This window comes from Streptacidiphilus alkalitolerans (assembly GCF_042511045.1).
GTDB classification, from domain to species: domain Bacteria; phylum Actinomycetota; class Actinomycetes; order Streptomycetales; family Streptomycetaceae; genus Streptacidiphilus; species Streptacidiphilus alkalitolerans.
Genome location: NZ_JBHEZX010000012.1, coordinates 1 through 112,876 on the forward strand (window position 1 = coordinate 1; position 112,876 = coordinate 112,876).

The 112,876-nt window shown below is 71.8% G+C and carries 100 protein-coding genes, 2 rRNA genes, 2 pseudogenes and 1 riboswitch (1 of these 105 cut by a window edge); of the genes and pseudogenes, 68 read left to right on the forward strand and 36 right to left on the reverse strand.

The genetic code is table 11. From position 1 onward, the window contains the following. The 3 genes from ACEZDG_RS24895 to ACEZDG_RS24905 form a co-directional block, all read left to right on the forward strand. A 23S ribosomal RNA gene (locus tag ACEZDG_RS24895) occupies positions 1 to 96 on the forward strand; the annotation flags it as partial. A gap of 49 nt (positions 97 to 145) precedes the next feature. Next, a 5S ribosomal RNA gene (gene rrf / locus ACEZDG_RS24900) occupies positions 146 to 262 on the forward strand. A gap of 395 nt (positions 263 to 657) precedes the next feature. Continuing rightward, the gene (locus ACEZDG_RS24905) at positions 658 to 1,215 is read left to right on the forward strand and encodes a histidine phosphatase family protein (RefSeq protein WP_380513284.1); all 558 of its coding nucleotides are present in this window, start codon (positions 658 to 660) and stop codon (positions 1,213 to 1,215) included. Here ACEZDG_RS24905 and ACEZDG_RS24910 read toward each other — a convergent pair. From ACEZDG_RS24910 to ACEZDG_RS24925, 4 genes are all read right to left on the reverse strand, one after another. Next, positions 1,209 to 2,099 carry a hypothetical protein gene (locus ACEZDG_RS24910; protein ID WP_380513285.1) on the reverse strand — a complete coding sequence of 297 codons (891 nt, stop codon included), beginning with the start codon at positions 2,097 to 2,099 and terminating at the stop codon, positions 1,209 to 1,211. The two genes, ACEZDG_RS24905 and ACEZDG_RS24910, sit on opposite strands and share 7 nt — an antisense overlap. Continuing rightward, positions 1,997 to 2,755, reverse strand: coding sequence for a hypothetical protein (locus ACEZDG_RS24915; protein ID WP_380513287.1), 759 nt, complete (start codon positions 2,753 to 2,755; stop codon positions 1,997 to 1,999). Before ACEZDG_RS24915 ends, ACEZDG_RS24910 begins: the two co-directional genes overlap by 103 nt. Positions 2,756 to 2,899: 144 nt before the next feature. Beyond that, the gene (locus tag ACEZDG_RS24920; RefSeq protein ID WP_380513289.1) at positions 2,900 to 4,273 is read right to left on the reverse strand and encodes an MFS transporter; all 1,374 of its coding nucleotides are present in this window, start codon (positions 4,271 to 4,273) and stop codon (positions 2,900 to 2,902) included. A gap of 222 nt (positions 4,274 to 4,495) precedes the next feature. Beyond that, positions 4,496 to 5,518 (reverse strand): NAD-dependent epimerase/dehydratase family protein, encoded by a 1,023-nt coding sequence (locus ACEZDG_RS24925; RefSeq protein ID WP_380513291.1) that lies wholly within the window; start codon positions 5,516 to 5,518, stop codon positions 4,496 to 4,498. Between the two features lie 105 nt (positions 5,519 to 5,623). Between ACEZDG_RS24925 and ACEZDG_RS24930 the strand changes: the two genes are divergently transcribed. From ACEZDG_RS24930 to ACEZDG_RS24950, 5 genes are all read left to right on the forward strand, one after another. Next, positions 5,624 to 6,235 carry a TetR/AcrR family transcriptional regulator gene (locus ACEZDG_RS24930; protein WP_380513293.1) on the forward strand — a complete coding sequence of 204 codons (612 nt, stop codon included), beginning with the start codon at positions 5,624 to 5,626 and terminating at the stop codon, positions 6,233 to 6,235. Positions 6,236 to 6,281: 46 nt separating this feature from the next. Continuing rightward, a riboswitch (ZMP/ZTP riboswitch) is annotated at positions 6,282 to 6,389 on the forward strand. A gap of 20 nt (positions 6,390 to 6,409) precedes the next feature. Continuing rightward, positions 6,410 to 7,258: a bifunctional 5,10-methylenetetrahydrofolate dehydrogenase/5,10-methenyltetrahydrofolate cyclohydrolase gene (locus tag ACEZDG_RS24935; protein ID WP_380513295.1), complete on the forward strand. Its 849-nt coding sequence runs from the start codon at positions 6,410 to 6,412 to the stop codon at positions 7,256 to 7,258. A gap of 54 nt (positions 7,259 to 7,312) precedes the next feature. Beyond that, positions 7,313 to 7,660 carry a tetratricopeptide repeat protein gene (locus ACEZDG_RS24940; RefSeq protein ID WP_380513297.1) on the forward strand — a complete coding sequence of 116 codons (348 nt, stop codon included), beginning with the start codon at positions 7,313 to 7,315 and terminating at the stop codon, positions 7,658 to 7,660. Positions 7,661 to 7,714: 54 nt separating this feature from the next. Next, positions 7,715 to 7,933 carry a toxin-antitoxin system HicB family antitoxin gene (locus ACEZDG_RS24945; protein ID WP_123494149.1) on the forward strand — a complete coding sequence of 73 codons (219 nt, stop codon included), beginning with the start codon at positions 7,715 to 7,717 and terminating at the stop codon, positions 7,931 to 7,933. After that, positions 7,930 to 8,310, forward strand: a complete 381-nt coding sequence (locus ACEZDG_RS24950) for a hypothetical protein (RefSeq protein WP_380513299.1) — start codon at positions 7,930 to 7,932, stop codon at positions 8,308 to 8,310. The genes ACEZDG_RS24945 and ACEZDG_RS24950 overlap by 4 nt, the downstream gene beginning before the upstream one ends. Before the next feature lie 25 nt (positions 8,311 to 8,335). Here the strand turns inward: ACEZDG_RS24950 and ACEZDG_RS24955 are convergent, their stop codons facing one another. Further along, positions 8,336 to 8,950 (reverse strand): TIGR03086 family metal-binding protein, encoded by a 615-nt coding sequence (locus ACEZDG_RS24955; protein ID WP_380513301.1) that lies wholly within the window; start codon positions 8,948 to 8,950, stop codon positions 8,336 to 8,338. A 41-nt stretch (positions 8,951 to 8,991) separates the two neighbouring features. Next, positions 8,992 to 9,630, reverse strand: a complete 639-nt coding sequence (locus ACEZDG_RS24960; RefSeq protein WP_380513303.1) for a hypothetical protein — start codon at positions 9,628 to 9,630, stop codon at positions 8,992 to 8,994. A 213-nt stretch (positions 9,631 to 9,843) separates the two neighbouring features. Here ACEZDG_RS24960 and ACEZDG_RS24965 point away from each other — a divergent pair, with 213 nt between their 5' ends. Together ACEZDG_RS24965 and ACEZDG_RS24970 are read left to right on the forward strand one after the other, a co-directional pair. Beyond that, on the forward strand, positions 9,844 to 11,145 hold the full coding sequence (locus ACEZDG_RS24965; protein ID WP_380513305.1) for a hypothetical protein: 1,302 nt from the start codon (positions 9,844 to 9,846) through the stop codon (positions 11,143 to 11,145). 254 nt (positions 11,146 to 11,399) lie between these two features. Then, the gene (locus ACEZDG_RS24970) at positions 11,400 to 13,172 is read left to right on the forward strand and encodes a phosphatidylglycerol lysyltransferase domain-containing protein (protein WP_380513307.1); all 1,773 of its coding nucleotides are present in this window, start codon (positions 11,400 to 11,402) and stop codon (positions 13,170 to 13,172) included. On the opposite strand, the gene ACEZDG_RS24975 is transcribed toward ACEZDG_RS24970, so the two are convergent. Together ACEZDG_RS24975 and ACEZDG_RS24980 are read right to left on the reverse strand one after the other, a co-directional pair. Further along, entirely contained in the window at positions 13,169 to 14,347 is a 1,179-nt protein-coding gene (locus tag ACEZDG_RS24975; protein ID WP_380513308.1) for a sensor histidine kinase, read from the reverse strand. The genes ACEZDG_RS24970 and ACEZDG_RS24975 overlap by 4 nt on opposite strands. Then, on the reverse strand, positions 14,344 to 15,003 hold the full coding sequence (locus ACEZDG_RS24980; protein WP_380513310.1) for a response regulator: 660 nt from the start codon (positions 15,001 to 15,003) through the stop codon (positions 14,344 to 14,346). The genes ACEZDG_RS24975 and ACEZDG_RS24980 overlap by 4 nt, the downstream gene beginning before the upstream one ends. A 205-nt stretch (positions 15,004 to 15,208) precedes the next feature. Here ACEZDG_RS24980 and ACEZDG_RS24985 point away from each other — a divergent pair, with 205 nt between their 5' ends. Beyond that, positions 15,209 to 16,669 (forward strand): DUF2079 domain-containing protein, encoded by a 1,461-nt coding sequence (locus ACEZDG_RS24985; RefSeq protein WP_380513311.1) that lies wholly within the window; start codon positions 15,209 to 15,211, stop codon positions 16,667 to 16,669. A gap of 24 nt (positions 16,670 to 16,693) precedes the next feature. Here ACEZDG_RS24985 and ACEZDG_RS24990 read toward each other — a convergent pair whose 3' ends face one another. Next, a complete protein-coding gene (locus ACEZDG_RS24990; protein WP_380513313.1) occupies positions 16,694 to 19,246 on the reverse strand; it encodes a DEAD/DEAH box helicase in 2,553 nt (850 codons plus the stop codon). A 148-nt stretch (positions 19,247 to 19,394) separates the two neighbouring features. Between ACEZDG_RS24990 and ACEZDG_RS24995 the strand changes: the two genes are divergently transcribed. Next, on the forward strand, positions 19,395 to 21,221 hold the full coding sequence (locus ACEZDG_RS24995; protein ID WP_380513315.1) for a bifunctional metallophosphatase/5'-nucleotidase: 1,827 nt from the start codon (positions 19,395 to 19,397) through the stop codon (positions 21,219 to 21,221). Between the two features lie 59 nt (positions 21,222 to 21,280). Here ACEZDG_RS24995 and ACEZDG_RS25000 read toward each other — a convergent pair whose 3' ends face one another. Further along, positions 21,281 to 22,621 (reverse strand): hypothetical protein, encoded by a 1,341-nt coding sequence (locus ACEZDG_RS25000; protein WP_380513317.1) that lies wholly within the window; start codon positions 22,619 to 22,621, stop codon positions 21,281 to 21,283. 59 nt (positions 22,622 to 22,680) lie between these two features. Here ACEZDG_RS25000 and ACEZDG_RS25005 point away from each other — a divergent pair, with 59 nt between their 5' ends. The 3 genes from ACEZDG_RS25005 (at position 22,681) to ACEZDG_RS25015 (ending at position 24,762) form a co-directional block, all read left to right on the forward strand. After that, a complete protein-coding gene (locus tag ACEZDG_RS25005; protein WP_380513319.1) occupies positions 22,681 to 23,307 on the forward strand; it encodes a TetR/AcrR family transcriptional regulator in 627 nt (208 codons plus the stop codon). Between the two features lie 83 nt (positions 23,308 to 23,390). Continuing rightward, positions 23,391 to 24,116 (forward strand): molybdopterin-dependent oxidoreductase, encoded by a 726-nt coding sequence (locus ACEZDG_RS25010; protein ID WP_380513321.1) that lies wholly within the window; start codon positions 23,391 to 23,393, stop codon positions 24,114 to 24,116. Beyond that, a complete protein-coding gene (locus ACEZDG_RS25015) occupies positions 24,097 to 24,762 on the forward strand; it encodes a cytochrome b/b6 domain-containing protein (RefSeq protein WP_380513323.1) in 666 nt (221 codons plus the stop codon). The genes ACEZDG_RS25010 and ACEZDG_RS25015 overlap by 20 nt, the downstream gene beginning before the upstream one ends. Here ACEZDG_RS25015 and ACEZDG_RS25020 read toward each other — a convergent pair. After that, positions 24,748 to 25,455 (reverse strand): TetR/AcrR family transcriptional regulator, encoded by a 708-nt coding sequence (locus tag ACEZDG_RS25020; RefSeq protein WP_380513325.1) that lies wholly within the window; start codon positions 25,453 to 25,455, stop codon positions 24,748 to 24,750. The two genes, ACEZDG_RS25015 and ACEZDG_RS25020, sit on opposite strands and share 15 nt — an antisense overlap. Positions 25,456 to 25,620: 165 nt before the next feature. Here ACEZDG_RS25020 and ACEZDG_RS25025 point away from each other — a divergent pair, with 165 nt between their 5' ends. From ACEZDG_RS25025 to ACEZDG_RS25080, 12 genes are all read left to right on the forward strand, one after another. Continuing rightward, positions 25,621 to 27,288, forward strand: coding sequence for an amidohydrolase (locus ACEZDG_RS25025; protein WP_380513327.1), 1,668 nt, complete (start codon positions 25,621 to 25,623; stop codon positions 27,286 to 27,288). Between the two features lie 44 nt (positions 27,289 to 27,332). Continuing rightward, entirely contained in the window at positions 27,333 to 28,985 is a 1,653-nt protein-coding gene (locus ACEZDG_RS25030; protein WP_380513329.1) for an ABC transporter substrate-binding protein, read from the forward strand. Next, positions 28,985 to 29,932: an ABC transporter permease gene (locus ACEZDG_RS25035; RefSeq protein ID WP_380513331.1), complete on the forward strand. Its 948-nt coding sequence runs from the start codon at positions 28,985 to 28,987 to the stop codon at positions 29,930 to 29,932. Before ACEZDG_RS25030 ends, ACEZDG_RS25035 begins: the two co-directional genes overlap by 1 nt. Then, entirely contained in the window at positions 29,929 to 30,861 is a 933-nt protein-coding gene (locus tag ACEZDG_RS25040; protein ID WP_380513333.1) for an ABC transporter permease, read from the forward strand. Before ACEZDG_RS25035 ends, ACEZDG_RS25040 begins: the two co-directional genes overlap by 4 nt. Further along, positions 30,858 to 31,856 carry an ABC transporter ATP-binding protein gene (locus tag ACEZDG_RS25045; protein ID WP_380513335.1) on the forward strand — a complete coding sequence of 333 codons (999 nt, stop codon included), beginning with the start codon at positions 30,858 to 30,860 and terminating at the stop codon, positions 31,854 to 31,856. Before ACEZDG_RS25040 ends, ACEZDG_RS25045 begins: the two co-directional genes overlap by 4 nt. Next, on the forward strand, positions 31,853 to 32,632 hold the full coding sequence (locus ACEZDG_RS25050) for an ABC transporter ATP-binding protein (RefSeq protein WP_380513337.1): 780 nt from the start codon (positions 31,853 to 31,855) through the stop codon (positions 32,630 to 32,632). Before ACEZDG_RS25045 ends, ACEZDG_RS25050 begins: the two co-directional genes overlap by 4 nt. A 179-nt stretch (positions 32,633 to 32,811) precedes the next feature. Next, positions 32,812 to 35,082, forward strand: a complete 2,271-nt coding sequence (locus tag ACEZDG_RS25055; protein WP_380513339.1) for a molybdopterin-dependent oxidoreductase — start codon at positions 32,812 to 32,814, stop codon at positions 35,080 to 35,082. Positions 35,083 to 35,261: 179 nt separating this feature from the next. Continuing rightward, positions 35,262 to 35,534 carry a hypothetical protein gene (locus ACEZDG_RS25060; protein ID WP_380513340.1) on the forward strand — a complete coding sequence of 91 codons (273 nt, stop codon included), beginning with the start codon at positions 35,262 to 35,264 and terminating at the stop codon, positions 35,532 to 35,534. A 265-nt stretch (positions 35,535 to 35,799) separates the two neighbouring features. Continuing rightward, positions 35,800 to 36,972, forward strand: coding sequence for a glycogen synthase (gene glgA, locus ACEZDG_RS25065; protein ID WP_380513685.1), 1,173 nt, complete (start codon positions 35,800 to 35,802; stop codon positions 36,970 to 36,972). 46 nt (positions 36,973 to 37,018) lie between these two features. Further along, positions 37,019 to 38,236, forward strand: a complete 1,218-nt coding sequence (glgC, locus tag ACEZDG_RS25070; protein WP_380513342.1) for a glucose-1-phosphate adenylyltransferase — start codon at positions 37,019 to 37,021, stop codon at positions 38,234 to 38,236. Between the two features lie 104 nt (positions 38,237 to 38,340). Further along, positions 38,341 to 38,856 (forward strand): hypothetical protein, encoded by a 516-nt coding sequence (locus ACEZDG_RS25075; RefSeq protein ID WP_380513344.1) that lies wholly within the window; start codon positions 38,341 to 38,343, stop codon positions 38,854 to 38,856. Positions 38,857 to 38,887: 31 nt separating this feature from the next. Next, positions 38,888 to 40,294, forward strand: coding sequence for a glutamate decarboxylase (locus ACEZDG_RS25080; RefSeq protein ID WP_380513346.1), 1,407 nt, complete (start codon positions 38,888 to 38,890; stop codon positions 40,292 to 40,294). 27 nt (positions 40,295 to 40,321) lie between these two features. Here ACEZDG_RS25080 and ACEZDG_RS25085 read toward each other — a convergent pair whose 3' ends face one another. Then, positions 40,322 to 40,996, reverse strand: a complete 675-nt coding sequence (locus tag ACEZDG_RS25085) for a pyridoxine/pyridoxamine 5'-phosphate oxidase (RefSeq protein ID WP_380513348.1) — start codon at positions 40,994 to 40,996, stop codon at positions 40,322 to 40,324. A gap of 114 nt (positions 40,997 to 41,110) precedes the next feature. Between ACEZDG_RS25085 and ACEZDG_RS25090 the strand changes: the two genes are divergently transcribed. Next, complete coding sequence (locus tag ACEZDG_RS25090) at positions 41,111 to 41,569, forward strand: lipopolysaccharide assembly protein LapA domain-containing protein (RefSeq protein ID WP_380513350.1); 459 nt, start codon at positions 41,111 to 41,113, stop codon at positions 41,567 to 41,569. A gap of 10 nt (positions 41,570 to 41,579) precedes the next feature. On the opposite strand, the gene ACEZDG_RS25095 is transcribed toward ACEZDG_RS25090, so the two are convergent. Then, complete coding sequence (locus tag ACEZDG_RS25095; RefSeq protein ID WP_380513352.1) at positions 41,580 to 42,218, reverse strand: TetR/AcrR family transcriptional regulator; 639 nt, start codon at positions 42,216 to 42,218, stop codon at positions 41,580 to 41,582. A 149-nt stretch (positions 42,219 to 42,367) separates the two neighbouring features. On the opposite strand from ACEZDG_RS25095, the gene ACEZDG_RS25100 reads away from it, so the two are divergent. From ACEZDG_RS25100 to ACEZDG_RS25150, 11 genes are all read left to right on the forward strand, one after another. Then, on the forward strand, positions 42,368 to 43,264 hold the full coding sequence (locus tag ACEZDG_RS25100; RefSeq protein ID WP_380513686.1) for an ABC transporter permease: 897 nt from the start codon (positions 42,368 to 42,370) through the stop codon (positions 43,262 to 43,264). Positions 43,265 to 43,355: 91 nt separating this feature from the next. Next, entirely contained in the window at positions 43,356 to 44,102 is a 747-nt protein-coding gene (locus tag ACEZDG_RS25105; protein ID WP_380513688.1) for an ABC transporter ATP-binding protein, read from the forward strand. Positions 44,103 to 44,280: 178 nt separating this feature from the next. After that, on the forward strand, positions 44,281 to 45,231 hold the full coding sequence (gene hpnC / locus ACEZDG_RS25110) for a squalene synthase HpnC (RefSeq protein WP_380513354.1): 951 nt from the start codon (positions 44,281 to 44,283) through the stop codon (positions 45,229 to 45,231). A gap of 8 nt (positions 45,232 to 45,239) precedes the next feature. Then, on the forward strand, positions 45,240 to 46,154 hold the full coding sequence (hpnD, locus tag ACEZDG_RS25115) for a presqualene diphosphate synthase HpnD (RefSeq protein ID WP_380513356.1): 915 nt from the start codon (positions 45,240 to 45,242) through the stop codon (positions 46,152 to 46,154). Positions 46,155 to 46,272: 118 nt separating this feature from the next. Continuing rightward, positions 46,273 to 47,637 (forward strand): hydroxysqualene dehydroxylase HpnE, encoded by a 1,365-nt coding sequence (hpnE, locus tag ACEZDG_RS25120; protein ID WP_380513358.1) that lies wholly within the window; start codon positions 46,273 to 46,275, stop codon positions 47,635 to 47,637. Between the two features lie 21 nt (positions 47,638 to 47,658). Then, positions 47,659 to 48,801: a polyprenyl synthetase family protein gene (locus ACEZDG_RS25125; protein ID WP_380513360.1), complete on the forward strand. Its 1,143-nt coding sequence runs from the start codon at positions 47,659 to 47,661 to the stop codon at positions 48,799 to 48,801. A 4-nt stretch (positions 48,802 to 48,805) separates the two neighbouring features. Continuing rightward, positions 48,806 to 50,920, forward strand: coding sequence for a squalene--hopene cyclase (shc, locus tag ACEZDG_RS25130; protein WP_380513362.1), 2,115 nt, complete (start codon positions 48,806 to 48,808; stop codon positions 50,918 to 50,920). Positions 50,921 to 50,952: 32 nt separating this feature from the next. Beyond that, a complete protein-coding gene (locus ACEZDG_RS25135) occupies positions 50,953 to 51,576 on the forward strand; it encodes a 5'-methylthioadenosine/S-adenosylhomocysteine nucleosidase family protein (protein ID WP_380513364.1) in 624 nt (207 codons plus the stop codon). An 18-nt stretch (positions 51,577 to 51,594) separates the two neighbouring features. Then, positions 51,595 to 52,752: a flavodoxin-dependent (E)-4-hydroxy-3-methylbut-2-enyl-diphosphate synthase gene (gene ispG / locus ACEZDG_RS25140; RefSeq protein WP_380513366.1), complete on the forward strand. Its 1,158-nt coding sequence runs from the start codon at positions 51,595 to 51,597 to the stop codon at positions 52,750 to 52,752. 55 nt (positions 52,753 to 52,807) lie between these two features. Further along, positions 52,808 to 54,760, forward strand: coding sequence for a 1-deoxy-D-xylulose-5-phosphate synthase (gene dxs, locus ACEZDG_RS25145; RefSeq protein ID WP_380513368.1), 1,953 nt, complete (start codon positions 52,808 to 52,810; stop codon positions 54,758 to 54,760). A gap of 73 nt (positions 54,761 to 54,833) precedes the next feature. Continuing rightward, entirely contained in the window at positions 54,834 to 56,201 is a 1,368-nt protein-coding gene (locus ACEZDG_RS25150) for an aspartate aminotransferase family protein (protein ID WP_380513370.1), read from the forward strand. A gap of 15 nt (positions 56,202 to 56,216) precedes the next feature. Here the strand turns inward: ACEZDG_RS25150 and ACEZDG_RS25155 are convergent, their stop codons facing one another. From ACEZDG_RS25155 to ACEZDG_RS25190, 8 genes are all read right to left on the reverse strand, one after another. Then, positions 56,217 to 56,591, reverse strand: coding sequence for a hypothetical protein (locus ACEZDG_RS25155; RefSeq protein WP_380513372.1), 375 nt, complete (start codon positions 56,589 to 56,591; stop codon positions 56,217 to 56,219). A gap of 162 nt (positions 56,592 to 56,753) precedes the next feature. Then, entirely contained in the window at positions 56,754 to 57,602 is an 849-nt protein-coding gene (locus tag ACEZDG_RS25160) for a phosphatase PAP2 family protein (protein WP_380513374.1), read from the reverse strand. A 481-nt stretch (positions 57,603 to 58,083) separates the two neighbouring features. After that, complete coding sequence (locus ACEZDG_RS25165; protein WP_380513376.1) at positions 58,084 to 58,851, reverse strand: SDR family oxidoreductase; 768 nt, start codon at positions 58,849 to 58,851, stop codon at positions 58,084 to 58,086. 31 nt (positions 58,852 to 58,882) lie between these two features. Further along, entirely contained in the window at positions 58,883 to 59,992 is a 1,110-nt protein-coding gene (locus ACEZDG_RS25170) for an acyl-CoA dehydrogenase family protein (protein ID WP_380513378.1), read from the reverse strand. After that, entirely contained in the window at positions 59,989 to 61,185 is a 1,197-nt protein-coding gene (locus tag ACEZDG_RS25175; RefSeq protein ID WP_380513380.1) for an acyl-CoA dehydrogenase family protein, read from the reverse strand. The genes ACEZDG_RS25170 and ACEZDG_RS25175 overlap by 4 nt, the downstream gene beginning before the upstream one ends. A 106-nt stretch (positions 61,186 to 61,291) precedes the next feature. After that, positions 61,292 to 62,053 (reverse strand): 3-oxoacyl-ACP reductase FabG, encoded by a 762-nt coding sequence (gene fabG / locus ACEZDG_RS25180; protein ID WP_380513382.1) that lies wholly within the window; start codon positions 62,051 to 62,053, stop codon positions 61,292 to 61,294. Positions 62,054 to 62,097: 44 nt separating this feature from the next. Then, entirely contained in the window at positions 62,098 to 63,309 is a 1,212-nt protein-coding gene (locus tag ACEZDG_RS25185; RefSeq protein WP_380513384.1) for an acyl-CoA dehydrogenase family protein, read from the reverse strand. Then, the gene (locus ACEZDG_RS25190) at positions 63,309 to 64,346 is read right to left on the reverse strand and encodes a phosphotransferase family protein (protein WP_380513386.1); all 1,038 of its coding nucleotides are present in this window, start codon (positions 64,344 to 64,346) and stop codon (positions 63,309 to 63,311) included. The genes ACEZDG_RS25185 and ACEZDG_RS25190 overlap by 1 nt, the downstream gene beginning before the upstream one ends. A 180-nt stretch (positions 64,347 to 64,526) precedes the next feature. Here ACEZDG_RS25190 and ACEZDG_RS25195 point away from each other — a divergent pair, with 180 nt between their 5' ends. The 4 genes from ACEZDG_RS25195 to ACEZDG_RS25210 all read left to right on the forward strand — a co-directional run bounded on the left by ACEZDG_RS25195 (position 64,527) and on the right by ACEZDG_RS25210 (position 70,155). Then, entirely contained in the window at positions 64,527 to 65,177 is a 651-nt protein-coding gene (locus tag ACEZDG_RS25195) for a TetR/AcrR family transcriptional regulator (protein ID WP_380513690.1), read from the forward strand. Between the two features lie 216 nt (positions 65,178 to 65,393). Beyond that, a complete protein-coding gene (locus ACEZDG_RS25200) occupies positions 65,394 to 66,278 on the forward strand; it encodes a MarR family winged helix-turn-helix transcriptional regulator (RefSeq protein ID WP_380513388.1) in 885 nt (294 codons plus the stop codon). Between the two features lie 200 nt (positions 66,279 to 66,478). Continuing rightward, a complete protein-coding gene (locus ACEZDG_RS25205) occupies positions 66,479 to 68,374 on the forward strand; it encodes an ABC transporter transmembrane domain-containing protein (protein ID WP_380513390.1) in 1,896 nt (631 codons plus the stop codon). After that, entirely contained in the window at positions 68,371 to 70,155 is a 1,785-nt protein-coding gene (locus tag ACEZDG_RS25210; RefSeq protein WP_380513392.1) for an ABC transporter ATP-binding protein, read from the forward strand. Before ACEZDG_RS25205 ends, ACEZDG_RS25210 begins: the two co-directional genes overlap by 4 nt. Here the strand turns inward: ACEZDG_RS25210 and ACEZDG_RS25215 are convergent. Both ACEZDG_RS25215 and ACEZDG_RS25220 read right to left on the reverse strand, forming a co-directional pair. Next, positions 70,152 to 70,520, reverse strand: a complete 369-nt coding sequence (locus ACEZDG_RS25215) for a VOC family protein (protein WP_380513394.1) — start codon at positions 70,518 to 70,520, stop codon at positions 70,152 to 70,154. The two genes, ACEZDG_RS25210 and ACEZDG_RS25215, sit on opposite strands and share 4 nt — an antisense overlap. Positions 70,521 to 70,562: 42 nt before the next feature. Further along, positions 70,563 to 71,798: an ROK family transcriptional regulator gene (locus ACEZDG_RS25220; protein ID WP_380513396.1), complete on the reverse strand. Its 1,236-nt coding sequence runs from the start codon at positions 71,796 to 71,798 to the stop codon at positions 70,563 to 70,565. 162 nt (positions 71,799 to 71,960) lie between these two features. On the opposite strand from ACEZDG_RS25220, the gene ACEZDG_RS25225 reads away from it, so the two are divergent. From ACEZDG_RS25225 to ACEZDG_RS25235, 3 genes are all read left to right on the forward strand, one after another. Further along, the gene (locus ACEZDG_RS25225; protein ID WP_380513398.1) at positions 71,961 to 72,212 is read left to right on the forward strand and encodes a LapA family protein; all 252 of its coding nucleotides are present in this window, start codon (positions 71,961 to 71,963) and stop codon (positions 72,210 to 72,212) included. Between the two features lie 473 nt (positions 72,213 to 72,685). Next, a complete protein-coding gene (locus ACEZDG_RS25230; RefSeq protein WP_380513400.1) occupies positions 72,686 to 73,423 on the forward strand; it encodes an aggregation-promoting factor C-terminal-like domain-containing protein in 738 nt (245 codons plus the stop codon). 116 nt (positions 73,424 to 73,539) lie between these two features. After that, complete coding sequence (locus ACEZDG_RS25235) at positions 73,540 to 75,252, forward strand: AMP-binding protein (protein WP_380513402.1); 1,713 nt, start codon at positions 73,540 to 73,542, stop codon at positions 75,250 to 75,252. A gap of 69 nt (positions 75,253 to 75,321) precedes the next feature. Here the strand turns inward: ACEZDG_RS25235 and ACEZDG_RS25240 are convergent, their stop codons facing one another. Further along, positions 75,322 to 76,191, reverse strand: a complete 870-nt coding sequence (locus tag ACEZDG_RS25240; RefSeq protein WP_380513403.1) for a TrmB family transcriptional regulator — start codon at positions 76,189 to 76,191, stop codon at positions 75,322 to 75,324. A gap of 300 nt (positions 76,192 to 76,491) precedes the next feature. Between ACEZDG_RS25240 and ACEZDG_RS25245 the strand changes: the two genes are divergently transcribed. Beyond that, complete coding sequence (locus tag ACEZDG_RS25245) at positions 76,492 to 78,549, forward strand: putative Ig domain-containing protein (protein WP_380513405.1); 2,058 nt, start codon at positions 76,492 to 76,494, stop codon at positions 78,547 to 78,549. Positions 78,550 to 78,755: 206 nt separating this feature from the next. Then, a complete protein-coding gene (locus ACEZDG_RS25250) occupies positions 78,756 to 80,330 on the forward strand; it encodes an MDR family MFS transporter (protein WP_380513407.1) in 1,575 nt (524 codons plus the stop codon). Positions 80,331 to 80,351: 21 nt separating this feature from the next. Here the strand turns inward: ACEZDG_RS25250 and ACEZDG_RS25255 are convergent, their stop codons facing one another. Next, entirely contained in the window at positions 80,352 to 81,134 is a 783-nt protein-coding gene (locus ACEZDG_RS25255; protein WP_380513409.1) for a hypothetical protein, read from the reverse strand. Positions 81,135 to 81,249: 115 nt separating this feature from the next. Further along, positions 81,250 to 82,254 carry an adenosyl-hopene transferase HpnH gene (hpnH, locus tag ACEZDG_RS25260; protein ID WP_380513411.1) on the reverse strand — a complete coding sequence of 335 codons (1,005 nt, stop codon included), beginning with the start codon at positions 82,252 to 82,254 and terminating at the stop codon, positions 81,250 to 81,252. A gap of 122 nt (positions 82,255 to 82,376) precedes the next feature. Between hpnH and ACEZDG_RS25265 the strand changes: the two genes are divergently transcribed. The 4 genes from ACEZDG_RS25265 to ACEZDG_RS25280 all read left to right on the forward strand — a co-directional run bounded on the left by ACEZDG_RS25265 (position 82,377) and on the right by ACEZDG_RS25280 (position 86,460). Beyond that, on the forward strand, positions 82,377 to 82,997 hold the full coding sequence (locus ACEZDG_RS25265) for a TetR/AcrR family transcriptional regulator (RefSeq protein WP_380513413.1): 621 nt from the start codon (positions 82,377 to 82,379) through the stop codon (positions 82,995 to 82,997). A 105-nt stretch (positions 82,998 to 83,102) separates the two neighbouring features. Beyond that, the gene (locus tag ACEZDG_RS25270) at positions 83,103 to 84,605 is read left to right on the forward strand and encodes a flavin-containing monooxygenase (RefSeq protein ID WP_380513415.1); all 1,503 of its coding nucleotides are present in this window, start codon (positions 83,103 to 83,105) and stop codon (positions 84,603 to 84,605) included. 12 nt (positions 84,606 to 84,617) lie between these two features. After that, on the forward strand, positions 84,618 to 85,535 hold the full coding sequence (locus ACEZDG_RS25275) for an SDR family oxidoreductase (RefSeq protein ID WP_380513417.1): 918 nt from the start codon (positions 84,618 to 84,620) through the stop codon (positions 85,533 to 85,535). A 58-nt stretch (positions 85,536 to 85,593) separates the two neighbouring features. Further along, complete coding sequence (locus ACEZDG_RS25280; protein ID WP_380513419.1) at positions 85,594 to 86,460, forward strand: NAD(P)-dependent oxidoreductase; 867 nt, start codon at positions 85,594 to 85,596, stop codon at positions 86,458 to 86,460. A 4-nt stretch (positions 86,461 to 86,464) separates the two neighbouring features. Here ACEZDG_RS25280 and ACEZDG_RS25285 read toward each other — a convergent pair whose 3' ends face one another. Both ACEZDG_RS25285 and ACEZDG_RS25290 read right to left on the reverse strand, forming a co-directional pair. Further along, positions 86,465 to 88,561, reverse strand: a complete 2,097-nt coding sequence (locus tag ACEZDG_RS25285) for an FUSC family protein (RefSeq protein WP_380513421.1) — start codon at positions 88,559 to 88,561, stop codon at positions 86,465 to 86,467. A 64-nt stretch (positions 88,562 to 88,625) separates the two neighbouring features. Further along, the gene (locus tag ACEZDG_RS25290) at positions 88,626 to 89,228 is read right to left on the reverse strand and encodes a histidine phosphatase family protein (RefSeq protein WP_380513692.1); all 603 of its coding nucleotides are present in this window, start codon (positions 89,226 to 89,228) and stop codon (positions 88,626 to 88,628) included. A 136-nt stretch (positions 89,229 to 89,364) separates the two neighbouring features. Between ACEZDG_RS25290 and ACEZDG_RS25295 the strand changes: the two genes are divergently transcribed. Further along, entirely contained in the window at positions 89,365 to 90,465 is a 1,101-nt protein-coding gene (locus tag ACEZDG_RS25295; protein ID WP_380513423.1) for a serine hydrolase domain-containing protein, read from the forward strand. On the opposite strand, the gene ACEZDG_RS25300 is transcribed toward ACEZDG_RS25295, so the two are convergent. Then, complete coding sequence (locus ACEZDG_RS25300; protein ID WP_380513425.1) at positions 90,462 to 91,154, reverse strand: NAD-dependent epimerase/dehydratase family protein; 693 nt, start codon at positions 91,152 to 91,154, stop codon at positions 90,462 to 90,464. The genes ACEZDG_RS25295 and ACEZDG_RS25300 overlap by 4 nt on opposite strands. 87 nt (positions 91,155 to 91,241) lie before the next feature. On the opposite strand from ACEZDG_RS25300, the gene ACEZDG_RS25305 reads away from it, so the two are divergent. Together ACEZDG_RS25305 and ACEZDG_RS25310 are read left to right on the forward strand one after the other, a co-directional pair. Next, on the forward strand, positions 91,242 to 91,850 hold the full coding sequence (locus ACEZDG_RS25305) for a helix-turn-helix domain-containing protein (RefSeq protein ID WP_380513427.1): 609 nt from the start codon (positions 91,242 to 91,244) through the stop codon (positions 91,848 to 91,850). A gap of 22 nt (positions 91,851 to 91,872) precedes the next feature. Beyond that, on the forward strand, positions 91,873 to 92,019 hold the full coding sequence (locus ACEZDG_RS25310; RefSeq protein ID WP_380513429.1) for a DUF6126 family protein: 147 nt from the start codon (positions 91,873 to 91,875) through the stop codon (positions 92,017 to 92,019). A 21-nt stretch (positions 92,020 to 92,040) separates the two neighbouring features. Here the strand turns inward: ACEZDG_RS25310 and ACEZDG_RS25315 are convergent, their stop codons facing one another. Continuing rightward, positions 92,041 to 93,882: an ABC transporter ATP-binding protein gene (locus ACEZDG_RS25315; protein WP_380513431.1), complete on the reverse strand. Its 1,842-nt coding sequence runs from the start codon at positions 93,880 to 93,882 to the stop codon at positions 92,041 to 92,043. A 152-nt stretch (positions 93,883 to 94,034) separates the two neighbouring features. On the opposite strand from ACEZDG_RS25315, the gene ACEZDG_RS25320 reads away from it, so the two are divergent. From ACEZDG_RS25320 to ACEZDG_RS25340, 5 genes and pseudogenes are all read left to right on the forward strand, one after another. Beyond that, positions 94,035 to 95,087, forward strand: a complete 1,053-nt coding sequence (locus tag ACEZDG_RS25320; protein ID WP_380513433.1) for a LacI family DNA-binding transcriptional regulator — start codon at positions 94,035 to 94,037, stop codon at positions 95,085 to 95,087. A 386-nt stretch (positions 95,088 to 95,473) separates the two neighbouring features. Next, a complete protein-coding gene (locus ACEZDG_RS25325; protein WP_380513435.1) occupies positions 95,474 to 98,971 on the forward strand; it encodes a discoidin domain-containing protein in 3,498 nt (1,165 codons plus the stop codon). A 204-nt stretch (positions 98,972 to 99,175) separates the two neighbouring features. Beyond that, positions 99,176 to 99,529 (forward strand): annotated as a pseudogene (locus ACEZDG_RS25330) (discoidin domain-containing protein); the annotation flags it as partial. A gap of 96 nt (positions 99,530 to 99,625) precedes the next feature. Next, positions 99,626 to 100,495: pseudogene (locus ACEZDG_RS25335) on the forward strand (DUF1996 domain-containing protein); the annotation flags it as partial. Between the two features lie 108 nt (positions 100,496 to 100,603). Next, complete coding sequence (locus tag ACEZDG_RS25340; RefSeq protein WP_380513437.1) at positions 100,604 to 101,224, forward strand: hypothetical protein; 621 nt, start codon at positions 100,604 to 100,606, stop codon at positions 101,222 to 101,224. A 24-nt stretch (positions 101,225 to 101,248) separates the two neighbouring features. Here the strand turns inward: ACEZDG_RS25340 and ACEZDG_RS25345 are convergent, their stop codons facing one another. Continuing rightward, positions 101,249 to 102,289 carry a helix-turn-helix transcriptional regulator gene (locus tag ACEZDG_RS25345; RefSeq protein ID WP_380513439.1) on the reverse strand — a complete coding sequence of 347 codons (1,041 nt, stop codon included), beginning with the start codon at positions 102,287 to 102,289 and terminating at the stop codon, positions 101,249 to 101,251. 185 nt (positions 102,290 to 102,474) lie between these two features. Between ACEZDG_RS25345 and ACEZDG_RS25350 the strand changes: the two genes are divergently transcribed. The 3 genes from ACEZDG_RS25350 (at position 102,475) to ACEZDG_RS25360 (ending at position 105,577) form a co-directional block, all read left to right on the forward strand. Further along, positions 102,475 to 103,248, forward strand: a complete 774-nt coding sequence (locus ACEZDG_RS25350) for a G1 family glutamic endopeptidase (protein WP_380513441.1) — start codon at positions 102,475 to 102,477, stop codon at positions 103,246 to 103,248. Between the two features lie 188 nt (positions 103,249 to 103,436). Beyond that, positions 103,437 to 105,404 (forward strand): GTP-binding protein, encoded by a 1,968-nt coding sequence (locus tag ACEZDG_RS25355; protein WP_380513443.1) that lies wholly within the window; start codon positions 103,437 to 103,439, stop codon positions 105,402 to 105,404. 32 nt (positions 105,405 to 105,436) lie between these two features. Beyond that, the gene (locus ACEZDG_RS25360) at positions 105,437 to 105,577 is read left to right on the forward strand and encodes a hypothetical protein (protein ID WP_380513445.1); all 141 of its coding nucleotides are present in this window, start codon (positions 105,437 to 105,439) and stop codon (positions 105,575 to 105,577) included. Positions 105,578 to 105,637: 60 nt separating this feature from the next. On the opposite strand, the gene ACEZDG_RS25365 is transcribed toward ACEZDG_RS25360, so the two are convergent. The 3 genes from ACEZDG_RS25365 to ACEZDG_RS25375 form a co-directional block, all read right to left on the reverse strand. After that, the gene (locus ACEZDG_RS25365) at positions 105,638 to 107,395 is read right to left on the reverse strand and encodes a putative Ig domain-containing protein (RefSeq protein WP_380513447.1); all 1,758 of its coding nucleotides are present in this window, start codon (positions 107,393 to 107,395) and stop codon (positions 105,638 to 105,640) included. 188 nt (positions 107,396 to 107,583) lie between these two features. Next, positions 107,584 to 107,790 carry a DUF2191 domain-containing protein gene (locus tag ACEZDG_RS25370; RefSeq protein ID WP_380513449.1) on the reverse strand — a complete coding sequence of 69 codons (207 nt, stop codon included), beginning with the start codon at positions 107,788 to 107,790 and terminating at the stop codon, positions 107,584 to 107,586. A gap of 57 nt (positions 107,791 to 107,847) precedes the next feature. Then, entirely contained in the window at positions 107,848 to 108,849 is a 1,002-nt protein-coding gene (locus ACEZDG_RS25375) for a GlxA family transcriptional regulator (protein ID WP_380513451.1), read from the reverse strand. A 162-nt stretch (positions 108,850 to 109,011) separates the two neighbouring features. Here ACEZDG_RS25375 and ACEZDG_RS25380 point away from each other — a divergent pair, with 162 nt between their 5' ends. Both ACEZDG_RS25380 and ACEZDG_RS25385 read left to right on the forward strand, forming a co-directional pair. Continuing rightward, a complete protein-coding gene (locus ACEZDG_RS25380; protein WP_380513453.1) occupies positions 109,012 to 109,650 on the forward strand; it encodes an HD domain-containing protein in 639 nt (212 codons plus the stop codon). Between the two features lie 135 nt (positions 109,651 to 109,785). Continuing rightward, positions 109,786 to 110,178, forward strand: a complete 393-nt coding sequence (locus tag ACEZDG_RS25385; protein WP_380513455.1) for an SCO5389 family protein — start codon at positions 109,786 to 109,788, stop codon at positions 110,176 to 110,178. A 79-nt stretch (positions 110,179 to 110,257) separates the two neighbouring features. On the opposite strand, the gene ACEZDG_RS25390 is transcribed toward ACEZDG_RS25385, so the two are convergent. Together ACEZDG_RS25390 and rpmG are read right to left on the reverse strand one after the other, a co-directional pair. Then, positions 110,258 to 110,512 (reverse strand): type B 50S ribosomal protein L31, encoded by a 255-nt coding sequence (locus tag ACEZDG_RS25390; protein ID WP_380513457.1) that lies wholly within the window; start codon positions 110,510 to 110,512, stop codon positions 110,258 to 110,260. Between the two features lie 41 nt (positions 110,513 to 110,553). Beyond that, entirely contained in the window at positions 110,554 to 110,718 is a 165-nt protein-coding gene (gene rpmG / locus ACEZDG_RS25395; protein WP_380513459.1) for a 50S ribosomal protein L33, read from the reverse strand. Between the two features lie 238 nt (positions 110,719 to 110,956). Between rpmG and ACEZDG_RS25400 the strand changes: the two genes are divergently transcribed. The 3 genes from ACEZDG_RS25400 to ACEZDG_RS25410 all read left to right on the forward strand — a co-directional run. Then, a complete protein-coding gene (locus tag ACEZDG_RS25400; RefSeq protein ID WP_380513461.1) occupies positions 110,957 to 111,937 on the forward strand; it encodes a metal ABC transporter solute-binding protein, Zn/Mn family in 981 nt (326 codons plus the stop codon). 126 nt (positions 111,938 to 112,063) lie between these two features. Beyond that, complete coding sequence (locus ACEZDG_RS25405) at positions 112,064 to 112,861, forward strand: metal ABC transporter ATP-binding protein (RefSeq protein WP_380513694.1); 798 nt, start codon at positions 112,064 to 112,066, stop codon at positions 112,859 to 112,861. Beyond that, on the forward strand, positions 112,848 to 112,876 hold the 5' end (the start) of the coding sequence (locus ACEZDG_RS25410) for a metal ABC transporter permease (RefSeq protein ID WP_380513463.1). Its footprint extends 967 nt past the window's final position; 29 of the gene's 996 nt are visible here — the first part of the coding sequence; it begins with the start codon at positions 112,848 to 112,850; its stop codon lies off the right edge, out of view. The genes ACEZDG_RS25405 and ACEZDG_RS25410 overlap by 14 nt, the downstream gene beginning before the upstream one ends.

Here is a 112,876-nt window from a genome sequence, read left to right on the forward strand (position 1 = left end):
TAAGGCTCCCAGTAGACGACTGGGTTGATAGGCCGGATGTGGAAGCCCTGTAAGGGGTGGAGCTGACCGGTACTAATAGGCCGAGGGCTTGACCATAGTTGCTACGCGTCCACTGTGCAGTTCTGAGGCAACGGCCTCATAGTGTTTCGGTGGTCATAGCGTGAGGGAAACGCCCGGTAACATCCCGAACCCGGAAGCTAAGCCTCACAGCGCCGATGGTACTGCAGGGGGGACCCTGTGGGAGAGTAGGACGCCGCCGAACAACCATTCCAGTGAAGCCCCCTGACATCTTGTCAGGGGGCTTCACTGCGTTCACGACCGAACACCCGCGGGGTCGGCCCTCACCGTTGCCACAGTGGGGGCGCCGTCTCGCGCCTGCGGCGCAAAGAAGCCAACGACAGGGAGCCCCGCACCGGGCCCAGGTCCGCCGCCCCCTTCCCGCCGGCGATAGACGACGCCCCGCCACCGCCTCTCGGCCGTGTTGTTGGCCGCGAGGCGGAGCCGAGCAACCCCGGCCAGGCACACCCCCGCCACCCGGCAACGACCCGGGAGCCCAAGCCACACACCGAAGCCGCCCCCACCCCCAAGGTTCGTCGCGTCGTGACGTCCAGGGCGAAGTGGGAATGGGATCGTTCTGGGCAGATGGGGGGAAGGGACGTGACAGTGCTCGAGATCATCTTTGAGACGCATGCCACCACCATGGACAACGAGTCCGGTATCGCCACCGGTTGGCTGCCCGGCGTGCTCTCGCCGACCGGGCGGCTGCAGGCGGCTGACCTTGGTGCGCGGAGGCTGGGCACGGGGGTCGAGGCTGTGTTCACGTCCGATCTGGAACGGGCTGTGGAGACCGCACGGATCGCCTTCGCCGGCAGTGGATTGCCGGTCCATCAGGACTCCCGGCTGCGTGAGTGCAACTACGGGGAGCTCAACGGCACGCCCATGGCGGCGCTGGCACCGCTGCGCCGCCGACACGTCGACCTGCCGTTCCCCTCGGGGCAGAGCTATCGCGATGTCCTCGGTGCCACCGCGGACTTTCTCGGCGACCTGGCCGCCGGACGGTGGCCCTACCGATCCCGGGTGCTGCTGATCGCGCACTCGGCCAACCGCTGGGCGCTCGACTGCCTGTTGACCGGGGCCCGACTGGAGCAACTCGTCCTCAACCCCGGCTCCTGGCAGCCCGGTTGGCACTACACCCTCACCGCTCCCGCCTACTGACCTTGCGGTCCACCACGCTCATGAGGCGCGCGCAGGGCCGGCCCCTGCGGGTGGTAAAGCCGTCTGGGCGGCCGGGGCCGGAGCCGGAGCCGGGGGAGGCTGTGGGCGCGGGCCCAGCCGACGCCGACCGCCGCGAGGAGGCAGGGGGCGAGCAGCGCCAGGGAAACGGTCAGGGCGGTGGTGTAGCTGTCCGGCGAGCCCGAGGACCAGCCGAGGACGGGCAGCAGGAACACCATCGCCGTGCCGATACAGACCCCGGTCAGCGGCAGCACCAGGCTGCGCGCCCAGCGGGTCGGTCGCAGTTGCAGGGTCACCAGGGCGGAGGCGGGATAGAGGAACAGCAGCACGAACCCGGAATCGAGGCCGATGTTGTCCTCAACCCTCCAACGGCCCTGGTCGCTGATGAAGGCCGTGAACACGGCCAGTCCGGTCACCACCAGCCAGCGCGGGGCTTCCCACCGGACCACCCTGCGCCGCAGGCCGGGACCGGCCCGGCGGATCAAGGCGGCGCTGGTGCCGAGCAGCCAGGCGAGCCAGCCCGCGAACACCGCCAGCAGCAGTTCCTTGCCGATCGGCCCGAAGCCGCTGGTGAGCGGGGTCGCGGCGGGGGCGGGCAGGGCCTGGCCCCGCACGTCCAGGCCGGTGAAGCCCCGGCGCTGCCAGCGCCCGGTGGCGTCGCGTACCAGCAACCCGTCCTGCTGGTCGGCCACCACTACCCGGTAGCCGCTGGGCACCCGGGCCACTGCGACCGAGGTGGAGTCGTAGGCCGGCGGAGCGTCCTTCAGCGGGTTGTCCGGGAGTTCCCGCCGCAGGTAGACCTGCCGTCCGGGCGACAGCCGCCAGACGGTGGACCAGTGCGTGCCGCCGTCGGTGGTCTGCCGCACCTCCTGCGCGCCGAGGCCCACCCGGTAGCAGAGGGCGGGCTGCCCGGCACGCAGGCGTCGGCCGTCACGGCAGCCTCGGGCACAGTGGCGGGCTGACGCCACGTCACCCCACCGTCGGTGCTGGTGCGGTACCACGGGCTGCCGTCGGCGTTGCCGCGTACGGTGATCACGATGCTGCCGTCCGCCGTAGTGCCGACCGAGGTGGCCGCGAAGTGGTCCGTCTCGGTGGTGGCGGCCACTGCCAGCACCATCAGCGGCACCGCGATCAGCGACGTGACCCTGCGCACCGCGAGCGCGGTGGCGGGGCGGCGGCGGGCCCGCGTCCACACCAGCCGGGCGAGCCACAGCGCGGGCAGGGCCAGCAGGTCAGTGGGGTCGGCGGTGATGTGCGAGGGCCCGGGCCAGGGCCAGGCCTCGGCGGCCAGCCGGGCGCAGACGTCGCTGCACTTCACGGCGGCGAAGCCGAGGCCGACCGCGCCCAGCGAGAACGCCGCCAGCCGGTCCGGGTCGCCCCGGCGCAGGCAGGCTGACAGCACCAGTGCCAACAGCGGCGGTGCGACGAGCATCCCGGCGAGGTCGCTGAGCTTGCCGGTCACTGGGCCCGGCCAGATCTGCTTCAGCAGGTGGTCGTTGACGGCCAGCACTGCTGCGGCCATGACCGTCACCGGATGTCCTGCCCACGCCAACGCCCGCGCGATCCCCCGCAGTTCGCTCATGCACGCCAGTCTGCGCCGACGTGATCACATCACGGCGACGCAGGAGTCACGACTGTGCTGGTTGCAGCAGGTGGTCAGCGCTTCCTACTCGGCATACGCGGTGTGCTCCGGCGGCTGTGGCTGTGGCTGCACGGGAACGTGAACGGCAGCGACCGTACCGACCCTGGGTCGCATGGTCGCTATCAGCACACCCACGCAGGCGATCAGTACGCCGGAGCCGGTGAACGCCGCCGACATGCCCGCTGCTTGGGCTGTGAGCGCCAGTAGGAGACCACCCGCGACTTCGCCGGTGGTCTCCGCCTGGGAGAGCAGGGAATGGATCGTTGCCCTGATGTCGCTCGTCGCGCGTCGATTCACCCAGATCACGCTCACCGCTCTGGTGATGCTGAAGCCGACGCCGCTCGCGAGCAGCAGACCGATGCCGCCGACAACGGCGTTGGGCGCGAGAACCAGGAGGGCCAGTCCGACCGCGGCTGCCAGGCATCCGGCCGCGTAGGCGCTCCGCGCCGAGCTCGCCACCGCGATCCGTGCCTCCACCAGGCGCAGCGCGATGACACCTGCCACGGTCGACAGGAGCCCGACGATCGCGTAGGAGACGACCGGATTACCGGACAGGCCCAAACTGACGAGTCGTCGGGCGAACAGCCAGCTGATCACTTCTGCGCCGCTGACAGCCATTGTGGCCGCCAACATGAGCAGTATCTCCCGGTCCTGGCGGGCCAGGGCGATCCCTCGCCTGAGGACCGACAGCGACGCGGCCAGGCGGTGACCGTGGACGGGGTGGAAGTTGTCCTCGGGAAACCTGCTGGCGACGAAGAGCCCCAGCAGCGCCATCGCGGCGCCGGACGCCACGATCGCCGCGGACAGGCCGACCGCCCAGCCGAGCAGGCCGAACACGATCATTCCGACCGCCCCGCCGATGAGCTCCCAGCGGGCTCGTGCCGCGAGCACTCGGGCGACCCGGTTCGGCCGGCCGAGTTCTTCGGTCAGCCAAGCGACGTCCGCTCCTCCGGAGAACGCCCACCCCAGTGCCCAGAGCACCTGTGTGCAAAGGACCAGCGGATAGGCGGTGACGAGGCCGGTCAGCACCATTCCGGCGGCGAGGAATCCGTGGCCGGCTACCAGCGGCCACTTGCGGCTGAACGTGTCGGACCAGGCACCCGCCGGGATGTCCGAGAGGGTGAGCGTGGCTGCCATGACGATTCCGAGACCGATGATCTGGCTCGGTGACAGGCGGGCGTCGACCACGAAGTAGATCCCGGAGGCGAGCACGTACCCCCGGTGGAACACCGCCCGCAGGCACGTCCACCACAGGAAGGAGGAGATCTGGTTGTTGAGGGCCCAGGGGGATCGCTTCTGTCGGACGAGGGCGATGGCAGCGAGGGGGTCCTGGCCCAGCTCGATCAGGGTCTGTGCGACGACGAGGCCGGAGCGGTTGTAGCCGGAGTGGCAGCGCACCAGAACGTCGCGGTTGTTCCGTTTCAGTGTCGACGACGGCGGGCCGCACTTCGCCGTCGACAGGGGCCCAGAAGTGTCCGCCCATCCATAGCCCCGGCCTGACTTCGCTCCACGGCTCCTGCGGTTCGGGTGCACCGCGGTCCCGCTGACGTGTCTTCATGGACGCTCCTCTCCCGGGGACCAACGACGGGCCCGGGTGATCGCGTTCCCTCGTCGACGGCGTCAGAGGGCGTCGTGGGACAGGAGGCTGTGGGCGCAGTCGAGGACGGTTCGGTGGGCGGGGCGGGGTTGCCAGCCGAGGATGCGGTGGGCCTTGGCGGTGCTGTGGCGGTTGCGGCGGCCCAGGGCGGGGGTGATCTCGCGCAGCGAGGGGTCGCGGAAGCGGGCGACGAGCTTGACCGCGAAGTCGGGCACCTGCCGGGTGGGGACGCGTCGGCCCTCGGCGCCCAGGCCCTCGCGCAGGGTGCGGGCCATCTGCGACATCCAGGTGAACTCGCCGGTGGCGAGGAAGCGTTGGCCTGCGGCGTCGGGTGAGGTCATGGCGCGGATGTGGATGTCGGCGAGGTCGCGGACGTCCACGATCTCGAGTCCGATGCGCGGTACGCCGCGCATCCTGCCGGAGACCAGACGGCCGACGATGCCGACCGAGCCGATGTTGCTGGTGGTGAGGATGGGGCCGAACACCGCGCCGGGGAGCACCGTGACCAGTTCGGTGGAGCCCTGGTGGCTGTCCATGAAGTCCCATGCGGCCCGTTCGGCGAGGGTCTTGGAGCGTCGGTAGGGGCTCAGCGTGGGGTCTTCGGGGTCGGTCCACAGGGTCTCGTCGGTCACGCCCTGGGTGGCGTAGGAGGACGGGCTGGCGGCGTTCGCCGCCGAGGTCAGCACCACGCGCTTGACGCCGGCCGCGGTCGCGGCGTGCAGGACCCGCAGGGCCCCGTCGCGGGCCGGGGCGATCATCGCGTCCGGGTCGTCGGTGGCGCCGCCGCCGAGCGGGGAGGCGACGTGCAGGACGTAGTCGACCCCCTTGACCGCGTCGTCCCACCCGTCGTCGGCGGTGAGGTCCGCGACGGCGAAGCTGAGCCGCCCGGCGGGGTCCAGCTGGGTCGACACCGCGTCGAGGACGGCCTGCTCCTTCCCTCCGCTGCGGACCGTCGTGCGTACCTCGTAGCCGTTCCGCAGCAGCTCGGTGATGCACCAGCCTGCGATGTAGCCGCTGCCTCCGGTGACCAGAACCGTTTCCGGCATGGTTGTCCTCCAGGTGTGCGAAGATTAAACGGAAGCCCTTCCGCTATGACTCCGAACGTAACGGAAGCCCTTCCGTTTTGCAATCCGCACCGAACGGACCCAGTCGTGAACCCCGTGAACCCCGTGAACCCTGCAGATCCTGTGAACCCGCTGCCGCCACGAGCGACCCGCACGGACGCCCGCACCAACCGGGCCCGGATCCTCGCTGTCGCCGGCGAGGCGTTCGCCGCGTCCGCCTCTGGCGCTTCGACGACTTCGATGACCTCCATCGCCAAGCAGGCCGGGGTCGGGGTGGGGACGCTGTATCGCCACTTCCCCACCCGGGAAGCGCTGATCGTCGAGCTGTACCACCAGGAGATCCAGAAGGTCATCGACCTCGCGCACACCCTGGCTGCCTCGCGCCTCCCGATCGAGGCCCTGCGGCTCTGGTTCGACGAGGTCGCCCGCTACGGGCAGCTCAAGTACGGCGTGGCGGAGGTGATCCACGCGGCGACCAACGGCGGGCTCGACGACGAGAACTACGAGCCCTTCCTCGGCGCCATCGCCGTCCTCCTTGATGCCGGGGCGACTGCGGGGGTGCTCAAACCGGGCATCGAACCGGAGGATGTGCTGCTGCAGCTGAGCGTGTTGTGGCGGATCCCCCCGGGGCCGGGCAGCCGGCAGCGCGCCGCTCGGATTCTCGATCTTGTTGTTGACGGGCTGCGTACTCACCGCTGAGAAGCCGGGACGATGGCGATGGCGATGGCGATGGCGATAGAGTGACCGGGCGGGACGTGACTGGCGCTTGGGTGGGGTGAACCACCGGGGAGCGGTCCGCCTTCGGACGAAGACGAAGCCGAAGACGAAGCAGCCGTGCGCCTGGGCAATCCATCTCCCACCGAGGGTGTGCCCATGTCTGCAGAGCTGATGAACGGTACCGAGCTGGCCCGCGAGATCGTCGACCGCAGTGCCGAGCGCGCGCGGATCCTGGTGGCGGAGACCGGCGTACGGCCGTGCCTGGCCACGGTGATCGTGGGCGACGACCCCGCCTCGGTGACCTATGTGGCGATGAAGCGCCGCCGCTGCGCCAAGGCCGGGATCGAGTCGCGGCTGGTCTCGCTGCCCGAGGCCACCACGACCGCGGAACTGGTGGCGGTGATCCGGGGGCTGTCCGACGACCCGTCCGTGCACGGGATCCTGCTGCAGCACCCGGTGCCCGGGCACATCGACGAGCGGGCCGCGTTCGAGGCGATCGCCCCGGCGAAGGACGTGGACGGGGTGACCATGTGGTCGTTCGCCGCGATGGCCTTCGGCCAGGCTGACGGGTTCGTCTCCTGCACGCCGGGCGGGATCATGCGGCTGCTGGACGCGTACGGGGTCGACCCGGCCGGGAAGCGGGCCGTGGTGGTCGGGCGCAGTCCGATTCTGGGCAAGCCGATGGGGATGCTGCTGCTGGCCCGCGACGCGACGGTCACCTACTGTCACTCCCGGACGGTCGACCTCTCCGCGGAGATCGCCGGGGCGGACATCCTGGTCGCCGCGGTCGGGCGGCCGGAGTTCATCAAGGGCGCGGACATCAAGCCCGGCGCAGTGGTGATCGACGCCGGCTACAACCCGGGCAATGTGGGGGACGTCGACGCCGAGGGGGCACGGGAGCGCGCCGGTCTGCTGACGCCGGTGCCCGGCGGAGTGGGGCCGATGACGATCGCGCTGCTGCTGGAGCAGACGGTGGTGGCGGCCGAGCGGTCCGCCCAGCGGTAGGCGGGTGCAGGGCCCGTGGGGAATAGTTGAAGCTTCACCTATGCTGAGGCGAACATGACGATTCACTACAGCTCCGTGGAGGAGTCGCTCGCCGAGAAGTGGCGCAGGGCCGGGATGTTCTTCGAGGCCAAGGACTACGCCGAGGCTGCCCGGATTCTCGAGCCCGTGGTCGCCGAGGTCCCGGAACAGCTGGACGCGAGGATGCTGCTGGCCCGCTCCTACTACCACTCGGCCCAGCTCTGGCGGGCCGAGGAGCAGCTGCGGGCGGTCATCGAGCGGGATCCGGTGGAGCACTACGCCCACCTGATGCTCGGTCGGACACTGCAGCGGCAGGGCCGCAAGGAGGAGGCCGCGACCTGGCTGCGGCTGGCCGAGGCCTTCGAGGGCACGTTCCGGAACTGACCAAGTCCCCGTAGGGCGTCGCCTGTACAGCGGCGGCGCTGTACGCTGACTGACATGTCGAAGCACATCACCATTCGGGTGGACGAGGAGTTCCACGCCCGTCTGGCGGCGCGGGCGGCGGCCGAGGGAACGACGATCACGGCGCTGGTGACCGAGGTGGCCAAGCGCGAGCTTGACGCCGACCGTCAGCGGTCCCTTGACGCGGCTGCCGAGTTCAATACCGAGGAGAACTGGGCCTACTTCCAGGAGCGGTTCGGGCGGAAGAGCGCGTGAAGGCAGATGAGGCTTGGGCCTGGAACGTTCTGGCGCATCACCTTCCCTCCGACCCCACCGTCTGGGACCCCTCGGGGATCAGCGCCGCGATAGCGCGGCACGCGAGTGACATCGTGCTGGTCGCCGACGAGGAACCGCGCGACATCTGCTGGCGGGCGGCGGCGCTGTTGCACACCCTTGCGGTGTGTCCGCCGCTCGACAGCCCCATGAACGAGTTCTACGCGGCGACGCTGACCCGCTCCTATCTCGCGATGGCGGGGATCAAGCAACTGCCGAACAGCTTCGCGCTGGCGGATCTGGTCGAGCATGCCAAGGAGCGCCGTGCGGACGTCTTCGCGACGGCCGAGGCGCTCCGGCAGCTGACCGACCTCAACTGATCCGACCAACCTGTGGACCGATGGCTCAGCCGCGCCACTTCGGCGAGCGGCCGAGCAGGGACAGGATCCGGTCGAGGGTGGGGCCGCAGCCGTCGCCGTCGCCGTCCGCCGCACCGTCCACCAGGCCGGGCTGGAAGGCCGAGCCGGCCGCCAGACGGTTCTCCCCGTCCGGGACGGACTCGGCGATCGGGAGTGCGGCGTCCAGCAGCTCCTGGTCGAAGGCCACCGGTGCGCCGATGGCCGCCGCGACGTCCCAGGCGTGGACCACGGTGTCGATGAACTGGAAGCCGAGGGCCTGTACCGCGGGGAAGCGGAAGCGCGGGTGGATCTCCGGCAGCCAGAGCGTGCGCTGCAGCGCCCCCTCTTCGGCGAACGCCGCGACCAGGTCGTCGGCCGAGGCGGCGAAGATTCCGGCCGGGTCCTCGCCGACCGGGCGGTCGTCCCAGATGGCCAGGTCCTCGGACTCGCCCCGGGCGGCTGCGGCGAAGCCGTGGTTCTGGCCGGTCATATGGGCCAGCAGCTGGCCGAGGGTCCAGGCCGCGCAGGGGGTGGGCAGGTCGAGCTGTGCTGGATCGATCTGGTCCACCAGGGACTGAGTGACCGTCAGGGCACGCTGGTGGAGTATGCGGATGTCGCTCATGACCCTGACCCTAGCGGCGGACACCTCACGGACCTCCGGGTTCAGCGCGGATCCGGACGGTCGACGTTCCAGTGCCGGACGACCTGGCAGAACCAGGTCCTGCTGTCGTCGCCCCTGGCGATCATCGCGAAGCGGCTGATGGTGAGCTGCCCGCCCTCGTGGTCGCCGTACAGCAGGTCGATGTTGATCCGGTCGCGCTCCTTCATCTGCTGCAGCAGCACCGCGTGGTCCGGGTGGTCGGCCTCGCGGATCGCGGCGTGCCAGAAGCTGGTGTCGCCCGGGGCTATGTAGAGGTCGCGGCCCTGCCGGTGGAAGTCGTCCACCGGGGGATGGCTGTGCTCCGCGTACTGCGGGCGCTCGCCGACACGCCAGCCGTGGATGACACCGAGGCCGGGTCCGACGTTGCGCAGCGAGGCCGCCAGGTAGAGCGCGCCGTCCTCCAGGTGGAGGTATCCGGTGCTGCCGGCGAGGTGGGTCCAGTGGCCGTCCTGCCAGATCAGCTTCTGATCGGGTGCCTCCAGCCGTGAGGAGATCAGCAGCGGACGCAGCGCGGCCTGGACCGCACGCTCCGCGGCCTGCGCGGACCGGCTCGCCGAGCGGATCGAGGAGAAGGTGGCGGCGGCGAGCACCAGCGTGCCGGAGGCCGTGGCCAGATTGGAAACTGTCGCCCAGTCAGTCATGGCTGCAGCGTAGGGGGTCACTCGTTCGGGGGGCGATCCGCTGCGCGGCGAGGTGCGGACCCGGGCGGCTGCGGATATGAAAGATCACATGAAGTGTCCCGCTTGTCCGGGACGCGCAGTCTATGTGCGTACTGTGAGGGGCGAAACCGAGGGAGCGGTTTGCTCGTCCCAGTATCAGTACAGATGTACCAGTCGAACGTCGGGAGACACCCCATGGGCGCAATGTCCCGCAGGAACGTACTCGCCGCAGGCGGTGCGGTCGCCGCCGCCACTGCCATGGGGGTGACCGGCTGCGCGGACGGATCGGATCCCGGGAAGGGGTCCTCCGGGGACGCCCGTACCGGGAAGGGCACGCCCCGCGGCTCCTCGTCCGCGAGCGCGTCACCGACCGCGGGGGCGCGGCTGATCGGTGACGGCTCGACCTCCGACACCGGGGCGCAGCCGAACCAGCCGGTGCCGGAGCGGCTCGCCCCCGGGCAGCGTCCGCCGCAGTTCGTGGTGTTCTCCTGGGACGGCGCCGGCGAGGACAAGAAGCAGCTGTTCTCGCACTACCGGAAGGTGGCGCAGGAGACGAAGGCGACGATGACCTTCTTCCTGTCCGGCATCTACCTCCTCCCGGAGAGCAAGCAGACGATCTACCGGCCGCCGGGCCACCGCCCCGGGGCCTCCGACATCGGCTACCTCACCGACGAGCACATCCGGTGGACCCTGCAGCAGGTCGGTCCGGCCTGGCTGGAGGGCCATGAGATCGGCACCCACTTCAACGGCCACTTCTGCAGCCCGAGCAACGGCGTGGGCACCTGGTCCTCGGCGGACTGGCGCAGCGAGATCGAGCAGGCCGTCGGCTTCGTCACCAAGTGGCGCACCAACACCGGCTTCACCGATCTGCCGCCGCTGCCGTTCGACTACACCAAGGAGCTGATCGGCGGCCGTACCCCGTGCCTGCTGGGCCGGGACAACCTGCTGCCCACGGCCAAGGCGCTGGGGTGGAAGTACGACGCCAGCTCGCCGGGCGGCAACCAGGTCTGGCCGGGCAAGCGGGGCGGGCTGTGGGAGTTCCCGCTGCAGTCGATCCCCTTCCCCGGGCACAGCTTCCAGGTGCTGTCGATGGACTACAACATGCTGGCGAACCAGTCCAACGCCAACATCAACGGCGATCCGGCGACCCGCCCGTACTGGCAGCGGCAGTCGTACGAGTCGTACATGGCCGGGTTCCACCGCGCGTACAGCACCAACCGGGCGCCGTACTTCATCGGCAACCACTTCGAGAGCTGGAACGGCGGCATCTACATGAAGTCGGTCGAGCAGGCGCTGCGCGAGATCGCGGAGCAGCCCGACGTCCGGCTGGTGTCGTTCCGTCAGCTGGTGGAGTGGCTGGAGGTGCAGGACCCGGCGGTGCTGGCGAAGCTGCGCACCCTGGACGTGGGCAGCAGGCCGACCGACTGGCGCGACTACACCGGCGGGACGACGCCCACCCGCACCCCCGGTTCGACGGCGACGCCCGCGCACGTCTGAGCACAGGCACGTCTGAACCGGACGGGTACGGAGCCGCGCGGCGACGGAAACGACGGCCGCGCGGTTCCCTTTTCCGCCCCGGAAGACGTCCGGGTGACCCGATTCCCGCCGATCGGCGGGGGACGGCCACGACCCTGGGCGGACGCCGGGGCCCGGCTTCCGCCCGCATGCTGAATGAGCTGGTAGGAACGCGCCCACCCGCGCGCCGCCGGCCGCCCCTCTCTTCTCGTGTCGGTCCCACGGAGTCTCAGCAGATGTCTCAAGCCGCAGCCGCGCCCCGTGTGCAGCATCTCAGTGCCCGCGCAGTCGTCTGGTACCTGCGGGTGGTCTCCTGTCTCAATCTGCTCGGGGCGGTGTCCGTCTCGCTGCGCGACCAGATGCGGCACCACAACACCGGTGACCTCTACACCCCGTACCTGCTCACGGCGGGCTTTGCCTCGGGGCTGTTCGCGCTGGTCATGGCCGTGATGATGAACCGGCGCAAGCGTGCGGCCTGGATCGCCAACACGGTGCTGAGCACCCTGCTGCTGGCGGACCAGGTCCGGGCCATGACGATGCACCCGCAGGCCAGGTCGCACCCCTTCAACTGGGTCAGCGCCGGGGTCGCGGTGCTGCTGCTGGTCGCGCTGCTGGTCGGCCGGAAGGAGTTCCGGGCCAAGGGCGACCCGTCCAACCCGCGACTGGCGCTGGGCGCGCTGCTCGGCGGCGGTCTGCTGACCCTGCTCGCCGGACTGCTGCTGGTGGGCGCGACCAACACCGCGACCGGGGCCTCGCTCGGCGACCGGATCCACTACGTGCTGCTGCGCGTGGTCAGCCTGGGCTTCACCGGCCCCCGCGAACTGGACGTGGCGGTGCCGCGCTGGGTGGACGTGTCGATCAACGTGCTCAGCGTGGGACTGCTGCTGCTGGTCCTGTTCGCGCTGTTCCGGGCCTGCCGGGGCAAGGAGTTCCTGGGCGACGAGGACGAGACCCGGCTGCGGGCCCTGCTGGAGCGGCACGGCGCCCGGGACTCGCTGGGCTACTTCGCGCTGCGCCGCGACAAGTCGGTGGTCTTCTCCCCGTCCGGCAAGGCCGCGGTCACCTACCGGGTGCTCGGCGGGGTGTCGCTCGCCTCGGGCGACCCGATCGGGGACGTGGAGGCCTGGCCCGGCGCGATCGAACGCTGGCTGGAGCAGGCCCGTGAGCACGCCTGGGTCCCCGCCGTCACCGGAGCCAGCGAGGAGGGCGGCACCGTCTACGCCCGGCACGGCCTCGACGCCCTCGAACTGGGGGACGAGGCGATCGTCGAGGTGGACGAGTTCACGCTAGAGGGGCGCGCGATGCGCGGGGTGCGCCAGGCGCACAACAAGGTGCGCCGGGCCGGCTACACGGTGATGCTCCGCCGGCACGGCGACATCGCCGACAAGGAGATGGAGACCCTGGTCCGCCGGGCCGACCAGTGGCGCGACGGGCAGACCGAGCGCGGCTTCTCGATGGCGCTGGGACGGCTCGGCGATCCCGCGGACGGCCGCTGCGTGATGCTGGAGTGCCGGGACGGCCAGGGCGAGCTGCGGGCGCTGCTCAGTTTTGTCCCCTGGGGCGAGCACGGGCTCTCGCTGGACCTGATGCGCCGGGACCGGGAGTCCGACAACGGCCTGCTGGAGTTCATGGTCATCGAGCTGCTGCAGGGTGCCGCGCAGCTGGGCATCGAGCGGGTGTCGCTCAACTTCGCGGTGTTCCGCGCGGTCTTCGAGCGCGGGTCCCGGCTGGGGGCCGGGCCGTTCCTGCGGGCCTGGCGCTCGGTGCTGATGTTCTTCTCGCGCTGGTGGCAGATCGAGTCGCTGTACCGGGCCAACGCCAAGTACCGCCCGCAGTGGGAGCCCCGCTACCTGCTGTTCGAGCGCAGCCGTGACCTGCCCAGGATCGCGCTGGTCAACGCGTGCGCCGAGGGCTTCATCGCGGCCCCGCGGCTGCCCTCGCTGCTCCGTGGCCGCAGGCGCGGCGCGGCGGTGGAGGCGCAGGAGCCGGTGCTGGAGCGGGCCGCCTAAGCCTCGGTCCGGGACTGGGGGAGCGGGGCGGCCAGCGGGAGGGCGGCGCTGACCAGGTAGCCGCCGTCCGCGGTGGGCCGGGTGTCCAGGGTGCCGCCCAGCTGCTGGGCCCGCTCCCGCAGGCCGACCAGGCCGTGGCCGCCGCTGGGCAGCAGCAGCGGCTCGGCCCCCGGCGCGGCCGGGCCGTTGCGGACCTCCACGTGCAGCAGCCCGCCGCCGGCCCGCAGCCGTACCGCCACCGAGGACCCCGGCGCGTACTTGCGGATGTTGGTCAGCGCCTCCTGGACCGTGCGGTAGGCGGCCCGTTCCACCGGTTCTGGCCAGTGCCGCCGGGGGCCGAAATCGGCGTCGAGGCGCGCGTCCAGGCCGCTGCCGGCGACCAGTCGGGGCAGGTCGGCCAGGGTCGGCTGCGGTGTCAGCTCCCGCCCGTCGCCCCCGGCGGCGCGCAGTACGCCGACCATCTGCCGCAGCTCCTCCAGGGTCCGCACCGCCAGCTGACGGATCGTCCGGGCACCCTCGGCGGTGGCCGCCGGGTCGTCCGAGCACACCTGCAGCGCCCCGGCCTGGATCGAGATCAGGCTGACCTGGTGCGACACCACATCGTGCATCTCCCGGGCCAGCCGGGCCCGTTCGGTGGACAGCACGTTCTGGGCCAGCAGCCGCTGCTCCCGCTCCTGACCCCGGGTCAGCTCTTCCAGCCGCACCGCGAGCTCGCGCCGGGTCTGCACCAGCAGGCCGAGGACGACCGGTGCGCCGGCCGTCATCAGCGAGTACATCGCGGCCAGCACGGTGGTCCGGTCCCAGTCCATCGCGCTGCCGTAGGGCCAGGGCAGGAACTGGGCCAGGGCGAGCAGCAGCGCGCTGCCGGCCACCACCGGGCGTCGGCGCTCGGTGGTGGCGACCGTGTAGAGGGCGAGGATCGGCGCCAGCCAGATGTAGCTGAGCTGCAGCCCGGGGAGGGTGAGCAGCAGCACCGGCACCGGCCAGCGGTTGCGGAACAGCAGCACCGCGGCGGCCAGCAGCGAGGTGGACATCTGCAGCGGGGAGCCCAGGTCGTTGGCGAGCAGCGCGTCGGCCGCGGCCAGCAGCACCGGGAGCGACAGCAGCAGCCAGCGGTTCAGGTACCAGCGCGGGGACGGCGGCTGGGCCTGGGACGGCGGCCGGGGCTGGTTCACGGAGCCGGGTCTCCGCCGTCGAGCAGGCCGGCCTGGTGCGCGAAGACCGCGGCCTGGACCCGGTTGGAGGTGCCGAGCTTCGCCAGGATCGCGCTGATGTGGTCCTTCACCGTGCCGGTGCTGAGGAACAGCCGTCCGGCGATCTCGGCGTTGGACAGGCCCTCGCCGAGCAGGGTGAGCACGTCCAGCTCCCGGGTGGTCATGGTGCGCAGCCGGTCGGCGGTCTGCCGGTCGGGGCCCGCCTCCAGATAGCCGGAGATGACGATGTCGGTCACGGCGGGGGAGAGCATCCGGCCGCCGGCGGCCAGCACCCGGACCGCGTGCACCAGCTGCTCCGGGTCGGTGTCCTTGAGCAGGAAGCCGGCCGCCCCGCCGCGCAGCGCGGTGCCGATGTACTCGTCGGTGTCGAAGGTGGTCAGCATCGCCACGGTCGGCGGCTGCGGCAGGGCCCGCAGCGAGCGCAGCACGGTGATGCCGTCCACGTCCGGCATCCGGATGTCCAGCAGGACCACCTGCGGTGCGTACTTGCCGACGGTGTCCACGGCCTCGCCGCCGGAGCAGGTGGCGACGACCTCGATGTCGGGGGCCGAACCGACGATCAGGCTCAGGCCGGACCGGACGAGCGTCTCGTCGTCGACGATGACCACACGGATCAACGCGGTGACCTCTGCAATCTACGGGTGGGGGCGTGCCTCTATGAGAGTACGAGAGCCAGGTGGGGCGCGGTTCCAGGGCGTGCCGAGAAGTCGTGTACGACCGGACTTGACAGCGCCGGTCCGGTCACCCTGTCGGGCAACTGTTTGACGATGGGGCAGGCGTACAGCAGTCTGTGCACTTCGCATACCGAAAGAGTGCTGAGCCTTGCTCGACCTACGACCCGCCACGTCCGAGTCGATACCCGTCCGCCGCCGCATCCCGCCCAACCGACTGGCCTGGGCCCTTGCCGCGGCGTTCTTCGCGCTCTACTGCTGCGTGTCGATCAGCCGCTACCGGCGGCTGATCAGCCAGGGCTACGACCTCGGTATCTTCGAGCAGGCGGTGCGCGCCTACGCGCACGGGCGGGCGCCGATCGTGGCGCTCAAGGGTCCCGGCTACAACCTGCTCGGCGACCACTTCCACCCGATCCTGGTGCTGCTCGCACCGTTCTACCGGGTGTTCCCCTCGCCGGTCACCCTGCTGGTGGCGCAGGCGGCGCTGATGGCCCTGGCCGTGGTCCCGCTGACCCGCTGGGCGTACGAGGTGCGCGGTCCGAGGACGGCGCTGCTGGTCGGCTGCGCGGTCGGGGCCTCCTGGGGGATCGTCAAGGCGGTCTCCGACGACTTCCATGAGATCGCCTTCGCGGTACCACTGCTCGCGTTTGCGAGCACTGCTCTCGGTCACCGCCGCTGGCGTGCTGCCACGCTCTGGGCGCTGCCGCTGCTGCTGGTCAAGGAGGACCAGGGGCTGACCGTCGCCGCGATCGGCGGCTACATGGCCTGGCAGGGCGGCTGGGGCCCGCGGGGACGGCGCAAGGTCCGGTACCTGGGGTTGGGGCTCGCCGCCCTGGGCCTGGCCGGCACCGCGGTCGAGGTGCTGGTACTGCTGCCGGCCGTGAACCAGCACGGCGGCTTCGACTACTGGAACCAGCTGCCCGGCGGCGCCGGCTCGGGCACCGCCGCCGGCGGCGGCCTGACGCACGCCGTGCTGCATGTGGGCTGGCCGCCGGTGAAGTGGCTGCTGCTGTTCCTGCTGGCCGCGCCCACCGGCTTCCTCTGCCTGCGTTCCCCGCTCGCCCTGCTCTGCCTGCCGACCCTGGCCTGGCGGCTGCTGTCCGACAACCCGCACTACTGGGGGGTCAGCTACCACTACAGCGCGGTGCTGATGCCGCTGGTCTTCGCCGCGGCGGTGGACGCGCTGGGCCGGGCCCCGCGGCGGCTGCCCCGGCTGACGCACCGTCGGGCGCTGGCGCTGGGCGCCCTGGTCACCGCCGTCACCGTCCCGCTGTACCCGCTGCACGAGGTGGTGATGCCGGCGGCCTGGAGCACCACCCCGCGCACCGCCGAGGCCAAGCGGCTGCTGGCCCGGATACCCGACGGCGCGACCGTGGCCGCCTCCAACCACCTCTCGGCCCAGCTGGTGCACAGGGACACGGTCAGCCTGGTCTGCCAGCCGCAGGGCCCGACGCTGACCCGTCCGCAGTGGGTGGTCGCCGACCTCGCCGACCCCAGCGTCAAGGTCCCCTGCGCCATCGCCGACACCGAACGGCTGCTGGCCCAGTACCGCGCGCTGGGCTACCGCACCGAGTCCGACCGGGACGGGCTGGTCCTGCTGCGCCGCCCCTGACGGGGCGGCGTCCCTGAAGGACGGTCACATCCGGTCGACGCCGGTGACCCGGAGCACCGCGCGGCCCTCCTCGTCGGAGGAGGCGAGGTCGACCTCGGCGCTGATGCCCCAGTCGTGGTCGCCGGCCGGGTCGTCGAAGACCTGCCGGACCAGCCAGGCGCCCTGGATCGACTCGTCGTCGATGATCAGCATCTTCGGCCCGCGGGCGTCCGGTCCGGTGCCCAGGTCGTCGTGCTCGTCCCAGTAGCCGTCCATGGCCTCGGCCCACTTCTCCTGGTCCCAGCCGCCGTCCTCGGCGTCCAGCTCGCCGAGGTCGAAGTACCGTTCCAGCGCCGCGAGTTCGACCCGGCGGAACATGGCGTTGCGGACCAGCACCCGGAAGGCCCGGACATTGGCGGTGACCGGGGTGATCTTCTCGTCCAGCGACTGGGCGGCCTCGACCTCGTCCTCGGGGTTGGCCAGCTTCTCCCACTCGTCCAGCAGGCTGGAGTCGACCTGGCGGACCAGCTCGCCGAGCCAGGAGATCAGGTCGCGCAGGTCCTCGGACTTGAGGTCGTCCGGGATGGTGTGCTCCAGCGCCTTGTAGGCGCCGGCCAGGTAGCGCAGCACCAGGCCCTCGGTGCGGGCCAGCTCGTAGAAGCCGACGTACTCGGTGAAGGTCATCGCGCGCTCGTAGAGGTCGCGGGCGATGGACTTGGGGCGCAGCGGGTGGTCGCCGATCCAGGGGTGCACCTGCCGGTAGACCTCGTAGGCGTGGCCGAGCAGCTCCTCCAGCGGCTTGGGGTAGGTGATCTCCTGCAGCCGCTCCATCCGCTCCTCGTACTCGACGCCGTCCCGCTTCATCTCGCCGATGGCCTCGCCGCGGGCCTTGTTCTCCTGGGCGCCGACGATCTGCCGCGGGTCGTCCAGGGTGGCCTCGACCACGCTGAGCACGTCCAGCGCGTAGGACGGGGACTCCACGTCCAGCAGCTCGAAGGCGGCCAGGGCGAAGGTGGACAGCGGCTGGGTCAGCGAGAAGTCGGACTGCAGGTCCACGGTGAGCCGGACGATCCGGCCGGTCTCGTCCGGGGTGTCCAGCCGCTCGATCACGCCGCCGGCCAGCAGCGAGCGGTAGATGGCGATGGCCTCGCCGATGTGGCGGCGGCGGGCCTTCGGGTCGTCGTCGTTGTCCAGCAGCAGGTGCCGCATCGCCTCGAAGGCGTTGCCCGGACGGTTGATCACCGAGAGCAGCATCAGATGGCTGACCCGGAACTTGGAGACCAGCGGTTCGGGCTGGGCGTCGATCAGCTTGGTGAAGGTCTCCTCGCCCCAGGAGATGAAGCCGTCGGGGGCCTTCTTGCGGACCACCTTGCGCTTCTTCTTGGGGTCGTCACCGGCCTTGGCCAGGGCCTTGTCGTTCTCGGTGACATGCTCCGGGGCCTGCGCGACCACGGTGCCCACGGTGTCGAAGCCGGCCCGGCCGGCGCGTCCGGCGATCTGGTGGAACTCCCGGGCCCGCAGCAGCCGCACCCGCTGCCCGTCGTACTTGGACAGCGCGGTGAACAGCACGGTGCGGATCGGCACGTTGACGCCGACGCCCAGGGTGTCGGTGCCGCAGATGACCTTGAGCAGCCCGGCCTGGGCCAGCCGCTCCACCAGGCGGCGGTACTTGGGCAGCATCCCGGCGTGGTGCACCCCGATGCCGTGCCGGACGAAGCGGGAGAGGTTGCGGCCGAACTTGGTGGTGAAGCGGAAGTGGCCGATCAGTGAGGCGATGGCGTCCTTCTCCGCCTTGGAGCACATATTGATGCTCATCAGCGCCTGGGCCCGCTCCACGGCCGCGGCCTGGGTGAAGTGCACCACGTAGACCGGGGCCTGGCCGGTGGAGAGCAGCTGCTCCAGGGTGTCGTGGATGGGCGTGCGCTGGTACTCGTAGAACAGCGGGACCGGGCGGGTGACCGAGCTGACGGTGGTGGTCGGGCGGCCGGTGCGGCGCTTGAGGTCGGCCTCGAACCGGCGGACGTCGCCGAGGGTGGCCGACATCAGCAGGAACTGCGCCTGCGGCAGCTCGATCAGCGGCACCTGCCAGGCCCAGCCGCGGTCCGGTTCGGCGTAGAAGTGGAACTCGTCCATGACCACCTGGCCGACGTCGGCCTGGGCGCCGTCCCGCAGCGCGATGCTGGCCAGCACCTCCGCGGTGCAGCAGATGATCGGCGCCATCGGGTTGACGCTGGCGTCGCCGGTCATCATGCCGACGTTCTTGGTGCCGAACATCTTCACCAGGTCGAAGAACTTCTCCGAGACCAGCGCCTTGATCGGCGCGGTGTAGAAGGTGCGCTCGCCGCGGGCCAGCGCGGCGAAGTGCGCACCCGCCGCGACCAGGCTCTTCCCCGACCCGGTGGGGGTGTTCAGGATGACGTTGGACCCGGAGACGATCTCGATCAGCGCCTCCTCCTGCGCCGGGTAGAGGGTGATCCCGCGCTCCTCCGCCCAGCCCGCGAACGCGGTGAACAGGTCGTCGGGCTGGGGGTCGGCGGGGATCAGATCAGTCAAGGTCACAGCACCATCTTGCCTGGTTCGGCGGCGGGCGGGGTCCATCGCTGCGACGCCCGTCCTTCGAGCAGCGGAAACCTGACGGCAACCCCGGGGGTCTGGCGCCGGACGCCTTGTCAGGTACAGACTTCTACGCGCGTCCATCTACGCGCGTCCAATTCCCTGTCCGACCTTCCTGCCGCATGGAGAACCTGTGCCCCTGAACCGCCGTGACTTCGTCGCCCGCTCCGCCGCCGTGGCGGCCGGAACCGCCGTCGCCGCCTCCGCCGCCGGAGGCACCGCCGAGGCGGCGTCGAAGCAGCACCCCGACCGGCACCCCAAGCCGAACCCGACGTACAGCTTCAGTGTGCTCGGCACCACGGACGTCCACGGCAACTGCCTGAACTGGGACTACTTCAGCGACCACGAGTACGACGACGCGGCGCACAACGACGTCGGCCTGGCGAAGATCTCCACCCTGGTCACCCAGCTGCGCGAGGAGATCGGGCACGGCCGCAGCCTGCTGATCGACGCCGGCGACATGATCCAGGGCACCCAGCTCAGCTACTACTTCGCCCGGGTCGAGCCGATCGACGTCGGCCACCACAAGGCGCCCAAGCACCCGATGGCGCTGGCCATGAACCACATCGGCTACGACGCGGCGGCCCTGGGCAACCATGAGTTCAACTACGGCATCCCGCTGCTGCGGGCCTTCGAGAAGCAGTGCGACTTCCCGCTGCTGGCGGCCAACGCCATCGACAGCAAGACCTCCAAGCCCGCCTTCGCACCGTACATCATCAAGCGGATCCGGGTGCCGCACCAGCCCGACATCAGGGTCGGCATCCTCGGCCTGACCAACCCCGGCATCGCCATCTGGGACAAGGCCAATGTGTCCGGGCAGATGACCTTCCCCGGGGTGGCCGAGCAGGCGGCGGTGTTCGTGCCCAAGGTGCGCAGCGCCGGCGCCGACATCGTCATGGTCACCGCCCACACCGGGATCGACGAGCCCACCTCCTACGGCGACCAGCTGCCCTGGCCCGAGGACGCGGCCGGCGAGATGGCCGCCAATGTGCCCGGCATCGACGCGGTGCTGGTCGGCCACACCCATGTGGAGGTGGACCAGCGCCTGATCACCAACACCAAGACCGGCAAGACCGTGGTGCTGTCCGAGCCGCTGAAGTGGGGCATGCGGATCAGCCGCTTCGACTTCGAGGTCGAGCTGGTGCACGGCAGCTGGGAGGTCACCTCGGTCACCTCCAAGGTGCTCAACTCCAACACCGTGGCCGAGGACCCCGAGGTGGTCGCGCTGCTGGCGAAGGAGCACGCGGCCGTCGTCGCCTATGTCAACCAGGTCATCGGCACCTCGACCACCGAACTGTCGATCGCCCGAGCCCCGTTCCAGAACGTGCCGATCGTCGACCTGATCGGCAAGGTCCAGGCGGACACGGTGAAGGCCGGCCTGGCCGGCACCGCCTACGCCGACCTGCCGGTGCTGGCGCAGGCCGCGCCGTTCAACCGGACCGCCGACATCCCGTCAGGACAGGTCCGGCTGCGGGACGCGGCGGGGCTCTACATCTACGAGAACACCCTGGCCGCGGTGGTCCTCACCGGCGCCCAGATCAAGGACTACCTGGAGTTCTCGGCCGAGTACTACAACACCCTCGCGGTGGGCGCGCCGATCAACGAGGCCACCCTCACCAACGCCAACAACCTGCCCGACTACAACTACGACGAGGTGTACGGGGTCTCCTACGACATCGACGTCTCCCAGCCGGTGGGCTCCCGGATCGTCAACCTGTCCTTCCAGGGCGCGGCGATCGACCCGGCCGGGCAGTTCGTGCTGGCGATCAACAACTACCGGGCCAGCGGCGGCGGCAACTTCCCGCACGTGGCCACGGCGACGCAGATCTGGACCAGTTCGGACGAGATCCGCAACACCATGATCGCCTGGGTGCAGGCCAAGGGCGAGATCAACCCGGCCGACTTCGCGGCGAACCCGGGCTGGCGCCTGGTCCGCGCGGGCGTGCCGCTGTACGCGTAGGCGGCGGGGGTACGGCGGCCCGGGGTATGCATCGCCCCGGGCCGCGCGTTCCAGGTCGGTCAGGTGTTGATGGAGAAGACCACCCGGATCCCGGTGGTGCTGTTGATCCGCTCGTTGATGCCCCACAGCCGTCCGCTGGACGGGGAGTACCCGAGGTTCTCGGTGTACACCGGCGAGGTGGTCAGCACATGCGGGGCGGTGTTGGGCAGCGCCTTGTGGATGCAGGAGTAGGGCTGGCCCCCGGTGTCGTTGGACCCGCCGCCGACCCCGCTCGGGCAGTCCCCGGCGATGTACCAGTTGGTGCCGTCGGTGGCCGCGCCCTGCATGTGCCAGATCGGGGACACGAAGGCCTCTCCGGCGTGGGTGATTCCGGCGCCCTGGACGTCCGGGGTGTCCGTGGACGGCAGCGCCGTCAGGTAGTTGAGCGGCCAGCGGATGACCCGGCCGCCCGCGCTGCTGCCGCCCGCGGTCGGGTTGTTGTAGAACTCGGCCGAGACCAGGCCGTCCGCGCCGCTGCGGTCCAGGCTGAGCGAGTTCAGGCAGACGCCGGTCCCGGTGGTCGAGTTGCAGCCGGTGGTGTCCGAGGCGGTGGTGCGGTACAAACCGACCAGCGGCAGCGCGTAGTTGCTGTAGCGGGCCGAGGAACTGCTCCCGGTGATGCCGACGGTGGCCTGCAGCGAGTTCATCTTCCAGATGTGCTGCAGCGAGTAGACCTGCAGCCAGCGGCCGTTGGCGACGAAGACGGTGTTGCCGTACCAGACCACACCGTCCGCGTGGGTGGCCGGGGTGGCGTGGAAGTCCGCGTGGCCCGAGGCGTCCACGGTGGGCTGGACCAGCAGCAGGTGGTTGTAGTTGATCTTGTTGTTGTCGGCGTTGACCAGGGTGATCCTGGCGAACTCATTGGCGACGGCGTTCGCGGTCCCCATCTTCTCGTCGAAGTGCCAGGAGGCGATGAAGGCGGTGTGGGAGCCGCTGCCGTCGCTCCAGAGGCCGTTGGGCTGCGCGTCGTAGGAGCCGGTGATGCCCTGCGGGGTCCAGCCGCCGGCGGTGGTGTAGGAGTCGGAGACGTCGTCCGCCTGGTCCCAGCAGAAGCCGCTGGGGCTGAGGCTCGCGGCCAGGCCGGTGCCGTGGCAGAGGCCGACCGAGCCGGTGTGGCCACCGGTGGTGAGCACCTGGTTGGCATTCTGGACGGTGACCGCGCCGGTGGCCTCGACCGCGGCGATCGCGGCCTTGTCGGTACTGAAGCTGGTGCCGGGGTCGAGCTGGAACTGGCTGGCGTCGATGGAGCTGAAGGCCGCCGCGGCGTGGGCCGGAGCCGCGCCGAGCAGGCCGGCCGCGAAGGCGGCGAGCAGGGCGGTGACCCCCGCCACCGCTTTCCTGTGGGGCAGTTGTATGCGCATGGGGGGGAAGTTAGCAGTACACGATCGAGCTTGATCGGCGGACTCGGTAGAGTGGTCCGGTGCCTCCCTCGACCCGTCCGTACGACACCTCCGGACGCCGTGCCGCCGCCGAGCGCAACCGCGAGGCCGTGGTCCGCGCCTGCCGGGAGCTGCTGGAGCGGGACGGCTACCAGGCGACGACCATCCGTGCCGTGGCGGCCAGGGCCGGGGTCTCCGCCGAGATGGTCTACAAGGCGTTCGGCGGCAAGCAGCAGCTGATGAAGACGGTCTACGACGTCGCCCTGGCCGGCGACCACGACCAGCTGCCGATCGGCCGCCGCCCGGCGATGCGGCAGGTGCTGGCCACCGCCGACCCGGAGCGCAAGCTCGCGCTGTACGCCGCCTTCGTCTGCGACCTGCACCAGCGGCTGGGCGGGCTGCTCGCCGTGCTCGCCGCGGCCGATCCGGAGCTCGCCGAGGTCAGGACGGCCACCGAGCAGGAACGCCTGGCCGGGCTGCGGGCCTTCGTCGCGCACCTGGAGGCCGAGGGCCTGCTGCGCCCCGGGCTCGACCCAGCCCGCGCCGCCGACGCCTGCTGGGCGCTGACCGCGCCCCAGCTCTTCGCCCGGCTCACCCAGGACCGGGGCTGGGCGCCGGAGGAGTACCGGGGCTGGATCGCGGACCTGCTCAGGGCGACCCTGCTCTGAACCCGCCCCCGAAGTCATTACCGAATGCTGACAGGTAACCGTCTTTCCTGGCCATTGCCCCTGTCGGGTGGTGCAATCGGGGTATGGACAGGGACGGGACGGCGGCCGGCAAGCCGGTGGGGCGGAGGGTCGTGCTCGGCGTTGCCGCGCTGGGCGCGGTGGGCGTGGCCTTCGGGGCGAAGATCCAGAATGGTCTCGACGGCGCCCTGGCCACGGTGAGCAGCAAGGACCCCACCGGTCTGACCGGGCTGCTGCCGGGCGGCGGGGGCTTCCGCTTCTACTCCGTCTCCGACTCCATCCCGCACCGCAGCGCCGCCGACTACAAGCTGACCGTGGACGGCCTGGTCGACAAGCCGGCCACCTACTCGCTGGCGGACCTGCTGGCGCTGCCGCAGACCAAGCTGGTCAAGGACGTGCAGTGCGTGACCGGGTGGCGGGTGCCGAAGACCGAGTTCACCGGGGTGCTGCTGTCGCGGCTGCTGGACGCGGCCGGGGTGAAGCCGGAGGGCAAGGCGATCCGCTTCACCTGCTTCGACGGGGTCTACAGCGAGAGCCTGACCCTGGCCGAGGCCCGGCGTCCGGACATGATGGTGGCGCACCAGATGAACGGGTCCCCGGTCACCGACGCGCACGGCGGACCGGTGCGGCTGTACGCGGCGCCGATGTACTTCTACAAGTCGGCCAAGTGGCTGTCCGGGATCACCGTCACCGACCGGGTCATGCCCGGCTACTGGGAGCACTACGGCTATGACGTCGAAGCATGGGTCGGCCGGTCCAACGGACGCAACGATGACCCGACCTCCGGCTGAGCCGCCGGCCGAGCTGGTCCGCTTCGGCACCGCCGAGCGCTGGGTGCACCGGACCACCTCCACCCTGATGATGGTCGCCATCGTCACCGCGGCCTTTCTGTACCTGCCGTTCCTGGCCGAGCTGGTGGGCCGGCGCAGGCTGCTGGTGACGGTGCACGAGTGGGCCGGGATCGTGCTGCCGGTGCCGCTGGTGGCCGGGATCTTCTTCCGTTCGCTGCGCGCCGACCTGCGCCGGCTGAACCGCTTCGGCCCGCAGGACAAGGGCTGGGCCTGGCGCGCCATGCGCTGGGGGACCAGGGCCGCCGGGGCGGCCGGGAAGTTCAACGCCGGGCAGAAGCTCTACGCGGCGGTGATCGCCGGGGCCACCCTGGTGATGATGGGCACCGGCCTGGTGATGTGGTTCCCGAACCTCACCTCGCTGAGCTGGCGCACCGGGTCGACCTTCGTCCACGACTGGCTGGCGCTGATCGTCGGGGTGCTGGTGATCGGGCACATCCGGATGGCGATGAAGGACCCGGAGGCCCGGCACGGCATGCGGACCGGACGGGTCTCCCGGAACTGGGCCCGGCGCGAGCACGAGCTGTGGGCCGACGAGGAGGAGCAGGCGGCACAGCGGCAGTCGGAGGAACGGTCAGTCGACCGCTGAGGCCCGTTCGATCTTCAGCGCGACCCCGTCCAGGAAGGTGTCCAGCACCAGTTCGAACACCTTGGCGTCGTCGCGGAACAGCTCGGTCAGCCGGGGCGCGCTCCGGTGCAGCAGCGGGAAGCGGTCCTCGGGCAGCAGTCCGTACCTGACCGACCAGGCCGCGTCGTCCTTGGCCTGCGCCTCCGCGTCGAGCACCATGAACGAGGCCGAGGCCTGGGTCATCGCCAGGGTGAGGTCGAGCAGCGTCCGGTAGCACTCGGCGGCCTCGATCACCGGCAGCCCGGCCCCGTGCAGCACTCCGATGATCCGCTCCACGCTGGCGGTCTCGGCGGTGCTCGCGGTGGTCCTGACCGCGGCCAGCACCGCCAGCGCCGGGTGCCGCAGATAGACGGTGCGGACGGCGCGGGCGATGGCGGCGAGCGAGTCCCGCCAGCGGTCGGCGCCCAGCTCCTCCGCCGCGGCGAGCGCGGCCGACTCCTGCACCAGGACGTCGGTCATGGCCAGGATCAGCTCGTCCTTGTCGCGGAAGTGCCGGTAGACGGCGGTGGGGTCCGCGCCCAGCTCCTTGCCGAGCCGACTGAACGTCAGCACCCCGCCCCCCTCCGGCGAGCAGAGCCGGATGCCGGCCTCGACGATCGCCTCGCGGGTCAGCCCCACGCGTCGCCTGGCCGTGCTCGTCCCCTGCTCCGCCATCGCGGCTCCTCCCGTACGCGGTCGAGACCGACCTCAGCGAATTGATCTGATCGTAACCCGTCGGCTGCTGTCAATGGCATTGACATCGCCATTGTCATCGAGTGTGATGCTCACTCATCCGGCCAGTCCGACCGGCCTCCCCGATCTCCCCCGTACGGAGGGCCTGTGCCCCGCGACCACCATTTCGCCGATCTCGTCTTCACCGGCGGCCCGGTCTTCACCGTCGACCCGGCCCGCTCCTGGGCCGGTGCGGTCGCCGTCCGCGACGGCCGCATCGTCGTCGTCGGCGAGGACCACGACGTCAGGCCGCTGATCGGCGCGCACACCGAGGTCGTCGACCTCGCCGGAAAGCTGCTGCTGCCCGGGTTCCAGGACGCCCACGTCCACCCGGTACTGGCCGGGACCACGCTGCGCGGCTGCGACCTGCACGGCCTCGAGACCGCCCGGGAGTACGCCGAGGCCGTCGCCGGCTACGCCGCCGCCCATCCCGAGCGCGCCTGGATCACCGGCGGCGGCTGGAGCATGGAGGCGTTCCCCGGCGGCACCCCGCACCGGGCCGCCCTGGACGCCGTGGTCCCGGACCGCCCGGTCGCCCTGCCCAACCGCGACGGCCACGGCCTCTGGGTCAACAGCCGGGCCCTGGAGCTCGCCGGGATCACCGCCGCGACCCCCGACCCGGCCGACGGCCGGATCGAGCGGGACGCCGACGGCACCCCCACCGGGATGCTCCAGGAGGGCGCGGCCGAGCTGGTGCTCCGTCAGGTCCCGCCGCCCAGCGCCGAGGAGCACTACCAGGGGCTGCTGGCCGGCCAGGCGTACCTGCACAGCTTCGGCATCACCGGCTGGCAGGACGCCGCCGTCGGCACCGCCTTCGGACCCGGCGACGTCTACGGCGCCTATCTGGCCGCGGCCGCCGACGGCAGCCTCACCGCCAGGGTCCGCGCCGCCCAGTGGTGGGACCGCGAGGGCGGCCTTGAACAGCTGCCCGAGTTCCTGGACCGCCGGGCCGAGGCCGAGGCCCTGAACGACGGCGCCGGACGGTTCCGGGCCGGCAGCGTCAAGATGATGCTCGACGGCGTGGCCGAGAACCACACCGCCGCCATGCTGGAGCCCTACCTCGACGGCTGCGGCTGCTCCAGCGGCGGTTCCGGGCTGGACTTCATCGACCCCGAGAAGCTCGGCGGCTATGTCAGCGAGATCGACGCCGCGGGCTTCCAGGTGCACTTCCACGCCCTGGGCGACCGCGCCGTGCGCACCGCGCTGGACGCGGTCGAGGAGGCGCTGCGCCGCAACGGCAACCGCGGCAACCGGCACCACCTGGCCCACCTTCAGGTGGTGCACCCGGACGACATCCCGCGCTTCCGGGCGCTCGGCGCCACCGCCAACATGCAGCCGCTCTGGGCCTGCCACGAGCCGCAGATGGACGAGCTGACCATCCCCTTCCTGGGCGAGCGCCGGGCCGGCTGGCAGTACCCGTTCGGCTCGCTGCACCGGGCCGGGGCGATGCTCGCCATGGGCAGCGACTGGTCCGTCAGCACCCCGGACGTGATGCTCGGCGTCCATGTGGCGGTCAACCGCCGCTCCGAGGAGGACGACGAGCGGGTGCTCGGCCCCGAGCAGCGGATCGACCTGGGCACCGCCCTCACCGCCTACACCGCCGGCAGCGCCCGGGTGAACCACCTCGACGCGGACACCGGCTCGGTGCAGCCGGGCAAGTACGCCGACCTGGTCGTGCTGGACCGCGACCCGTTCGCCGGGCCCGCCATGGCCATCGGCGGGACCCGGGTGCTGCGCACCTATGTCGAGGGCGCGCCGGTGTACACGGCCGAATGAGCAGAACCGTCCCCTGTCGTCCGCTCCGAGGAGAGGCATCCCCGATGCAGAAGAGAACCCTGGGCGTGCTGCTGCCCGCCGTGCTGCTGGCCGTCAGCGCCGTCAGCGGCTGCGGCAGCAGCGCGGCCCGCACCGCCAAGGCCGCGCCCACCAGCAACTTCAGCACCACCCAGGTCACCACCCCGCCAGGGAAGGCGCTGGCCTCGGTCACTTGGTCCGGCGACTACCGGGCCCCGTACTCCGAGGACCCGCTGACCACCGCCGACTACCCGGAGGAGACCATCCTCGGCAATGTCTGCGAGTCGCTGCTGCGCACCGGCGCCGACTACAGCCTGGGCCCCGGTCTGGCGAAGTCCTGGAAGCAGACCGACGCCCGGCACCTGGTGCTGGACCTGGACCCGCGGGCCACCTTCAGCGACGGCAAGCCGGTCACCACCGCGGACGTGGTCTACAGCCTGCTGCGCAACCAGGACCCGGACGTGGCCAGCAACTACGCCGACACCTACAACGACGTCAGCTCGATCAAGGCCACCGGCGCCGAGCAGGTCACCATCACCTTCAGCAAGGACGACTACCTCTTCGTCGGCCTGCTCGGCATCCTCGGCGGCTCGGTGGTGGAGAAGGACTTCGCGGAGCAGGCCGGCCACAAGTTCGGCACCGCCGAGACCGGGGTGATGTGCTCCGGGCCCTACACCATCGCCTCCTTCGACGGCACCAACTCCATGGTGCTGAAGCGCAACCCCCACTACTGGGACCCCAGCCGCGCCGCCAAGGCCGGGCAGATCACCTTCAAGTTCATCGGCGACCCCTCGGCCCTCGCCAACGCGCTCACCTCGGGCAGCCTCCAGGGCGCCTTCGACCTGCCCAGCGCCACCCTGCCGCAGCTGCGCAAGGCCACCAACGGCAAGCTGTACGTCGGCGCCGAGGGCTCCACCACCCAGAACATCGACCTGATCGTCTCCAAATTCACCGGCGGCTTCGCCGATGCCCGGGTGCGCCGGGCGCTGTCGATGGCGATCGACCGCCAGGGCATCGCCACCACCCTGTTCGGCGGCGCGGCCGACCCGCTCTACGCCGTCGCCGGGCCCGGCTTCTGGGAGACCAGCCCGGCCCGCAGCGCCTACGAGGCGGCCTACACCGGACTGGTCAAGAAGCCCGACACGGCAGCCGCCGCGCAACTGGTCAAGCAGGCCGGGGCGACCGGCAAGCAGGTCACCATCGGCTACGCGGCCGGCATCCCGACCGAGGTCCAGCTGGCCCAGGTGCTGCAGCAGACCGGGGACGCCATCGGCCTCAAGGTGAAGATCGTCGGCCTGCCGGACCAGCAGTACGGCTCGCTGTTCATCGACCCCAAGGCCCGCGCCGCCTACGACTCCTTCCTCACCATCAACTACATGGAGTACCCCGAGGCCGCCAACATGTACATCAGCTACGCGACCAAGGGCGGCGCGCAGAACTTCAACGGCTACAGCAACGCCCTGGTCGAGGACGACCTCAGCAAGGCGCAGGGCTCGGCCGACCTCGCCAAGCGCGCCGAGTACGTGCTCGCCGCGCAGGCGGTCATCGACCAGGACCTGCCCTGGATCCCGATCGTCCAGCCGCGCGCCCTGCTGTTCCAGAACAAGGCGGTCACCGGAGCCCCGCTGACCTTCTCGTACATGGACAACGCCTGGGCCGCCAGCGTGGGTGCGCCCTGATGGGCCGGCTGCTGCTGAACCGCCTCGGCGGGCTGCTGACCACGCTGCTGCTGTCCAGCGTGGTGATCTTCGGAAGCCTCTACCTCGCCCCCGGCAGCCCGGAGAACGTGCTGTTCGGCAGCCGCGCCCCGTCCGCCGCCGCGCGGGCCGCGGTCCGGCACCAGCTGCACCTGGACCAGCCGCTGCCGGTGCGCTGCTGGGACTGGCTGACCGGGGTGCTCCGGGGCGACCTCGGCAACTCCATGGTGACCGGGCAGAGCGTGGCCGACCGGGTCGGCACCGGCCTCGGCACCACCCTGCTGCTGGTCGCGGTCAGCATGGTGCTGGTGGTCCTGCTCGGGCTCGGCGTCGGCACGGTCGCCGCGCTGCGCCCGGGCCGGGTCGACGCCGCCGCGAGCGCGGCCACCTCGCTCTCGGTGACGGTCCCGCCGTTCGTCGCCTCGACCGTGCTGATCGAGGTCTTCGCGGTGAAGCTCGGCTGGTTCCCCTCCTCCGGGGTCCAGCCGGGCCTGGCCGGGCACCTGCACGCGCTGCTGCTCCCGGCCTTCGCCCTGGCCCTGGCCTCCTGCGGGTTCCTGGCCCAGATCACCAGGAACGCGTTGCGGGAACAGCTGGCCAAGGAGCACGTCCAGACCGCGCTGGTGCGCGGCCTGCCCCGGCGGGTGGTGCTGCGCGACCATGTGTTCCGCAACGCGCTGCCGCCGATCATCACCGCGGCGGGCCTGGTCACCGCCGGGCTCTTCGCCTCCACCCTGGTGGTCGAGTCGGCCTTCGCCGTACCCGGCATCGGCCGGCTCACCATCCAGTCGGTGGCGCAGAAGGACTTCCCGGTGGTCCAGGCGGTGGCCCTGCTGCTGGTCGCCGCGTTCGTGGTCTGCAACGCGGTCAGCGACCTGGTCCAGGCCCTGGTCGACCCGCGGCTGCGCACCGTCGGGAGGACCTCATGACGACGGATCAGCTCACCGCCCCGACGGCGGCCGATACGGCCGCCGCCCCGCGCCCGCGCCCGCTCCGCCGGGTACGGACGGCGCTCGGCCCCTCCGGCACCGCGGCGGCGGTGTTCCTGCTGCTGGTGCTCGTGCTGGCGCTGGCCGCGCCGCTGCTCGCCCCGTACGACCCCAACGCCCAGTCGCTGCTGGACTCCTATGCCGCGCCCTCCGGCGCGCACTTGCTCGGCGCGGACGGCATCGGCCGGGACATCCTCTCCCGGCTGGTGTTCGGCAGCAGGACCAGCCTGCTCGGACCGGCCCTGGTGGTGTCGATATCCCTCCTTGTCGGCATCCCGCTGGCGCTGCTCGCCGCCTGGTACGGGGGAGCCGTCGACGCGGTGGTGGCCCGGGTCTTCGACCTGGTCTACGCCCTGCCGGGGCTGCTGCTCGCGGTGCTGGCGGTGGCCCTGTTCGGCCCCGGACTGACGCCCGCGGTGGCCGCCCTGTCCATCGCCTACGTCCCGTTCCTGGCCCGGATCGTCCGCGCCGCCGCCCGGCAGCAGCGGACAAGTCCCTATGTCGACGCGCTCGCGGTGCAGGGCTTCGGCTTGGTCCGGATCACGGTCCGTCACATCCTGCGCAACATCGCCCCGGTGGTGCTCGGTCAGGCCGCCATCGCCTTCGGCTACGCGCTGCTCGACCTCGCCTCGCTGTCCTTCCTGGGCCTCGCGGTCCAGGCGCCCACCTCGGACTGGGGGGTGATGGTCAGCGACACCGACGCGCTGATGAAGGGCCACTGGCTGCCGGTCCTCGCGCCCGGCCTGCTGATCGTGCTCTGCGTGCTCTCACTCACCGTGCTCGGCGCCCGGATCAGCGGCGACCAGCCCCAGCCCTATCTGCGCCGACGGCGGCGCAAGCCGGCCGCCACCGAGGGAGCTGCCCGATGACCGCCCCGACCGCCCCGCTGCTGGAGATCTCCGGCCTGACCGTCCGCCTCGGCGCGGGCGGCGAGGCCGCCAGGCCGGTGCTCGACGGCATCGACCTGACCCTCGCCCCCGGCGAGGCACTCGGCCTGGTCGGCGAGTCCGGCTCCGGCAAGTCGATGACCGTCCGCGCGGTCACCCGGCTGCTGCCGCCCGGCGCCGAACTCGGCGGAAGCGTCCGCTTCGAGGGCCGGGACGTCGCCGCGATGGACCCCGCCGCGCTGCGCGGCTACCGCGACAGCGGGGTCGGCATGGTCTTCCAGGACCCGCGCGCCCACATCAACCCGACCCGGCGGATCGGCGCCTTCCTGACCGAGGCGCTGGTCCGCAACCGCGGCGTCCCGCGCCGCCGGGCCGAGCAGCGGGCGGCCGAGGTGCTGGCCGAGGTCGGCATCGACGACCCCCGGCGCCGGCTGCGGCAGTACCCGCACGAGCTGTCCGGCGGCATGCTGCAGCGGGTCATGATCGCCTCGGTGCTGCTGGCCGAGCCCCGGCTGATCCTCGCCGACGAGCCCACCACCGCCCTGGACGTCACCATCCAGGCCGAGGTGGTCGGCATCCTGGACCGGCTGCGCCGCGAGCGCGGCATGGGCATGGTCTTCATCACCCACGACCTGGACCTGGCCCTCGCGGTCTGCCGCCGGGTCGCGGTGATGTACGCGGGCCGGATCGTCGAGATCCGCGACTCCGCGGAACTGCACCGGCGCGCGTCCCACCCGTACACGCTGGGGCTGCTCGGCTCACGGCCCTCGATCGAGGCCAGGGCGGAGCGGCTCAGCGCGATTCCGGGGCGTCCGGTCTCCGCCTACGAGGCCGGGCCGGGGTGCGCCTTCGCGGACCGCTGTGCCCATGTCCGGCCGGTCTGCCGGGAGCGGCGGCCGGAGCTCGAACCCTTCCGGGGCGGCTCGGTGCGCTGCCACCGGGTCGCCGAGATCAGCCATGAGGAGGCGACCGCATGAGCGTCGCGGCAGTCGAGGTGTCCGGCCTGGGCAAGGAGTTCCGGGGACACCGGGCGGTGGACGGGGTCGGCTTCACCGTCCCGGCCGGCGGCTCGCTCGGCATCGTGGGGGAGTCGGGCTCGGGCAAGACCACCATCGCCCGGATGCTGGTCGGCCTGGAGCGGCCCAGCGGCGGCAGCATCACCGTGCTCGGCCGGGACCGCTCGGCCCCGGCCCGGGGCTCGGCGGAGCGCCGGCGGCGGGCCCGTGAGCTGCAGATCGTCTTCCAGGACCCGTACACCTCGCTGGACCCCAGCCAGAGTGTCAGCTCCGCGGTGGACGAGGTGCTCCGGCACCACGGCGGGCTCGGCCCGGCGCAGCGGGCGGCCCGGCTGGCCGAGCTGGTGGACCAGGTCGGCCTGACCCGGCGTCAGGCCCTGGCCCGCCCGCGGGACCTGTCCGGGGGCCAGCGGCAGCGGGTGGCCATCGCCCGCGCGCTGGCGGCCGAGCCGCAGGTACTGGTGCTGGACGAGGCGGTGTCCGCGCTGGACGTCTCGATCCAGGCGCAGATCCTCAACCTGCTCGCCGACATCCGCGCCGCCAGCGGGATCGCCTACCTGCTGATCTCGCACGACCTGGCGGTGGTGCGGCAGCTCTGCGACACCGTGCTGGTGCTGAGGCGCGGGCGGGTCGTTGAGCAGGGGCGCTGTGACCGGGTCCTGGATTTTCCCGCGGAGGACTACACCCGGGCTCTGCGTGAGGCGGTCCCGGTGCCGGGGTGGAGGCCGGGGAGGTAGGTGCGGCTGGTGCCTGGTCGTGCGCGCAGTTCCCCGCGCCCCTGGGGGGCTGCAACTGGGCCAGTTGCAAACGTCCAGGGGCGCGGGGAACTGCGCGCCCAGCCACGCACGGCCCGCACCCGGGAACCCCCCCCGCCGCAGGGTTCCCCGAGCTCGCAGCCGCGATTACGCTCGCGGGCATGACCGTGCTACCGACCAGTACGACCCACCGCACCTGCCCGCTCTGCGAAGCAGCCTGCGGACTGACCGTGACCACCGGGCCCGGGCCCGGTGACATCGCGGTCCGCGGCGACGCGGAGGACCCGTTCAGCCGCGGCTACGTCTGCCCCAAGGGGGTCGCCCTGGGCCAGCTGCACAGCGATCCGGACCGGCTCCGCGCCCCGCTGGTCCGCCGCGGCGCCGAGTGGACCGAGGTGGGCTGGGACGAGGCCTTCGCCGAGGCCGGACGGCTGCTGGCACCGCTGCTCCGGGAGCACGGCCGGGACAGCGTCGGCGTCTACCTGGGCAACCCGGTGGTGCACAACCTCGGGCTCGGCCTCTACAGCCGGGTGCTGATCCAGGCCCTGGGCACCGGCTACCGGTTCAGCGCCAGCACCGTCGACCAGATGCCCAAGCAGGTCGCCTGCGGGCTGATGTACGGGACCGAACTGTCCGTCACCATCCCGGACCTGGACCGCACCGACTACCTGCTGGTGCTCGGGGCCAACCCGATGGTCTCCAACGGCAGCCTGCTCACCGCCCCCGACCTGCCCGGACGGCTGCGCGCGCTGCGTCTGCGCGGAGGCAGGCTGGTGGTGGTGGACCCGCGCCGGACCCGGACCGCGGAGATCGCCGACGAGCACCTGGCGATCCGTCCCGGCACCGACGCGCTGCTGCTCGCCGGGATCGCCAGGACCCTGTTCGACGAGGGCCTGGCCGACCCGGGGGCCGCCGCCGGACACCTCAACGGCCTGCCCGAACTGCGGGAGGCGCTGCTGCCGTTCACCCCGGAGGCGGTCGCCGCGGCCACCCGGGTTCCCGCCGACACCGTCCGCCGGCTGGCCCGGGAGCTGGCGGCGGCCCCCAGCGCCGCCGTCTACGGGCGGATCGGCACCACCACCACGGCCTTCGGCACCGCCGCCAGCTGGCTGGTGGACGTGGTCAACACGCTGACCGGCAACCTGGACCGCCCCGGCGGGGTGATGTGGCCGGAACCGGCGGCTGGGTCGCCGAACACCACCGGCGAGGCCGGACGCGGTCGCGGCGTGCGGATCCCCGGCTCCCGGCGGACCCGGGTGCGCGGGCTGCCCAGCGTCTTCGGCGAGTTCCCCGCGGCGGCGCTGGCCGAGGAGATCGACACCCCGGCGCCGGACGGGACCAGGCTGCGCGGCCTGGTCACGCTGGCCGGCAACCCGGTGCTGTCCACCCCCAACAGCGCCCGCCTGGGCGCCGCGCTGGCCTCGCTGGACGCCATGGTCAGCGTCGACGCCTACCTCAACGAGACCACCCGGCACGCCCATGTGGTGCTGCCGGCCGCCTCCCCGCTCGCCCGCAGCCACTACGACCTGGTGTTCACCGCCTTCTCGGTCCGGGACCAGGCGCACTACTCGCCGCCCAGCCTGCCGCTCCCGGACGGCGGCCTGGACGAGGCCGAGGTGCTGCTCCGGCTCACCTGCGCCGCGGTCGGCGGCGGCCTCACCCCCGACGAGCTGGACGACCTCACCGCCGCCGACACCGCCCGCCGGATCAGCGCCGACCCGTCCTCCCCGGCCTTCGGCCGCGATCCGCTGGAACTGCTCGCCGCGGTGGCCCACCGCGGCCGCCAGGAGCGGCTGCTGGACCTGATGCTGCGCGGCGGTCCGTACGGCGACGGCTTCGGGGCCGAGCCGGAGGGGCTGACCCTGGCGGTCCTGGAGGCGGCTCCGCACGGTCTTGACCTCGGCCCGCTGCGGCCCCGGCTGCCCGGGGTGCTGCGCACCCCCAGCGGGCGGGTCGAGCTGGCCCCGCCGCAACTGCTGGCCGAGGCCGGACGGCTGGCCGCGCACCTGGCCGAGCTGTCCTCGGCGCCGGACGGCGGTCTGGTGCTGATCGGCCGCCGCCAGCTGCGGTCCAACAACTCCTGGATGCACAACGTGCCGCTGCTGGCGGGCGGCAGCAACGGCTGCACCCTGCAGATCGCCCCGGGGGACGCCGAGCGGCTGGGCATCCTGGACGGGGAGCGGGTGAGCGTGCGCTCCCGGGTCGGCGAGCTGGAGGCGAGCGCCGAGCTGGTGCCCGGGCTGATGCGCGGGGTGGTCAGCCTGCCGCACGGCTGGGGCCATGACGATCCGGCCACCCGGAACGCCACCGCGGCCCTGGCGCCCGGGGTGAACAGCAATCTGCTCACTGACGAGGAGCCGCTCGACCCGCTGTCGGGGACGGCCGTGCTGAACGGGATCCCGGTCGAGGTGCGGCCGGTGCCGTGCTCCTGACAGCCCCTGACGAGGGAATTCGAGGCGGACCGCCGGCCCGCGCGCCCCGGGGCGGACCTGCTCGTACGGGTGACGGCCAGGCGGAGTACCGTAGGCAGCTGTTCGGAACAGTTGCGCGCCGACCTCCCAAGGCGGATAGTCTTCGCTCCACGGCCCTGGTGCCTTCCAAGGGGTGGGATATGAATCAGATTCAGCATGTGCGCAGCAGGCCGCGGGTTCCCGCGGTGCAGTGCGGCACTGGCGCGGCGAGCCGACGGCTCGACCGTCATCTTGCCGTGCTCGGCGCACCTGCGCTCCCGCAGGTGGATGTGGCGGAAGCGGTCGGCCTGATAAGGGAGTTGACGCCCCGTGGGGTCAGCGCCCCCTCGGCCCGTCCCAATCGGGGCGCCCGGATGGTGCTGCTCGCGCCGCTCCGGCGGCTCACCCGCTCGCTCTTCGGCGGCCGCAAGTAGGTCGCCGCTTGCCCGGCCATGGCGCGGTGTCATGGCCGGGTTTGGCATGCCGGCAGCCGTTTTGACCCGGTGGAACATCTGGTGCTCGCGTGGGTCGCCGCGATGAAACTCCTGTAAACAGAGACGATCTACCGCCCGGTATCCGGAACTATTGATCAATCGGTCGGGTCGGGGATCGAACACGGGTTTGGCGGGCAGGTGTACCCCTGCACGGACGCTCGGGTGCGGTCCGTCAGGCGGAGGTGCACGGATGAGCGACAAAGCGCTGCGGGTGGGGCTGCTGACCAGGGAGTTCCCGCCGGACGTCTACGGCGGGGCCGGCGTTCACGTGGAGTTCCTGGCCCGGGAGTTGACCGGTCTGGTCGACCTGGCGGTGCACAGCTGGGCCGGGCCCGGACTGACCGGCACCGCCGCGGTGGGCCGGCACGCCCCCGCCCCCGGCCTGGAGTACGCCAACCCGGCGCTGCGGACCCTCTCCGTCGACCTCGCCCTGGCCGCCGCCGTCGCCGACCGCGACCTGGTGCACTCGCACACCTGGTACGCCAACCTGGGCGGCCATCTCGCCAAGCTGCTGCACGGCATCCCGCACATCGTCACGGCCCACTCGCTGGAGCCGCTGCGCCCCTGGAAGGCCGAGCAGTTGGGCGGCGGCTACGCGGTCTCCAGCTGGGTCGAGAAGACCGCGGTCGAGGCCGCCGACGCGGTGATCGCGGTCTCCGCCGGAATGCGCGGCGACCTGCTGGCCTGCTACCCCGCGCTGGACCCGGCCAGGGTCCATGTGGTGCACAACGGCATCGACACCGAGCTCTACCGGCCCGACCCGGGCACCGACGTGCTGGAGAAGCTCGGCATCGACCCGGCGCTGCCGACCGTGGTCTTCGTCGGGCGGATCACCCGGCAGAAGGGCGTGCCGCACCTGCTGCGCGCCGCCCGCCGGTTCGACCCCTCGGTGCAGCTGGTGCTCTGCGCCGGCGCGCCGGACACCGACGAGGTGGACCGCGAGTTCCGGTCGCTGTTCGCGGAGCTGAGCGCCTCGCGGGAGAACGTGCACTGGATCTCGGAGATGCTGCCGCGCCCCGACATCGTGCAACTGCTCTCGCACGCCGCGGTGTTCGTCTGCCCGTCGGTGTACGAGCCGCTGGGCATCGTGAACCTGGAGGCGATGGCCTGCGGTACCGCGGTGGTCGCCTCGGCGGTCGGCGGGATACCCGAGGTGGTCGCCGACGGGCGGACCGGGCTGCTGGTGCCCTACCACGGCCGGGAGGCGGAGGACTTCGAGGAGTCCTTCGCGGCGGCGGTGGACAGCCTGGCGCTGGACCCCGAGCGGGCCGCCCGGTTCGGCGCGGCGGGCCGCGAACGCGCGGTGGCGGAGTTCGGCTGGGACGCCATCGCCGCCCGCACGGTGGAGGTCTACCGCGCCGCGGTGGCCGCACGATGACAACGCCGTCCTGGTGCCAGGGCGACCGACTCGCAGGGGAGTGTGCATGGCTGGTGGGCCGTCAGTACTCGGAATAGTCCTCGCCGGCGGGGAGGGAAAGCGGCTGATGCCGCTCACCGCGGACCGGGCCAAGCCCGCCGTCCCCTTCGGCGGCGCGTACCGACTCATCGACTTCGTCCTGTCCAACATGGTGAACGGGGGGATCAACCGGATCTGCGTGCTCACCCAGTACAAGAGCCACAGCCTGGACCGCCACGTCTCGCAGACCTGGCGGATGACCAGCATCCGCGGCGACTACGTCACCCCGGTCCCGGCCCAGCAGCGGCTGGGCCCGCGCTGGTACCTCGGCAGCGCCGACGCCATCTACCAGTCGCTCAACCTGGTCTACGACGAGCAGCCGGACTACATCGTGGTCTTCGGCGCGGACCACGTGTACCGGATGGACCCGCAGCAGATGCTGCAGCGGCACGTCGAGTCCGGGGCCGGGGTGACCGTCGCCGGGATCAAGGTGCCGCGCAGCCAGGCGTCCGAGTTCGGGATCATCACCACCGCCCCGGACGGCCGCCGGGTGGAGGGCTTCCTGGAGAAGCCGGCCGCCCCGCCCGGGCTGCCCGGCGACCCGGACCGGGTCTTCGCCTCCATGGGCAACTACATCTTCACCACCAAGGTGCTGCTGGACGCGCTGCAGCGGGACGCCGAGGACGAGGGCTCGGTGCACGACATGGGCGGCAGCATCCTGCCGATGCTGACCGACACCGGCCAGGCCGAGGTCTACGACTTCGACGACAACAAGGTCCCCGGGGAGACCGAGCGCGACCACGGCTACTGGCGCGACGTGGGCACCCTGGACGCCTACTACGACGCGCACATCGACCTCATCTCGGTGCAGCCGGTGTTCAACCTCTACAACCGGCACTGGCCGATCTTCAGCCACCCGCCTCAGCGCCCGCCGGCCAAGGTGGTGGCCGGCGGAATGGTGGCCGAGTCCATGGTCAGCGCGGGCTGCATCATCAGCGGCCAGGTCACCGGGTCGGTGCTCGGCCCCGGCGTGGTGGTGGAGTCCGGCGCGGTGGTCCAGGAGTCGGTGCTGATGGACGGCGTCCGGGTGGGCCGGGGCGCGGTGGTCCGCAAGGCGATCCTGGACAAGAACGTGGTGGTCCCGCCGGGCGCGGTGATCGGCGTCGACCCGGTGCGCGACCGCGAGTTCTACACCATCTCGGCCGGGGGAGTGGTGGCGCTGGGGAAGGGGCGGACGGTGCGCTGATGGAGTAGTGCGCCGGGCGGGAGAGCCGGGGCGGCCATACGTTCGTTCGTATCGGTCCGGCCCGTACCCCCACGGGCTCTCCCGCCACGAGAGGCGTTCCGCCCATGCGCAAGCACAGTCGTACCCTCGTCACCGCCGCCTCGGTCGGCCTCGGCGCGCTGGTGCTGACCGCCACCGCGGCCTGCTCCAGCGGCACCAGCAGCTCGGTCACCGAGAAGGCCGGCTCGCTGGCCTCGGCCGCCAAGAGCAAGGGGGCCGGGGTGGCGAGCAGCGCCGCGGCGGCGGTCTCCGCCAAGGCGTCCGCGCTGGCCTCGGCCAAGTCCTCGCTGCAGGCCAGGGCCAGCTCCTCGGCGAGCTCCGGCACGGTCGCCAAGAACGTCGCGGTGGGCGGCTTCTGCTCCGCCTCCGGCAGCAACGGCCAGACCTCCAAGGGCCTCGCGGTGACCTGCGCCGCCGACAGCGCCGGCAAGAACCGCTGGAAGTCCGTCGCGGTGTCCGGCAGCGCGGCCAGGGCCGGCTCCTTCTGCGCCACGGTCGGCGCCACCGCCACCAACAGCAGTAATGTCTCCCTGGTCTGCACGACCGGATCCGACGGCCGCGACCGCTGGGTGAAGAAGTAGGCAGGCACCGGCCGACGGAAGGGCGTGCTCCATGCCACTGCACAACGGCGGCTCGGCGGACCGCGGCGCCAAGGTCTCGGTGAACCCGTTCCTCGGCACCGCCAACCCGCTGCCCGGCATGGAGGCCGCCCCGCCCAAGCACCGGCTCCCGGACGGGCCGATGCCGCCGGACACCGCCTACCAGATCGTCCACGACGAGCTGATGCTCGACGGCAACGCCCGGCTGAACCTGGCCACCTTCGTCACCACCTGGATGGAGCCCCAGGCGCGGGTGCTGATGGCCGAGTCGGTCGACAAGAACATGATCGACAAGGACGAGTACCCGCAGACCGCCGAGCTGGAGCGCCGCTGCGTCGCCATGCTCGCCGACCTCTGGAACGCCCCCGACCCCGAGCACGCGGTCGGCTGCTCCACCACCGGCTCCAGCGAGGCCTGCATGCTGGCCGGGATGGCGCTGAAGCGCCGCTGGATGCGCCGCAACCCCGAGCGCTACGCCGCCGGGCACCGGCCCAACCTGGTGATGGGCGTCAACGTCCAGGTCTGCTGGGAGAAGTTCTGCAACTTCTGGGAGGTCGAGGCCCGCACCGTGCCGATGGAGGGGGACCGCTACCACCTGGACCCGGCCTCCGCCGCGGCGCTCTGCGACCAGGACACCATCGGCGTGGTCGCCGTCCTCGGCTCCACCTTCGACGGCTCCTACGAGCCGGTCGAGGAGGTCTGCGCCGCCCTGGACGAGCTGCAGCGGCGGACCGGGCTCGACCTCCCGGTCCATGTGGACGGGGCGTCAGGGGCCATGGTGGCGCCCTTCCTCGACCCGGAGCTGCGCTGGGACTTCCGCCAGCCCCGGGTGGCCTCCATCAACACCTCGGGCCACAAGTACGGGCTGGTCTACCCGGGCGTCGGCTGGGCGCTGTGGCGCGACCGGGAGGCACTGCCCGAGGAACTGGTCTTCAAGGTCAACTACCTGGGCGGCGACATGCCGACCTTCGCCCTCAACTTCTCCCGCCCCGGCGCCGAGGTCGTGGCCCAGTACTACACCTTCCTGCGGCTCGGCTTCGACGGCTACCGCGCGGTGCAGCAGGCCAGCCGGGACGTGGCGGTGTCACTGGCCCGGCGGATCGCCGAGCTCGGCCCGTTCCGGCTGCTCAGCAAGGGCGACGAACTGCCGGTGTTCGCCTTCACCACCAAGGAGGAGGTCACCGCCTTCGACGTGTTCGACGTGTCCCGGCGGCTGCGCGAACGCGGCTGGCTGGTCCCCGCGTACACCTTCCCGGAGAACCGCACCGACCTGGCCGCGCTGCGTATTGTCTGCCGCAACGGCTTCTCCGGCGACCTGGCCGACCTGCTGGTCGCGGACCTGGCCCGGCTGCTCCCGGAACTCCAGGAGCAGCCGGGCCCGCTGCGCCGGCCCGAGGTCGGCACCGGCTTCCACCACTGACCCGTTCGCCCGCGGCCTGACGGGCCGTCAGGGCCAGAGCAGCTCGCGGCTCCAGGTGTCGGCGCCGGCGGTGTAGCGGAGCCGGGTGTGGCCGCGGCCGGGGTCGCCCTGCCAGAACTCCACGGAGGTCGGGCGGACCGTGAACAGGCTGTGCTCCGGGTCGACCAGCTCCGGGTCGGCGGCGGCCCGGGCCAGGGCCTCGGCGAAGGCCGCCGGAACCAGCGCCGGGTCGGCCAGCGGCTCGCTCTGGTGGCCGACCAGGTTCGCCGCGCGCGAGGTGACCGGCCGGGACCGGAAGTCGGCGGCGGCGAGTGCGGCGTCCACCCGCAGCACGGGACCGCGGAGCCGGATCTGCCGCCCCTGCTCGCGCCAGTGGAAGCCGAGCGCGGCCTGCGGGCGGGCCGTCAACTGTCGGCCCTTGGCGCTGTGCGCGCCGGTGGCGAAGGTCCAGCCGCCCGGGTTCGCGTCCCGCAGCGCCACGATCCGCAGGTCGGGGCAGCCGTCCTCGCCGACGGTGGCCAGGGTCATCGCGTGCGGCTCGCTGACCCGCTCGGCGACGGCCTGCCGGAGCCAGTCCAGGAACAGCGGGAAGGGGGCGTCCGGGACGGCGAGCGGGTCGAACGAGGCCAGCGGCGGCGCCAGCATCGGCACCCCGAACAGCAGTTCGCGGACGGTCGTGGGGACGGGGGCCGTCGCGGCCATCGCTGACTCCTGGGTTCGGCTGCCTGGGTTCGGCTGAGGTGGCGAACATGGTAGCCGTCGGCATGAGTCTTCCCGTGCGGGGAACGCACTGGGAGACGTGAGGATGTGAGGACCATGGCCGTCTCTCCCGAGGAGCAGCTGCCGCCGAAGCCTGCTGCCGCACCCGAACCCGTACCTCCGCCTGTCCCCGCGGCGAAGCCGACGGTCGAGCGGGGCCGCCGGCTGCCGCGGACCCGGATCAGCACGGCCTGGGTGTCCATCGTCTCGGCCCTGGTGCTGCTGATCCTGCTGGTGGTGTTCATCGCCCAGAACGCGCACCCGGTGGACGTCTCGTTCCTGATGCTGCACGGGCGGTTCCCGCTGGCGGTGGCTCTGCTCGCGGCGGTCGCCGGGGGCGCGCTGATCGCGGTGATCGGCGGCACCCTGCGGATGGTGCAGCTGCGCCGCGCGGTGCCCCGGCGCAAGGCCGCGCCCGCGCCCGTGGGAGCCGCGCCCGCGCCGGTCCGGCCGCCCGAGCCCGGCCCCGCGCCCGGCCCCGCGCCGGAACCGGCCAAGGAGCGGCCGCAGGAGTGAGCGGCGGCGGTCAGGCCGCCGGGGCGGCGCCGAGCGCGGCGGCGATGGAGACCGCCAGCCGGTCCAGGTAGTCCTTGCCGATGGGGGTCCGCACCACGGCGAGCCGCCAGTACAGCGGGCCCGCGATCAGGTCCAGGGCCAGGTCGGGGTCGGTGTCGGGGGCCAGCTCGCCGCGGCCGACGGCCTTGCGGACCAGGGCCGCGCTGCTCTGCCGCTGGGCCTCGTTCAGGGCCCCGGCCAGGGTCTCCGCGATCTCCGGGTTGCGGGCCGCCTCGGCCAGCAGGTCGGGGACGATCTGGGCGGCCAGCGGGTGCCGCAGCACCCTGGCGACCACGTGCACGAACATCCGCAGGTCGTTGTGCAGCGAACCGGTGTCCGGCAGCACCAGGCCGAGTGAGGCGACCTCGGAGACCACGTCGATGACCATGGGCAGCTTGGACCGCCAGCGGCGGTAGACCGCGGTCTTGCCGACCCCCGCGCGGCGGGCGACGGCCTCGATGGAGAGGCGGCTGTAGCCGCTTATGGCGAGCTCCTCGAACACCGCTCCGCGGATCGCCTCGGTCACGTCGTCACGCAGCACGGCCGCGCCGGCGGGGGCGCGTTTCAGTGTCGGCGGCTTCGCGACTTTCGACGGCTCTCCGGTCAGCATGGGGGCAAGTGTAGCGTGAGGACGGAACGGTTGCGTTCTCACGTCGAACCCCCTAGCTTCCTCTTATTGCGACGAGACGATACCGTTCCGTCGTGTCGGTCGGGGACGAAAGTCTTGGGAGTAGCGTGTCTACGGTGTACGAGCAGCGGGTGGCCGGTGTCGCCGCCCTCGGTCAGGACTCGGGTCTGAGCCCGGGTGAGCTGGCGGCCAAGTACGGACTGTCCGTCAGCGGGCGGCGCCCGGGGGCCTGGGAGTACAGCCGACTGCTGTGGGGGCGGCGCCACTTCATCGTGGCCTACTCCACCGCGAAGCTGAGCGCGATGTACACCACGGCCAAGCTGGGGCAGATCTGGCAGGTGATGACGCCGCTGCTGAACGCGGCCGTCTACTACCTGATCTTCGGACTTCTGCTGGGGACGAAGCGTGATATCCCCAACTTCATCGCGTACCTGTGCACCGGCGTCTTCGTGTTCCAGTTCACCCAGTCCGCGGTGCTGAACGGGACCCGGGCGATCGCCGGCAACCTCGGCCTGATCCGGGCGCTGCACTTCCCGCGGGCCTGCATGCCCATAGCCTCCACCCTGATCCAGCTCCAGCAGCTGCTGTTCTCGATGGGTGTGCTCGGTGTGATCGTGCTGGCCACCGGCGAGCCGCTGACCCTGCGCTGGCTGCTGCTGGTGCCGGTGCTGCTGCTGCAGTCGGCCTTCAACACCGGCGTGGCGATGTTCATGGCCAGGATCGGCGCCAAGACCACCGACCTGGCCCAGCTCATGCCGTTCGTCATCCGTACCTGGATGTACATGTCGGGCATCTTCTGGAGCATCAGCTCCATCACCGACCATGCCCCGCACTGGGTGACCGTGGTGATCCAGGCCAACCCGGCCCTGATCTACATCAGCCTGATGCGCTACGCCCTGCTCGACTCCTACCCCGCCAGCAACCTGCCGGCGCACGTCTGGCCGATGGCACTGGCCTGGGCGCTCGCAGTCGGCCTGGGCGGATACCTGTTCTTCTGGAAGGCTGAGGAGGAGTACGGCCGTGGCTGACACCTCGACGGACGTGACGACGGACACGACGACGGACACCGACTCCCGGCCGGCGCCGGAGCCGGCTCCGAGCGGGCCCAGGACGCCGACGGTGATCGTGGACGACGTCCACATCATCTACAAGGTCTACGGCGGCGGCAGCGGCAAGGGCTCGGCGACCTCGGCCCTGTCCCGGATCGTCAGGCGCAAGGCATCCCCGGCGATAACCGAGGTGCACGCGGTGAAGGGCATCACCTTCACCGCGTACAAGGGCGAGGCGATCGGCCTGATCGGCTCCAACGGCTCCGGCAAGTCGACCACCCTGTCCGCCATCGCGGGCCTGCTGCCCACCGCCTCGGGGGCGATCTACACCGACGGGCAGCCCTCGCTGCTCGGTGTGAACGCGGCGATGATGAACGACCTCAGCGGCGAGCGGAACGTGGTCCTCGGCTGCCTGGCGATGGGGATGACCCACGCCGAGGTGCGCGAGCGCTACCAGGAGATCGTGGACTTCTCCGGCATCAACGAGAAGGGCGACTTCATCTCGCTGCCGATGCGCACGTACTCCTCGGGCATGGCGGCCCGGCTGCGTTTCTCGATCGCGGCGGCCAAGACCCACGACGTGCTGCTGATCGACGAGGCGCTGTCGACCGGCGACGCCTCGTTCCAGCGGCGCAGCGAGGCCCGGATCAAGGAGCTGCGCCGGGAAGCCGGGACGGTCTTCCTGGTCTCCCACAACAACGCGGCGATCAGGGACACCTGTGACCGTACGATCTGGCTGGAGCACGGGGTGCTCAGGGCGGACGGTCCCACCGAGGAGATCGTCAAGGACTACGAGCACTGGATGAAGAAGAGGTAAGGGCCGGTAAGGGCCCTTGCGGCAGGATTGGTGACGATGTGGCAGCCCGTTCGCACCCCCCGGCGACGGGTTGTCACACCAGAGTCCTAAGCTATGAGCAAGATCCCCCGGATCCGCTCCGGGTGTGTCCGCTGTGGGCAGGTCGTGAAGATCGGTGTAGAACGGGGGGGTGGCGGTCATGACAGTGCGTCGGCAGGCTCTTGATCAGGTGGAGCCAGGTGCTGTGCTCGACAAGGCGGACCGGGAGAACTTCCCCGTCGCCCCCTTCTTCATGCCTCCGGCGATGCGCACCGGACTGATGGCGGTGTACGGATTCGCCCGCCTGGTCGACGACGCCGGTGACGGCGACCTGGGGGATCCCGCGGCCACCGCCGCGACCCTGGGCCTGCCCCCGGTCGACCCGCCCGCCGACGCGGCGGCGGAGACCGCCTTCCGGCTGGCGCTGCTCGACGGCCTGGAGGCCGACCTCGACCGGGTGTTCGAAACGGTGCTCGGCTCGGCCGGCGCCCAGGCCCCGCGGCACCCGCTGCTGGCCGCGCTGGTCCCGGTGGTGGACGCGCACGGCCTCACCCCCGAGCCGTTCCGGGCGCTGATCCAGGCCAACCGGGTCGACCAGGTCACCACCCGCTACGCCGACTTCGACGCCCTGATGGGCTACTGCGAGCTCTCCGCCAACCCGGTCGGGCTGCTGGTGCTGCAGCTGGCCGGCCTGGCCACGCCCGAGCGGATCCGCCGCTCCGACGCGATCTGCAGCGCGCTCCAGGTGGTCGAACACCTGCAGGACGTCGCCGAGGACCGGGCCAACGGCCGGATCTACCTCCCCGCCGAGGACCTCGCACGCTTTGGCGTCGCCGAGACCGACCTGGACGCCGCGCACGCCGGACCGGCCCTGCGCGCCCTGGTCGACCACGAGGCCCGGCGCGCCCGTGACCTGCTGGACCAGGGCGCCCCCCTGGTCGGTACGGTCGGGGGCCGGCTGCGGCTGCTGCTGGCCGGCTTCGCGGCCGGCGGCTACGCGGCCCTCGACGCGATCGCGGCGGTCGACAACGATGTGCTGGCAGGGGCGCCCAAGCCCCGTAAGAGCCGCCTCCTGCGTGAGGTCGCGGCGACGTTGGTGAGAGGAAGGTGAGTCGGCGAATGGAGGGATCCCCAGAGGGTTCAGCACTGGTCTCCCAGCCGGTGTCCCCGCAGGCCGCTGCGGCGTACCGGTACTGCGAGGCGGTGACCGGGGCGCAGGCCCGCAACTTCTCCTACGGGATCAGGCTGCTGCCCGCCTCCAAGCGGCAGGCCATGTCCGCGATCTACGCGCTGGCCCGCCGGATCGACGACATCGGCGACGGCGACTGGTCCACCGAGCGCAAGGCCGAGCAGCTGGGCCGGACCAGGGAACTGCTGAACGAGCTCCGCGAGGGCGGGGTCGACCCGCTGGACACCGACCCGGTGAAGCTGGCCCTGGCTGACTCCTGCGCCCGCTTCCCGATCCCGCTGGACGCCTTCGACGAACTGATCGACGGCGTGGAGATGGACGTCAGGGGCACCGAGTACCAGACGTTCGATCAGCTGCGGGTCTACTGCCGCTGCGTGGCCGGCACGGTCGGCCGGCTCTCGCTCGGCGTGTTCGGCTGCACGGACCCCAAGCGCGGCGCCGAGTTCGCCGACACCCTGGGCCTCGGACTGCAGCTGACCAACATCCTCCGCGACGTCCGCGAGGACGCCGGCAACGGGCGCACCTACCTCCCGGCCGAGGACCTGGCCAGGTTCGGCTGCGAGCAGGGCTTCGCCGGCCGCCCCGGCCCGGACGCGGACTTCCGCGGGCTGGTGCTGTTCGAGGCCCGCCGGGCCCAGGAGTACTTCGACGAGGGCCTGCTGCTGCTGCCGATGCTGGACCGCCGCAGCCGCGCCTGCGTCGCCGCGATGGCCGGGATCTACCACCGGCTGCTGCAGCGGATCGTGCGCGAACCCGAGGCGGTGCTCCGCGGCCGGGTGTCCCTTCCGGCCTGGGAGAAGGCCTATGTGGCGTTCGCCGGGCTGGCCGGAGGGCGTGCTTCTTGAGAACCGCCCCGCCGGACCGCCGCTCGACGGCGGGGTCGTGTGGTGCGTTTGTCACACAGAGTTGCCGGGGAGTCACCAGAGCAGACATCGAGGGTGCGGCGCGAGCAGGGAGAGACGCATGAACGGGCGGACGGCCGTGGTCGTCGGCGGGGGGCTCGCGGGGATCACCGCGGCGCTCCGTCTCGCGGACGCGGGAATGGCGGTCACCCTGGTCGAGGCGCGCCCCCGGCTCGGGGGACTGGCCTTCTCCTTCAAGCGCGGGGAGCTGTGGGTCGACAACGGCCAGCATGTGTTCCTGCGCTGCTGCACGGCCTACCGCGGGCTGCTGCAGCGGCTCGGCGTGACCGACCGGGTGGAGATCCAGCCGCGGCTCGACGTCCCGGTCCGGGACGTCGCCACCGGGCGGACCGGGTCGCTGCGCCGGGCCGGCCTGCCGGTGCCGCTGCACCTGCTGAAGAGCCTGGCGCTGTACCCGCACATGAGCCTGGGCGAGCGGATGGCCACCGGCCGGGCCGCGCTGGCGCTGCGCGGCCTGGACCTGGACGACCCGGCGCTGGACCAGGAGTCCTTCGGCGACTGGCTGCGCCGGCACGGCCAGTCCGACCGGGCGGTGGAGGCGCTCTGGGACCTGGTCGGGGTGGCCACCCTCAACGCCACCGCCGAGGAGTCCTCGCTGGCGCTGGCGGCGATGGTCTTCAAGACCGGGCTGCTCAGCGACCCCGGCGCGTCCGACATCGGCTTCGCCAAGGTCCCGCTGGGCGCGCTGCACGACGAGGCGGCGCGGGAGGTGCTGGAACGCGCCGGGGTGCGGGTGCTGCTGCGCGCCCGGGTCGCCGAGGTCAAGGCCTGCTCGCCGCGCGGCCACAGCGTGCTGCTGGAGGGCGAGCGCCTGGACGGCGGCGCCGAGCGGATCGACGGGGTGGACGCGCTGGTGCTCGCGGTGGCCCAGGACGCCGCCCATGAACTGCTGCCGCCGGGCAGCCTGGAGCACCCCGAGCGGCTGCTCGAACTCGACTACGCGCCGATCCTGAACGTCCATGTGGTCTACGACCGCAAGGTGCTGGACCGGCCCTTCCTGGCCGCCCTCGGCTCGCCGGTGCAGTGGGTGTTCGACCGGACCCCGCACTCCGGGCTGCGCGGCCCCGGTCAGTACCTGGCGCTTTCCCAGTCCGCGGTGCGGGACGAGATCGACCTTCCGGTGGCCGAACTGCGACAGCGCTATCTGCCGGAACTGGAGCGGCTGCTGCCGGCGTCGAGAGGAGCATCGGTCACCGAGTTCTTCGTCACCAGGGAGCGCACCGCGACTTTCGCACCGGCACCGGGGTCCGCCAGGCTGCGCCCCCCGGCCCGTACCCTCAGTCCCGGCCTCTACCTGGCCGGGGCATGGACCGCCACCGGCTGGCCCGCGACCATGGAGGGCGCTGTTCGCAGCGGCAACTCCGCGGCGCAGGCGGCCCTCATGGATTTCAGCGGCACGAACTGACGGCTCGTAGACAGGTTGGTTATGACAGCGACAGCAGTGCCCCTGACGAACAACCAGAACGGAGAGGGAGCAAGCGTGGTTTCGAGCCCTGAGGAGACTCGCCCGGCGCGTCCGGCCGGGTCGTCGGTGGATGTGCGGGCCCTGCTCGAACGAGGACGAACCCTCTGCACTCCCGTCCTGCGGGAGGCCATCGGACGACTGGCACCGCCCATGGACCGGGTCTCCGCCTACCACTTCGGCTGGACCGACGCCGAGGGGCGTCCCACCGAGGGCGACGGCGGCAAGGCGGTGCGCCCGGCGCTGGCGCTGCTCTCGGCGCAGGCCGCCGGGGTCCCGGCCGAGATCGGCATCCCCGGCGGGGTCGCGGTCGAGCTGGTGCACAACTTCTCGCTGCTGCACGACGACCTGATGGACGGTGACGAGCAGCGCAGGCACCGCGCCACGGTGTGGACGGTGTTCGGTCCGGCCCAGGCGATCCTGGTCGGCGACGCGATGTTCGCGCTGGCCAACGAGGTGCTGCTGGAGGCCGCCGACAAGGGCGGCGCCACCGGCGTGGACGCCGGGCGCGCGGTGCAGCGGCTCACCCTGGCCACCCGCAAGCTGATCGACGGCCAGGCCCAGGACCTCTCCTTCGAGCACCGCGACCGGGTGAGCGTCGAGGAGTGCCTGGAGATGGAGGGCAACAAGACCGGCGCGCTGCTGGCCGCCTCCGCCTCGGTCGGCGCGGTGCTGGCCGGGATCGACGACGCCGGCGCCGACGCGCTGGAGCGCTACGGCTACCACCTGGGCCTCGCCTTCCAGGCGGTGGACGACCTGCTGGGGATCTGGGGCGCCACCGAGGTCACCGGGAAGCCCAACTTCGGCGACCTGCGCCAGCGCAAGAAGTCCCTCCCGGTCTCGGCCGCGCTGGCCGAGGGAGGCAAGGCCTCGGTCCGGCTGGCGGAGCTGCTGGCCGACCCGCAGGGACGCGGGGACGAGGACGAGGAACAACTCGCGGTCCGCGCGGCTTTGATCGAGGAGGCGGGCGGTCGGGCCTGGACCGCCGAGGAGGCACGCCGCCAGCACCGGACCGCGCTGGCGGCCCTCGACGAGGTACCCATGTCCGCCATCGTTCGGGAGCAGTTCGCAGCGCTCGCCGAATTCGTTGTGGTCAGGGAGAGGTGACGAGATGACAGCAACCGCGGACGGCCGGCTCGACCCACAGTACGAGGCAGAGCCAGCCGCGGAGAGCAGCACCGCCGAGGACGGGGACAGCCCCGAGTCGGAGTCAGCGGCCGAGCCGGCCGGGGAGCCGGCCAAGGACGTGCGCGCCCTGGCGGCCGAGACGCTGGAGCGGGCCACCGCCCACCTGCTCGGCCTGCAGGACGCCGAGGGCTGGTGGAAGGGCAACCTGGAGACCAACGTCACCATGGATGCCGAGGACCTGCTGCTGCGCCAGTTCCTGGGGATCAGGACGGAGGAGCAGACCCGCGCCACCGCCGACTGGATCCGCTCCCAGCAGCAGCCGGACGGCACCTGGGCCACCTTCTACGGGGGCCCGGCCGAGCTGTCCACCACGGTCGAGGCGTATGTCGCGCTGAAGCTGGCCGGGGACGATCCGCAGGCCCCGCACATGCGCCGGGCCGCGGCGTACGTCCGCGAGCAGGGGGGGATCGCGGCGGCCCGGGTGTTCACCCGGATCTGGCTGGCGCTGTTCGGCTGGTGGCCCTGGGACCGGCTGCCGGAGCTGCCGCCCGAGGTCATCTTCCTGCCCCGCGGCTTCCCGCTGAACATCTACTCGTTCGGCTGCTGGGCCCGGCAGACCATCGTGCCGCTGACCGTCGTCTCCGCGCACCGCCCGGTCCGGCCGGCCCCGTTCGACCTGGACGAGCTGCACGCCGACCCGGCCGACCCGTACCCGGTCCGGCCGTTCGCCGCCCCCTACACCTGGGACGGGCTGTTCGAGCGGCTCGACCGGGTGCTGCACCTCTACCACCGGATGCCGGTGCGCCCGGTGCGCCGGATGGCGCTGGCCCAGGCCGCCAAGTGGATCGTGGACCGGCAGGAGGCCGACGGCTGCTGGGGCGGGATCCAGCCGCCCGCGGTCTACTCGCTGATCGCCCTGCACCTGCTCGGCTACCCGCTGGACCACCCGGTGATGGAGGCCGGACTGGCCGCGTTCGAGCGCTTCACCGTGCACACCGACGAGGGGCACCGCTGGATCGAGGCCTGCCAGTCGCCGGTCTGGGACACCTGTCTCGCCGTGGTGGCGCTCGCCGACGCCGGGGTGGCCAAGGACCACCCGGCGCTGGTCAAGGCCACCGACTGGATGCTCGGCGAGGAGATCACCCGCCCCGGCGACTGGGCCGTGCAGCGGCCCGACCTCAGCCCGGGCGGCTGGGCCTTCGAGTTCGAGAACGACAACTACCCGGACGTGGACGACACCGCCGAGGTGGTGCTGGCGCTGCGCCGGGTGGTCCACCCGGACCCGGAGCGGGTGGACGGGGCGGTGCGCCGCGGGGTCGACTGGACCATGGGCATGCAGTCCAAGAACGGCGCCTGGGCCGCGTTCGACGTGGACAACACCAGCAGCCTGCCGAACAAGCTGCCGTTCTGCGACTTCGGCGAGGTGGTCGACCCGCCCTCGGCCGACGTCACCGCCCATGTGGTGGAGATGCTCGCCGCCGTCGGCCGGTCGGCCGACCCCAGGGTGCGCCGCGGCGTCGACTGGCTGCTGCGCGAGCAGGAGGAGGACGGCTCCTGGTTCGGCCGCTGGGGCACCAACTACATCTACGGGGTCGGCTCGGTCGTCCCCGCCCTGGTCGCGGCCGGGCTCCCGGCCTCGCACAGCGCGGTCCGCCGCGCCGTGGAGTGGCTGGAGCAGCACCAGAACGCGGACGGCGGCTGGGGCGAGGACATGCGCTCCTACAGCGACCGCAGCTGGGCCGGCCGGGGCACCTCCACCGCCTCGCAGACCGCCTGGGCGCTGATGGCGCTGCTCGCGGCCGGCGAGACCGGCGAGGTGGTCGACCGCGGGGTGGGCTGGCTGGCCGCCACCCAGCTGCCCGAGGGCACCTGGGACGAGCCGGAGTTCACCGGGACCGGCTTCCCCTGGGACTTCTCCATCAACTACAACCTCTACCGGCTGGTGTTCCCGGTCACCGCACTCGGCCGGTACCTTCATGGAACCCCGGAGCTGGACGGCGGCGTCCCCTTCGACGAGCGGTCCGCCAACCGGCTCCGCGCGGAGCTTCCGCCGCCGGCGCGGCTGCTGCCTTCGCTGACCGGAAGGCGGTCGAGATGAGGTCGCCGGTATGAGGCTGGAGTGCTGCTGACATGAGCAAGGAGCCTGCGAGACCAGAGCAGGGGCGGCCAGGACCGCTGCTGCTCGCCTGCGCGCTGACCGCCGAACAGGCGGCGCTGCGCGCGGGCGCGCGGTCCGCGCCGGAGGCCGTGCTGGTCCGTACCGGAATGGGCCAGCAGCGGGCCCGACAGTCGGTCAGCAAGGCGCTGGCGCAGGGGGCGTACGCGCCCGGCGCGTTTCTGTTCGCAGGCTTCGGAGCTGCGGTGGGACCGGGAATAAGGCCCGGAGACGTCCTCGTTGCCACTGAGGTGCGCGATGCCCACAGCGGATCGATCGAACTACCGTGCCCGGACGCACTCGCCGGGGCACTGCGTCATGCCGGGCTCACCGTGCACACCGGTCCGCTGTTCAGCGCGGAGCGGGTGGTACGGGGGGCCCGGCGGGCAACCCTGCACGCCGAGGGCGTGCTGGGCGTGGAGATGGAGACCGCCGGAGCGCTGCGGGCGCTGCCCGGGGGGACGCCGGCCGCCGCGGTCCGCGTCGTGGTCGACACCCCCGAGCACGAGCTGCTGCGCCCCGGCATCCTCGTCCACGGTCTGCATGCCTGGCGGGCCCTGCGTGCCGCCGCCCCTGTTCTCGCTACCTGGCACCTCTGAAAGGCATCGGTACAACCCATGACCGCGATCTCGCTCGGAATGCCGTCCGCTCCGCTCAAGCCGCTCGCTGTGCGGCGGAAGAGCCGTCAGATCATGGTCGGCAGTGTGCCGGTGGGTGGGGATGCGCCGATCTCGGTGCAGTCGATGACCACGACGGTGACCTCGGACATCAATGCGACGTTGCAGCAGATCGCGGAGCTGACGGCGTCGGGGTGTCAGATCGTGCGGGTGGCGTGTCCTTCGCAGGACGACGCGGATGCGTTGGCGACGATTGCGCGCAAGTCGCAGATCCCGGTGATCGCGGACATTCACTTCCAGCCGAAGTACGTGTTCGCGGCGATTGACGCGGGGTGTGCGGCGGTGCGGGTGAATCCGGGCAACATCCGGCAGTTCGACGACAAGGTCAAGGAGATCGCGAAGGCGGCCTCCGCGGCCGGGGTGCCGATCCGGATCGGGGTCAACGCGGGTTCGCTGGACGCGCGGCTGCTGGCGAAGTACGGCAAGGCGACGCCGGAGGCGTTGGTGGAGTCGGCGTTGTGGGAGTGCTCGTTGTTCGAGGAGCACGGCTTCCGGGACATCAAGATCTCGGTGAAGCACAACGACCCGGTCGTCATGATCGCCGCCTACCGGCTGCTGGCCGCGTCCTGTGACTACCCGTTGCACCTGGGGGTGACGGAGGCGGGGCCTTCGTTCCAGGGGACGATCAAGTCGGCGGTGGCGTTCGGGGCGCTGCTCAGTGAGGGGATCGGGGACACGATCCGGGTGTCGTTGTCGGCTCCTCCGGCGGAGGAGATCAAGGTGGGGAATCAGATTCTGGAGTCGTTGAATCTGCGGCAGCGGGGTCTGGAGATTGTGTCGTGTCCTTCGTGCGGGCGGGCGCAGGTGGATGTGTACAAGCTGGCGGAGGAGGTCACCGCGGGGCTTGAGGGGATGGAGGTGCCGTTGCGGGTGGCGGTGATGGGCTGTGTCGTCAACGGTCCTGGTGAGGCGCGTGAGGCTGATCTGGGGGTGGCGTCGGGCAATGGCAAGGGTCAGATCTTCGTGAAGGGCGAGGTGATCAAGACGGTGCCGGAGTCGAAGATCGTGGAGACGCTGATCGAGGAGGCGTTGAAGCTGGCGGAGCTGATGCAGGCCGAGGGCGTGGCCTCCGGCGAACCCGTCGTCGCCGTCAGCTGACGGCCCCTCTCCACCGGAACGGCCAACTGACCTGCCGCAGAACGAAGGTGATCCCATGTCGCTACTGGAGTCGATCAATGGCCCCGCCGATCTTCGGATGCTCCCCGCAGCCGAGCTTCCCCGGCTCGCGGAGGAGATCCGCGACTTCCTGATCGAGGCCGTCACCCGAACGGGCGGACACCTCGGTCCCAACCTCGGCGTGGTCGAGCTCACCATCGCGCTGCACCGGGTCTTCGACTCGCCGAAGGACCGGATCCTGTTCGACACCGGCCACCAGAGCTATGTGCACAAGCTGCTCACCGGCCGTCAGGACTTCACCCGGCTCAAAGCCAGGGGCGGCCTGTCCGGCTACCCCTCCCGGGCCGAGTCGGACCACGACGTGATCGAGAACTCGCACGCCTCCACCGTGCTCGGCTACGCCGACGGCCTGGCCAAGGCCAACCAGCTGCAGGGCCGGGGCGAGCGCAGCGTGGTGGCGGTGATCGGCGACGGCGCGCTGACCGGGGGCATGGCCTGGGAGGCCCTGAACAACATCGCCGAGGCGGTGGACCGTCCGCTGGTGATCGTGGTCAATGACAACGAGCGCTCCTACGCTCCCACCATCGGCGGCATGGCCAACCATCTGGCCACCCTGCGCACCACCCAGGGCTATGAGCGCTTCCTGTCCTGGGGCAAGGAGACGCTGCAGCGCACCCCCGCCCTCGGCACCCCGATCTACGAGGCCCTGCACGGCGCCAAGAAGGGCTTCAAGGACGCCGTCGCCCCGCAGGGCATGTTCGAGGACCTCGGTCTCAAGTACATCGGCCCGATCGACGGCCACGACACCCCGGCCCTGGAGTCCGCGCTCAAACGTGCCAAGGGCTTCGGCGGCCCGGTCATCGTGCACTGCCTCACCGAGAAGGGCCGCGGCTACCGTCCGGCCGAACTGGACGAGGCCGACCACTTCCACCAGGTGGGCGCGATCGACCCGATCACCTGCGAGCCGCTGCGTCCGTCCAGCGGTGTCTCCTGGACCTCGGTCTTCGGCAGCGAGCTGGTGGCGATCGGCCGCGAGCGCCCGGACGTGGTGGCCATCACCGCCGCGATGCTCCAGCCGGTCGGCCTCGGCAAGTTCGCCAAGGAGTTCCCTGACCGGATCTTCGACGTCGGCATCGCCGAGCAGCATGCGACGGTCAGTGCGGCCGGCCTGGCCACCGGCGGGCTGCACCCGGTCGTCGCGGTCTACGCGACCTTCCTGAACCGGGCCTTCGACCAGGTGCTGATGGATGTGGCGCTGCACAGGTGCGGGGTGACCTTCGTCCTGGACCGGGCGGGTGTCACCGGTACCGACGGGGCCAGCCACAACGGCATGTGGGACATGTCGATCCTGCAGGTGGTGCCCGGGCTGCGGCTGGCCGCCCCGCGCGACGCCGACCAGCTCCGCGCCGAGCTGCGCGAGGCGCTGGAGGTCGACGACGCCCCCACCGTGGTCCGCTTCCCCAAGGCCGAGGTCGGTCCGCCGATCCCGGCGGTCGAGCGACTGGGCGGGGTCGATGTGCTGCTGCGCACCGCGGAGCCCGGCAGCGCCCCGGAGATCCTGCTGATCGCGGTGGGCACCATGGCCCCGGCCTGCCTGGACGCGGCGGCGCTGCTGACCGCCGACGGGCTCACCGCCACCGTGGTGGACCCGCGCTGGGTCAAGCCGGTCGACCCGGCGCTGACCGAGCTGGCCGCGCGGCACCGGCTGGTGGTCACGGTGGAGGACAACGGCCGGGTGGGCGGGGTCGGCACGGCCGTGGCGATGGCCCTGCGCGACGCCGAGATCGACGTCCCGACACGCGAGCTCGGGATCCCCCAGGAGTTCCTGGCACATGCCAGCCGGGGTGAGATCCTGGACCAGATCGGGCTCACCGGTCCCGGCATCGCCGCGCAGACGGCCGGCTTCGCCAAGGCGATCGGCCTCGGGCGCCAACAGACGGTACGGGTACCGAGCAGCATCACAGGAGGGGATTCCCAGCGTGGCATCTGACACTGCGGCACCAGTCTCCGCAGCACCAGTCCCTGCAGCACCGGACGCGGCACCGGCGGCGAAGCCGTTCGACGTGGCCGCACTGCTCGCGGAGCGGGGCGCGGAGCGCTACAAGCTGCACACCGAGTACCTGAACCACCAGCTGCCGCGGATGCTGCACACCATCGGCTTCGACAACGTGTACGAGCGGGCCCAGGGCGCGTACTTCTACGACGCCGAGGGCAACGACTACCTCGACATGCTGGCCGGCTTCGGCATCTTCGCCCTCGGCCGGCACCATCCGGTGGTCCGTCAGGCCGTGCACCAGGTGATGGACCTGGAGCTGGCCGACCTGACCCGCTTCGACTGCCAGCCGCTGCCCGGGCTGCTGGCCGAGAAGCTGCTCTCGTACACCCCGCACCTGGACCGGGTCTTCTTCGGCAACAGCGGGACCGAGGCGGTCGAGACCGCGCTGAAGTTCGCCCGCTACGCCACCGGCAAGCGCCGGATCCTCTACTGCGACCACGCCTTCCACGGGCTGACCACGGGATCGCTCTCGGTCAACGGCGAGGACGGCTTTCGCAAGGGCTTCGCCCCGCTGCTGCCGGACACCGCGCTGCCGCTGGGCGACCTGGCCGCGCTGGAGCGCGAGCTGAAGAAGGGCGATGTCGCGGCCCTGATCGTGGAGCCGATCCAGGGCAAGGGGGTGCACGAGACCCCTCCCGGCTACCTCAAGGCGGCCCAGGACCTGCTGCACAAGCACAAGGCGCTGCTGATCGCCGACGAGGTGCAGACCGGCATCGGCCGCACCGGTGACTTCTACGCCTACCAGCACGAGGCCGGGGTGGAGCCGGACCTGGTCTGCGCGGCCAAGGCGCTCTCCGGCGGCTACGTCCCGGTCGGGGCGACCCTGGGCAAGGCGTGGATCTTCGAGAAGGTGTACTCCTCGATGGACCGGGTGCTGGTGCACTCGGCCAGCTTCGGTTCCAACGCCCAGGCCATGGCGGCGGGGCTCGCCACCCTGCACGTCATGGAGGACGAGCAGGTGGTGGCGAACGCCCGCCGGGTCGGCGACCTGTTCCGGGAGCGGCTCGGCGCGCTGAAGCCGAAGTACGAGATGCTGGCCGACGTCCGCGGCCGGGGCCTCATGATCGGGATCGAGTTCGGCCGTCCGCAGTCGCTGAAGCTGCGGACCGGCTGGGCCGCGCTGCAGGCGGCCCGCAAGGGGCTGTTCGCGCAGATGGTGGTGGTGCCGCTGATGCAGAAGCACCGCATCCTCACCCAGGTCTCCGGAGACCATCTGGAGGTGATCAAGCTGATCCCGCCGCTCACCATCGGTGAGGCCGAGGTCGACCGCTTCGTCGACGCCTTCGCCGAGATCATGGACGAGGCGCACAGCGGGACCGGCCTGATGCGGGACTTCGGCCGCACCCTGATCAAGCAGGCGGTGGCCAACCGCTAGCCGTCTGCCCGGCCGCTAGACCTCGAGGTTCTCCTCGATCTGCCGCATCCGGTGCCGCGCCAACGCCAGGTTGGCGCGGTTCCGGTCCAGGGCCAGGTAGAGGAAGATCCCCTTGCTGGTCTGCCGGGTCAGCGGCCGGATGATGTGGTACTGGTTGGTGAGCGTGATCAGGATGTCCTCGATCGTCTCATTGTGGAGGTTGAGCATCTCCATGGTCCGCATCTTGGCGCGGACCACATCGGTGTTCCCTGCGGCGGCGACGTTGAGGTCGAGCTCCTTGGTCGAGCCCAGGGTTCCGAGGGCCAGGCCGCTGCTGTAGTCGACGATTGCCACGCCCAGCGCTCCTTCGACACTCATGGCCTCTTTGAGTGCGGTCTCCAAGTTCGACATGTCCGGGCATCCTCCTGAACGGGTCAACATGCGTGGACCGTTTGTGGTCCCCGCACTCACGACCCTAGGAGAGGTATTCCCTGGCACATGCCGCTTGGGCGAAAGTGATCAGAAGGGGACGATGAGGCGACTGATGCCGATCGTCCGACGTCTTTTAGTGGCCTACTTTTTTCCGGCCGGGGAAATGCCCCGCCGACCCTCGTCTGTGACCAAGGTAACAGCGGACGGCTGCCCCGACGGGGCCGTGCGCTGGCCCACCACACGCGTGGCGAGCGCCGGGGCGGGCGCGGTCGCGGCGGGCTCCGGGGCCGGCTCGGCCGGTGCCGGCACGGGCCGCCGGAGCAGCCTGGCCCAGTGCTCCCCGCGGTCGGCCCAGACCCGCTGGATCCGCTCGTCCGCGCTGGCGATCACCGGTTCGAACAGGGGCAGGGCGAGCATCACCAGGACCCCGGCGGCCCAGCCCGCGAGGACGTCGGACACCCAGTGGGTGCCGAGGTAGACCGTGGTGAGTCCGACGCTGAAGCCCATGAAGCCGGCCACCACCGCGCCGATGCGCCGCCAGCGGGAGGCCAGGTAGGCCAGCACGCCCCAGGTCACCACCGCGTTGGCGGTGTGCCCCGAGGGGAAGATGCCGCCGCCGAGGAATATCTCGCTGGAGCCCGCGACATGGGCGTAGTGCGGACCCAGCCGGCCCAGGCCGATCTTCACCGCGCCGACCGACATGTTCAGCAGCACCAGCGCCACGCCGAGGACCAGCAGCGGCCGCATGCTCCGGGTGCGCCAGCAGCGCCAGCCCAGCCAGACCGCCACGACGATGGCGGAGGGCCCGCGCTGACCCGCGATCACATACACATTGAGGAACGACTCCAGGGCCGGCCAGTGCTCGTAGGGCTTGAACATCATGGCGTACCAGTCGAACGCGACCAGGCGCGAGGTGGTGAGCACCGCCACGATGACGATCAGATAGAAGACCGAGGTCCCGGCGAACAGCGCCTTGTGGGCGCGGCTCAACGGCCGCCAGCGAAGAGGTCGCTCAGGTGGCCGCGGGGCTGTCGTCTGCGGACGCTCGAGTAGGGCGACCTCATTCCTCTGGTTACGCACCCCTTCGACGTTACAGTGCGCTGCTGTGAGCTCCGACGGGGTCCAGTTGTTCGTAATAACCATGTGACCTGATACGGCGAAAGTTCGGCATAAACGCGGGGGCATCGCCGCGGCTACTGGTCGGATATACGAATCTAATGGTCTCGGAAGCGTCAGAATCTGTCGTACGTAGGTTTGACCGGCGAGCTTGCGGGCAGGCATAGCGGGTTCAAAGCGGAACGCCAGGTTCTACTTGGCAGTAAGAATTCCATGAGAACAGCGTGCCATACCGTTTCGAGCGGCAGAAATCAAATCTACCGCGACTTCCCCCGGGCCTTGTCCGATTCCCGGGGAAAGGAATTCCAATTCCCCGGGAATCAGTCGGAGTTCGTCGGGTTCGGGCCAGGCCGCTTCAGGCCAGGCCGCCGCCCAGGGTGAGCCCGCCGTCGAGCACCAGGGTCTGCCCGGTGATCCAGGAGGCCTGGTCGGAGAGCAGGAAGGCCACGGCCGCGCCCACGTCCTCGGGCACGCCGAGCCGCTTCAGCGGGTAGGTCGCGGCGACCTCTTCCTCGTGCCCGGCGAACAGCGCCTCGGCGAAGCGGGTGCGGACCACGGCGGGGGCCACCGCGTTGACCCGTACCGAGGGGGCCAGCTCCAGCGCCAGCTGCTGGGTCAGCTGGATCAGCGCCGCCTTGCTCGCCCCGTACATGCCGATGCCGGGGGCCGGGCCGAGGGCGCTGACCGAGGAGACATTGACGATCGCGCCGCCGTGCTCGCCCAGCGAGGCCTTGTGCACCAGCTGCACCCAGCCCAGCGTGGACACCAGGTTGATGTCCAGGATCTTCCGTGCGGCGTTCAGGTCCAGCTCGACCATGGTGCCGAAGGCCGGGTTGGTGCCGACATTGTTGACCAGCGAGTCGATCCGGCCGAAGCGCTCCATCGCGCGCTCCACGACCTCGGCCCGGTGCGCCTCGTCATGGCTCTTGCCGGCGATGCCCAGCGCCTGCTCCGGGCCGCCGAGCTGCTCGACCGCCTCGGCCAGGCTGCTGGCGTCCCGTCCGGTGATCACCACCCGCTCGCCCCTGGCGACCAGGGCCTGGGCCACCGCGAGGCCGATGCCCCGGCTGGCGCCGGTGATCAGCGCGACCTTGCCGGTACCGGCGGTGTTGTCCGTTGTCACTGTTGCTCGTCTCCTCGGAGGGTTGTGGGGGTCAGTGGGCGGGGGCGGGGAGGTCGACCAGCCCGGCCAGGGCGGCCCGGTGCCGGTCGGCGGTGCCCAGGGCGATGGAACTGCTCTTGGCCCGCTTGAGGTAGAGGTGGGCCGGGTGCTCCCAGGTGAAGCCGATGCCGCCGTGCAGCTGCACCGCCTCCTCGGCGGCGGTGACCGCGACCTGCGAGGCGAAGGCCTGCGCCAGCGCCGCCGCCACCGGGGCGTCGGCGGAGCCGGTGGCCAGCGCGTCGGCCGCGTTGCGGGCGACCGCGCGCAGCTGGGCCACCGCGACCCAGAGGTCGGCCAGCCGGTGCTTCACCGCCTGGAAGGAGCCGATCGGGCGGCCGAACTGGTGCCGCTCCTTCACATAGGCGAGCGTGGTCTCCAGCGCCCACTCGGCCACCCCGAGCTGCTCGGAGGCCAGCAGGGCGGCGCCGGCCGTCAGCGCCGCGTCCACCGCCCGCACCGCCGCGTCGCCCTCGGCGACCGGGCGGCCGGGGGCCGCGTCGAGCACCAGGTCGGCGAGCGGCCTGGTCATGTCGAGGCTGACCACCGGGACCGCGGTGAACTGCCCGACCGCGTACAGCGCGGGCCCCTCGGCGGAGCGGGCCGGGACCAGCAGCACGTCCGCGGTCCTGGCGTCGGCGACCAGCCGGACCGTGCCGTGCAGCAGGCCCTCGGCGTCCACCCGGACGGTGTCGGGGAAGGCCGCGCCCGGGGCGGTGGCGAACGGCAGCGCCAGCGCGGCGACATGCTCGCCGGAGGCGACCGTGGGCAGCAGCACCGACTCGTCCGCGGACAGCAGCGCCGCGGTGGCCAGCACCGCGCTGCCCAGGTAGGGGACGGGCGCGGCGGCGCGGCCCAGCTCCTCCAGCACCACGGCGGTCTCCCGCCAGCTCGCGCCCGCGCCGCCGGCCTTCTCCGGCACGGCGAGCCCGGTGACGCCCAGTTCGACGGCCAGCGCCCGCCACAGCGCGGTGTCCACCGGCTGCTCGCTCTCGGTACGGGCCAGCGTCGCCGACTGCGGCGCGCGGGCGGCGAGCAGCGCCCGTACGTTGCCGCGCAGCTCCTGTTCGATCTCGGAGTACTGCAGGTCCGGGGTCTGGCTCATCGGGGCAGGTCCTTCCATGCGACGTCCTTGTCGACCCGGATCTCCTGGGGGAGGCCGAGCACCCGTTCGGCGATGATGTTGCGCAGGATCTCCGAGGTCCCGCCCTCGATCGAGTTGCCCTTGGCCCGCAGGTAGCGGTAACCGGGCGTGCCGCCCTCCATCGAGGGACGGTCCGGGCGGCGGAAGCTCCAGTCGTCGTAACCGAGGCCCTCACCGCCGAGGAGTTCCAGCTCGAAGCCGGAGATCTGCTGGTTCAACCGGGCGAAGGCCAGCTTGGCGGCGCTGCCCTCGGGGCCGGGCTGGCCGGAGGCGAGCTGCTGGCGCAGCCGCTCGCCGGTGAGCCTGGCCGCCTCGGCGTCCACCCAGAGCCGCAGCAGGGTGTCGTGCAGCCCGGGAGTGCGCAGTTCGGGCCGCTCGCGCCAGACGTCTGCGGCCAGACCGATCAGCCCGCCCTCGCGGGGCGTCGCGCTGCCGCCGATGGCGACCCGCTCGTTCATCAGGGTGGTGGTGGCGACCCGCCAGCCGTCGCCGACCTCGCCGAGCCGCTGGGTGTCGGGGATCCGCACGCCGGTCAGGAAGACCTCGTTGAACTCGGCCTCGCCGGTGGCCTGGCGCAGCGGCCGGACCTCGACACCGGGGGCCTTCATGTCGCAGAGGAAGTAGGTCATCCCGCGGTGCTTGGGCACGCCCGGGTCGCTGCGGGTGACCAGGATCGCCCAGTCGGCCTCGTGGGCCATCGAGGTCCACACCTTCTGGCCGTCCACGGTCCAGTTGGCGCCGTCCTCGTCGCGGACCGCCCTGGTGCCGAGGGCGGCCAGGTCGGAGCCGGCTCCGGGCTCGCTGAACAGCTGGCACCAGACCTCCTCGCCGGTCCACAGCGGGCGGAGGAAGCGGGTGCGGGTGGCCTCGTCGCCGAAGGCGAGGATGGTCGGCGCGGCCATGCCCAGGCCGATGCCGTGCCGGCCCGGGTCCAGGGCGGGCGCCCCGGCGGCGGCGAAGGCGTCGTTGACGCCCTGCTGCAGCGAGCGCGGCGCGCCCAGGCCGCCGTGGCCGACCGGGAAGTGGATCCAGGCGAGGCCGGCGTCGTAGCGGGCGCCGAGGAACTCGCCGACCGGGGTGGTCACCGGGTCGTACGCGGCCAGCAGCTCGCGGACGGCGTCACGCAGCCCGGCTTCGGTAAGTGGTGTGCTCATGACATGGAGCCCTCTCGGCGGTGAGCGGGACGGACGGGTGGGCCCGGTGCGCCGCGCGGACGGCGGCGCACCGGCGTAACGCCTTTGGCAGCAAGGGAACTGACAGCTAGTCGAGCGGCCCGCCGGCCACGTAGACGACCTGGCCCGACACGAAGCCCGCACCCTCGCTCACCAGGAAGGAGACGGTGTGCGCGATGTCGTCCGGGACGCCGACCCGGGCCACCGGGATCTGACTGGCCGCCATCGCCTTGAAGTCCTCGAAGCCGAGGCCGACCCGCTCGGCGGTGGCCGCGGTCATGTCGGTGGCGATGAAGCCGGGGGCGACCGCGTTGGCGGTGACCCCGAACTTGCCGAGCTCCTTGGCCAGGGTCTTGGTGAAGCCCTGCAGCCCGGCCTTGGCGGCGGAGTAGTTGGCCTGGCCCCGGTTGCCCAGTGCGGAGGAGGAGGAGAGGTTGACGATCCGTCCGTAACCGGCGTCGACCATGTGCTTCTGCACCGCCTTGGACATCAGGAACGCGCCCTTGAGGTGCACGTTCATGACGGTGTCCCAGTCCAGTTCGGACATCTTGAACAGCAGGTTGTCGCGCAGCACGCCGGCGTTGTTGACCAGCACGGTCGGCGCGCCCAGCTCGGCGGCGACCCGGGCGACGGCGGCGGTGACCTGCTCGGCGTCGCTGACGTCCGCGCCCACGGCGAGCGCCCGGCCGCCGGCCGCGGTGATCTTCTCCACGGTGTCCTTGCCGGCCGCCTCCTCCAGGTCCACCACGGCCACGGCGAAGCCGTCGGCGGCGAGGCGGATCGCGGTGGCGGCGCCGATGCCGCGGGCCGCGCCGGTGACGATGGCGACGCGCTGGGTCTGGTCAGTCATATGTCCCGTCATTCCTTCGGTCGGATGGTCGAACTGAGGGTGGGTCAGTTGGCTTGTTCGCTGAGGTAGGGCCTCAGCTCGCGCCGGGCCAGCGAGCGGCGGTGCACCTCGTCCGGACCGTCCGCGAAGCGCAGGGTGCGGGCCGCGGCCCAGAGCTGCGCCAGCGGGAAGTCCTGGGAGATCCCGCCGCCGCCGTGGGCCTGGATCGCCTTGTCCAGGATCCACTCCACCGTGGACGGGGTGGCGATCTTGATGGCCTGGATCTCGGTGTGCGCGCCCTTGTTGCCGACGGTGTCCATCAGCCAGGCGGTCTTCAGCACCAGCAGCCGCAGCTGCTCGATCCGCACCCGGGACTCGGCGATCCACTCCTGGACCACGCCCTGCTCGGCCAGCGGCTTGCCGAAGGCGGTCCGGGAGACGGCCCGACGGCACATCAGCTCGAGGCCGCGCTCGGCCATGCCGATCAGCCGCATGCAGTGGTGGATCCGGCCGGGGCCCAGCCGGGCCTGGGCGATGGCGAAGCCCTCGCCCTCACCGGCGATCAGGTTCTCGGCGGGCACCCGGACATCGTCGAAGACGATCTCGGCATGGCCGCCGTGCGCGCCGTCGGTGTAGCCGAAGACGTGCATCCCGCGCCGGATCTCCACCCCGGGAGTGTCCCTGGGCACCAGGATCATGCTCTGCTGCAGGTGCTTCGGCGCGTCGGGATCGGTACGGCCCATGACGATCAGGATCTCGCAGGCCGGGTCCATCGCGCCGGAGGACCACCACTTGCGGCCGTTGACGACGTAGCTGTCGCCGTCGCGCTCGATCCTGGTGGCGATATTGGCGGCGTCGGAGGAGGCGACCTCGGGCTCGGTCATGCAGAAGGCGGAGCGGATCTCACCCTCCAGCAGCGGGGTGAGCCAGCGCTTCTGCTGCTCGGGGCTGCCGAACTGGGCCAGCAGCTCCATGTTCCCGGTGTCGGGCGCGGCGCAGTTCAGCGCCTCGGGGGCGAGGTGCGGGCTGCGCCCGGTGATCTCGGCCAGCGGGGCGTACTGCAGATTGGTCAGCCCCGCGCCGTGCTCGGGGTCCGGAAGAAAGAGGTTCCAGAGCCCCCGCCTGCGCGCCTCGGCCTTCAGCTCTTCCATGACCGCCGGACGGGACCACTCGTCGGTCGCCGCGGCGAAGGGCTCGGCTGGGTAGATCTTCTCGTCCATGAAGGCGAGCAGCTGCCGCTGCAGCTCCTGGGTGCGTTCGTCGTAGCGGAAGTCCATCAGTGCGCCTCCAGTGTGAGCAGGGTCTGCAGGGCCGAGCCGACCAGCAGCGGGACCATCGCTCCCAGGTGGGAGAAACCCTCCCCGACGGTCTTGCCCTGGGTGTAGCGGAAGTGGATGCCCTCGGCGATCACCGCGAGCTTGTAGGCGGCGAAGGCGGTGTACCAGGGCAGGGGGGTGAGGTCGAGGCCGGTGCGTCCGGCGTAGTGCCGGGCCAGCTCGTCCATGCCGGGGAAGCCGGCCTCGGGGCTGACCGCCTGGGCGACCGGGTTGCCGGGGATGTCTCCGGCGATCTCCCAGTACACCTTCATGAGTCCGAGGTCGGCGAGCGGGTCGCCCAGGGTCGCCATCTCCCAGTCGAGTACCGCCGCGATCCGGTCGTCGGCGGTGACCATGGTGTTGTCCAGACGGTAGTCGCCGTGCACGATCGTGGTCCGCTGGCTCGCCGGGACGTGCTCGGCCAGCCGCCGCTGCAGCTCGTCCATGCCGGGGATGTCGCGGCTCCGGGAGGACTCGAACTGCCGGAACCAGCGGGAGACCTGACGCTCCAGATAGCCGTCGGGGCGGCCGAAGTCGCCCAGGCCCACCGCCGCCGGGTCGATCGAGTGCAGTTCCGCCAGCACGTCCATCAGCCGGAACGAGAGCGCCCTGGCCCGCTCGGGGCCGAGGCCGGCCGCGTCCTCGGCGGAGCGGTAGACCAGCCCGGGCACCTCGTCCATCAGGTAGAAGGGTGCACCGAGCACCTCCTCCTCGGTGCAGAGCAGATGGACCACGGGGACCGGGACGGGGGTGCCGGCCAGCGCGGCGATCACCCGGTACTCCCGGGACATGTCGTGCGCGGTGGCCAGCACATGGCCCAGCGGCGGCCGGCGCAGCACCCAGCGGTGCCGGTCGTCGCGCAGGAGATAGGTGAGGTTGGACTTGCCACCGGCGATCAGTTCCGCGCGGAGCGGACCGTCCACCAGTGCGGGGCTGACGCGCTCCAGGTGGTCGCGCAGCCGGACCAGGTCCAGGCCCGGAAGGTGTTGCTCGGACATGCGGACCTCCTGGCTCGGGATGCGGCAGAGTTGGGGCTGTGCTGCCGTCGCCGCCACCATACCGACTGGTTGGTATGTCGGCTAGAGTGGCACGTCACACACACATAAGGCACACACGAGGGGGCTCACGTGGCCGCAGCACGCAGGGCCGTAGGAAGCCGGGGCAGCCGCGCCGCGCTGCTGCCCGGCCCCGGCCGGGACGCGGCGGAGGCTCCGGACGACGCGACTCCGGTCCAGGAGCGGCTGCTCACCGCGGCCAGCCGGCTCTTCGCGGAGCGGGGATTCGCGCTGACCTCGGTCCAGGAGATCGTCGAACGGGCCGGTGTCACCAAGGGCGCGATGTACCACTACTACGCGTCCAAGGACGATCTGCTGCAGGAGATCTACAGCCGGCTGCTGGCGGGGCAGTCCGACCGGCTCGTCGCCATCGCCGACACCCCTGGCCTGCCGGTTCGCGAGCGGCTGCGGGCGGCGGCGGCCGATCTGGTGGTCAGCACCCTGGAGAACCTGGACGACGCCACGGTCTCCTGGCGCTCGATGCACATGCTGCCGCCGGAGCGGATGGCGCAGGTCCGGCTCGAACGCCGGCGCTTCCACGAGCGCTTCCGGGCGCTGATCGAACAGGGCCAGGCGGAGGGGGCGCTGCGGGCCGACATCTCGGCGGACCTGGCCGCACACCAGTTCTTCGGCGGGGTGCACCATCTCGGCGCCTGGTACCACGCCGACGGCGAACTAACCCCGGAATCCATCGGGGAAACCTTTGCCGACTTGTTGCTCAGGGGGCTCGATGATCGAGTAGGACCGGAATCGACCATCCCGGATCACGATTAGGCCGCAGGTCCTATGGGCGTGTCGCCTGGCTTCGGTTGGTTTGTATAGTGTGCGCCAGCAGCCGTCGGTTGCTCGGTGAAACCTCCCCGCACACAAAGCTCTCACATGGAGCACGCGGGAAGTGGGTCTGCCGCTGCCATGCCGTCCGGCCTCCCCACAGGGGCCGTGCGAAGGCGTAGACATGAGGACGGTTCCATGGTTCTGGGGGAGATCGACATGACGGGTTCTCCACTCCGCCTCTCTCAGGCACCTGGCCAGCTGATCCGGATAGCCCAGCAGGTGCATACCCGGCTCTGGGCCGAGAACGTCGGACAGGAGCTCACCGCGCCGCAGTACGCCGCGCTGATCGCCCTGGCCGTCGAGCCCGGTGCGGATCAGCGCACGGTGGGTGAGCGGGCGTCGCTGGACAAGGCGACGATGGCGGAGATGGTGGGCCGGCTGGTGCGCCGCGGCCTGGTGCTGCGCCGCCGGGATCCGGCCGACGGGCGCCGCAAGCTGCTCACTCTGTCCCCGCTGGGCACCCAGCTGGTGCAGGACGTGTCCCCCGGCGTGGCGCGGGTGCAGCAGCAGCTGCTGGCGCCGCTGACCGAGGCCCAGCGCACCGAGCTGATGACCGGGCTGGCCCGGATGGCCCGGATGGAGGACATGGCCCTGGAGACCATGGTCGACGCCCGGCCGATCCTGGACGCCCCGCGGGTCGTCGGCTACCTGATCCGGGTCGCCCAGCAGGTGCACACCCGGCTGTGGACCGAGCACGCCTCCGGCGAGCTCACCGCCCCGCAGCACGCCGTGCTGGCCGCCCTGGCCGAGGAGCCGGGCATCGACCAGCGCACGGTGGGGGAGCGGGCCTCGCTGGACAAGGCCACCATGGCCGAGCTGGTGAGCCGGCTGGTCCGGCGCGGCCTGGTGCTGCGCCGCCGGGACCCGGCCGACGGCCGGCGCAACCTGCTGGCGCTGTCCCCGGCCGGCCAGGCCCTGCTCGACCAGGTCGGCGCCGGGGTCCGTACGGTGCAGGCCCAGCTGCTGGCCCCGCTGGACGAGGCCGAGCGCGAGCGGGTGGTCGAGCTGCTCGCGGTGGTGGCCCGGCTGTCCGAGGAGTAGCCGGGCGCGGCCTCCGGGCCGTAATAAATCGCTTGCGGGGGCGCGGGCGATGGCGGATCGTCACGGGTATGTGCACTTCCTGACGTGACGTCATCGCCCGCGCCCCCGTGTCCCTGTGCCCCGCGCCTTCGCGCCCCGGCCCGGGTGACCCTTCGGGGATCGCGGCTCCGCCCGCCCGAACCCCGACCTGACGGAGCGTCATGTCTCTGTTGCACCTGCCCGTGCCCGATCCGGGCAGTCCCGACCTCCGCTCGCCGCTGCGGCTGCTGGTCTGGCTGGGACGTTTCCAGCGCAAGGGCCAACTGCTCTCGGTGCTCTGGGGCACCCTGCTGATGGGCGGTCAGGCCGCCACCCCCTTCCTGGTCGGCGCCGGCATCCAGGCCGCGGTCGACCACCGGGAGCGGCAGATCTGGCTGGCCGGGGCCGGCACCCTGGCGCTCGGCCTGCTCCAGGTCCTGGGCTCGGTGCTGCTGCACCGTCAGGCGGTCTGGAACTGGGTCACCGCCGCCTCCCAGGTACGGCAGCTGGTGGCCCGTCAGGCCTCCACGCTCGGCGCCGGGCTGTCCCGGCGGATCGCCACCGGCGAGATCGTCGCGGTCAGCTCCGGCGACGTGGAGAAGATCGGCTGGTTCGTCGAGGTCTCCTCCCGCTGCGGCGCGGCCGTGGTGGTCTGGCTCGGCGTGTCCGGCGCGGTGCTCTGGCGCGAGCCCAGGCTGGGCGCGGCGGTGCTGCTCGGCGTCCCGGTGCTGGCCGTCTCGGTCTGGCCGCTGCTGCGCCCGCTGGAGGCCCGCTTCACCCGTCAGCGTGAACTCGGCGGGAAGGCCGCCGAACTGGCGGCCGACACCGTCGCCGGACTGCGGGTGCTGCGCGGCATCGGCGGCGAGGAACTGTTCCTCGACCGCTACCGCACCGCCTCGCAGAAGGTGCGGGCCGCCGCCGTGCGCACCGCCCGCACCTGGTCCCTGATGCAGGCCCAGCAGGTGCTGCTGCCGGGCCTGTTCGTGGTCGGCACCACCTGGTACGGCGCGCACCTGGTGGTCACCGGACGGATCGGCGTCGGCGAGCTGGTCGCCGTCTACGGCGCCTGCGCCTTCCTGGCCGGGCCGCTGCGGGTGCTCGGCGAGACCGCCGAAGCCTGGACCGCGGCCCGGGTGGCCGCCGCCCGCGCGGTACGGGTGCTCGCGGTACGCCGCGACGACCGGCCGGACGGCGGCCGGCCGTCCGACACGCCCGGGGAGCAGCCGCCCGCGCCGCCGCTGACCGCGCCCGAGCGGGCCGATCTGCACGACCCGGCCACCGGGCTGACCGCCTACGCCGGCCGCTTCACCGCAGTGGTCTGCGGCGACCCCGACCTGGCCGGAGCGGTCGCGGCCCGGCTCGGCGGCCATGTGCCGCCGGACGGCGCGGACGGCGCGGACGGCAGCGCCGCCGGGTCCCGGCCGCCCTCGGCGACGCTGGGCGGGCGGGAGCTGGACGCGCTGCCGCTGGAGTCGGCCAGAGCGGCCGTACTGGTCCACGACAAGGACCCGGTGCTGCTCTCCGGCACGCTCGCCGAACTCCTGGACATCCCCAGGTCGGGCCGGGTCGCCCCGGCCGCCGCCCTCGCCGCCGCCTGCGCCGAGGACGTCCTGGACGCCCTGGTGGACGGCTCGCCCGGCGCCGACGGCGACCCGATGCGGGCCAGGATCACCGAACGCGGACGCTCGCTGTCCGGCGGCCAGCGGCAGCGCCTGGCGCTGGCCCGGGCCCTGGTCGCCGACCCGCCGGTGCTGGTGCTGGACGAGCCGACCAGCGCGGTCGACTCGCACACCGAGAACCGGGTGGCGGCGGGCATCGCCCAGCTGCGCCGGGGACGCACCACCGTGGTCTTCGCGACCAGCCCGCTGATCCTGGACCGGGCCGACCGGGTGGTGCTGATCCAGCGCGGCCGGGTCGCCGGACAGGGGACGCACCGCGAACTGATGCACAGCCGGTCCGACTACCGGGCCGTGGTAACCCGCGAGGACCCGGTCGCCGTACCGGCCGCCGCGCAGCCCGCCGCCGCAGAACCCGTCGCCGCACAGCCCGTCGCCGTACGGGTGGAGGAGGTCCGATGAAGGCCCCGGAACGTCCGGCCGAGCAGACCGCGACCATGCTCCCGGTCGGGTCGCCCGCCGCGGTGCGCGGCTACCTGCGGCTGCTCGCCACCCGGCACCGCCGGGGCTTCGGCACCGTGGTCGGACTGCACTCGGTGGGGGCCGCGGCCGGGCTGGTCGGGCCCTGGGTGCTCGGCGAGCTGGTGCAGAACCTGGGCCCGGACACCACCGAGGGCTACATCTCCCAGGTCGCGCTGTTCTACCTGGGCGCGCTGCTGGTCCAGGCGGTCTTCACCGGCCTGTCCCGGCTGCGCGGCGGCATCCTCGGCGAGGAGATCCTGGCCGACCTGCGCGAGGACTTCCTGGTCCGCTCGGTGGGGCTGCCGCCCGGCGTGCTGGAGCGGGCCGGGACCGGGGACCTGGTCTCCCGGGCCACCACCGACGTCGACCGGCTGGCCACCTCGGTCCGCGACGCGCTGCCGGAGCTCTCGGTCGCGGTGGTGTCGCTGGCGCTGATCCTCGGCGCGCTGCTGGTCACCTCGCCGCTGCTGGCGGTCACCGCGCTGATCGGCCTGCCGCTGCTGCTGGCCGGCTGCCGCTGGTACTTCCGGCGCGCCCCGCAGGCGTACCGGGACGAGTCCGCCGCCTACGCCGCCATCAACACGGTGCTGGCCGAGACCGTGGACGCCGGGCAGACCGTGGAGGCGCTGCGGCTGGGTCAGGGCCGGGTGGAGCTGACCGACGCCAGGATCCGGCACTGGATCGACTGGGCCCGCTACACCCTGTGGCTGCGCACGGTCTTCTTCCCGGCCGTCGACTTCCCCTACACCCTCTGCCTGATCGCCACCCTCACCTTCGGCGGCGTCTACACCCTGCACGGCTGGACCACCCCGGGCCAGCTCACCACCGGAGTGCTCTACGCGCAGATGCTCACCGGGCCGGTCGACATGATCCTGCGCTGGTACGACGAGCTGCAGATCGGACAGGCCTCGATGGCCCGCCTGGTCGGCGTCCGGGAGGTCCCGGACGCCGACACCGACGACACCCTGCACCCGCAGGGCCGGGCCGTCCGGGCCGACCAGGTCCGCTTCGGCTACCGGGAGGGGGCGGACGTGCTGCACGGGATCAGCCTCGGCGTGGAGCCCGGGCAGCGGATCGCCCTGGTCGGCCCGTCCGGGGCGGGCAAGTCCACGCTGGGGCGGCTGCTGGCCGGGATCTACACCCCGCGGACCGGTGAGGTCACCCTCGGCGGCGCGCGGCTCGGGTCGATGCCGCCGGAACGGGTCAGGGCCCAGGTCGCCCTGGTCAACCAGGAGCACCACGTCTTCGTCGGCACCCTGCGGGACAACCTGCGGCTGGCCCGTCCCGAGGCGGACGACCAGGAGCTGCGCGGCGCGCTGGACGCGGTGGACGCCGGGCAGTGGTTCGCGGCGCTGCCGGACGGCCTGGACACCGAGGTCGGCTCCGGCGGCGCCACCCAGCTGACGCCGCCTCAGGCGCAGCAGCTGGCGCTGGCCCGGCTGGTCCTCGCCGACCCGCACACCCTGGTCCTGGACGAGGCCACCTCGCTGCTCGACCCGCGCGCCGCCCGGCACCTGGAACGCTCGCTGGCCCGGGTGCTGGACGGCCGGACGGTGATCGCCATCGCCCACCGGCTGCACACCGCGCACGACGCCGACCGGATCGCGGTGGTCGAGGAGGGCCGGATCACCGAGTACGGCAGCCACCCCGAGCTGATCGCGGCCGGCGGCCCCTACGCGGCCCTCTGGCGCTCCTGGCGCGACGAGGGAACGGAGGGTTAGCTGTTCCCGGCCCCGGGGCCGATGATTTCGCAGACGGTGCCGTCGGGGCTGCGGAAGTGCTGCCAGCTGACCCCGGCGTCGTGCTGCGGGGCACCGAGGAAGCGCACCCCGGCCGCCCGCATGTCGGCCCGGGCGCGGTCGAAGTCGTCCACCTCGAACCCGACCACCGGGCCCGTGGTGAAGAACGCGTGGAACTCGTCCTCCGTGCTGTACACCTCGAGCAGGGCGCCGTCGGCCATCCGGAAGCCCACCGCGTCCGGGCCCTCCCGTTCGACCGGCACCCCCATCACCTCGCGCAGCAGGTGCACCGTCTCGGCGAACCGCTCGGTCCGCATCCCCACAAAACCCACCCTGGCCACGGACACGGTGCCGTCCCTCCGTTCGCTGTCTGCCGCCCTGCTGGACCGTCAGGCGTCGCCGCCGCTGCGGCGGTCGAAGACCTGCGGCCGGGCGGTCCGCAGCGCGGTGGCGATGGCGCCGAGCAGCACCGCGTCCTCGCCGAGCACGCTGGCGGCGACCCGCGGGCGCAGCGGGGTGAGCTGGTGCAGGGTCTGCTCCACCGTGCTCAGCAGCAGGTCGGCGCTGTGCCCGACGCCGCCGCCGAGCACCACCAGGTCCGGGTCGAGCACCGAGGACACCGCGGCGACCACATGGGCCAGCCGCTGCGCCTCCTGCCGCACCGCGGCCACCGCGGCCTCGGTGCCGGCCCTGGCCTCGTCGAAGACCTGCTTGGCGGTGAGCGGGCCGGTCATCCCGAGCTCCCGCGCGGTCCGCACCACGGCGTCCCCGGACACCGCGTCCTCCAGCATGCCCCGCCGCGGCAGCCCGTCCGGGGCGGGCTCACCGGGCATCGGCTGGGTGAGCAGCGGCAGGAAGCCGATCTCGCCGGCCGCGCCGTGGGCGCCGCGGAACAGCTCGCCGTCGGCGACCACGCCCATGCCGAGCCCGGTGCCGATCAGGATGTAGAGGAAGAGCCTGCTGCCGGTCCCGGCGCCGAAGGCGTACTCGCCGAGCGCGGCCAGATTGGCGTCGTTGTGCACGGTCACCGAGGTGCCCAGGCCCTGCCGCATGCCGGCGATCAGCCCGCTGCGCCCCCAGCCGGGCAGGTTGACGGCGTAGCGGACCCGGTCGGTGTCCTCGTCGAACACGCCGGGGGTGCCCACCACCGCCTGCACCACGTCCTCGGCCCGCAGCCCGGCCGCCGCGGTCACCTCGGCCGCGGCGCCCACCACGGCCCTGGCGACGGCGCTGGCGCTGCGCCCCCGGTTGGGGACGTCCGAGCGGGCGACGACGGTGCCGGCCAGGTCGGCGACGGCGAGCCGGAGCCAGGCCCGGCCGATGTCCACGCCGAGGACGTACCCGGCGCTGGGGTCGGCCTCGTAGAGGACGGCGATCCGGCCGCGGTCGGGGGCCACCGTCCCGGCCTCGCGGACCAGGCCGGCCTGCTCCAGCGCGGCGAGGGCGGTGGAGACGGTGGGCTTGGAGAGGCCGGAGTCCCTGGCGAGCTGGGCCCGCGAGGCCGGCCCCGCGGTCCGCAGCCGCTCCAGCAGCAGCCACTCGTTGTTGCTGCGCAGCCGCTGGCGGTTCCACCGGTGGTCGGCCGGATGCTCGGCGGCGTGCGGCTCACTGCTCTGCTCGGTCATCCTGCGCTCTACTGCCTTTCTCCGGTGGCTCCCGCCCTGTCATCCCTGATCACTTTACTAGTTAAGATAATTAACTTAATTTGGCCCCCGCTGTCTACGTCCGGGGACACATTCGGACGCACCGGCGGGCGCCGGAGCGGGTTCGGTGCCAAGGATGGGGCTATGGTCACCAAAAGCGATGCCACGTCCGGACGCAAGATCGCCGGGGTCACCATCAGTACCCGGCTGGTGGTCTTCGTCGTCGTCGCCGTCCTCGCCGTCTGGTTCATCCTGATGAACACCGCCTCGGTGAAGATCCATCTCTGGGGGCTCTCCACGGTCACCTCGCCGCTGTGGATCGTGCTGCTGGTGATCCTGGCCGTCGGAGCCGCGCTCGGCTGGGTGGTGCGCCGCTACCGGGACCGCGCCAAGTGACCCCGGACACAGTGTGAGGGGCGTCCACGAAGCCCGGTAGTTGATCCTTTCGTTACCCGGGACCCCCGTCCCCGCCCTTCGGCGGGGGCGGGGGTCCTGCTGAGGTATGACCGTGCGCCCGTTCGGCCGTAAGGCCAGCTCGGGCCGTCGAAGAAAAGTTCGCGGACAGTCGCCGCACAAGGTTTGCCGCGCTCCGGGAGGGGAACTCCCGCTGTCCGGGCGGTCTGCACGAACAGTGTTCCACTACGGACTCCCATAGTAGATGGGGTTCTTGGTCCTGGCGTGAAGACCCGTTAAGAATGGCGAAGTCGTCACGGCGGCCCGAGCTGATCACAGCGGGGTCGCCTTCAGTCCGGCACCAACCGAAACCGGGGTGCCCCTGGCACTGAGCCGGCTCCGCAGGGCACCTGTCCCGCCGTGCGGAACCAGTCGGCCGGTACGCCGAGACAGCCAGCCGATTGAGGTCTTCTCCCATGTCCGTACGCAAGCCGATTCTGCATGTCCGAAAGCGAACCGCGGCCATCGTCGCCGCGGTGTCCGTCACCGGCCTCGCCGTGGCCGGCGGGGTCGTGGCCGAGTCCTCGGCCTCCGCGCCCAGCCAGTCCGTGAGCACGCAGGCCGACTCCCTGGCCGCCGTCGCCGACCTGCAGGCGTCCAGCGCGGCCTCCAGCGCCGCGTCCGCCTCCGCCTCCGCCGCCGCCCAGAAGGCAGCCGCCGCGAAGGCCGCCGCCGCCAAGGTGGCCGCGGAGAAGGCCGCCGCCCACAAGGCGGCCGTGCTCAAGGCCGCCGCGGCCAAGGCTGCCGCGCAGAAGGCCGCCGCCAACCGTGCCGCCGCCGAGAAGGCCGCCGCCCAGCGGGCCGCCGCGGCCCGGGCCGCCGCCGAGCAGCAGGCCGCCTCCCGTTCGGAGACCCGCAGCTCGCTCAGCGGGAGCCCGCAGGAGATAGCCGCGCAGATCGTGCCGGCCGACCAGCTCGCCTCGTTCAGCGAGATCATCTCGCACGAGAGCGGCTGGAACGTGCACGCCACCAACCCCTCGTCCGGTGCCTACGGCCTGGCCCAGGCCCTGCCCGGCTCCAAGATGGCCTCGGCCGGATCCGACTGGCAGGACAGCGCCGCCACCCAGATCCGCTGGGCCCTCGGCTACATGAACGACCGCTACGGCAGCCCGAACGCCGCCTGGCAGTTCTGGCAGGCCAACAACTGGTACTAGTCGTACCCGTCGCCGTTGCCGCCGCGTCCCCCCTCTGGACATCGGCCAGGATCCGCTGCCACGATCTTGGAAAGCTGTAAGACGATCCGTCAGCAGCGTTCAGAGGGGGCGGCCCGGTGGCGACCACCGACAGATCGGCGCGACCCTGGCACCGCTTCTACGCGGCCGGGGTGCCGCACAAGCTGTCCATCCCCACGGTGCCGGTGACCGCGCTGCTGGACCAGGCGGCGGAGCAGCACGGGCGCCGTACCGCGCTGGTCTTCTTCGGCCGCCGGACCAGCTACCGGGCGCTGCGCCGGGCCGTGGACCGGTTCGCCGGGGGGCTGGCCGGGCTCGGGGTGGGCCGCGGCGACCGGGTGGCGCTGGTGCTGCCCAACTGCCCGCAGTACGTGGTGGCCTTCTACGCGGTGCTGCGTCTCGGCGCGATCGTGGTGCCCACCAATCCGCTGTACACCGAGTCCGAGCTCGCGCACCAGCTGCTGGACTCCGGCACCACCGCGGTGATCGTCTACGATGGCGCCTTTCGGACAGTCGACGCGGTCCGCGCGCAGACCGGTCCGATCACCGTGATAGCCACCTCCTTGGCCGAGGCGCTGCCGCTGCGCTCCCGGCTGCTGCTGCGGCTGCCGCTGGCCCGGGCCCGCGCGCTGCGGGAGCGGCTGGGCCCGGGGCTGCCCGCCGGGGCCGACGCGGTGCCCTTCGCCGCGGTCGCCCGCGGACCGCGCGGGGCCGCGGCCGGCGCGGGTCCGGTCAGCCCGCGCACGGCGGTGGCGGTGCTCCAGTACACCGGCGGGACCACCGGGACGCCGAAGGGGGCGATGCTCACCCATCGCAACCTGGTCGCCAACGCGTACCAGGTCAGGGCCTGGTACCCGCAGTTGCGGCAGGGCCGGGAGACGCTGCTCGGCACGCTGCCGATGTTCCATGTCTACGGGATGACCATGTGCCTCACCGTGGCCACCCTGGCCGGGGCGCGGACCGTGCTGCTGCCCGTGTTCGACGTCGGAACGGTCGTCAGGGCGCTGGTCCGGTGGCGGCCGACGCTGTTCCCCGGGGTGCCGCCGATGTACCAGGCGCTGATGCGGGAGGGCAGTGAGCACGGCGCCGCGCGGCTGCGCGGGCTGCGCTCGGTGCGGTACTGCATCAGCGGGGCGATGCGGCTGGAACCCGACATCGTGGACCGGTTCCAGGAGCTGACCGGAGCCCACCTGGTGGAGGGCTACGGCCTCTCCGAGGCCTCGCCGGTGGTGCTGGCCAACCCGCTGAACGCCAACGCCAGGCCGGGGACGGTCGGCATCCCGCTGCCCGGCACCGAGGCCAGGATCGTCGACGAGGACGACCCCGACCGGGAGCAGCCGGCCGGCACCGCCGGCGAGCTGATCGTCCGCGGCCCGCAGGTCTTCGCCGGGTACTGGCACGAGCGCGAGGACAGCGCCCGGATGCTGCACGACGGCTGGCTGTTCACCGGCGACATCGCGGTGATGGGCCCGGACGGCTACGTCACGGTGATCGACCGCAAGCGCGACGTGATCATCGCCAGCGGCTTCTCGGTGTTCCCCAGCGAGATCGAGGAGGTGCTGCTGGCGCACCCGGCGGTGGCGGACGCGGCCGTGGTCGGCGTGCCCGACGCCTACCGGGGCGAGACGGTGAAGGCCTGTGTGATCGTCAGGGAGGGGGCCCGGCTGACCGAGGGCGCGCTGATCGGCTACTGCGCCGAGCGGCTGACGGCCTACAAGGTGCCCAAGATCGTCGAGTTCCGGGTCGACCCGCTGCCCCGCAACCTGCTCGGCAAGGTGCTCCGCCGGGTGCTCAGGGACGAGGACGGCTGACGACCCGGCACCGACCGGGCCGACGCCGTCCTGACCGACGCCGTCCGACCCGGCCGACCTGACGCCGGGTCACTCCTCCGTCGGGGCCGCCGCCTGCGCCGCCTCCGCGCGGGCGTCCTCCTGCAGCTTCAGCGCCTCCTCCAGGGTCGGCGACTGCTCCCAGATGCTCTGGAAGGCCATCCGCAGGGTCTCGGCCAGCGAGGGGTGACGGATCACCAGCGAGGTGGTCGCGCCGGCCCTGGCCACCGGGTCCGGCATGTCGCAGAGCACGGTGGAGCCGTCCGCGACGATCAGCTTCAGCGGCAGCGAGTCGGCGATCCTGATCTCCTCGCCGACCTCGCCGAAGCGGCGGACCACCTCCAGCATCACCGGGTCGTCCAGCACGTCCCGGCTGTAGAGCGAGCGGACCGCTCGCCCGGCGGCGTGCAGCCGGGCCGAGGCCTCCAGCCCGGCCAGGTTCTCCGAGGGGGTCACCCACGGCGGCCGGGAGAAGCTCAGCAGCTCCCGTTCCGCCTCGTTCTGGATCCGGTCGAAGCGGTCGCTGATGTCGGCCGCGTCGCGCAGCACCTCGACGTAGTCCAGCGGATCGGTGTGGGTCCGGCCGCTGTCCCAGGTCGGCAGCAGCTCGCGGGCGAGTTCGTCGGAGAGCCGTTCGAGCCGGCCCAGGGAGCGCCGCTGCTGCTCCATCAGCCGGTCCACCGCGATCTCCGGGGCGACCGCGGAGTAGCCCGCGACCTTGCCCGGATGGAGTACCGCGAGCTGGCGCCGGGTCAGGCCCTCCAGCACGTCGTACACCCGCTGCCTGGGGACCTGGGCCTCGCGGGCGACCTCGGCCGCAGTGAAGACGTCCCGGCGGATCAGCGCGAGGTAGACCCGCGCCTCGTAGTTGGTGAGGCCGAGCTCTTCGAGGTCAGCTGCGCGCCTGTCGTCCGTATGCATGGCTGCACCGTAGCGGCGTTGGTCCCTCATTTGGCAAGTGGCGACCAACTGGCGGTTTCCAGGCCCCCCGCACCGCTGATCTTCCGGTGCAGGCGGGGGGTGGGACGGGGTTCTTGTGCCGTTGTCATGCATTCGCTATCTTCATGGCGCTGAGCACCACTCAACGGGGTGTCAGAACCGCTGACGTGTCATGATCATGACGATCGTGGCCTGCCCGGATCTGGAACCCCCATTCGGTGGCGGGCCGCTCCACGAGAGCGGGCCCGGGTGCCGTCCTCACCCCCCATGGAGGGCCGTCCGTTGCACACCCCCAGCACGACATCCAGCCCCACGCCGAGAAGGCCTCGCCGCGCCCTGCACAAGGCCGCGGCAGCCTCCTTCTCCGTTGCCGCACTGATCGGGGGCGTCCTCGCGGCCGCCGCCCCGGCCGACGCGGCAGCCGGTCAGACCAGCGCCTCCTCCACCGCCGTCCACGTGAAGCACGCCTGTGCGGCACCCAGCCACGTCGGCCAGATGGCCTGCCTGGCCCTGGTCCGCACCGACGTCACCCAGCCCGCGGCGCTGGTCGCCCACGCGGTCTCACCGCTGGCCACGCCCTCCGGCTACGGCCCCTCCGACCTCAAGAGCGCCTACGCCCTCCCGGCGAACGGCGGCGCGGGCCAGACCGTCGCCATCGTGGACGCCCAGGACGACCCCAACGCCGAGTCCGACCTCGCCGCCTACCGCACCCAGTTCGGGCTCTCCGCCTGCACCACGGCCAACGGCTGCTTCAAGAAGGTCAACCAGACCGGCGGCACCAGCTACCCCACCGCCGACACCGGCTGGGCCGGTGAGATCTCGCTCGACCTGGACATGGTCTCCGCGGTCGCCCCCGCCGCGCACATCATCCTGGTCGAGGCCACCTCGGCGAACATGGACGACCTGGGCACCGCCGTCAACGAGGCGGTCACCCTCGGCGCCAAGTTCGTCTCCAACAGCTACGGCGGCTCCGAGGACTCGACCGACACCGCGTCGGACAGCGCCTACTTCAACCACCCCGGCGTCGCGATCACCGTCTCCTCCGGTGACGAGGCGTACGGCGCGGAGTACCCGGCCGCGTCCAAGTACGTCACGGCAGTGGGCGGCACGGCGCTGAAGACGGCGTCCAACGCCCGCGGCTGGACCGAGACGGTGTGGAAGACCAGCAGCACCGAGGGCACCGGCTCCGGCTGCTCGGCCTACGACGCCAAGCCCACCTGGCAGACCGACACCGGCTGCTCCAAGCGCACCATCGCCGACGTCTCCGCGGTGGCCGACCCGGCCACCGGTGTCGCGGTCTACCAGACCTACGGCGGCAGCGGCTGGGCCGTCTACGGCGGAACCAGCGCCTCGTCCCCGATCATCGCCAGCGTCTACGCCGACGCCGGCACCCCGGCCGCGGGCAGCAGCCCGGCCCAGTACCCGTACCAGCACACCACCGCCCTCAACGACGTGACCAGCGGTAACAACGGGACCTGCTCCCCGACCTACCTCTGCACCGCGGGCACCGGCTACGACGGCCCGACCGGCCTGGGCACCCCCAACGGTCTGACCGCCTTCACCAGCGGCGGCGGAGGCGGCACCGGCAACACGGTCACCGTCACCGCTCCCGGCAACCAGACCGGCACCGTCGGCACCGCGGCCTCGCTCCAGCTGCACGCCACCGACTCGGCCTCCGGCCAGACCCTGACCTACAGCGCCAGCGGCCTGCCCGCCGGACTGTCCGTCAACTCCTCCACCGGCCTGATCTCGGGCACCCCGACCACGGCCGGGACCTACTCGGTCACCGCCACCGCCACGGACACCACCGGGGCGAGCGGCAGCACCTCCTTCACCTGGACCATCACCGGCTCCGGTGGTGGCGGCGGCTGCACCGCGGCCCAGCTGCTCGGCAACCCCGGCTTCGAGACCGGCAGCGCCTCGCCCTGGACCGCCACCGCGGGCGTCATCGACAGCAGCACCGGCGAGGCCGCCCACTCCGGCAGCTGGAAGGCCTGGCTGAACGGCTACGGCACCACCCACACCGACACCCTGTCCCAGTCGGTGACCGTCCCGGCCAGCTGCACCAGCGCCACGCTGACCTACTACCTCCACATCGACACCGCGGAGACCACGACCACCACGGCGTTCGACACCCTGAAGGTCACGGGTACCACGGGCAGCACCACCACCACGCTGGCGACCTACTCCAACCTCAACAAGGCCACCGGCTACACCCTGCGCACGGTCAACCTCTCCTCCTACGTGGGGAAGACCGTGACGCTGAAGTTCACCGGCGCCGAGGACAGCAGCCTGCAGACCAGCTTCGTCATCGACGACACCGCGGTCAACGTCTCCTGACCTGCACCACCGCATGACCAGTACGACCGCCTGACCAGCACCAACGCCTGACAGCAGTGCCCCGACCGCCCTCCCCGGCGGCCGGGGCACTGCTGCTTGCCTGCCGTCCGGCAAGCCCCGGATCCGGCGCTGTCAGTGCCGCACGGTACGGTGCCCTCCTGCCCGGTCCCGGGCAGCGAATGTGAAGCACCCTGGAGTCCCACCCCATGTCACAAACCCCGGTCGACACAGCGACCGACCCCGCCGCGCCCGCCGAGGGCCCCCAGTACCTGAGCCACAAGCAGATCATGGTGGTGATGGGCGGCCTGATGGCCGGCATGCTGCTGGCCGCCCTGGACCAGAGCATCGTCGGCACCGCCCTGCCCACGATCGTCAGCCAGCTCGGCGGCATCGACAAGCTGTCCTGGGTGGTCACCGCCTACCTGCTGACCTCCACCGCGGCCACCCCGCTCTGGGGCAAGATCTCCGACATCTACGGCCGCCGGATCATCTTCCAGTCCGCGATCGTGATCTTCCTGATCGGCTCCGCGCTGGCCGGGCTCAGCCAGAACATGGGCGAGCTGATCGGCTTCCGGGCGGTCCAGGGCATCGGCGGCGGCGGTCTGATGTCGCTCGCCTTCGCCATCATCGGGGACGTCATACCGCCGCGTGAGCGCGGGCGCTACCAGGGCCTGATGGGCGCGGTCTTCGGCCTGGCCAGCGTCGCCGGGCCGCTGCTCGGCGGCTGGTTCACCGACAGCATCGGCTGGCGCTGGATCTTCTACATCAACCTGCCGATCGGCATCGGCGCCCTGGTGGTCTGCTCCTTCGCGCTCAAGCTGCCGGTGAACCGGCGCGAGCACTCGATCGACTACCTCGGCTCGGCCGCCATCGTGGCCGGGGTCACCAGCCTGCTGCTCTACCTGAACTGGGCCGGCACGGCCTACGGCTGGGTCTCCTGGCAGGGCCTGCTGCTGCTCGGCGGGGCGGTGCTGCTGACCGTGGCCTTCGTCCTGGTCGAGCGCCGGGCGGCGGAGCCGATCCTGCCGCTGCGGCTGTTCCGCAACCCGATCTTCTCGGTCGGCAACGGCTTCGGCTTCTTCGCCGGGTTCGCCATGTTCGGCGGCATCATCTACCTGCCGGTGTACCTGCAGGCGGTGCAGGGCATGTCGGCCACCCGGTCCGGGCTCGGCATGCTGCCGGCCGTGGCCGGGATCATGGCCACCTCGGTCGGCTCCGGTCGGCTGATGGCGAAGACCGGCCGCTACAAGGTCTTCCCGATCGTCGGCGCACTGGTGATCATCACCTCGCTGGCGCTGCTCAGCACGCTCTCCAACGCGACCCCGTACTGGCAGGTCGCGCTCTACGCCTTCGGCTTCGGCGCGGGCCTCGGGCTGACCCTGCAGACCCTGGTGACGGCCATTCAGAACTCGGTGGAATTCCGGGACATGGGCGTGGCCACGGCCTCGGCCACCTTCTTCCGGCAGATCGGCGCCTCCATCGGCACCGCGATCTTCGGCACCGTGCTGACCAGCCGGCTCACCCACTACATGAAGCAGGAGTTCCCCGGCGGGACCGGTGGCGGCGGCACGAAGATCGACGCCAACAACGTCCAGGCGATACAGCACCTTCCGGCGCCGGTGAAGGAGCACGTCACGGCGGCCTTCGCGCATGCCATCGGCAACCTGTTCCTGGCCGGCGTCCCGTTCATCGCCGTCGCCCTGGTCTTTGCGCTCTTCCTCAAGGAGAAGCCGCTGACCAGCATGGACGGCGCGGCCGAGGCGGCGGCGCCGGCGCACTGAGCCGGCGGGCCCCAGTACGGCTCAGATCGAGGCGCGGGCCATCCGGTCCAGGGCGTGCAGCAGCGCCGGGAGGTCGGGGCCGCGCCCTATCGGCACCACCTCGCCGGGCCGCTCGTCCAGCAGCACCACCGCGATGTCGTCGGTACGGGCGGCCAGGCTCCAGCCGGGGCCGTCCGCCCGTACCAGCCGGGCGCCGTCCGCGGCCGGGGCCGAGCGGATCCGGCCGGCCGGCGGGGGAGTGCGGGTGTAGGCGTGCGCCTCGGCCAGCACCCGGCCCACGTCCTCGGCCGGGGCGTTGCCGGTGGCCTGGTCGAAGGTCACCGTGGCGGAGATCCGCTCGCGCCAGACCGACCACTGCTTGGCCACCTCGTCCGCGCCCAGCCGGCGCTGCGCCGGGCCCCAGCTGTCGGGGTCGGGCGGGCTCAGCAGGGGGTGGCCGCCCTCCTCCGGGTCGACCGCGGGATCGTGCGGGTCGGGCAGGCCGGGGGTGCTGACCGACAGGCCGAGCGGCCATCCCGGCAGCGAGTCCACCACCGTGCGCTCCGGCGGGGAGAGGTCGTAGGGCATGCCGCAGTCCCACGCGGCGATGGCGCAGCCGACCAGCGCGGCGTCGTCCGAGACCACGGTCCAGCGGGCGCCCGCCTTGTCCTGGCCGAACAGCAGCCCGTAGCCGTCGGCCCAGGGCTCCTGCCCCAGCGCCTCGCAGGCGGCGGGGTAGTCGTCCCCGAGCACGCTCGGGAACTGCCCCGGCGTCAGCAGCAGCGCGCTCAGCACATAGAACGCGTCGTCATCGGCCTGTGCCATGGGAATCCCCCTCCTCTTCCGCCCCGGGCCCGGAGTCGGCTCATGGTAGTGAGGCCGCGGCGCTCAGTGCCAGTGTTGATTTCGGGCCCGGGGCGGAAGAGGAGAACAGCGGGGTTCAGCCCGCGGTGACGGCGCGCAGGCTCTCCTTGAGCGAGCTCATCGTCGCCAGCACGGCCGTCGGCTCGTAGCCGCAGTGGGCCATGCAGTTGTCGCAGCGGGGGTCCTTGCCGCGGCCGTAGTTGTCCCACTCGGTGCTGTCGAGCAGCTCCTGGTAGGTGTCCACGTACCCGTCCGACATCAGGTAGCAGGGCTTCTGCCACCCCTTCAGCGAGTACGAGGGGATCGCCCAGGGGGTGCACTCGAAGTCGACCTTGCCCTCCAGGAAGTCCAGGTAGAGCGCCGAGTGGTTCAGCCGCCAGCCCTTCCGGCGGCCCTCGGCGAAGGCCTTCTTGAACATCGAGCGGGTCTGCTCGACGCCGAGGAAGCGGTCCTGGTCCGGGGCCTTCTCGTAGGCGTAGCCGGGCGAGAGCTGCATCCGGTCGACCTTGAGGTCGTCATTGAGGTAGTTGAGGACGTCGATGACGTCCTGCGGGCTGTCGTTGTTGAAGAAGGTCGAGTTGGTGAACACGGTGAAGCCGGCCGCCTTGGCCTGCTTGATCGCCTCGATGGCCTGGTCGAACACGCCGACCTTGCTCACCGACTCGTCGTGCCGCTCGCGCAGCCCGTCGATGTGCACCATCCAGGCGAAGTTCCTGTTCGGCTTGAACTTGTGCAGGTGCTTGGGCAGCAGGACGGCATTGGTGCAGAGCACCACGAACTTCTTCTTGTCCAGCAGCGCCTGGGTCATCTCGGCGATCTGCGGATGCATCAGCGGCTCGCCGCCGGCCAGCGACACCATCGGCGCGCCTGCCTCCATGACCGCGTTGACGACCTTCTCGACCGGCATGCGCTGCTTGAGCATGCTGGCCGGCTCCTGGATCTTCCCGCAGCCCGCACAGGCCAGGTTGCAGGCGAAAAGCGGTTCGACCTCCACGATCAGCGGGAACTTCTTCACCCGACGGATCTTCTGCTTGAGGAGGTACGTGCCCATCTTGACGGTCAGATTGAGTGGGAGTCCCATGATCACTGTCTCCGTTCCCCCGGGCCCCAAGGGTTGAGACCCTCCACTAACATACAGACTGTATGGAACAGGATGAAGGTATGCCAGCGCCCAGAATCAGACGGAGTCGTCGTGCGGAGCATGTGGCGGACACCCGGCGTGCGCTGCTGCACGCCGCGCGTGAGCTTTTCGCCGAGCGCGGGTACGTCGCGACCGGGACGGAGGATATCGTCGCCGCCGCCGACGTCACCCGCGGGGCCCTCTACCACCACTTCAAGGACAAGGCCGACCTGTTCCGCGCGGTGATGGCCGAATGCGCCCAGGAGATGGCGGAACGGCTGGTGGAGCAGGAGACCGCGCGCGCCGAACTGCACCCCGGCGACGCCTGGCAGCTGCTGCGCAGCGGCTTCCAGTCCTTCCTCGACGCCTGCAACGACGCGCACTTCCAGCGCATCGTACTGATCGACGGCCCCGCCGTGCTGGGGCACAGCGCCTGGGACGCGCTGGTGGAGGAGCACGGCTACATCCTGCTGGCGGAGGTGCTGGCCGAGGCGATCCGCGAGGGCAATGTCGAGGACCTGCCGGTGGCGCCGCTGACCCGGATGCTGGCGGCGCTGATCTCGGAGGCGAGCCTCTACATAGCGCGCGCCGACGACCACGTCCGCGCCCGCGAGGAGGCGGGGCTGGTGCTGGAGCGGCTGCTGACCGGGCTCGGCCGCGGCCCGGCCCTGGAGAACAGCGGCAGCGCGCCGGGCGTGTCGTAGTCGCCGTCGTCGTAGTTACTGGCGGGTCATAACTCTTCCCGAGCGCGGGGCTGTGCCCTAGTCTCCTGATTGCGCCACTGATTGCTGGCACGATGGGAGGACACAATGAGCGGCACTGACACGGTGGTCCAGCACGTACGCGTGGTGGTCGTCGGCTCCGGCTTCGGCGGACTGGGCGCGGCCGTACGGCTCCGGCAGGAGGGCGTCACCGACTTCCTGGTGCTGGAACGGGCCGGATCGGTCGGCGGCACCTGGCGCGACAACAGCTACCCGGGCTGCGCCTGCGACGTCCCCTCGCACCTCTACTCCTTCTCCTTCGCGCCCAACCCGGACTGGCCCCGCACCTTCTCCGGGCAGCCGGAGATCCGCGCCTACCTGGAGCGCATCGCCGACCGCTTCCAACTGCGCCCGCACCTGCGCTTCGACCACGAGGTGCAGGGCGCCCGCTGGGACGCCGCCGCCTCCCGCTGGGAGCTGAGCACCAGTCAGGGCGTCTACACCGCCGATGTGATGGTGGCCGCCTGCGGCCCGCTGTCCGACCCGTCCGTGCCGGACCTGCCCGGTCTGGCCGACTTCCCCGGCAAGGTGTTCCACTCCGCCCGCTGGGACCACGACTACGACCTGACCGGCAAGCGGGTCGCCGTGGTCGGCACCGGCGCCTCGGCGATCCAGATCGTGCCGATGATCCAGCCGAAGGTCGAGCGGCTGGTGCTGCTGCAGCGCACCCCGCCGTGGATCATGCCGCGGATGGACCGGGACATCACCTCCGCCGAGCGCCGGCTCTACCGCCGCGTCCCGGCCGCCCAGCGGGCGCTGCGGGCCGCGCTGTGGAGCATCAGGGAGTCCCAGGTCGGCGCGTTCGTCAAGCGGCCGGGGATGCTCAAGGCCGCCCAGGCGCTGGCCAAGCGCAATATCGACAAGCACATCAAGGACCCGGCGCTGCGGGCCAGGCTCACCCCCGACTACAGCTTCGGCTGCAAGCGGGTGCTGCTGTCCAACACCTACTACCCGGCGCTGGCCCAGCCCAATGTGGACCTGGTCGCCTCCGGTCTGAAGGAGGTGCGCGGCAGCACCGTGGTCGCCGCCGACGGCACCGAGCACGAGGTCGACGCCATCATCTTCGGCACCGGATTCCACGTCACCGACATGCCGATCGGCTCCCGGATCACCGGCGCGGCCGGGCGCACCCTGGGCGAGGAGTGGAAGGACGGGATGGCCGCGCTGCGCGGCAGCACCGTCAGCGGCTTCCCCAACCTGCTGTTCGTGATCGGCCCCAACACCGGCCTGGGCAACAGCTCGATGGTGCTGATGATCGAGTCCCAGCTGAACTACCTGGCCGACTACCTGCGCCGGCTGGACGCCTCCGGCGCCGCCGCGCTGGACGCCACCCCCGAGGCGCAGCGCCGCTGGAACGCGGAGGTGCAGCGGCGGATGGCCCGCACGGTCTGGAACAACGGCGGCTGCCGCAGCTGGTACCTGGACGGCAACGGCAACAACACCGTGCTCTGGCCCGGTACCACCGCGCACTTCCGCCGGGAGACCCGCAGCGTGGACCTCGCCGAGTACGACCTGGTCCAGACCCCCGCCACCGCCCCCGTCACGGTCTGAAGGAGCATCCGCATGCCCAAGAACGCACCCCTGGCCGGACAGGTCGCCGTGGTCACCGGCGCGGCCCGCGGCGTCGGCGCCGAGCTGGCCCGCGCCCTCGCCGCGCGCGGCGCCACCGTGGCCCTGGTCGGCCTGGAGCCCAAGGAACTGGAGCGCAGCGCCGCCGAGTGCGGCGGCAACCCCGGCGGCGTCGGCTGGTGGGAGGCCGACGTCACCGACCTGGACGCGATGCGGGCGGTCGCCGAGGAGGTCACCGCGCGCTTCGGCCGGGTCGACATCGTGGTGGCCAACGCCGGCATCGCCATCGGCGGCAGCTTCCTGGACTCCGACCCGGCCGCGTTCCAGCGGGTGATCGAGGTCAACCTGCTCGGCAGCACCACCACCGCCCGGGCCTTCCTGCCCGCGCTGATCGCCTCCCGCGGCTACCTGCTGCAGATCGCCTCGCTGGCCGCGATGACCCCGGCGCCGCTGATGACCGCGTACTGCGCCAGCAAGTCCGGGGTGGAGGCCTTCGCCCACGCGCTGCGCGGGGAGGTCGCCAACCAGGGCGTCCGGGTCGGCGTCGGCTACCTCAGCTGGACCGACACCGACATGGTGCGCGGCGCGGACGAGGACGAGGTGATGCGCGAGATGCGCGCCTCGCTGCCCTGGCCGACCAACCGCACCTACCCGCTGGCCCCCGCCGTGCAGCGGATCGCGGACGGCATCGCCCGCCGCTCGGTGCACGTCTACGCCCAGGGCTGGCTGCGGAGCTACCAGCTGATCCGGGGTCAGATCCCGCTGGTGCTGGGCCGGGTCGCCCCGCTCCAGCTGCGGAAGCTGGAGCCCCGGCTGCGGGAGACCGCCGCCGCCCGGCGCGGACTGGTCGGCCGCGGCGGCGCCGCCGACGAGGAGGCCAGGGCCGCCCGCGAAGTTCCCTCGTCCGGGTGACACCGACACCGGCCGGGGCGTTGACCGCCGCCCCGGCCGGGCACGTAGCGTGGGGGCCATGACCGACTCCCTCAGCGTGGCACTGCTCGGCACCGGCATCATGGGCTCCGCGATGGCCCGCAACCTGCTCGGCGCGGGCCACCGGGTGACCGTGTGGAACCGCACCCCCGCCCGCGCGGAACCCCTCGCCGCCGACGGCGCCCGGATCGCCGCCGACCCGGCCGAGGCCGTCCGCGACGCCGATGTGGTGCTGACCGTGCTCCTTGACGGCCCGTCGGTGCTGGCGGCGATGCAGGCCGCCGCGCCCGCGCTGCGGCCCGGCACGGTGTGGACCCAGTGCAGCACCGTCGGCATCGAGGCGCTGCGGGGGCTGGCCGGCTTCGCCGAGGCGCACGGCCTGCGGCTGGTCGACTCACCCGTGCTCGGCACCCGGCAGCCCGCCGAGAGCGGGCAGCTCACCGTGCTCGCGGCCGGTCCGCAGGCCGCGCGGGCGCTGGCCGACCAGGTGTTCGAGGTGATCGGCGCCCGCACCCGCTGGCTCTCCGAGGACGCCGCCTCCGGCGCCGGCACCCGGCTCAAACTGGCGCTGAACGGCTGGGTGCTCACCCTGGTCAACGGCACCGCCGAGGCGCTGACCCTGGCCGAGGGCCTGGGCGTGGACCCGCGCGCCTTCCTGGAGCTGGTGGCCGGCGGCCCGCTGGACACCCCGTACCTGCAGCTCAAGGGCCGGGCGATGCTGGACGGCGACTTCAGCACCAGCTTCACCGTGGACGCGGGCCTCAAGGACGCCCTGCTGATCGCCGCGGCCGGACGGAACGCCGGGCTGACCCTGGACCTGGCCGAGGCGTCGATCACCCGGCTGGCCCGGGCCCAGGACCGGGGCCACGGCGAGCAGGACGTAGCAGCCAGCTGGTTCGCCAGCTGAGCCCTCAGTCGCTGAGGGCCTTCTGCAGGCCCTCCAGGGCGTCGACCAGGAAGCCGGCGTCGCGGAGGACCAGGTGGGCCGGGTCGGTGCTGTTGTCGGCGGGGGCCGGGAGTTCCAGGGTCCAGGCGTCGTAGTGCAGCCGGAGGCCGGTGAGGTCGACCGGCTGCTCCAGCCGGACGGCCAGCGCGGCGCGGGCCGTCTCCTCCCGCAGCGCCTCGGCGAAGCGGGCGGCGCCGGGCACCGGCTCCGGGGCCGGTCCGCCGTTCGGCGCCGGGAGGTGGGCCTCCATCAGCAGCGCGGTGCGGCCCAGCGCCGCCATCGCCGAGCGGGCGGCGGTGACCTGGGAGTGCCGCAGGCCGCGGTGCCGTACCGGTTCCACCGACGCCTGCTGACTGGACGTCAGCAGATCGGCCCGGGCCTGCCGGTGGTCCAGCAGGGTCTCCCGCACGGCCCGGCGGCTCGCCGCCGAGGGGGCGCCGAAGGCGGCGACGGCCGCGGCGGCGTACCGTCCGCCGGCCTCGATGTAGGCGGCGAGGCGGTCCGGCAGCCGTACCGTCTGCCAGGTGGGGAAGAGCGCGTAGGAGGCCAGTGCCAGCGCGCCGCCGAGCAGGGTCTGGCCGACCCGGTCCTCCGCCGTCACGGTGACGCTGCCGCCGGCCATGGCCAGCAGGAACACCACATAGCCGGTGACGCAGGCGCTCATCGCCGCGTAGCCGGTGCGGATCGTGGTGTACGCGCCGCCGATGCAGAGCACCGCCAGCGCCGAGCAGGCCCAGACGTCCGGGTCGGCCAGCAGCACCACCGCGCTGGCCACCAGCACCCCGAGCACCGTCCCGGCGATCCTGGCCACGCCCCTGGAGTAGGTCTGCGAGAAGTCGGGCCGCATCACCATCACCGCCGTCAGCGGCGCCCAGTAGCCGTGCCCGAACGGCAGCAGCAGCCCGACGGTCTCGCCGACGGCGGCGACCGCGCCGACCCGTACCGCGTGCCGCAGCACCGGCGAGGACCAGGCCCAGTTGCGCCGCACCGCGTGGGCGGCGACCGGCAGCATCTCCGGGAGCGAGGGGCGGGGCAGGTGGCCGACCTCGTCGGCCCCGGCGTCGCGGCCGGTCGCGGCCGGGGACTCCAGCGAGTCCGCGCTGTCCGCGAGCAGCCCGACCAGCAGCAGCGCCGACTGCCGGGCCGGGCCGCTGAGCACCGGCCCGCCGGCCGGCACCGCCAGCGCCCGGTAGGTCCGCTCCGGTACCGGGACCGGCAGCCCGCTGCGGATCGAGCGCGCCATCACGTCCAGCACCTCGGCCGCCGCGCCGAGGATCTCCCTGGCCCGGTCCCGCTCCGGCCCCTCCTCGGCGGCGCCGACCCGGGGGTCGGCCAGCGCCGCCAGCACCGGGCGCATCCGCTCCATCGGGTCGCGCTTGCCGCCGAGCTCGGCCGGGCGGCGCCGGGCCTGACCCCGGGTCAGCGCGGCGGCGCTGCGGGCGGTCATCAGCGCCTCGGGGTCGAACGCGGCGAAGGGGTCGTGCCGCAGCCGCCGGGCGTAGTCCGCCATCGAGGCGTAGGCGTCGGCCAGCGCGTCCCGCTGGGCGCCCCAGCGCCGCACCGGGATCAGCAGCACCAGCAGCGCCTGGACCACGCCGCCGACCGCGATCACCCCGGCGTGCTCCAGCGACTGTGGGACGCTCGACGGCAGGGTGACCACCACCAGCATCACCGAGACGGTGGTGGACGCGACCACCCCGGCGGTCGGGCCGAGCGCCCAGGCCAGCCCGGCGCCGAACGCCCACAGGCCGAGGACCAGCACGAACAGCGGCGGCCAGGGCGAGGCGAGATAGCCGACCAGGGTGCTCAGCGAGAGCCCGGCCGCCGCCGCCAGCGCCAGCACCGGGCGCGGGCGGTAGCTGCGCTGGAAGGTCGCGGTCCCGGCGATGAACGCGCCGAGCGCGGCGGAGGTGGCCAGCGCGGGCGAGCCCAGCGCCAGCGCGCCGAAGACCACGATCGCCACCCCGAGCGCCCCGCGCACGGCGAGCAGCGGCTCGTTGTAGGCCCGCTCCAGGGTGAAACCGGTGCGGGCGGTGCTGCGCAGAGCCGTGATCCAGGGCATGGGGGCCAGGTTAGGGCCTGGGACCCACCGGGCCCGGCCCGCCCGGCCCGGCCCGGACGAGACGCTAGCCGCGCGGGCGCTCGTTCCAGGCGGCCACGGCGTGGTTGCCGTGCTCGGTGCCCAGACGGCTGATGGTGCCGGTGGCGAGCATGAAGAGCGAGCCCGCGGCGGGCGGCAGCCCGAGGTAGCGGGCCGTCAGCACCCGCAGGAAGTGGGCGTGGGCGACCAGCGCGACGTCCCCTCCGTCCGCGGCCCGCAGCTTCTCGTCCACCAGGGCCAGCGCCCGGTCCGCGCGGGCGCCGATCTGCTCCGGGGTCTCGCCGGGGTGTCCCTCCGGGCCGGGGACCACGCCGTCGGTCCACAGGTTCCAGCCGGGCCGGGTGCGGTGGATCTCGGCGGTGGTGATGCCCTCGTAGCCGCCGTAGTCCCACTCGTGCAGGTCGGGGACGATCTGCGGATCGTCCAGGCCGGCCAGCTTGGCGGTGGTCCTGGCCCGCAGCAGCGGGCTGCTCAGCGCGAAGGCGATCGGGTGCTCGGCCAGTATCCCGGCGAGCGCCGCGGCCTGCTCCTCGCCGTGGGCGCTCAGCGGACGGTCGGTGTAGCTGGTGTGGCGACCGGCCTCGCTCCAGTCCGTCGCGCCGTGTCGGACCAGGATCACATCGCCCATGCCGGTCATCTTCTTCCTGTTCTTCCTGATCGCAGCCGTCGTTCCGTCCAGCGTCAACATCGCGAATCCTCGCACGCTTCCCCCGCGTGCCAGGATGAAGCAGGCAATTCGAGCACTGCTGTGGAGGGGGACGGGTGTGTTCGTCTGGGAGGAGTCCGGCCGTGCCGACACCGGAATGGACCCGGCCGGGCTGGACCGGGCCTGGGAGCTGGCCAGGGCCCGGGGCACCGCCGGTCAGCTCTGCGTCCTGCGGCACGGCCGGGTGGTGCTCGACCGCAGCTTCGGCCGCGGTCCTGACGCCCTGTTCCTCACCTTCTCGGCCGGCAAGCCGCTCACCGCGCTGCTGGTGCACAAACTCGCCGAGCGCGGCGCGCTCTCGCTGGACGAGCGGGTGGCCGCGTACTGGCCGGAGTTCGGCCGCAACGGCAAGGAGGCGGTCACCGTGCGCCAGGTGCTGCAGCACCGCGCGGGGGTGCCGGTGGCGCGGAGCCTGCTGCGGGACGCCTGGGCGATGACGGACTGGGACCGCTCGGTCCGCGCCGTCGAGCGGGCCCGTCCCGTCCACCCGCCGGGGGAGGTGGCCGCCTATCACATCATCAGCTACGGCTACATCCTCGGCGAACTGCTGCACCGGGTCAGCGGCACGCCGGTCCGCGAGCTGCTCAGGACCGAGTTCCTCGATCCGCTGGGCCTGCGGGACATCCACCTGGGCCTGACGGCCGAGCTGCGCCCCCGGGCGGTGCCGCTGGTGTCCACCTCGCGCCGCGCCGACCGGGCCAGGCGGGTGTTCTTCAACCGCCGCGCGGTACGCCGGGCCGTGGTCCCCGCGGCGGGGGTGTCCAGTACCGCGCGCGACCTGGCGCGGTTCTACCAGATGCTGCTGCGCGGCGGGGAGTTGGACGGGGTACGGGTGCTCAGGCCGGACTCGGTCGCGGAGGCCCGGCGGCTCTCCACCGCGGCCGAGGGCGACCTCGACCACTTCCTGCGGATGCGGATCCGCTGGTCGCACGGCTTCCAACTGGGCGCCGCAGGGCCCGACCCCCGGGCCGGCCGGCCGATGGGCCAGCTCGGCAGCCCGCAGGCGTTCGGCCACAACGGCAGCAGCATCTGCCTGGCCTGGGCCGACCCCACCCGCGACCTGGTCCTGGTCCACTTCGGCAATCTGCTGGCCCCGCCGGGCGAGAGCGCCCGGCACGAGAGCGCCATCAGCGACGCCGTCATCGCCGCCTGCGGCTAGGGGGTGTCTGACGAGGGGACCGCCGCACGGGCGCTGATCTCCCTGGGGCTGAGGACCCGGGTCTGCGACCCGGACTCCGCCACGGCGATCATCGCGCGGCCGATCTGCCGGTTGTCGTTGACCGCGTTCGGCGCCAGCCGCCGGAACAGCGGGATCAGCGGGCCGGTGATCGCATAGGCGATGCGGTAGAGGCGGGTCTTGGACACCACGCCGTCCATCGGCTGGACGAAGCCCGGCCGGAACATGTAGGCGTCGGGGACGAGTTCCAGCAGGTCGTTCTCGGTCTTCCCCTTCACCCGGGCCCACATCGAACGCCCGGCCTCGCTGCTGTCCGTCCCCTGGCCGGAGACGTAGACGAAGGTCAGCCCGGGATCGGCGGCGACCAGGGTGCGGGCGACGGAGAGGGTCAGGTCGTAGGTGACCCTGCGGTACGCGTCCTCCTTCATCCCGACCGAGGACACGCCGAGGCAGAAGAAGCAGGCGTCGTAGTCGGCGAGCTCCGCCTCGATCCCGGAGAGGTCGGTCAGGTCGGGCCGCACGATCTCGCGCAGCTTGGGGTGCCCGGCCGCGGCTGCGTCCACCGCGGTCCGCCCGACGACCAGCACCCGCTCGACCCGCGGGTCCTGCAGGCACTCGCGGAGCACACCCTGCCCGATCATGCCGGTGGCTCCGAAGAGGATCACGTTCATGACGCACAGCGTAGCGGGCGGCCCCCGCTTTTTGCCTCAGAGGCAAAAGGTTTGCCGCGAACCCCGCAGCGGTGTGAGTCTTGGTGCATGGACAGCGACCAGGACACCGCCGCCGCGGGCGAGGATCTGCCCGGGCTCGGCGCCCGGCTGCGGGAGCGCCGGCTGAGCAGCCGGCTCACGCTGGAGGCCGCCGCCGCCCGGGTCGGGCTCTCGCCCGCGCACCTCTCCCGGCTGGAGACCGCCAAGCGCCAGCCCTCGCTGCCGGTGCTGCTCGGGCTCTCCCGAGCCTACGGGGTGCCGATGGAGGTGCTGCTGGGGGAGGGGGGCGAGGCGTCGCCCGTGGTCCGCGCTCCGGTGGTCCGGGCCGGCGAGGGCGAGCCGACCTCGGCCGGCGGCTGGACCTACCGTCCGGCCGGCGTGCCGGGGCGGGCGATGCAGGCGCTGCGCGTCCACATCCCGGTCCGGGTGCAGGACGCGGTGGTGCGGGTCCATCCCGGCGAGGAGTGGCTGCACGTCCTGCAGGGGCGGCTGCTGCTCACCCTCGACCGGGAGCAGCACCGGCTCGATCCCGGCGACTCCGCGCACTTCGACTCGATGCGCCCGCACCGGCTGGTCGCGGCGGGGGAGCCGGGAGTGGAACTGCTGTTCCTGCACACCCTGCTGCAGAGTCCGACCTCGGAACTCTGCCTCCACTAGGAAACCAGGAAGCTGGGAGACCATGGCCACTGACCGCTACCCCGTCGAGGACGGAAGCACCCGCACCGGGCACGGCGTGAACGTGCGGGTGTTCATCTATGTGATCGGCCTGCATGTCTTCGCGGGCTTCGCGATGCTGCTCTTCTTCATGAGCCAGCGCGGCCGGTGACCGGACGGTGGTGACGCCCCGTCAGGCCGAGGCCGGGGCCAGGGTGCTGTCGCGGGAGACCAGGGCCGCGTAGTGGCCGCCCAGGGCGAGCAGCTCGTCGTGGGTGCCGCGTTCGGCGACCTGGCCGGCGTCCAGGACCACGATCTGGTCGGCGTCGCGGACGGTGGACAGGCGGTGCGCGATGGTGATCGTGGTGCGGCCCGCGGTGAGCGCGTCCAGCGCGATCTGCACGGCCTGCTCGGTCTGGGTGTCCAGCGCGCTGGTCGCCTCGTCCAGGACCAGCACCGGCGGGTCGCGGAGGATGGTGCGGGCGATCGCCAGGCGCTGCTTCTCGCCGCCGGAGAAGCGGTAGCCGCGCTCGCCGACCATGGTGTCGTAGCCGTCGGGCAGCCCGGCGATGTGGTCGTGGATCTGCGCGGCGCGGGCGGCCTGGTGGAGCTCCTCGTCGGTGGCGTCCGGCTTGGCGAAGCGCAGGTTCTCGGCGACCGAGGCGTGGAAGAGGTAGGTCTCCTGGGAGACCACGCCGACGGTGTCGGCCAGCGACGCGAAGCTCAGGTCGCGCACGTCCACCCCGTCGATCAGGACCCGGCCGGACAGCACGTCGTAGAGCCGCGGCACCAGGTAGCTGAGCGTGGTCTTGCCGGAGCCGGTCTCGCCGACCACGGCGAGGCTGCTGCCGGCCGGGACGGTGAGGTCGATGCCGTCCAGCGTGGGCCGGGTGCCGGCGTCGGGCTCGTAGGAGAAGCCGACCTGGTCGAAGCGGACCTCGCCGCTGCGGGCGTTGCCGCTCCGGCGGGGGAGGGTGACCGGCTCGGGCCGCTCGGTGATGTCGGGGACCAGGTCCAGGTACTCGAAGATCCGCTGGAACAGCGCCAGCGACACCTGGACGGCGACACCGACCTGGAGCAGCTGGACGGTGGGGCGGAACAGGCTCTGCTGCAGCGAGGTGAAGGCGACCAGGGTGCCGATGGAGACGGCGGTGCCGGCTCCGCTGCCGTGCCCGGTGGTGAAGCCGGCCGTCCAGTAGATCACCGCGGGCATCGCGGCCATCACGATCTGGATCGTCGACTGGCGCCAGCGCCCGGCCATGTCGGCGCGGACCTCCAGCTCGGCCAGTGAGTCCGACTCGCGGGAGAACTCGTCGCTGAGCGCCCGGGAGCGGCCCATGGTGCGGCCGAGCAGGATGCCGCTGACGGACAGCGACTCCTGCATGATCGAGGAGAGGGCGGCCAACTGCTTCTGCCGCTCGGTGGCGATCTTGCGGCGCTCGTTGCCGACCCGGCGGCTGATCCAGACGAAGAGCGGCAGCAGCAGCAGCGAGACGATGGTCAGCTTCCAGTCCAGCGCGACCATGGCGACCACGGTGGCGATCACCGTGGTGAGGTTGGAGACCAGGGAGGTCGCGGTGCTGGTGACGGTCGACTGCATGCCGCCGATGTCGTTGGCGATGCGGGACTGCACCTCGCCGGTGCGGGTCCGGGTGAAGAAGGCGAGCGGCATCCGCTGCAGGTGGGCGTAGACGCTGGTGCGCAGGTCGTGCATGACCCGCTGGCCGACGCTGGTGCTGAGGTAGGTCTGCAGCACGTTGAACACCGAGTTGGCGACGGCGACCGCGATCATGCCGAGCGCCAGCAGGCTCAGCAGCCCGGTGCGCCCCTGCGGGATGGCGGTGTCCAGGATCGCGCGGAGCAGGAACGGCGATGCCACCGAGACCAGCGAGGACAGCCCGACGAACACGCCGACGGCGGCCAGTTTGCGCCGGTAGGGGCGGAACAGGCGGAGGATCCGGCGGAGCTGGGCGGGCGGTTTGGGGGTGCCGCGGTCACGGGCGGGGGGAGTCCAGTCAGGGCCTTGGGGTTTCACGGGCGGCTCCAGTGGGGCTTCGATTCGGTCGACAGGTCCAACCGAGGGTAGCGCATAGTTATTCCTGCTAATAGTGAGTTTTGCTCAGCGAATGTTCGCCGTATCTCCCCATCCAGCTGGAGAGCGCTCTCCTGCTCTGCTATAACAGCCCCATGGACGAGCCCCGCAGCGCACTCGCCGGAACCGCCCCGACCTTGGAGGATGTGGCCCGGGTGGCCGGTGTGTCCCGGGCCACCGTGTCACGGGTGGTGAACCGCACCCGGAACGTGGACCCGGTGATCCAGGAGGCCGTCCGGCGTGCCGTCGCGGAGACCGGCTATGTGCCGAACAGCGCCGCGCGGTCGCTGATCACCCGGCGGACCGGCTCGGTGGCCCTGGTGGTCTCCGGGGCGGGGGAGGGCATGGAGGAGGAGTTCCGGAACCAGGTGTTCACCGACCCCTTCTTCAGCCGGGTGATCAACGGGGTGATGGGCTTCCTGCGTCCGCAGGGGATGCACCCGGTGCTGATGCTCGCGGAGACCCCGGAGGCACGCGACCAGGTGGTCGCCTTCCTGCGGCAGGGCAACGCGGACGGGGCGGTGGTGGTCTCCACGCACGCGGACGACCCGCTGCCGGAACTGCTGGTCGGGGCCGGGCTGCCGGCGGTGCTGTTCGCCCGCCCGGCCCGGCCGGTACCCATCGGCTTCGTGGACGTGGCGCACCAGGAGGGCGCGCGGCTGGCCGCCGCGCGGCTGCACGCCAACGGCCGGCGCCGGGTGGGGCTGATCTCCGGCCCGCTGGACGTCCGGGCGGCCCGGGAGCGGCGGGACGGGTTCCTGGAGGCGATGGCCCGGCACGGGGTGCCGGTCGTCCCGACCGCGGTGGGGAACTTCACCCAGGCCAGCGGGGAGACGGCGATGCAGTGGCTGCTCGAACAACTGCCGGACCTGGACGGGGTGTTCGCCGCCAACGACCTGATGGCGCAGGGGGCGCTGCACACCCTGCGGGAGCACGGGCGGCGGGTGCCCGAGGACGTCAGCGTGATCGGCTTCGACGACAGCAGCGCGGCCACCGCGAGCAGGCCGGCCCTGACCACGGTGCGGCAGCCGGTGGAGGAGATGGCGGCGGAGATGACGCGGATGCTGCTCGAGCTGATCGAGGGGACGTCCTCCGGGCCGAAGTCGGCGATCTTCGACCCGGTGCTGGTGGTCCGTCAGTCGGGTTAGCAGGCCCGGTCGGCAGGTCGGGTTGGCAGGTCGGGTTGGCAGGGGTCGCGAAGGGGCACCCCTCCGCGGTCAGGTCGGAGAGGCGCCCCGGCTGCGTACGGGGAGGCACCCCCGTATGGGAGAGCGCTCTCCCATGGGGCTAAGGTCTCGCATCGCCACGGGGTCCGTCAAGGGTGCGGCGGCAGTCGCACGTCGATAAGGCGTCGCCGTATGCACCGATTGGGCGATATGTGACCCGCCGTAGATCTCCGCTTGATACCGGAACTACTCATTCTGACAAAACTCTTGACGCCCCCGAAACAACAGCGCAACTATCGGCCCGATGGGAGAGCGCTCTCTGGGCGAGCGCTCTCCAAGCCCTCGTACCAACCTCGTCAGGAGCCCTTATGCAAGCCCTCGCGCCTCCCAGGCTGATGCGACCACCCGCGCCGATACGGGTGGCGGTTCTGGCCGTCGTCGCCTTCGCGCTCTTCTTCTACGCTCTTGTCGCCGGGCCCGTCACCGCCCACGCGGCCGACACCCTGCTGTCGCAGGGCAAGACCGCCACGGCTTCCTCGGTCGAGGGCGCGGGCCTGAGCGCGGCGAACGCAGTGGACGGTGACGGCACCACCCGCTGGGCCAGCGCCTGGAGCGACCCGCAGTGGCTGCAGGTCGACCTCGGCAGCAGCTACACGATCGACAAGGTCGTGCTGCAGTGGGAGAACTTCGCGACGGCCTATCAGATCCAGGTGTCCAACGACGGTACGAACTGGACCAACGTCTACAGCACCACCACCGGCGCGGGCGGCACCGAGACCCTGAACGTCTCCGGCACCGGCCGCTACGTGCGGATGAACGGCACGGTCCGCACCAACGGCTACGGCTACTCGCTCTACGAGTTCCAGGTCTACGGAGCGGCCGGGGCCACCACCCCTCCGCCCACCACCGCCCCGCCCACCACCACGCCGCCGAACGCGAGCCTGCTGTCCCAGGGCAAGACCGCCACGGCCTCCTCGGTCGAGGGCGCGGGCCTGGGCCCGGCCAACGCGGTCGACGGTGACGGCACCACCCGCTGGGCCAGCGCCTGGGCCGACCCGCAGTGGCTGGAGGTCGACCTCGGCGCCACCGACAGCATCAGCCAGGTGGTGCTGCAGTGGGAGAACGCCGCCAAGGCGTACCAGATCCAGGTGTCCAACGACGGCACCAACTGGACCAACATCTACACCACCGCCAACAGCCCCGGCGGCACCGAGACCCTGAACGTCTCCGGCACCGGCCGCTATGTGCGGATGTACGGCACGGTCCGCTCCAACGGCTACGGCTACGCGCTGTACGAGTTCAAGGTCTACGGCACGTCCGGCGCCACCGCGCCGCCGACCACCACCCCGCCGACCACGACGCCGCCCACCTCCACCCCGCCGAACGGGACCACCCCGCCCGGCAACTGGACCCCGGTGTGGAGCGACAACTTCACCGGTGCGGCCGGCAGCGCGCCCTCGGCTGCCGACTGGACCACCGACACCGGCACCACCGCCTACGCGGGCGGTCCGGCCAACTACGGCACCAGCGAGGTGGAGACCAACACCAACGCCGCCGCCAACGTCTCGGTCGACGGCAGCAACCACCTCAACCTGACCGCCCTCAAGGACGGCGCCGGCAACTGGACCTCCGGCCGGGTGGAGACCAAGCGCAGCGACTTCGCCGCCCCGGCGGGTGGCCAGCTGCTGATCCAGGCCTCCATCAAGCAGCCCAACGTGGCCAACGGGCTCGGCTACTGGCCCGCCTTCAAGGCCGTCGGCGCCGCCTACCGCACCGCCCCGACCACCTGGCCCGCGGTGGGCGAGGGGGACATCCTCGAGGACGTCAACGGGCGCAGCCAGCTCTCCGCGACGCTGCACTGCGGCACCGCGCCGAACGGCAACTGCAATGAGTACAACGGCCTGACCAGCGGTCTCGCCAGCTGCACCGGCTGCCAGACCGGCTACCACACCTACTCCGAGGTGATCGACCGGACCAAGTCGGACGAGCAGATCCGCTTCTACCTGGACGGCTACCAGGTGTGGCAGGTCAACGAGTCCCAGGTCGGCGTCGCCACCTGGCAGGCGGCCGTGGACCACGGCTTCTACCTGCAGGCCAACCTCTCCATCGGCGGCTCGTACCCCAACGCGGTCTGCGGCTGCACCTCGCCGGGCAGCGGCACCAGCTCCGGCGGGACCCTGAGCATCGGCGCCGTCACCGTGGCGCAGACCACCGGCACCGCGCCGGCCCCGCTCACCGACCCGCCGGTGCCGACCACGCCCAGCGTGGTCAAGGTGACCGGATCCCAGGGCAACTGGCAGCTCAACGTCAACGGCTCGCCGTGGCAGGTCAAGGGCGTCACCTGGGGCCCGGGCACCGACACCGCCAACGCCCACATGCGCGACCTCAAGTCCATGGGCGTCAACACCGTCCGCACCTGGGGCACCGACGCCACCACCAAGCCGCTGCTGGACGCCGCGGCTGCCAACGGGCTCAAGGTGATCAACGGCTTCTGGCTGAACCAGGGCGCCGACTACGTCAACGACACCGCCTACAAGACCAGCACGCTGAACTCGATCGTGCAGTGGGTCAACACCTACAAGAGCCACCCCGGCGTGCTGATGTGGGACGTCGGCAACGAGGTCATCCTCACCACCCAGGACCACTACACCGGGGCGGCGATCGAGCAGCAGCGGATCGCCTACGCCCAGTACGTGGAGCAGATCGTCCAGGCGATCCACGCCGCGGACCCGAACCACCCGGTGACCTCGACCGACGCGTACACCGGCGCCTGGCCCTACTACAAGCAGTACACCCCCGACCTGGACCTCTACGCCGTGAACTCCTACGGCGCGGTGTGCAGCGTCAAGGGCGACTGGGTCAGCGGCGGCTACACCAAGCCGTACATCGTCACCGAGTCCGGCGACAACGGTGAGTGGGAGGTTCCCAACGACGCCAACGGCGTGCCCACCCAGCCCACCGACCAGCAGATGCGCGACGGGTACACCAGTGCCTGGAACTGCATCGCCGGACACACCGGGGTCTCCTTCGGCGGCACCATGTTCAGCTACGGCATCGAGAACGACTTCGGCGGGGTCTGGTTCAACCTGATCCCCGAGGGCTGGAAGCGGCTGGCGTACTACTCGGTGGCGAAGGACTTCGGCGGAACGCCGCAGGCCAACACCCCGCCGGTGATCAGCAGCATGACGCTGAGCAACACCTCGTCCGTCGCGGCCGGAGGCACCTTCAACGTCACCACCAGCACCACCGATCCCGACGGCGACCTGATCCGCTACAACCTGATGTACTCCACCAAGTACGTCGACGGCGGAACAGGCCTGCAGCAGCTGAACTTCACCCAGACCGGGGACGGGCAGTTCACCGTCACCGCGCCCAAGACGCTGGGCGTCTGGAAGGTCTACGTCTACGCCTCGGACGGCCACGGCAACGTGGGGATCGAGACCCGCTCCTTCAAGGTCGTCGCCCCGCCGGTCAACGGCACCAATGTGGCCAAGGGCAAGACCACCACGGCCTCGTCGTTCCAGGCCACCAACGGCAACTTCACGCCGGGCCAGGCCACCGACGGTGACTGGTCCACCCGTTGGGCCAGCAACTGGGACGACAGCGAGTGGATCCAGGTCGACCTGGGCCAGACCACCAGCATCAAGCACATCCAGCTCGGCTGGGAGTCGGCCTACGGCAAGGCGTACCAGGTCCAGGTGTCGAACGACGGCACCAACTGGACCAACGTCTACTCCACCACCACCGCGTCCGGCGGCGTCGACGACTTCGACGTCACCGGGTCAGGCCGCTACGTGCGGCTGAACCTGACCCAGCGGGGCACCGCGTACGGCTACTCGCTGTACGAGTTCGGCGTCTACAGCTGAGTCGGGACGAGCACTGAGCTGCCCCGGGGTCGGGGTCGGGCAGGCGGCAACGACCCCGGGGCGGCGCACCACACCCCCCACCCGTACCCTCAGGATTGGTAGGTCTTCATGAGGCCCCGCTCCCTGTTCGCCGGACGGTGGACCCAGCGTCCACGCCGCTACCGGCGAACCGCACTGTCCGTCACCATCGCCGTCCTGCTGGCCATGCTCGGTTTCGGCGGTACGTTCGCCCCCACCGCGAGTGCTGCCGGGACGCTGATCTCGCAGTCCCGGCCGGTTCTCGCCTCCTCACTGGAGAGCGCCAACTTCCCAGCCGGCGCGATCGTCGACGGCGACCCGACCACCCGCTGGGCCAGCGTCCAGAACAGCGACCCGCAGTGGATCCAGATCGACCTGGGCGCCGGTGCCACGATCAGCCAGGTCGAGCTGGACTGGGAGGTCGCGTACGCCAGCGCCTACCAGCTGCAGACCTCGAACGACGGCAGCACCTGGACGTCGATCTACAGCACCACCACCAGCACCGGCGGCAACCAGGTCCTCAATGTGACCGGCGCCGGCCGCTACCTCCGGGTGTACGGCACCGCCAGGGGCACCCAGTACGGCTACTCGCTGTACGAGGTCAAGGTCTACGGCACGGCCACCTCCTCGACGGCCGGCTACGTCTTCGCGAACCCGCCGGTCACCGGTGTGGTGCCGTCCACCTACAACCCGCCGCACGCCTACTTCCACGAGTTCCAGGCCCAGTGCTCCGCGAACCACGTGCTGCCGGACGACCCGATCGTCTTCCCGAACCAGCCCGGCGCCTCGCACCTGCACACCTTCCTGGGCAACACCAGCACCAACGCGGCCACCACGGTCCCGTCGCTGCAGGCGGCCACCTCCACCTGCTTCGCCCCGCTGGACAAGTCCGGCTACTGGATGCCCACCGTGCTCAACGGGACCACCCAGATCATCCCGGTCGGCACCCAGACCATCTACTACAAGACCGGAGTGAACGACTACACCAGCGTCCGGCCGTTCCCGGTCGGCCTGCGCTTCCTGGTCGGCAGCCCGGCCGCCACCGCCACCCAGTTCGCCACCGACCCCGGCTACGTGGCCGGTTGGGAGTGCGGCGACACCTACAACAGCATCGACATCCCGGTCACCTGTGCGGCCGGCAGCCAGCTGGAGATCCGCTACCAGGCCCCCAGCTGCTGGGACGGCATCCACCTGGACACCCCTGACCACAAGAGCCACATGGCCTACCCGGTCAACGGCGTCTGCCCGCCCGACCACCCGGTCGCGGTGCCGATGATCGAGTTCAAGATGGCCTTCCCGGTGAGCGGCGACATGTCGCAGGTGCACCTCTCCAGCGGGCGTGGCTTCTCCTTCCACTACGACTTCTACAATGGCTGGGACCCGGCCACCCTCGCCGGAATGGTGACCCACTGCATCAACGGTGGGCTCCAGTGCGACGACACCGGCTACGACCAGAGCCAGCCGCAGAAGGGCGCGGTCCTGAACAGCCAGGGCTACCTGCTCTGACCTGACCAGTACGACCCTTCTCTCCCCAGGGCTCCCGGTCCAGCACCCCCGTTGCGGCGGGCGGTGGACCGGGAGCCCGTCCCCGTCCCGCCGTCAGGAAGTCTGCCCATGGAAGCACAACGGATCCTTCGTCGCCGGGGCGCGCTCCGTCCGGCCATGACGGCGGCAACGGCCCTGCTGGTGGCGGGTGTTGTCACCGGCTGCGGTTCGAGCCAGTCGACCGGCCGGCCCGTCGCGGATCCGTCGGCCGCCGTGACCGGTGCGGCGACCGTCCCGGCGACCGCCGCGGCGACGCAGAGTGACGGTCCGTCGGATGCCGCGCACATCGTCTGCACCGACACCGCGGAGACCCAGATCACCGGGGCGCTGGGCATCGACGTCACCAAGCCGCTCGCCCCCACCTGGACCGGCAGGACCTACTCCTGCCGCTATGTGTTCAGCACCGGCTCGATGCGGCTCTCGGTCAAGGACCTCCCCGACCAGGCGGCCACCACCGCCTGGTTCACCTCGCTGCGGACGGCCGCGCCCGGCAGCACCACCCTGGGCGGCATGGGCGAGGGCGCGTTCCAGGAGCCGAACGGCAATGTCGTCGTGCGCAAGGACAACGCGGTGCTGGTGGTCGACGTGACCGCGCTGCCGGCCACGGTCGGTCTGCCGGTCCGCCCGCGCGCCACCGCGGCCCGCACGGTGGCGCAGACGGTGCTGATCTGCTGGAAGGAGTACGGCTGAGCCCCCGTGGGTTGCCGCGTGGCCTCAGAGCAGTCCGCGCCGTGCCGCCTGGACTCCCGCCTGGAAGCGGTTGCTCGCGCCCAGCCCCACCATCAGCGCGCTGACCCGGCGCTGCACGGTGCGGGCCGAGATGCCGAGGTGCCGGGCGATGCCGTCGTCGGTCATCCCGGCCGCGAGCAGGGTGAGCAGTTCGAAGCGGTCGGCGTCCGGCTGCCGGTCCGGGGCCGGCACCGGTATCGACCGGGCCCACTGCGCCTCGAAGGTCTGCGCGAGCGCGTCCAGCAACGGCGACGGGCGGACCAGCAGCGCGCCGCTCAGCTCGGCGCCGGTCGCCAGCGGCAGCAGCGCCCAACGGCGGTCCACCAGGGCGAGTTTGAACGGCAGGTCGGCCACGGTCCCGGCCTGCTCACCGGCGGTGATCAGGCCGCGCACCTCCTCCAGCTTGTCCGACCGGAGCAGCGCCGCCCGCTCGTAGACCGAGCGGACCGGGACGCCGCGGGCGAGCACGTCCAGCTCCGGTCCGGCGTTGTCGACCTGGACGAACGGCGGCTTGTCGAGGATGTCGACCTGCTCGGCGGCCCCGTCCAGCAGGCTCAGCCAGAGGTCGGCGATGGCCTCGCGTCCGGTCACCACCTCGACCAGGTCGCGCAGGGCGGGATCGTGCTGTCCGCGCGAGCGGTGGTAGCCGTCCAGCAGCCGGGTGATCTCCTCGTGCAGGCGCCGTGACTCCGCCTCGCGGTCGCGGAGGATCCGCTGGACCGCCAGGTCGGGGGCGACGGCCGTCCACCGGCCGCTGTCGTCGCGCGGTTTGGGGCGACGGGCCAGGCCGCGGGCGTCCAGTGAGGTGAGCTGCTGGAGCACCGTCGCCTCGTCCGCCTCCAGGGCGCGGGCGAGCTCCGCCAGGGTGCTCGGCCCCCGGCGGCAGAGGGTGACGTAGACGGCCTCCTCGATCCTGCTGATCCCGGTCGGCCCCGGAGGGTCCTGCTGGACCGGTGAGCCCAGTGATCCCTGCGTCCCGAGCGGTCCCTGCGATCCGTCCGGGCCGTGTGCGTGCGCTGCGAGCACGACACCTCGCTTCCTTTTGTCCTACCTGCTCCGGACATCATCGCAGAAGAACTTGACGGAAACCTGTCATGTCTGGATCCCGCAGCCCGGGACCGCTTCCACCGGGCGCCGCGACTGACGAGCATTCAGACGCGGCCCGGTTCTTCCGGCCGCCGCCCCACACCCCCACCGTCGGGAGTTCCGCCATGCCCCTCTCCACTCCGCTGTCCGCCCAGTCGTCCGCCCAGCGCGGGAACCGGCTGCTGCAGGCCGCCGTCGGCCTGGTCGCGGTCGGCGCGCTGGCCGCCGCGGCCCCGGTCCCGTCCGCCGCCGCGGGCGCCTCCGCCGTCCAGCCGCACGCGTACGGCTACGCCCCGATCACCCCGGTCGCCCACGGCCACGGCATCGGCCCGCTGGCCAGCAGCAGCCCCTGGGGCGGATACGTCGCCACCGGCAGCGGCTTCCGCAGCGTGACCGGCTCCTGGACCGAGCCCGCGGTGACCTGCACCAGCCGGAACAACCTCTTCGCCCCCTGGGTCGGCATCGACGGCTACGGCTCGCAGACCGTGGAGCAGACCGGCGTCGAGACCTCCTGCTCCAGCGGCCGTCCGGTCTACCGCGCCTGGTACGAGATGTACCCGGCCCAGCCGGTGTACCTCGGCAACGCCGTCTCGGTCGGCGACAGCTTCACCGGCTCGGTCACCACCACCTCCGGCAGCGGCAGTTACAAGATCACCCTCACCGACAACACCAAGGGCTGGACCTACACCACCACCCAGCGGCTGCGCGGCGCCAATGTCAGCGCCGAGGCCATCATCGAGTCGCCGACCCAGAGCTACCCCTCCTTCAGCTCGCTCACCTTCACCGGCATCACCGTCAACGGCAGCACCTTCAGCGCCTACAACCCGCTCCCGCTGGCCAGCGGCCAGTACGTCCCGACCGCCCTCAACGGCGGCACCTTCTCGCTGATACCGGGCTGACCGGCCTCGGGACCGGCGTCGGCGCCGGCGCCGGTCCCGTTTAATTCCGTTGCCCGCAGGGAGCGCTGTCTGCTGTAATCCTGACGTTCCGTCCGAGCCGTCCGGAGTTCCCGAGGAGAAGACCGTGCGCCGAGCTTTCATGCCCATCCAGAAGGTCACTTTTGCCTATCTCGAGGACATGAAGCTGTATGCGAACGTTGAATCTGGGGATCCTGGCGCATGTCGACGCGGGTAAGACCAGCCTGACCGAGCGGCTGCTGCACTCGGTCGGCGTGATCGACGAGATCGGCAGTGTGGACCGCGGCAGCACCCAAACGGATTCCCTGGCGCTGGAACGACAGCGCGGAATCACCATCAAATCCGCTGTCGTGTCCTTTGTCGTCGACGGCATCACCGTCAATCTGATCGACACACCCGGCCACCCGGACTTCATCGCCGAGGTGGAACGGGTGCTCGGCGTGCTCGACGGCGCCGTCCTGGTCGTCTCCGCCGTGGAGGGCGTGCAGGCGCAGACGCGGGTGCTGATGCGGACCCTGCGGCGCCTGCGGGTTCCCACCCTGGTGTTTGTGAACAAGGTCGACCGGGCCGGCGCGCGGTACGAGGAACTGCTCCGGGGCATCGCGGCGAAGCTGACCCCGGCCATCGTCCCGATGGGCGCGGTCACCGGACTCGGCACCCGGGACGCCGCCGTGCGTCCGCACACCGCCGACGACGCCGGGTTCACCGCCCGGCTGGTCGACCTGCTGGCCGACCACGACGACGCGTTCCTGGCCGACTACGTCCGCGACGAGGCGTCCGCCTCCCAGGACCGGCGGCTGCGCGGCGAGTTGGCCGCGCAGACCGGGAGGGCGCTGGTGCACCCGGTGTTCTTCGGCTCCGCGATCACCGGCGCGGGGGTGGACTCGCTGGTCAACGGGATCAGCGGGCTGCTGCCCGCCGCCGAGGGCGACCCCGGGGGCCCGGTCGCCGGCACCGTCTTCAAGGTCGAACGCGGCCCGGCCGGGGAGAAGATCGCCTGTGTCCGCCTGTTCTCCGGCACGGTACGGGTCCGCGACCTGCTGCGGTTCGGCCGCGCCGGGCAGCACCTGGGCGAGGAGAAGGTCACCGCGATCAGCGTCTTCGAGCGGGGCGCGGCCGTGCCGTGCGGCTCGGTCGGCGCGGGCCGGATCGGACGGCTCTGGGGCCTCGGCGACATCAGGATCGGTGACACCCTCGGAGATCCGCAGGTCACGGGCCCGGCGGCGGCGCACCACTTCGCCCCGCCGAGCCTGGAGACGGTCGTGGTGCCGCGCCGCCGTGCCGACGCCGGCGCCCTGCACGTGGCGCTCACCCAACTCGCCGAGCAGGACCCGCTGATCGGCCTGCGCCAGGACGGGATCCGGCAGGAACTCTCGCTCTCGCTCTACGGAGAGGTGCAGAAGGAGGTCATCCAGGAAACCCTGGCCGAGGATTTCGGAATCGACGTCGAATTCCGCGGGACGACCACCATCTGCACGGAACGGCTGCTGGGAACCGGTGCTGCCGCCGAAATCATCCACCAGGAGCCCAATCCCTTCCTGGCGACGGTCGGACTCCGCGTCGAACCGGCGCCGGTCGGCAGCGGAGTGGAATTCGGACTGGGGGTCGAACTCGGATCGATGCCGTACGCGTTTTTCAAAGCGGTCGAGGAGACCGTGCGGGAGACCCTGCTGCAGGGAATCCACGGCTGGGAGGTCCCCGACTGCCGGGTCACCATGACGCATTCCGGTTATGCGCCGCGGCAGAGCCATTCCCATGCCGTTTTCGACAAGAGCATGTCGAGCACGGCGGGGGACTTCCGGCTGCTGACCCCGCTGGTGCTGAGGGCCGCGCTGGAGCAGGCCGGCACCGTCGTCTGCGAGCCGATGCACCGGTTCCACCTGGAGGTCCCCGCCGACACCTTCGGGGCGGTGCTGCCGGCGCTGACCCGGCTGGGTGCCGTTCCGGGCGCGCCGGTGACCGAGGGGGCGTCGTACCTGCTGCGCGGGGACATCCCGGCGGCGTCGGTGCACCGGCTGGAACAGCAGTTCCCGGCGCTGACCGGCGGCGAGGGGGTGCTCGAGTCGGCCTTCGACCACTACCGGCCGGTACCGGGCGGCCATGCCCGTAGCAACAGAACCTGCCCGGTGCCACCATGAGGGTGCATCACTTACTCACGGGGAGAAGCAGAATGAGCACACCGCAACCGATCATGCCGCTGGGACTGCCGGTCGTCCCGCCGAAGCGCCGCCACCTGGTCCGTCGCGCCGTCGCGCTGGTCAAGGGCCTGCGGCGGCCCAGCGCGACGTCCGGCTCCGATTCCGGCGCGTAGCAGGACCGGTGGGTCGGGTGCGGACCCGCACCCGACCCACCGGAGCCGTGAAGCTCACATTCAGCCGACAGTGACGGCGGTGTCGTCCAGGACGAACGAGGTCTGCTTGGTGTAGTCCTCGGCGCCGGTGAACTTCAGGGTCACCGTCTGCCCGGCGTAGCCGGCCAGACTGAAGCTGTGCTGGACGTAGCCGGAGGCCGCGTTGGTGTTGGAGTACGTGGCCAGGGTGGACAGGACCGTGCCCGAGGAGTTCAGCACCTGCACCTTGAGGGTGTCGTAGGCCGTGCTCCCGGTCTCCGCGGTGTTGATGTGCAGCCAGAAGCTGAAGGTGTCGGTCGAGCAGCCGCTCGGCACGGCCACGGACTGGGCCAGCGTGTCGGTGGTTGTGGTGCCGTAGCCGTCCAGCCAGGCGTCGTAGCTGCCGCTGCGGGCGGGTTCGGTCGAGCTGCTGTTGACGACGCTGCCGCCGGTCGAGTGGGTCTCGGTCCAGGGGGCGGCGCTGCCGGTCTCGAAGCCGGGGTTGCCCAGCAGTTGTCCGGCGGTGCAACCCCCGCCGCCGCCGCTGGTGGTCACCGTCCAGGTGAAGCTCGCCGATCCGGTGGGTCCGGTGGAGTCGCTGGCGGTGACGGTGACGCTGCTGCTCCCGGCCGTGGTCGGGGTGCCGCTGATCAGCCCGGTGGTCGCATTGAGCGACAGACCGGCGGGCAGGCCGGTGGCGGTCCAGCGCAGGGTGCCGCCGGCGGTGTCGGAAGCGGCCAGTTGCAGGCTGGTGGCGGTGCCCACGGTGGCGGTCCTGGAACCGGGGTTGGTGACGCTGACGGCTCCGCCGCCGCCGGTGCTGCCGGAGCCGGTGGCCAGCCAGGCGGTGGCGTTGAGGGCGAGCGCGGCGTCGGTGCCGCCCGGGTCGGACCAGCCGTTGTAGAGGGTGTTGCCGCTGCTGCCGGTGCCGTCGTCGACCGGGGAGCTGTCGCCCCAGATCGCGACCCGGCCCTGGCCGAAGGTGCTGGTGACGAAGAAGGCGTTGGTATTGCCGCCGGTGGCGCCGGTGGTCAGGTAGAGCAGGCCCTTGACGTTGGGGTTGTCGGCGGGCTTGAGGGTGAAGGTGGTCCCGTCCGCCAGGATGCTGCCGGTGACGGTGCCGAACGGCCCGTGCAGCACCGGGTCGGAGGCGTCGCTGATGGCGCGCGGGTCGTCGCTGGAGATGTCCTTGAGGTCGACCGAGAAGCCGAACGGGTCGGTGTTGTCGACGCCGTTGCTGGTCAGCAGGTCGTTGATGACGGCGGGGGAGTCGTAGCCGTCGTTGTTGCGGTCGCTGCCGTTGTGGTCGGAGATCAGGAAGAGGCCGCCGCCGTTCTGGACGAAGGTCATCACCGCGGTCTTCTCGGCCGTGCTGAGCCGGATGTTGGGCTCGTCGATGACGAAGGTGTCGAAGTTGGACAGGTCCAGGGCGTTGGAGGTGCCGTAGGTGATGGTGTTGCCCGAAGGGAGCGTCTTCAGGCTGTAGTCGCCGGTCTTCTGCAGGGCGACGCCCCAGGCCGACAGCGCGCCGGTCCAGCTGGTCTCCGAGGTCGGGTTGGCGTTCTGCCCCAGCGGGTCGGGCTGGCTGGTGCTGATCACCCAGTCGGCGTTGCCGGCCGTCTCGGCCTTGGTGTTGTCGAACAGCACCCGGTGCTGTGCGGTGGCGGCCGGAGCGGCGGCGCGGACGGCGGCGGGCGCGGCGGCGGGGGTGCGGGCCACCGCGGCGTGGCTTGCGGCGAGGGTGGCGAGTGCGGCCAGGGCGGCGGTGCAGAGCACGGCCGTACTGCGGGTTCTGATCATCCGTCGAACTCCTCGGGCTGTGGGGGGCGGAGGTTTCGCTACGCGCGTAGGCGAAGGGCCCGAAAGCAGCGTGGGCGATCGCTGTGGCGTGTGCCCCCATGGTCCGGCAACGAGGACTTGAATGGAACATGGCAAATAAGTTCGCCATGCGTCGTACTCACGCGCCCATGGCCGGCGCCCCCTTGGGCTCAGCCGTGTTCGGCGGGGCGCTGCGGGCGGCTCTCGATGTCCTTGAGCTGCTGGTCCGCCGAGCCGGTCCGGGCGTCGGTGCGATGGCCGCGGGCGATGTAGTCGTGTACCAGCAACTCCACGGCGTCCTGCGGGTTGTTGACCCCGGACAGCACCATCACCTCCACGACCAGCGCGGCGTCCAGACTGATGTTGACCTTCGCCATGCCTGTCTCCCTGTCCCGGTGCCCGTCCGGGCAGCCTAGGGCCTTTGCGGCGTCGCGTCAGCGGCCCCGGGCGGCGTCGGGGCGCTGCGCCGAGCGGAACCGCTGCTGGTACGTACGCGGTGATACGCCGAGGTGGGACACGAACGCCCGGCGCAGCGTCTCCGCGCTGCCGTAGCCGGCCAGTTCGGCGGCCTCGCCCACGCTGCGGCCGGCCTCCAGCGCGGCCTTGGCCCCGTCGAAGCGCACCGCGTCCACGTACTTCGCCGGGGTGGTGCCCAGCTCCTCGCGGAACAGCCTGGTCAGATGACGCGGGCTCAGCGAGGCGAGCGCCGCCAGGACCGGGACCGAGTGGTCCGCCGCGGGGTCGGCGGCCACGGCGTCGAACACCGTCCGCAGCGCCGAGGTGTGCGGGCGCGGACCCAGCAGGGTCGGTGAGAACTGGGACTGCCCGCCCGGCCGCTGCAGGAACACCACCAGGGACTGGGCCACCTGCCTGGCCGTGTCCTCGCCGTGGTCGTCCTCCAGCAGGGCCAGCGCCAGGTCGATCCCGGCGGTGACGCCGGCCGAGGTGAAGGTACGGCCGTCGCGGACGAAGATCGCGTCGGGCTCGACCGCGATCCCCGGGTACGCCCGGCGCAGCAACTGGGTGTGCCGCCAGTGCGTGGTCGCGCGGCGGCCGTCCAGCAGTCCCGCCGCGGCCAGGATGAACGCGCCGGTGCAGATCGAGCACACCCGCCCGGAGCGGGCGGCCAGGTCGCCGACCGCATCACGCAGGGCGGGGTCGATCGGACGGGTGGGCAGGGCGTCGCCGCCCATGACCAGCAGGGTGTCGAAGCCGAGGCCGGCCGAGGAGGCGTCCGCGTCGACCGGAATGCGCAGGCCGGTGGAGGAGGCCACCTGACGGCCGCCGACCGAGCACAGGGTCAGCCGGTAGTCGGTGCCGATCCGGTTCGCCTCGCTGAAGACCTCGCTGGGCCCGGCGACGTCGAGCAGCTTCACGCCGTCGAAGACGACCACGCCGACCCGGTGCGGTGGCCGGCTGCGCGCCCTGCTGCTCACTGGGTGACTCCTCGCCTCGTGGGCCGCCGCGTCCGCGTCCGAATCCGTGGGAAGTGCGGCCGATCACGCGGAGCGGGCGGCCCGGCTCCGGGACCAGGCTATAAGCACCAGCTCAGGACGCTGTTCAGGAACCACGGCTCATCACTGTTTACGGAGGCACCCATGACCGAGACCATCGCCGGGATCACCGTCCCCGACACCGCGCTCGCCCGCGAGGCGACGGAGCTCGTCCGCGCCGCCGCCCCGCCGCTGCTGTTCGACCACTCCCGCCGGGTGTTCCTGTTCGGTTCGCTGAAGGGGCTGCGCCGGGGGCTCGTGGCGGACCCCGAACTGCTCTATGTCGGCGCGATGTTCCACGACCTGGGCCTCACCGAGCGCTACCGGCGCACCGACCAGCGCTTCGAGGTCGACGGGGCGGACCTGGCCCGGGACTTCCTGCTGGCGCACGGCCGCAGCGAGGCCGAGGCCCGGGCGGTCTGGCTGGGCATCGCCCTGCACACCACCCCGGGCCTGGTGGAACACCTGGAACCCGAGGTCGCCCTGGTCACCGCGGGAGTGGAGACCGATGTGCTCGGCCTGGACCTGGACGAGATCACGGCTGAGGAGATCGCCGCGGTCACCGGCGCCCACCGGCGTCCGAACTTCAAGCAGGACATCCTGCGGGCGTTCACCGACGGCATGCGCGACCGGCCGGACACCACGTTCGGAACCATGAACGACGACGTCCTCGCCCACTTCGTGCCCGGTTTCACCCGGAAGGACTTCGTCGACATCATCCAGGGCTCGGCCTGGCCCGAGTAGCGGCCGGTGATTGTTGCGCCGTACGTATGAACCGTGCGGGGAAGCTGATTTGACAGCCAGTCACCGGGTGGCAAGAGTGTGATGCGTAATGAATGTCATGTTCGTTAAGGCTCGTCAAGACAAGGAAACCCCCGGATGTCCCTCGATGTCTCCCCGCAGCTGCTCGCCAAGGCCGAGAGGGACGAGGTCGACGAGACCGAGTTCGTCGACACCGTCCGCAGCTCCCTGCCCTACGCCTACCGCATGGTCGCCGACCTGACCGCACGCCTCGGTGCGAGCACGGAGCCGTTCGCCGACAACACCACCCCGCCGCCGAGCGAGGCCGAGCGTGGCCAACTCCTGCGGGCCCTGGCCAGCGACGCGATCAGGGGCTCGCTGGAACGCCACTTCGGGGTGAAGCTCGCCTTTATGAACTGCCACCGCGTCGCGGTCTTCCGCCCGGGCGCCGAACAGGGGCAGTCGTACCGGAAGTTCACCTCGGTGCGGTCCCAACTGCTGAACCAGTCACCGGAGTTCCGCGACTGCTGAGCGGCGGACCTGGCGGCATACGACGGCGGCCCCGACCTGATCCAGGTCGGGGCCGCCGTCGTGCTGCCGGTCTGCGGCGTCAGTTCTTCGCGGCCAGGCCGTAGCGGCGCTGGAAGCGCTCAACGCGGCCGGCGGTGTCCATCACCCTGGCGTTGCCGGTGTAGAAGGGGTGGCTGGCCGAGGAGATCTCCACGTCGATGACGGGGTAGCTGCGGCCGTCCTCCCACTCGGCGGTGTGGCTGCTGGTGGCGGTGGAGCGGGTCAGGAAGGCGAGGCCGCCGACCTTGTCGCGGAAGACGACGGGGCGGTACTCGGGGTGGATTCCGGACTTCATGTCTGCTCTCCTGCGGGGTCGGTGAGGGGGAGGTGAAGGGGTCAGCGCTCCTCGCGGAAGAGCACGTGCCGGCCCGCGCGGGGGTCGTACTTGCGCAGCGTGACCCGGTCGGGGTCGTTGCGGCGGTTCTTGCGGGTCACATAGGTGTAGCCGGTTCCGGCGGTCGAGCGGAGCTTGACGACGGGGCGAAGTTCGTTGCGGGCCACGGTGCTTCCTCTTTCTGACGAGGTGATCCGACGCATCACCAAGCTGCAATGGTTGTCATCCCCATTAGCTTGCTGTGTTCAGCTCAACAGCGACGACCGCCGTCCCATTCCCGCCCGCTGCGGTCAAGATTTGGTAATGGTTTTCATCTCTACCTCCATCTGGGTAGTGATGAAAACCATTTCCATCTAGGCTGAGGAACGTCCCGCCGCACCGACCTGCCCGAGGAGAACCTCGCCCATGAACACCCCGTCCGCACCCGCTCGCCGCAGGTCCCTCCGGCTCGTCCTGGGGGCCGCGGGTATCGCCGCACTCGCGGCCACCAGCGCCTGCTCCACCACGTCCACGGCCGCCTCGGCTCCCGGCAGCGGGTCGAGCAGCGCGGCAGGAGCCACTGGCGGCAAGGTGATCCAGGCGGTGGCGGCGGAGAACTTCTGGGGCAGCATCGCCAGTCAGCTCGGCGGCAGCCACGTCCATGTCGACAGCATCATCAGCAACCCGGACACCGACCCGCACGACTACGAGCCCACCGCCGCCGACGCCCGTACGGTCACCACCGCCCAGTACTCCATCGTCAACGGCATCGGCTACGACGCCTGGGCCGACAAGCTGCTGGCCACCAACCCCGGCAGCGGGCGGGTCGAGCTGAAGGTCGGCGACCTGGTCGGACTCAAGCCCGGCGACAACCCGCACCGCTGGTACTCGCCGGACAACGTGCACCAGGTGATCGAGCGGATCACCGCTGACTACAAGAAGATCGACCCGGCCGACGCCGCCTACTTCGACCAGCAGAAGCAGACCTTCGAGACGCAGACGCTCGGCCCGTACAACCAGCTGATATCGACCATCAGGGCCACCTACGCGGGTACGCCGATCGGCGCCTCGGAGTCGATCGTGACCCCGCTCGCCGAGGGCCTGGGGCTGAAGATGCTCACCCCGGAGAGCTTCCTCGACGCGATGAGCGAGGGCACCGACCCCACCGCCGCCGACAAGGCCACCATCGACCAGCAGATCAAGAACAAGCAGATCAAGGTCTACGTCTACAACAGCCAGAACTCCACGCCCGACGTCGACGCGCAGGTCAAGCTCGCCAAGTCCGAGGGCATCCCGGTGGCCACCGTCACCGAGACGCTCAGCCCGGCCGGGGACAGCTTCCAGCAGTGGCAGGTCGCCGAGCTCCAGGGGATCCAAGCCGCCCTCGCCAAAGCCACCGGGAAGTAGCACACGATGAACCCGACCACAGGAACCCCCAGCGCCGCGCCCGCCGGCGCCGACCTCCCACCGGAGCCCGCGCCCGCCGCCGTCCCCGCGCCCGCCCAAGCGCCGGTGCCGGTGCCGGCGTCCGTGCTGGAGTTGCGCGGGGCCGCCGTGGCCGTCGGCGGCCGGACCCTGTGGTCGGGGGTCGACCTCACCGTCCGCGCGGGGGAGTTCGTCGCCGTCCTCGGGCCCAACGGGGTCGGAAAGTCGACCCTGGTCAAGGTGCTGCTCGGGCTGCTGCCGACCGCCGCGGGCGAGGTGCGGGTGCTGGGCCGGGCGCCGGGCGGCGCCGGGGCCCGGATCGGCTACCTGCCGCAGCGCCGCAGCTTCGACGCGAGCCTGCGGATCCGCGGCCGGGACGTGGTCCGGCTCGGCCTGGACGGCGACCGCTGGGGCGTCCCGCTGCCGTTCGGCACGGCCCGCCGCCGGGACCGGGTCGCCGAGGTGGTCGACCTGGTCGGCGCCACCGCCTACGCCGACCGCCCGATCGGGCAGTGTTCGGGCGGTGAGCAGCAGCGGCTGCTGATCGCCCAGGCCCTGGTCCGCCGCCCCGACGTGCTGCTGCTGGACGAGCCCTTGGACAGCCTGGACCTGCCCAACCAGAGCGCGGTGGCCGCCCTGATCGGACGGATCTGCCACGAGCAGGGCGTCGCCGTGGTCATGGTCGCCCACGACGTCAACCCGATCCTGCACCACCTCGACCGGGTGGTGTACCTCGCCGAGGGCGGTGCCGTCACCGGGACCCCGACCGAGGTGATCACCTCCGAGACCCTCACCCGGCTCTACCGGACCCCGGTCGAGGTGCTCCGCACCGGGGACGGACGCCTGGTCGTGGTCGGCCAGCCGGAGGCCCCGTCCACCCACGGAGGCCACCATGCTGCTCGCTGACGCGGCGTCGAACAG

Coding starts and splice junctions, on each gene's coding strand:
- ACEZDG_RS24945 (WP_123494149.1), top strand. CDS start 7,715: ATGTCGAAGCACATCACCATTCGGGTGGACGAGGAGTTCCACGCCCGT.
- hpnD (WP_380513356.1), top strand. CDS start 45,240: ATGGAGGGATCCCCAGAGGGTTCAGCACTGGTCTCCCAGCCGGTGTCC.
- ACEZDG_RS25220 (WP_380513396.1), bottom strand. CDS start 71,798: ATGACCGAGCAGAGCAGTGAGCCGCACGCCGCCGAGCATCCGGCCGAC.
- hpnH (WP_380513411.1), bottom strand. CDS start 82,254: ATGGGACTCCCACTCAATCTGACCGTCAAGATGGGCACGTACCTCCTC.
- ACEZDG_RS24960 (WP_380513303.1), bottom strand. CDS start 9,630: ATGACTGACTGGGCGACAGTTTCCAATCTGGCCACGGCCTCCGGCACG.
- ACEZDG_RS25270 (WP_380513415.1), top strand. CDS start 83,103: ATGAGCGGCACTGACACGGTGGTCCAGCACGTACGCGTGGTGGTCGTC.
- ACEZDG_RS25135 (WP_380513364.1), top strand. CDS start 50,953: ATGAGCAAGGAGCCTGCGAGACCAGAGCAGGGGCGGCCAGGACCGCTG.
- ACEZDG_RS25285 (WP_380513421.1), bottom strand. CDS start 88,561: ATGCCCTGGATCACGGCTCTGCGCAGCACCGCCCGCACCGGTTTCACC.
- ACEZDG_RS24915 (WP_380513287.1), bottom strand. CDS start 2,755: ATGGCCGCAGCAGTGCTGGCCGTCAACGACCACCTGCTGAAGCAGATC.
- ACEZDG_RS25350 (WP_380513441.1), top strand. CDS start 102,475: ATGCCCCTCTCCACTCCGCTGTCCGCCCAGTCGTCCGCCCAGCGCGGG.
- ACEZDG_RS25225 (WP_380513398.1), top strand. CDS start 71,961: ATGGTCACCAAAAGCGATGCCACGTCCGGACGCAAGATCGCCGGGGTC.
- ACEZDG_RS25040 (WP_380513333.1), top strand. CDS start 29,929: ATGACGACGGATCAGCTCACCGCCCCGACGGCGGCCGATACGGCCGCC.
- ACEZDG_RS25080 (WP_380513346.1), top strand. CDS start 38,888: ATGCCACTGCACAACGGCGGCTCGGCGGACCGCGGCGCCAAGGTCTCG.
- ACEZDG_RS25000 (WP_380513317.1), bottom strand. CDS start 22,621: ATGCGCATACAACTGCCCCACAGGAAAGCGGTGGCGGGGGTCACCGCC.
- ACEZDG_RS25250 (WP_380513407.1), top strand. CDS start 78,756: ATGTCACAAACCCCGGTCGACACAGCGACCGACCCCGCCGCGCCCGCC.
- ACEZDG_RS25010 (WP_380513321.1), top strand. CDS start 23,391: ATGGACAGGGACGGGACGGCGGCCGGCAAGCCGGTGGGGCGGAGGGTC.
- ACEZDG_RS25390 (WP_380513457.1), bottom strand. CDS start 110,512: ATGAAGTCCGGAATCCACCCCGAGTACCGCCCCGTCGTCTTCCGCGAC.
- ACEZDG_RS25030 (WP_380513329.1), top strand. CDS start 27,333: ATGCAGAAGAGAACCCTGGGCGTGCTGCTGCCCGCCGTGCTGCTGGCC.
- ACEZDG_RS25095 (WP_380513352.1), bottom strand. CDS start 42,218: ATGCTGACCGGAGAGCCGTCGAAAGTCGCGAAGCCGCCGACACTGAAA.
- ACEZDG_RS25365 (WP_380513447.1), bottom strand. CDS start 107,395: ATGATCAGAACCCGCAGTACGGCCGTGCTCTGCACCGCCGCCCTGGCC.
- ACEZDG_RS25045 (WP_380513335.1), top strand. CDS start 30,858: ATGACCGCCCCGACCGCCCCGCTGCTGGAGATCTCCGGCCTGACCGTC.
- ACEZDG_RS25280 (WP_380513419.1), top strand. CDS start 85,594: ATGACCGACTCCCTCAGCGTGGCACTGCTCGGCACCGGCATCATGGGC.
- ACEZDG_RS24955 (WP_380513301.1), bottom strand. CDS start 8,950: ATGAGCGACATCCGCATACTCCACCAGCGTGCCCTGACGGTCACTCAG.
- ACEZDG_RS25325 (WP_380513435.1), top strand. CDS start 95,474: ATGCAAGCCCTCGCGCCTCCCAGGCTGATGCGACCACCCGCGCCGATA.
- ACEZDG_RS25020 (WP_380513325.1), bottom strand. CDS start 25,455: ATGGCGGAGCAGGGGACGAGCACGGCCAGGCGACGCGTGGGGCTGACC.
- ACEZDG_RS25370 (WP_380513449.1), bottom strand. CDS start 107,790: ATGGCGAAGGTCAACATCAGTCTGGACGCCGCGCTGGTCGTGGAGGTG.
- hpnC (WP_380513354.1), top strand. CDS start 44,281: ATGACAGTGCGTCGGCAGGCTCTTGATCAGGTGGAGCCAGGTGCTGTG.
- ACEZDG_RS25085 (WP_380513348.1), bottom strand. CDS start 40,996: ATGGCCGCGACGGCCCCCGTCCCCACGACCGTCCGCGAACTGCTGTTC.
- ACEZDG_RS25125 (WP_380513360.1), top strand. CDS start 47,659: ATGACAGCGACAGCAGTGCCCCTGACGAACAACCAGAACGGAGAGGGA.
- ACEZDG_RS25175 (WP_380513380.1), bottom strand. CDS start 61,185: ATGAGCACACCACTTACCGAAGCCGGGCTGCGTGACGCCGTCCGCGAG.
- ACEZDG_RS24925 (WP_380513291.1), bottom strand. CDS start 5,518: ATGCCGGAAACGGTTCTGGTCACCGGAGGCAGCGGCTACATCGCAGGC.
- ACEZDG_RS25185 (WP_380513384.1), bottom strand. CDS start 63,309: ATGGACTTCCGCTACGACGAACGCACCCAGGAGCTGCAGCGGCAGCTG.
- ACEZDG_RS25355 (WP_380513443.1), top strand. CDS start 103,437: ATGCGAACGTTGAATCTGGGGATCCTGGCGCATGTCGACGCGGGTAAG.
- ACEZDG_RS25320 (WP_380513433.1), top strand. CDS start 94,035: ATGGACGAGCCCCGCAGCGCACTCGCCGGAACCGCCCCGACCTTGGAG.
- hpnE (WP_380513358.1), top strand. CDS start 46,273: ATGAACGGGCGGACGGCCGTGGTCGTCGGCGGGGGGCTCGCGGGGATC.
- glgC (WP_380513342.1), top strand. CDS start 37,019: ATGGCTGGTGGGCCGTCAGTACTCGGAATAGTCCTCGCCGGCGGGGAG.
- ACEZDG_RS25400 (WP_380513461.1), top strand. CDS start 110,957: ATGAACACCCCGTCCGCACCCGCTCGCCGCAGGTCCCTCCGGCTCGTC.
- ACEZDG_RS25210 (WP_380513392.1), top strand. CDS start 68,371: ATGAAGGCCCCGGAACGTCCGGCCGAGCAGACCGCGACCATGCTCCCG.
- ACEZDG_RS25155 (WP_380513372.1), bottom strand. CDS start 56,591: ATGTCGAACTTGGAGACCGCACTCAAAGAGGCCATGAGTGTCGAAGGA.
- ACEZDG_RS25055 (WP_380513339.1), top strand. CDS start 32,812: ATGACCGTGCTACCGACCAGTACGACCCACCGCACCTGCCCGCTCTGC.
- ACEZDG_RS25050 (WP_380513337.1), top strand. CDS start 31,853: ATGAGCGTCGCGGCAGTCGAGGTGTCCGGCCTGGGCAAGGAGTTCCGG.
- ACEZDG_RS25190 (WP_380513386.1), bottom strand. CDS start 64,346: ATGTCCGAGCAACACCTTCCGGGCCTGGACCTGGTCCGGCTGCGCGAC.
- ACEZDG_RS25170 (WP_380513378.1), bottom strand. CDS start 59,992: ATGAGCCAGACCCCGGACCTGCAGTACTCCGAGATCGAACAGGAGCTG.
- ACEZDG_RS24990 (WP_380513313.1), bottom strand. CDS start 19,246: ATGGACCCCGCCCGCCGCCGAACCAGGCAAGATGGTGCTGTGACCTTG.
- ACEZDG_RS25015 (WP_380513323.1), top strand. CDS start 24,097: ATGACCCGACCTCCGGCTGAGCCGCCGGCCGAGCTGGTCCGCTTCGGC.
- ACEZDG_RS25240 (WP_380513403.1), bottom strand. CDS start 76,191: ATGCATACGGACGACAGGCGCGCAGCTGACCTCGAAGAGCTCGGCCTC.
- ACEZDG_RS24965 (WP_380513305.1), top strand. CDS start 9,844: ATGGGCGCAATGTCCCGCAGGAACGTACTCGCCGCAGGCGGTGCGGTC.
- ACEZDG_RS25205 (WP_380513390.1), top strand. CDS start 66,479: ATGTCTCTGTTGCACCTGCCCGTGCCCGATCCGGGCAGTCCCGACCTC.
- ACEZDG_RS25200 (WP_380513388.1), top strand. CDS start 65,394: ATGACGGGTTCTCCACTCCGCCTCTCTCAGGCACCTGGCCAGCTGATC.
- ACEZDG_RS25035 (WP_380513331.1), top strand. CDS start 28,985: ATGGGCCGGCTGCTGCTGAACCGCCTCGGCGGGCTGCTGACCACGCTG.
- ACEZDG_RS25090 (WP_380513350.1), top strand. CDS start 41,111: ATGGCCGTCTCTCCCGAGGAGCAGCTGCCGCCGAAGCCTGCTGCCGCA.
- dxs (WP_380513368.1), top strand. CDS start 52,808: ATGTCGCTACTGGAGTCGATCAATGGCCCCGCCGATCTTCGGATGCTC.
- shc (WP_380513362.1), top strand. CDS start 48,806: ATGACAGCAACCGCGGACGGCCGGCTCGACCCACAGTACGAGGCAGAG.
- ACEZDG_RS25275 (WP_380513417.1), top strand. CDS start 84,618: ATGCCCAAGAACGCACCCCTGGCCGGACAGGTCGCCGTGGTCACCGGC.
- ACEZDG_RS25075 (WP_380513344.1), top strand. CDS start 38,341: ATGCGCAAGCACAGTCGTACCCTCGTCACCGCCGCCTCGGTCGGCCTC.
- ACEZDG_RS25340 (WP_380513437.1), top strand. CDS start 100,604: ATGGAAGCACAACGGATCCTTCGTCGCCGGGGCGCGCTCCGTCCGGCC.
- fabG (WP_380513382.1), bottom strand. CDS start 62,053: ATGACTGACCAGACCCAGCGCGTCGCCATCGTCACCGGCGCGGCCCGC.
- ispG (WP_380513366.1), top strand. CDS start 51,595: ATGACCGCGATCTCGCTCGGAATGCCGTCCGCTCCGCTCAAGCCGCTC.
- ACEZDG_RS24940 (WP_380513297.1), top strand. CDS start 7,313: ATGACGATTCACTACAGCTCCGTGGAGGAGTCGCTCGCCGAGAAGTGG.
- ACEZDG_RS24970 (WP_380513307.1), top strand. CDS start 11,400: ATGTCTCAAGCCGCAGCCGCGCCCCGTGTGCAGCATCTCAGTGCCCGC.
- ACEZDG_RS24935 (WP_380513295.1), top strand. CDS start 6,410: ATGTCTGCAGAGCTGATGAACGGTACCGAGCTGGCCCGCGAGATCGTC.
- ACEZDG_RS25310 (WP_380513429.1), top strand. CDS start 91,873: ATGGCCACTGACCGCTACCCCGTCGAGGACGGAAGCACCCGCACCGGG.
- ACEZDG_RS25060 (WP_380513340.1), top strand. CDS start 35,262: ATGAATCAGATTCAGCATGTGCGCAGCAGGCCGCGGGTTCCCGCGGTG.
- ACEZDG_RS25385 (WP_380513455.1), top strand. CDS start 109,786: ATGTCCCTCGATGTCTCCCCGCAGCTGCTCGCCAAGGCCGAGAGGGAC.
- ACEZDG_RS25255 (WP_380513409.1), bottom strand. CDS start 81,134: ATGGCACAGGCCGATGACGACGCGTTCTATGTGCTGAGCGCGCTGCTG.
- ACEZDG_RS25360 (WP_380513445.1), top strand. CDS start 105,437: ATGAGCACACCGCAACCGATCATGCCGCTGGGACTGCCGGTCGTCCCG.
- ACEZDG_RS25305 (WP_380513427.1), top strand. CDS start 91,242: ATGGACAGCGACCAGGACACCGCCGCCGCGGGCGAGGATCTGCCCGGG.
- ACEZDG_RS25380 (WP_380513453.1), top strand. CDS start 109,012: ATGACCGAGACCATCGCCGGGATCACCGTCCCCGACACCGCGCTCGCC.
- ACEZDG_RS25230 (WP_380513400.1), top strand. CDS start 72,686: ATGTCCGTACGCAAGCCGATTCTGCATGTCCGAAAGCGAACCGCGGCC.
- ACEZDG_RS25300 (WP_380513425.1), bottom strand. CDS start 91,154: ATGAACGTGATCCTCTTCGGAGCCACCGGCATGATCGGGCAGGGTGTG.
- ACEZDG_RS25290 (WP_380513692.1), bottom strand. CDS start 89,228: ATGGGCGATGTGATCCTGGTCCGACACGGCGCGACGGACTGGAGCGAG.